The organism is Arcicella sp., assembly GCF_964672035.1.
Map to the genome: position 1 here is coordinate 57,672 of NZ_CBABQS010000001.1, position 113,614 is coordinate 171,285.

A 113,614-nucleotide genomic window follows, 5' to 3' on the forward strand; every position below is an offset into this window, starting at 1 on the left:
ATGGTAATTGCTTGAGCATACATTGAGTCAGCTTTTAGTCCTTGATTATATCTTCCCAAGGTATCTTCTCTTGGTGTATAAGCCGTTACAAAATACTGAGCCATTCCTGCATAATACCAATCTGTACTATTCAATGATTGTTTTTTAGCCAATTTCCATTCCATCGACTTCGTTGCATGCTCAACTGCTTTTGCATATTTTTTCTGACTATAAGCAATTGTATACATGGTACTATAATGGTTATTGATAGTATCTAAGGGAGCAGCTTTTTCGTAATATAAAGTTGCTAATGAATCTTGCTTTAGGCATTGGTATCCTTTGGCAAAATAAACATTATCTAAGTAATAAGGTTTAACTCCAGCCTTAACCATTTTCTCTAAATTGTCAATCCCTTCCTGACATTTTCCTAATTCAACACCAGAATAGCCTCTCATACGAAATACATCATTATCAGTTGCTCCACCTGCTTCGGCTCTTTTAGTAAATTCATCCGAACCTTCATAATCCTTTGCTAAAAATAACAATTTGGCAGTCTCTAATAAAATAGTAGGAGTTGCTTCGGCTCTATCTACATACTTTCTAAATAATTTAGAAGCATCTTTATATTTACCAAAAATGATATAATACTCACCCATACGTTTGTAGTAAGGAGCGAAAGATGAATCAGTATCATAAGCACTTTGGTAGCTATTCACCGTATATTGATAGTTTTTACCTCTCAAATAAACTACCCCTAAACGAATATATGCTTTAGCGCTTTTTCCTGTCAAAATTGCTTGCTCATACCCTGTTGCTGCTGGACCACCATCGTTTTTCAACAAAAAAGCGTCTCCTTTCACAATGTACATATCAGCGGTCAAAGGTTTTTTAGTTTTTTCGGCAATCAGATCAATCAATCGAACTGCTTCACCAGGGTCGTTTGTATGCTCGTATAAAGTATAAGCCTCCGCAATACGGTACATCACGTCCGCATTTTTCATTTTAGTATCCAACAAAATTTTGTCGAATGCTGCCTTTGCACCTTGAGCATTTTTTTCAGCCAACAGAATTGTTGCTAAACCGACCGAATTTAAAGATTGTTTTGGCTCAGTTGTCAACCCTTTTTCAAAGGTTGCTTTTGCACCCGCCAAATCACCATTACGTAACTGTACGTAACCTAAATAATACATATTTTCAGCCGTTGGCGAAGCCGCCACTACTGCTGTCATTGTTGCTTTTGCCTTTGTTGGTTGGTCTCCATCCACCTGCGCCAAGCCTTGCTGAACCGTTTGTCCGTTTACTGAGTTAGTAAACAATAAAACCGCAGCCACCAATAGAGATTTCATTTTTACGTTCATCTTCCTGAAATTTAGTTGTATTTTCTTTTAATAATTTCTTTTAATATTTTCTCAGCATTAAACTATTTACTGAAAACCTACATGATATTTTAATTTTATGATGAAATGCAAAATTAAAATAAAAATTTGTTAATAAAAACCTATCTTTTATTCTTTATTCCAAGTTTTTTTAACTTTTTGACAAATGGATAATTTTAATATTAATTTGTAAATATCTTGAGTATATTACTTTAACGTTTTGACACTCGATTAGTAACAAACCTCTATAATGTTTAACAAAATATTAACAGTTACTTTAATTTGGGATTGTAGATTTCAGATTTGTTTAGTCCTAAAAAGACTAATTCATAAATTCAAAATCATTTGCTTTCCACTTGTCTAATTTGTAGAGGCTGAGTTAAAGGAATCAACCCATTTTTATAAACGATCAATTGTCCTTGTTCAAGCGTCATGTAATTAACAAATCCCGTTCCCAAACCCATATGAGCCTCTCGTAAAATTAACTTAATTTGACGGGTCAAAGGGTATTTTTTTAGCGCCAAATTATACCCAAATGGTTGATAGTAATCATCTTTGGTTGGATTTGGTTTATTGGCTACTGACAATACATTTATACTTCTAATAAAAGTCAACGATGTAGGGTCATCGCCATCGCTAATCCAATTTGAGCCAATTACACCCATGGCATAATCATGCGTTTTTACATATTCAATCACTTCTTTATTAGACTTTGCGGCAAAGAATGATACTTTCATTTTGCGGTCAATCTTGAAAGTATCAATCAAAAATGTCAAATTACTTGAACTTGTTCCGTCAAAAACCAACACAATATCATTACCACTTTTTGCCCATTTTTTCTGTGTTCCTCTCATAATTGCTTCTAATTCTTTGGTCGTAATCATGGTATCACGATTCGATTTATTAGTAATCAAAGCAACGCCATCACCCGCAAACTTAAAACTCTTATATCTAAAATCATCTCTTTTAAAAGTTTCCTTTTCAGTGGCGGTCAGTTCCCGTGCAATAATTGCCATCCGAGCTTTTTCATTCAACATCAGCGCTACCGCTTCACCTTCTGGTTTGTAAATCAGATTTATTTTTGTATAGGGAAATGTTTTTTCAAAAGCCATTTTTTCAGCTTCAATAATTTGCTGAAATGATTCATCAACGGCAACGGTAATTGTGCCATTGGCAGGGGAGTCTAATACTTTACCTTCTTTATCTTTTCCTCTTCCACAAGATGTTAATAAAACTGTGCCAGCCATTATTAACATTAACATTTTTATATTTTTCATGGTGTTGTTTGGCTATCAGCTATTAGTAATTGGCTTTAAGCTTTCAGCATTTTATTTGTCTCAGATTAAAAATTTTACGCTTAATATAGTAATCGTTAGACCACTATAAACAATTACCCTTTTCTTCCATCGTAATACTCGTATTCATCATCTTCATCATCTTCTCTAAATTTTTCATAAACTCTCCAAGCCCTGTACAAACCATAAATGATTAGTAAAGCCGCCAAACCATAAACGTAAATTTTAGAAGGCAACATCATTACGGCAAAATTTGATTCAGGATAAATGATTAATAATATTCCAATTAAGGAATACGATAACGCCATCACGGCATTGACTATGGCAAAGGCTTTATTTTGCATTGTTTTTATGGGATTAGCCGATTTTAATATTTACGAAGGTTGATATATTGAAGTATAAAATCTTAGGAAAAAATCTAAAACTTCATAGTCACTCAACTCATAAATGAACCATCTTTTAAAAATGAAACCTGCCAGTTTCCTGACAGGTTTTCAAATTTACACTATGATTGTTCGATTACTCGAATACTATTCTGACAATTGGAAGTTGATAGGAATCGTAAATCTCGAACGTACCGCACGACCAGACTGCTTGCCTGGTGTCCATCTTGGAACAGATTTAATTACTCTAACTGCTTCTTCATCACAACCAAATCCTACTGATTTCAAAACATCAACGTTTTGAATAGTACCATCAGTATTTACCACAAATTGGATATATACTTTACCCGATACGTTAGCACGTTGTGCGGCAGCAGGGTATTTAAGGTTTTTCTGTAAGAATTTACCAAAAGCTCCTATTCCTCCTGGAAATTCAGCATTTTGTTCAACCGCCGTAAAGATTTCTTCCTCTTTTGGCTTTGGTGGTTCAACGGGTGCTTCTTCTCTCGGTTTTGCATCAGGATCGGTTGGTGGTGCTTGCACGTCTGTTTCACCTTTTACAGTTTCAGATGCAGTATTACCTTTCACCTCTTCTGGTGGTGGTTCTGGTTTGGTTACCTCTTCATCTTTTTTGATTTCGGGAGGTAAGAATTTTGTCGTCGTCACCTGCGGAATTTCTTTCGGTGGTGGTGGCGGTGGCGGTGGCGGTGGCGGTGGTGGTGTTTTATTCTCTGGTGGTGGCTGGTCAATTTTCATGACATTCGCCGTTACTTCAACTTTATCTTTTGCTAAGGTTTCTGATATTTTGTTATATGCAAAAGACAAAGCAAAAACGGCTGAAACAGAAGCTATACCTACCAATAAAGACCTTGTAACCACTTTGGGATATTCTTTCCGTAAGAGAAAAGCTCCGTAGCTTTTGTTCTTATCTCGGAAAATAATATCATCCAGCGTTGAATTTGGACTTATTACGTTTGACATAATTCTCTGATGTTAAGGGCAGTTATTTCCTTTAATTATCTATGAAATAAATAAATTATCTAATAATCTACCAAATAAACTTTTTCTGTGGATTTCCACTAATTAAAATTAAAACTATTTTTTTAGTTATCAAAATATTTATAACTATTTTTTTAGTTTTTATTTTATAATCCTGACTTTTTAATTAGCTCTTCCGAAGATGGGTCAATTCCTAAGATGGCATAACGCTTGTTTCCTGTGATAGCACATTCATCAAGTAAATCAACCATATTCTTATATTTTGCACCTTTGGCAGCTTTAATTACAATCGTGAAGTTATCACCAATTCTTTTCTTATAATCAAACAAAACAGTACGAATACCTTTGTTTGAATAATCAGTTTTGAGCAATTGAGTAGTCGCATCGGTCGGAAGTCCTTGATAGTAATATACTTTCGTGGAATCAGGAATAACTGTCAATGTTTCTGACATTTTTACTTCTGATTTTTCATCTTTCTCCGTTTTGTCAGGCATATTCAACTGCATTACTACGGGCTTAGCTAACGTCGTGGTTAGCATGAAAAAGGTTATTAGTAGAAAGCCTAAATCCACCATGGGTGTCATATCAATTTTCGTTGATGCTTTCTTACTACGTTTTTTACCACCTTTTTTGCCCCCACCATCTTGACTTATTTCTGCCATTTTTTGGGGAATGTTAGATAGTTGATAATTGATACTTAATAATTAACAGTTCGTCCATTAATTCATTAAACTTTCAATTATTTAGTTGTCTTTAATAATTTGCTCCTAAAACCTTATAAATTTAGTTCACAGAGAGTTAAAAAATGATTAACTGTTTCTATCAACGATTAACTGGCTTATAAGACCCTGCCTTTCGAGAGAGAGGCAGGGTTAAAACTACTGAGTACAACTAAAATAAAATTATTTTGGCTTACCTTCTGGTGATGTTATCAACTGAAAAACGTTAATATTCTGATCTTGCAAAGTGTTAACGATTGAATTAAACACTTTATAGTTAGAATTTGCATCACCTTTGATTGCCACCTTCAAGGCTGGATTCGCAATTTTTGCGTAACTAACCCAAAGGAAAAGTTCATTATTTGCAGTATCTAAAGGAATACCTTTCAATAAACCTTGAGCTTTTACATCCGAAGGTTTCATTCCTAAAACCTGACGCATTGCACCTGCTGGGTAACCTACCAATTCAGAAGCATTATAATTCTTCTGCATTTCTGGAGTAACAGTAATTCCCATACGGTTTGCCATTCTTTCAAGCATGGCATCTTTTGCAGTTTTGTCTTCTGTTCCTAAGAAAATTCCTCCGTCTGGTCCAACTGAGATGGTCAAATAACCTTCACCGGCTGGGAGTTTCTTCTCTGAGATTGATGAGGGTGGAGTGATTGTTACGGCTTCTTCGGGCTTAAACTTTGCAGTTAGCATGAAGAAAGTCAGTAGCAAAAACGCCACGTCGCACATTGCTGTCATATCGAGAGAAACGCTTTGTCGTTTTGCTTTAACTTTTGACATAATATTTTAATTTGAAAATTTGGAAATCAGTTAATTTGATAATAATATAACGAAAAAACTAATTTACAAATTGATTAATTAGATAAATATTCAACAAGATTTCTTGAAGATTTTAGATTTGAAAATAATTTTCAAACGCATCGGCGTACCGATTACCTAATTTTCAAATTGATCAATTATGGTGGGTTGCATAGTTTTGGTTGATGCTCAAACCAATTTCATCAACGCTATAAGTCAATTCATCAATTTTAGACGTAAAGAAGTTATACGCAATGATACAAACTGCAGATGTACCAATACCTAAAGCCGTATTTACAAGGGCTTCAGAGATACCGTTTGCTAAAGCTGTTGAATCGGTTGAACCACCTGAGTTACCAAGTGCCGAGAACGCTTTAATCATACCGATTACTGTTCCTAATAGACCGATTAGGGTAGATACTGATGCCAATGTAGCGATGATTGTTAAGTTTTTCTCTAACATTGGTAATTCCAATGAAGTAGCTTCTTCAACTTCTTTGCTTAGGGCAGCCAATTTTTGCTCTTTGTCTAATGAACCGTCGGATGTTAATTGCTTGTATTTTTTTACAGCTGCTAACGTTACGTTTCCTACCGAACCTTTTTGCTTGTCGCATTCCTTCAATGCTCCGTCTGTATCGTCTTTGTCTAACAAAGATTGGATTTTACGAACGAATGCATTTACATCTCCACTTCCTTTTGCTTTTCCGATTGTGATAAGACGCTCAATTGAGAATGTCAAAGCAGTCAAAAAGCAAGTCATTAATACTGGCACAATAACACCGCCTTTAAAAGCGATAGCGAGATAATCGCCTTGTTTTGGGGCACCTTCATTTGTACCGCCTTCGAAACGAGAACCGTCGCCCATAACAAAATGGAAAAACAATTCTGCAAGAACAAAAAGAATTAACATAACCACGCCTGCTGGAATGCCGCCTGATTTTTTTTGAGCTGGTGCTGCTGGTTTAGCAGCTGGGGTTTTTGCTTGTGTACTCATTAGTTTGGTAATTTTGGGTTTAAGTTAAAACACAGTTTTAGGTGAATTTTAAAATAAAAAAATGAAAAATGACTTCCCAGCAAAATAATCTACTGAAATAGATTGCTTAGACAGTTTGACAAATCTAACATAAAAATTTTTTAGTTTTTATATGCTTCGTGTCAAGTTTTGTTAAAAAAATATTCAACTAAACCTTTGGATTGTACTATCTTAATAAAAACGTCTGTTTTGAAACTTTTTTGAGGTACTATTTCAAGAAAATAATTTTTCGTAGAAAACGTATGATTTTTCATAGTTGTCTATTTTTCAGAAAAACTTGCTCAATTATCTCAATTTCGTGAGTAGTTTCTGGGTGCGTAAAATGGGGTAAAATACTTACCATTTTTTCTAATTTTGTATTATTTCCTCGGATAAAAATTTCTATTCCTTCTGGATTATCAAGTAAATTAGTTAGTAAAGACATTAGTTTTGAAAAATTACTTTCTATTTCAGTATCAATTAAAATGATTTTTTTGTCTGATTCTGAAAGCAATTTATTGGCAAAGCTTATTATTAATGGGTCGGAATGATTATCAACATCGTAAAAAGTGGTATTGATTTTTTTTTCTTTCAGTTTGGAAATAATTGGATTAAAGAATTTTACATCTTCGGGGCGTTCGGTTATTTGAATATATAGTAAAAGGTTCATCGTTTTTTGAATAATTTTAAAGGCTAATTAATGAATAATAGTGGCTGTCCGTGGTTAAAATTTACCACCTATTTAATACAAATTGGCTTGTCATTTTTTTAAGATTTTAATAATGCTTCCTAATTTTACTATTAACATTTTAGGTTTTTTGTTATTAGCCGCTTATCTTCATAGCTCATAAATCATAAATTCATTTGGCACAAGTATATCAATATAACAGAGAAAATTCAAAACGTAATAATAAGGCTTTGCCTTTGAAACAGGCCATTGAGGATATGCTTGAATTGTATAAGTTGCGTTCTAAATTCAATGAAACTTATATCGTGGCTTATTGGGAACAAATCATGGGGTTACCCATTTCTTCCAGAACAACGGAAATTTATATTAAAGAAAAAAAACTTTTTGTTCAATTGGATTCTGCGCCTTTGAGAAATGAATTATTGATGGCAAAATCTAAAATTGTTACGTTGATTAATAAAGAAGTCGGAGAAGATATTATTGATGATGTGGTTTTTATTTGAGCGGTGAGCAAAATAGTAATCTTTGAGAAGGTTTCAATGTTGAATTCCATTTCTTATTCTTTTCATTTCGCTTTTCAATACAAAATATTTTATCGTATAAATCACAGATAATAATCCGAGGGATACCAAAAGTGAAATTAATAAGCTTTGTTTCTGTTGGGTTTCTTCAATGATGTGATGATTTTCTTTGGTGTAGCCTTTATGCCTTTCGGTCAATTCTATTAATTCTCTATTCTTCTGACTCAATTCATTATTTTGCATAATCAAGTCGTTGTATTTATTGGTAAATTCTATTTTTGAATTCTCCTGAATATGGGTTAATTCTTCCAAAATTTCATTGTCTTTCTTGATAATTTCGTTCAATGCATCAATGGTTGTTTGTAAATCGTCTTTTGAACGATTGCCAAATAATCCTGAAGACAGGCTTTCGGTTTCTTTATATTTTCGATAAAGGTTTTCACGTTCTAACGTCAGTTTATTGATTTGTTCTTGTGCGTATAGAAAATTGGAGAAAGTAAAGAAAAGAAATATCAAAAAAGGCGTTTTCATGTGTTTGAATTTTGGGTTAAAATATAATCCCGCAAAAGGAGTTTATTTTTTTGCGGGATTATTTACGAAAGTATTGTTTACAAAGAGTGTCTCTGAAACTCTACACCTTTGATTTCTGAAACATCCAATAATTTTATACCATATCGTTGAAAAGCAGGAGATTCAAGTTCGTCTTCAGTAGGAGTTTTTTGGCAAAAAGCATCTATCATCTTACGTAAACGAAGGGTATCATCTTCACGATGCGTAAAAACGATTGGTTGAATTGGTTTCGTTTCTTCATCTTCTTCTTCCGAGATTTCTTCTTCAATTACGGGATCTTGTTCGGCTACTTGGAAGATTTCTACGGGAATTTGCTTTTTATCAAATCCTGCTGCGATAACGGTGATACTCATTTGTTCTCCAAGCGTTTCATCAAGAATAAAACCTAATTTGAAACCTTGTGGTTGTCCGCCAATTGCTTCAATAATGTGCGAAGTAATGGTTTGTTGTTCCTTCACACCCATAATTTTTTGCTTGCTGGTGGCTACTGTTACCAAAATGCGTTCAGCACCTTTAATATCACGATTGTTTAATAAAGGAGAATCAAGGGCTTTTTCAATAACATCTTTGGCTCGATTTGGCCCTTGAGCAGTTGCCTGACTCATGACGGCCTGTCCAGCATTGCTCAATACTTTTTTAACATCCTTGAAATCGGCGTTTACTTTACCTGACTTCGTAATGACTTCGGCAACTGATTTTGCGGCATTTGCTAACACATCATCGGCGTGTTCAAAGGCTTCAAGAATATTGAGGTCTTCAAAAATTTCGAGCAATTTATCATTCAATACCACTAAAACAGTATCACAAATATCTTGAAGAACTTTGATGCCAACATTGGCAGCATCAATTTTATCGGTACCTTCCCATGAATACGGAGCAGTTACGATGGCAACGGTTAAAATGTCTAATTCTTTGGCGATACGAGCAATTTCTGGAGCGGCTCCCGTTCCCGTTCCTCCACCCATACCCGCAGTAATAAAAACCATTTTGGTTTCACCTTGCAAAAGAGACCTAATTTGAGCTTCACTTTCAAGTGCTGCCAAACGCCCTTGGTCGGGTTCAGTACCTGCCCCAAGTCCTTCGGTAAGAATTGCACCCAATTGAAGTTTTATGGGAACTTTATTATCGTTTAGTGCCTGTAAGTCGGTATTGCATACGACGAAATCAACATCTTGAATATTCATTTCGTACATATGTTCGACGGCATTGCTACCACCGCCACCAACACCTATAACTTTGATAATGTTGTCTTTCTTTTCGGAAGGGATTTCAATACTGTGTTCGTAAAAAGCCATAGCTGTTTTTAGAGAAGGATTATTAGATTGGCGGAAAATTATAAAGAGTGATATTAATTTAGGATATTGTTTTCTAATTTTGTTATATAACTTAGCATTTATTTTTAGCAGATTATTTTCAATCAAAAAGTTAAATTTTATTGCTCAATTATTAACATTAAATTAAATATTATTAACTTGTGAAATCGTTTCATGATGAATGAATGATATAAGTTATTGATTATGAAATAATTATTGGAATAATGGTTGAGGATATATTTCTGCAGAAATCCCAAGTAGACATTCAAAATTAAAAGAAAAATTTGAATTCCAGTATAAAGTTTAAGAAATTTTTGAAAGAAAAATCTACATAATTTTTTTTTATGAAAAAGTTAAAGTTTACTTCTACTGTTATTATACTTGTTTTAGGGATTTATCAAATCCCTAAGGTGATGGAATGGTTTTTGGGTCACGCCCGTTTTCGTCATGTACAAGTGAATTTTATGGTAATCGAACGCATCTGTGATGCTTTCGGTATTTTTATTGTTCTGTTTTATTTATTATCCATTACTTACAAAAAGTATTGGAATCAACAGACCTTTAAAAAAGTAATTCCAGCGGTTTCCTTTGCGCCTATATTCATTTTTAGTTTTCTTTTGGTTAAAGAAATTTATTTCCATTTTAGGGCGGTAGATAAACTATATATTTATTATAAAAAGAACATCGGAATCTTGGGCGATGTTTTTATGGCAGACGATACACTGGCACATCGGGGGATTCCGAATGGTTCGGGCGTGAGTGTCTATCCCTTAGAAAATCGTCAAATTAGTGTGCCAATTCAATTAGATAATGAAGGTTTTAGGATTTCTCTGAAATCTAAAAATATTGATTCTGATACACTGATGATGTTTTTGGGTTGTTCTTTCACTTGGGGAGATTATTCTTTGGCAGAAGAAAATTATCCATCGCAAACAGTTGATTTACTGAAATATAAGTCATTGAATTGTGGAACTAATGCGTATGGATTAGCTCAAATGTTGATATTAGCGGAGCGAAAAATACTCCAACATCATCCTAAAATTGTGTCGGTTCAGTATTCTCCTTGGTTAGCAGACAGGGCAAGATTTATGTTTTTTCCTTCGGCTTATGGCGTGATGCCTTTCCCTTTTGTAACGAAAGATGCGGAATCAAAATTTTACATTCACCAACCTTTTTTCTGTTCTTCGTTATATAATCCTGACTATAAATATTACAAAACCTCGCCAAAATCGTTCGCAGATAAGTTTTCGTTCTTTTTTAAGGTTGGCATTCCTGTAGCCATTATTGATAGTTGGAAACAACGCATTGCTCAGTGGAAGATGGTTTTGGGAATTTTACCAACGGCAGAACCAGATAATCAGAAGATTGAAAAATATGTTTACGAACGGATTTATGAACTTTGTAAACAAAATGGTGCTAAGTTGGTCGTATTAAATTTGGGAGGTTTTGGATATTCGAACGAGCAACGCCTGAGCAATCATTACGACCGTAAATATTTTCAGAAGACGATGAATTCGGAAATGGTTAAAAATGTAACCTTTATTGATGCCGATTCGGTTTTGCGGGCCGAAATTAAACCAAATGAAAATTATTCAAAATATGTACATTGGGGAAAGGTGAATAAAACGGATTCATTAATCTATGATAATCATCCCAATCCATTGGCTCATAAAATTATTACTAATACTTTGGCAGAAGAGATTAAGAAGTAGAGATTTTAAAATTGTTTATATGATTCAACACACAAGTAGTAGAAATCAAGCAATTGATTTTTTAAGAGGTATTGCCATTTTCTTGACGCTTTTTAGGCATTATGGAATAAATATTTATCTTTATAAAATTGGCTGGGTTGGGGTAGATTTATTTTTTGTATTAAGTGGTTTTCTGGTATCTGGATTATTATTTGGCGAATATAAAAAGACCACGAAGATTAATTTTATTAGGTTTTTTGTGAGAAGAGGGCTTAAAATTTATCCACTTTTTTATTTTTTATTTGCGCTATATTTTGTTGATATTAAATTAGACCTTACTAAAAAAATAAATTACCCTTCTTTATTACCTGAAGCGCTTTTTTATAAAAATTACGTTGGCGGAGATGCTTTTTGGATTCACACGTGGTCAATTGACATTGAGGAACATTTTTATCTGTTAATGCCTCTTTTGTTTATGGCACTCGTTTTTATGACCAAAAACAAAGAAAATGCCTTTAAAAGCATCCCTTATTTGTTTATCATAATTGCCATAAGTTGTTTGTTTTTAAGAATATTAGCCACCATTCATTATCCGTTTTCTCATGTCAATAATGTGTCGCCTACGCACTTACGGATTGATTCATTATTTTTTGGTACGCTGTTGTCTTACTTTTATCATTTTCATCAAATACGACTGGCGGAATTTGTTAATGATAATAAAAATGCGCTTCGAATTGGGAGTTTTATTTTGCTTTTGCCTTGTATTATTTTTTGGGATTATGATCCTCAAATGACCACATGGGGCTTTTCTTCGCTTTATTTAGGATTCGGAGGTGTTTTATTGTTGAGTATTTACTCAAAAAACAATTATCCCAAATTTTTGCAAAAAATATATGGTTTGACGGCTTCGATGGGCTTATATTCTTACGGAATTTATATCATTCACTGGACTTTAATCTGGTGGTTTATTTTACCAAATGGTGGATATTTAGACAGTCATTATCCTGTAAAATTGCTGGTGTTTTTCCTGTATCTTGGGGCAACATTTTTCTGTGGTTGGGCTTTGTCCAAAACCATCGAAATTCCATTTTTAGCTTTGCGAGATAGATTATTTCCAAGTAAATCCAAAGCATTTTAAGAAGTTTGGGAAGATTAACGAAACTGAATTTCGTTAATCTTCCCATTTTCTATCGTTCAAATAAAAGCCTTTCCCCAGTTACATTTTCATTAAAATTCCCTTCTTCAAAAGCTAAATGTCCCGATACAAATGTGTGTGTAATGTTTGAATTGAAGGTTTTTCCTTCCAAAGGTGACCATTTGCATTGATAATAAATATTGTCTTTCGAGATAGTCGTTTTGTCGGCTAAATCTACCAAAAACAAATCTGCCCAATAACCTTCCCGAATATAGCCCCGTTTAGAAATCTGAAAACAATCCGCCACGGCGTGCGACATTTTTTCGACGATGCGTTCCAATGAAATTTTACCTTCGTGATAAAATTCTATCATCAAATTCAAAGGATGTTGCACCATAGGCAAACCCGAAGGCGATGACCAATAAGGATTTTGTTTTTCTTCCCACGTGTGCGGCGCATGGTCGGTGGCAATTACATCAAGACGATTGTCCAAAAGTGCGGCTAACAACTGTTGTTTATGTCCGTCGGCTTTCACCGCAGGATTACATTTTATCTGATTTCCGAGTGTTTCATAATCACGAGCATCAAAATAAAGGTGATGCACGCAAACTTCGGAAGTAATTTTTTTCTCTTTTAATGGAACATCATTGCTGAACAAATGCGTTTCTTCGCCCGTGGTGATGTGCAGAATATGCAAACGAGCATTGTGTCGTTTTGCCAATTCAACCGCCATAGAAGAAGATTTGTAACAAGCCTCTACATTACGGATTTCGGGGTGAACCCGTGGATGCGGATTATCGCCAAAACGTTGTTTATAAATTTCAGTATTTGCACGAACCGTCGCTTCATCTTCGCAGTGGGTAGCAATCAACATCGGGCTTTTTGAAAAGATATTTTCTAAAGTTTTCTCATTATCCACCAACATATTGCCCGTGGACGAACCCATGAAAACCTTGATTCCGCAAACATTTTGGATATTAGTTTTCAAAACTTCCTCAATATTATCGTTGGATGCTCCCATATAAAAGGAATAATTTGCCAAAGACGTGCGAGCCGCAATTTCATATTTATCCGCTAAAAGTGTTTGATTGAGGGCATTGGGAACAGTATTAGGCATTTCCATAAAAGTTGTAACGCCACCCGCTACGCCCGCACGAGCTTCCGAATGGATACAGGCTTTGTGCGTAAGTCCAGGCTCACGGAAATGAACTTGGTCGTCTATTACGCCCGGTAGAAGGTATTTGCCATTGGCATCAATCACTTTATCTGCCTGTAAATGAGACAAATCGGTACTGATTTTATCAATGAAACCATCTTTAATAAAAACGTCTTTGGTTTCGATTTTGCCTTCGTTGACCACTTGGGCATTTAGAATTAGTATTGTGTTCATGGGGTAAAATTACAAAAGCCATTACTTTGGGTGACGGCTTTTGAGGATTATTTTTGTGATTGTGTTAATATTAATCCAACAAACCCTTATAATTAGAATCCTTCGATGGATTGAGTTCTATCTTTTTTTCCGAAGGTGCATCCAAAGTAATTAATTTGAATTCACCTTGATTATAAGCATCCAACATCTGTTGTCCTTTGTCAGTCAATATACCGTTTTGAATATCTACTGAATTGATAAAATCCATTGAATAATCCATCGCACGTTTCATTTCGCCCAATTTTTTACTCATATCATCTTGAATATATTCCATTGATTCATCAAAATAAAACTTTTTGTCTGGATTGCCTTTAAAGATGCTGATAGCGGTTTTTAAAGCATTTGAAGATGACTTTACAATCTCGTATTCAGCTTCTTTTAATTTGACCTTAATTTCAGTTTCCTTGATAATATAATCTGCCGACGAAGCTACTTTTTCCATAAAACCCATCACCGTTTTCATATTTCGTTGCAATGGAAGCAATTTCTCATTCATTTCCTGTAAACCTGCGCCTTCGATAGTTGCCAAAGCGGCTGCTTCTTTCATGCCAGGTTTATCGGCCATTGAATTTGCTTTGTTGGCTTCGGCAAATTTAGCTTTGATATTATCGTTATTTTCGTTGATTTTTTTGTTCAATTTCACCAATTGACCCGCCAAAATATCAATCTGTCCCGACATTTTTTCTTTCTTTTCACGTAAATCAGAAATGTAGATTTTCATGATGGCAATTGGATCGAGTTGAACAATTAAGCCCGCAATTTTGCGCATTATCGTCTTGAACAAAAAGAACACGGCTGTTCTGACATCACGGCTCGTAACCAAGAAAATCATTAAGCCCAAAACTGCCAAAAGTCCTCCTAAATAGAGCGTATTTGAAGTTACTTTAATCAGAAATTCAACAATGATGTTGAAATAATACAGTCCAAAAGCACCTGCTGCGGCTAAGAAAAGCAAAGATGTAATGCCTTCAGGCTTGCTCCAGAATGATTTTTGAGGAGATTCTCCTCCAATTTGTGATAAATCTGCCATTGTTATTTTCTATTTTGTTAATTGGTTATTTTTTAGTTTTTGGTAATTACTCATGCCATGACTCAAAGTCATGGCATGAGTTTATTTTAATTTAAATGAGTCTGACGAATCTTATAAAATAAATAAAAAAATGTTGTTAAAGCAGAACCAGTAAATATGAAAAATAGCCAAATGATTTTATATTTTCTTGTGGACTGGTCATTTAAAATTAAGAAAGCAATATATCCAACTAAAAGTATTTCTGGAATAAAACCGCAAATTAACCATGTATTTGCTCCATGCCAATGTAAAATCTTGAATAAACACCCCAAAAATATTATAGCAAAAACTATAAAATGTAAACCTAAAAGCACTCTATAATTTTTATACATAAGGTTGTGGTAGATTTGTACTTGTACGAGTTTAGTCCTCCTTTTTTCCTGCTTCCATTTCTTCTCAGCTCAAATACTGCGAAATCTTTGCAATATCGCCTTTTATTTGCTCAACAAACGAATTGTACGTGATTTCGTAATTGCTTTTATTGGTCGTAATCTTGGCACTTTGTTCCGAAATATCAGTCGTGATTTTGGTAATTTTTTCACTATTTGTGTTAATCCGATTTTGTAAATCAATGATTTGTTTGGCGATTGCTTCGTTTTCATCTTGCGTAGCTTTCAAATCATTTTTCAAACCGCCCACTTTTTGAGAAATGGCCGATTCAACATCTTTCAAAAAACTCTGACGGTCATTGTCCAAAATTCCAACGTACTGATTGGCAGTATTGGTTAAAACCGTAACATCCGTAATGCCACCCATGGCCTTGAAACTCGCCCAAGCTGCCTGATATTGTTTATCTTCTGGGAGTCCCAAACCCGCCAAACTTTTTAAAGCCTGCATATATTCAAAATAATCAGGCCCTTTCAAATTAGAATTTTCTATTAAGGATACAAAATGATCCACAAATTTTTTATCTACCACACCCGTTCCCGAAGCATTTTGCACGGCTACGGTCTGTTGCACTTGCACCTTCGGGGGCGTTCCTGCTTGCGTAGGAGTGGAGGTTGTTTGTGTTTGGGTATGGGCCGTATTTTCTTCAATAAAGAAACTTAATAATTTACGTCCAAAACTTTTTTCTTCTTCCATGTTTGTAAGCTGTGAGCAATGAGCTTTCAGCATTAAGTTTAATCGTTAAAAAGGGATTGTATTATTGCAGCTCAAAGCTGGTAGCTCATGGCTTGATTTTTGAAATTTACTATTTTTCTTAAAAACTACCTACAATATTAATGATTCTGTGCAATCAATTACTATTTCAATGTTAAGAATGGTTGCGTAGGTTGATGGTGCCTTGGATTTGCGTGATATTTTATAACTAATCACATCAATCAGGCAATTCAAACCAATTTTGACTCACTTTATCACATTCATCTTGAGGTGGTTGGTTATTAAATATAATTTTGAATCGTAAAATAAAAAAATAATCTTATCTGGTTGCAACTTATTCATTATCTGCATCTTATTTACAGAACTTAAAAAAACAGTCATTAACCTTTAACCATTCAACCTATTTTCTAACACCACTTATCATAAATTTTTACCAAAACATTAGAAATTCTACCATTCAATCAAGTAAAATGACCGATTAGCTAATATGTATTGCATAGTACTATCTTTAACAAATAACTTTGGCACATCAAAACGGAAAAACAAACCTCTTAACAAAAAATACTAAACCTTAATTTCTTTAAATAGTACAAAATCTAAACTTACATAAAATAAATAACTAAGCCTTTTAAATACAAGTATCTGTTAATCAATTAATTAAATCTATTTAACTAAAAATTACAATTTAATTACCTTTAAAAATTACAATTATCTAAACAGTATTTTAAACAAAAAAAACACATAAAAAAATGAAAAATCTCGTAAAAACCTTCGCCATTGCTGCTTTGTCAGCTTTAAGTTTTATCTCAAATGCAACAAATAATGGCATGGCACCCACAAAATCGAAGACTTTTGAAGTCGGTATGTACCAGTCCGTTAACACCATGAAGATGAACGTTATGATTGAAAAATCGACGGATAAAAATCTGATAGTTACCTTGAAAAATGAAGAAGGAGAAACCCTTTACTATGAGCGAGTTACTAAGAACACTAAAATGTATCATGGAAAATATGATTTGAGTGAATTGGCCGATGGAAAATATACTTTTGAATTCACAAAAGGAGATGAAAAACTAATAAAAGAAGTCAATCTATCTTCACAAGCGTCTACTGAAAATACTCGTCAGATTGTCGTTGAATAAGTTGAAATCGTTCAAAACCGAACAAAGACTCTATCAAAACCGAACAACTATTCTTTAAAGTTAAATATATAAATTACTGATTATTAAATAGTTAAACTGTTGTAACGTATATTTCAATATAATTTCTAAACATTATTTAAAATTTAAACAAACATTCTAAACAATTAAAAAAATGAAAATTTTAGTAAAAACTTTCGCAATTGCTGCTTTGTCAGCCATGACTTTTATCTCTAATGCAACGGACACAAATGTTGCCCCTATGAAAGCAAAAACTTTTGAAGTAGGGATGTTTCAAAGTATAAATTCTTTGAAAATGAATGTAATGATTGAAAAAACAGACGATAAGGATTTGATTGTCGTACTGAAAGATAGTAAAGGTGATATTTTGATTAGAGAACGAGTGGCTAAAAAAGATAAAAGCTATCACGCCAAATATGATTTGAGTGAATTGGAAGATGGAAAATACACTTTTGAATTTACCAAAGGAGACGAAAAAATAGTAAAAGAAGTAAATTTAGTAACGACTAAACCTACCGCAATTAACCGCCAGATTGCAGTTCATTAATACAATATCTCTTTAACCTACTATGAAAATAAAAACCGTAATACGATGATGATTCGTGTTACGGTTTTTTTGTTTATGTTTGTAATACGGCGGTGCGCCGAATGACAAACTCACTATGAAAATTTTTCCAAATTTAGCATTACTCAAAGCTCAAGTAGGGCAGGAGATAGGCACAACGCCTTACATGACTGTTACCCAAGAGATGATTAATGATTTTGCCAAAGCCACGCAAGATTTTCAGTGGATTCACGTAGATGTAGAAATGGCAAAGAAATATTCTCCTTTCAAAACGCCCGTAGCGCATGGATTTCTAACACTTTCGCTCGCTCCCAAATTTATGGCCGACCTTTTTAAAGTTGAATCCGTGAAAATGGGCGTGAATTATGGTGTCAATAAAATCCGATTTACCTCCGCCGTGCCTTCCGGTAGTCAAGTTCGTATGCGAGCGAGTTTGATGGAAGCCGAAGATGCGAAGCCTTCAGGTTTGAGAATCACGATGAATTGTATTTTTGAAATTGAAGGGCAAGAAAAACCTGCTTGCGTGGCGGAATTAATTTCGATGCTTTATGAGTGAAATACAATTTGTGAATTGTGATTTAGTGATTGGTGATTAGATTCACTTAATTAAATTATTCTTTCAAAATTCACAACTTATTTTATTAGGCTTATTAAATCACAACTCACAAATTGAATATGAGATTAAAAGACAAAATTGCCATTATTACCGGTGCTGCCCGAGGAATTGGAGCGGCTGCCGCTGAGTTATTTTGCCGAGAAGGGGACACCGTTATCATCTGGGATTTATTAGAAGCTGGTGAAGAAACTGCTTCTAAACTTCGTGAGCAAGGATTTCAATGTGAATTTATGCACATTAGTACCACCGACGTTCCTACCATTGAAGCGGCAAGTCGTGAAATTTTTGAGAAATACGGTCGAATTGATATTCTGATAAATAATGCAGGAATCACTCGTGACAAAACCCTTTTGAAAATGTCGCACCTTGAATGGCAAATGGTTATTGATGTAAATTTGACGGGCGTTTTCAATTGTACAAAATCAATCGCTCCGTTTATGGTTCAACAAAATTATGGTCGAATTATTTGTACTTCTTCGGTTGTAGGCGTGCATGGAAATTTTGGACAGACCAATTACGTAGCTGCCAAAGCGGGTGTAATCGGCATGGTGAAAACGTGGGCGAAAGAATTGGGAAAATATAACATTACTTCTAATGCCGTTGCGCCTGGTTTTATTAAAACCGAAATGACCGATGCTATTCCAGAAGCCGTTCGTTTGGAGGTTATTAATTCTATTCCAGTAAGAAGAATGGGCGACCCAATGGATATTGCCAATGCTTATTTATTTTTGGCTTCGGACGAATCGGGGTTTGTGAATGGACAAGTTTTGGGCGTAAATGGCGGGCAAGCTTCTTAATGAGTGATGAATTATAAGTGATAAGTTATGAGTTGAATTTAAAAAAGTAATAATTTTTTATAATAAATTACCATAAAAAAAGTAATGAGTTATGAAGTAAAACATTCATAACTCATCACTCATAATTCATCACTAATCTTAGTGTCCACCATTTGGTTTTGGACCACCAGGACCACCTTGTCCTTTTCCGTGAGGAGGAATCTGTAATTCTGCCGTAAATACACCCGCTGAGGTGAACTTCAATACTTTATGACCCATACCGCTATCCAATCCAACAATGAGGTTTCCATCTGCATCCGAACCGGCACGTTTGATGGTGTAACCTGCATAATTAGCGGATACGTAAGCACTTACGCTGGCAGGAAGCGCCGTGATAGCTACTTCTGTCAATTTTGCTTTCGCTCCATAACGTTCTAATTTCTGAACGAAAACACCATTTGCATCAAATAATAAACCAGTGTCAACACCATTCAATGATAACCCAACTACAAATTGACCTTTATCATCTTTCCCAGCAAATTTAATTGCTGCGCCTGCATAATTTGTATTGATATAAGTTGTAACACTACTTGGCAAAGTTGCCGCATCAATACTCGTTAAATTTCCTTTACATTTTCCTCTCGTAACGGTATCATTGATAGCCGCAGTACGGGCAGCAGACGATGCCATTGAAGAAAAAACTTCATCCAATGAGGTGTCAGGGGTTACATCCTGGGTTTTACAGCTTGCCAAGAAAAGCCCCGACACAGCAGTTAGTAAAAACAATACTTTTTTCATGTTGAATAATTGTTAATTAATGATGTTCGGTATAGAATACGAGGGTAATTTAATTTGTATTGCTTTTGTTGTAAAAATTATTTTGATTCCCCTTAAAATATCCAAAAACAGCCATAACAACTAATCTCAGTAAATTATATTAAAAATATAATAATGTAATTATTGGTATTTTTTTACCAACAATATTGACAAAACAACTTGATAATTAAACGTTAAACATTCTTTTTCCGTGGCTGTCATCCTCACCAGATATTGTGCTAAAAAAACACGAGCCTTTAAATTATCAGTTAATTAATAATTAAGATTACTCATATTTTTGCTTTCCTATGATGTCAGGTGAGGGACGCCGTGCTAAGGGAATAGTGTTGCTCTACCAACCAGGGAAATGGTAATCCATATTTCGTATAAATAACCCCCATCACTCCTTCCAATATTTTTTCAAATTATAGCCAAAACTCAACATAAAATATTGTTGAAGAACATTTGATTGTGTGTCCTCGATGTAATTGGTAGTGATATTTCGTTGAATACTGGTATTTTGTTTCAACAAATCAAAGACTGAAAGACGAATTTCACCCGATTGATTTTTGAATATTTTCTTCGCAATCGCCATGTTCCAAAGTGTATATTTTTGGTTGAAACTTGACGACAATCCCGAGTAAGAATAATAAGTAGCATCGGTATTGAGAACAAATCCATTTCCGATAATAAAATTAAACCTAATCTTTAAATTTTGATTAAAATACTGATTATTTAAACTCGAAGAAAGCGTATTTTGGACTGAGTTAAAATTAGAATTAGATGAAATCGTAAAGTCAAGTTTTGTACTGATATTACTACTCAAAACCAAGCCAAACGAATAGCGTTGCCCATCGGAATAGTTTAATTGATTGTTATTTAAACCGGGTGTACGAGTAAAATTTGTGGTAAAATTGGAGTTGATATTCGACTTAATGAACTTTAATGGAAAACCATAAGACAAAAATCCTCTGACTGAATATTGACCATCCAAATTAACGGGGCGAGATAATTGCGAACCCGTTTTTAGTATGATATTGTGGTCAAAAATGGTATCTTTGGAAGCAATAAAATTGCTATTTGTGATGTTGGCTTTTACGACATTACCGCTCATTAAAGCCACAAAATTGGAAAAATTTGTTTGACTTGTGGACGTATATCGCAGTGAAAACTGATGCTGATATTCTTGCGAAAGCGCTGAGTTTCCCGTTGAAAGTCGGAGTGGATTATTATTATTTACCACTTCCTGTAATTGAGAAATAGAAGGCTGTTGCGTTTGAGTTTGATAGTTGAATCGAAGCGATTTTGCTTTGCTGCCTATATTATAACGTACTGAAAATGAAGGTAGTACATTGTTGAAACTTTTGTCGAGATTGTATTTTTTGGGAAAAATCTGTTCATTAATCAAATTAGCATTTTGGTATCTAACTTCCGTAGAAATTTGTAAATCTTTGGAATTATAACGATAGCCTGTTCCAATTTTATAATTGTAATAATCACTATTAAAAACGTTGCTCAAAAGCGTATCCAAACGATTATAGGTTTGTTGAGAATCGGAAAAATTATAAGAATATTTTTCCGATTGGTTTTCATTATACCCAAAACTGGTACTGACAAATACGAAACTTTTTTTGCTTAAAGGTTCTGAATAATACAAACTTGAGGTAATTCCCCAACCGTTTGCATTGGTAATGGCATCTTGATTTAGGATTTTTGAAGATGGATTGGCACCATAAAAATTATTGACTGATTTCAATAATCTATCCGCTTCCCGATTGTTATAAGTAGTGGTTAAATTGAAGGTCAGCGAACGCCCAATTTTAGCAAATCTACGTCTAAATAAAAGATTATTCGAGAAATTTATGGCGTAATTATTACTAACACTATTATTAACTACATCATTAAGTTTTTGCGTTTTCAGGGCAGTAACTCCCGCATATCCAGAATTTAAGTCTGTATTTTGAACGCTCAAATTGGGAGTCATTACCAAAGAATTTCTGTCATCAATTTTGTATTCTAACCTAAAATACGCCCGATGATTTAAACTTTTTGAAAAGGAATTACTACCTTCTGTATAAGTTTGACCCGTGTTTGTGCTTTGAATATATTGCTGAAAAGTATTTTCTACAATTGAATTTGTGGCTTGATTAAGGAAATAACTGCCCTGAAACTTCAACTTCGTTCCCCACTCATTCGAATAGTTTAATCCCAAAGCGTTAGTTGTATTATAGCCAGGTTGATTATTTACTAAAAAATTGCCCGAATTGTCCGTTCCGCCGCCTGCTTGTCCTCCGCCTCCACGATTTCCACCGCCGCCACCTCTCCGGGTTTGAGCCGAACCAGAAGCTACGCCTAATAAATCTTCGGAAGAAAAATTTTGTATGTTAATATTATTGGCCTGAAAAAGAGCCGTGAAGCGACTATTGCCCTTAAACCGGTTGATACTGGCATTCACTTTATAAGTATCATTTGAGCCAATTCCAGCCGAATTACGCCCGAAAATACCATTGCGCATATCTGGGCGAGTGGTGATATTGACCGTTTTGGTAGTATTGCCATCGTCCAATCCAGTCAGTTGCGATTGTTCACTGAGTTGGTCAAATACTTGAATTTTATCAATCACTTCAGAGGGAATATTTTTGAGAGCCGCCGTAGCATCTTTGCCAAAAAATAGCTTACCATCAATCATTACCTGTTTCACTTCATCGCCTTGAATTTGCAATTTTCCGTTTTCCATTACCGCTCCAGGCAGTTTTTCCATCAATTCATCCGCATTGGCATCGGGATTAACTTTAAAGGCTTTGGCATTGAATTGAAGCGTATCCAACTTTTGTATCGTAGCTGCCACCTGCCCAATCACCTTCACTTCGTCGAGTTGTTGACTATTTTCTTCTAAAAAAATGGTGGATATATTGTAGGTAGAATCCGTGGAGATGGTAATATTTTGTCGAGATTCTTGGTAACCCAAAAAACTCACCCGAAGCGAATAATTTCCGTGATTAATTCCTAAAAATTTAAATTTTCCAATACCATCGGTAGGAACGGTTTTTCTCTTGGAAGAATCAGTCATGTTGATAATACTCACGTAAGCACTTTTGAGTGTTTTTTGCGTAAGAATTTCCCGAACTTCCCCAACGATAGCTGATTGGGCAAATAAGCTATTTGAGATGATGATTAGGTTTACGAGTAAAAGTGTTTTTTTCATTTTCATAAAAAGTATGAACGCTGAGTATCAATTAAATGGGTTGAGGTCAATGATAAAAATGGGTTTTATTTATACGAACAAATATAACCTTAGAATCAGGTAAATATTTAGATTATGACAATTTTAAACTCGTACAGTTTAATCAATTTTTAAATATTTAATAATTTTTGTTGCGAAATACCCTAATTAATAGACCAATAGGCAATCTTTCACGAGATATAATCATAAAACCTTGAGAAACAGAATAAAACCATCAGATTTCTTTTTGATTATCAGATAATACTCGTAATTTTGCACCCCTGATTTCAGTCAGTTATGAAATGTGAACGGGCGGAGTACCGCTTAGTGATTTGTGCGTATTTGCAATCACTCACAAATCACAAACTCAATACTATCAGGGAATGTGTATCTCAAATAAAACAATACAAAATGCCAACTATACAGCAGTTAGTAAGAAACGGCAGAGAGCAATTGACTTTTAAATCAAAGTCTCCAGCCTTAGATTCTTGTCCACAACGTCGTGGTGTGTGTACGAGGGTTTATACAACTACGCCAAAGAAGCCAAACTCGGCTATGCGTAAAGTAGCCCGTGTACGTTTAACCAACGGTAAAGAAGTAAACGCCTATATTCCAGGTGAAGGACACAATTTGCAAGAACACTCAATCGTATTGATTCGTGGTGGTCGTGTAAAAGATTTACCAGGTGTACGTTACCATATTATCCGTGGTGCATTAGATACTTCAGGAGTAAGTGGTCGTCGTCAGCGTCGTTCGAAATACGGTGCAAAACGTCCTAAGCCAGGTGCAGTAGTAGCACCAGTAAAAGGTGGAAAAGGCGGTAAAAAGAAATAATTATGAATTATAAATTATGAATTATAAGTGTTTAAACTAATTCATGACTCATAACTCACAATTAAAAAAAACAGTCCAGTATGCTCAGTTAAGGCAGAAGATGGGCTAAACTTAAAAAATTAACAAAGACAATGAGAAAGTCAAAACCAAAGAAAAGATACGTGTTGCCTGATCCTAAATTTAAGGATGTAATGGTAACGAAGTTTGTAAATAATTTGATGTATGATGGTAAAAAATCAACGGCATTCACGATTTTTTACGGTGCATTAGACAAAGTTGAAGATAGAACGAAGGAGAAAAACGGTTTAGAGCTTTTCAAGAAAGCTTTAAATAATGTTATGCCAACGGTAGAGGTTAAATCTCGCCGTGTGGGTGGAGCTACGTTTCAAGTACCAACGGAAGTTCGTGCTGACCGCAAGTTGTCAGTAGGGATGAAATGGTTAATTCTTTACGCTCGTAAGCGTGGTGACAAGACTATGATCGACCGTTTGGCTAATGAAATCATGGCAGCCGCAAAAGGTGAAGGTGCAGCAGTAAAGAAGAAAGACGATACGCACCGTATGGCAGAAGCTAACAAAGCATTCTCTCACTTTAGATTCTAATTCAATTCATAACAACGAGATACACACGACAAAAAAAGCGAAGACCGAGAGGTTTTCGCTTTTTTTGTGTTGTATAGTTCTCGGAAGTTTCAGAACTTTGCGAAAACAAAACCTTTAAAATATTATGCTCCAACGAATTCAAACTTTATTATTAGCCGTCGTGGCGATTGCGATGTTGGCGGTAACGGCTTTACCAATTTGGGAAAAAAGTAGTGCTACTTTAAATGAAAAAGTCACCCTCACTTCTTTTGCTTTAGAATACTTCAAAGCCACTACTGCTGTGAGTAGTGCAAACACAATGGTAATTGTGATTTTATCAATTATTTCTGCTTGTATTGCTGCTTTTTCAATTACACAATACAAGAAAAGGATGCTCCAAATGACTTTGGGTTTGACTAATTCTATCTTAATTGCCGTTGTTTTAGGATACACTTTTTATCAGGTTTTCAAAGTAGGAATTCCGATGTTTGAGCCTGAAAATCAAGGGTCTTACGGGGCAGGATTCATTTCGGCAGTCGTGGCAATGTTGTGTAATATGATTGCAAATCGTTTTATCAGAAGAGACGAAATGTTAGTAAAATCGGCGGACAGAATGCGTTAGAGGGAGGTGGGAAATACGGAGGAATGGAGGAATGAAAATGGCAGAAATTATCTTTTTTTTCCTTCCTCCTTCCCTCCGTATTTCCCTTCCTCCTAAACCAAACCTTCTTTCAATAAATCGTGCAAGTGCACAAATCCTAAAGGTTTATTGTCTTGAATTACCACGAGTTGCGTGATATTTTTTTCCTGCATAATCTGTAATGCCTCCACTGCGTAGGCATCGGGTGAAATGGCTTTTGGTGAAATAGTCATAATATCTTTAGCCGTTAATCCCGCAACATTGTCATATTGATTTAACATTCTTCGCACGTCTCCATCCGTAATTATTCCTGCCAATTCTTTATTTTCCTTCAAAACCGCTGTTGCTCCCAAACGTTTTGAACTGATTTCAATGATTGTCTCTTTGACCGTCGAAGATTCCTGAACTACTGGTAATTCATGATTAGGATAAATATCCGAAACTTTCAAATACAATTTCTTGCCCAATGCGCCCCCAGGATGATACTTGGCAAAGTCGTGACTATCAAATCCTCGGCATTCGATTAAACACACTGCCAAGGCATCTCCCAAGGCTAATGCAACGGTTGTGCTGATGGTGGGAGCAAGGTTTAAGGAATCTGCCTCACGTTCGGCGAGTGCATGAAGAATAAAATCTGCATTTTTTCCGAGATAAGAACTTGGATTTGAAACCATTGCGATTAATTTTGTTCCAGTCCTTTTGATAAGGGGTACTAAAACTTTAATTTCGGGCGTATCACCAGACCTTGAAATGCACATGACAGTATCCCCTTTTTGAATCATTCCTAAATCGCCGTGAATGGCATCAGCAGCGTGCATGAATAGTGAGGGTGTTCCAGTTGAATTAAGCGTCGCTACTATCTTTTGAGCAATAATTGCCGATTTTCCAACACCCGTAATTACGAAGCGTCCAGAAGAGCTAAGTAGGTGATTTACACATGATTCAAATTCAGAATCAATCAACGGAACAATTTTTAGGATTGAATTTGCTTCATCTTCTAAAACTTTTTTTGCAGTTGATTGAATATTTTTTATTAATTTCAATGTACGAAGTATTTTTGATTGAATGATTTTTTACTGATTTCACTACAAAGATAACAAATAACAATGCCCGTAATATCAATATTTAATGGTTTACTTGTTTCAATAAATCAATGATGAATACAAGCGTTAAACTTGTCGAGCCAAACCAAGATTTTACGTCAGACTTTACTTTTGTTCATAATGAAAGAAAAATATTTGATGTAAAGCCTTATTTAGAATATGGAGTATTTAGAGAATTAAAAGATTCAAGTCTTTTAATTCTCTAAAACATTTTCTGGGAACGGGTCAATGGCAAAATGAACAAGATTTTTGTCCAGACTCTTTATATTTAGAGCGAACAAAATTAATCAACCACCAAATACTTTATTTATAACCTCAATTAAGATTGAATAAAATGACTGTTACCAAAGAAACCGCCGATATGTTGAAAGAGAAATTGAAAGAGACTTTCGGTTTTTCACAGTTCCGGGGTGAACAAGAAGCTATTATCCAGAACACCCTCATGGGTGAGAACACCTTCGTCATCATGCCCACTGGGGCAGGAAAATCACTTTGCTATCAAATGCCGGCCATTGCGATGGAAGGAACTGCTATCGTGATTTCACCTTTGATTGCCTTGATGAAAAATCAGGTAGATCAAATGAATGCTTTTGGTATTAATGCTCAATTTCTAAACTCATCTTTGAATCGGGCAGAAATGACCAAAGTCAAAAATGCAGTGGTGAAAGGGGAAGTAAAACTACTCTATATCGCTCCTGAATCACTGACGAAGGAATCTAATCTATCCTTTCTTAAAGAAGCTAAAATCTCTTTTGTTGCGATTGATGAAGCCCATTGTATTTCAGAATGGGGACATGATTTCCGTCCTGAATATCGCCGAATCAGAAGTATCGTTGAGAGTATGGATAAAAATTTGCCAATTATTGCCCTCACCGCAACGGCAACGCCAAAAGTTCAACAGGATATTCAGAAAAACTTGAATCTTGACGATGCCAAACTTTTCAAATCATCTTTCAACCGTAAGAATCTTTACTACGAAATTCGGGCGAAACGTGATGATATTGATAAACAGATTATTAAGTATATCAAAACTAATCACGGTAAGTCGGGAATTATCTATTGCTTAAGTCGTAAGAAAGTTGAAGAAATTGCTAACTTGTTGGTAGTTAATGGTGTAAAAGCTCTTCCATATCATGCAGGCTTGGATTCTGATGTGCGAATGGCAAATCAAGAGGCTTTCTTGAATGAAGAAACCGAAGTAATGGTTGCCACAATTGCCTTTGGAATGGGTATTGATAAACCAGATGTTCGTTTCGTGATTCACTACGATGCCCCAAAATCTTTGGAAGGATATTACCAAGAAACAGGTCGTGCGGGTCGTGATGGATTGGAAGGAACTTGTATCATGTTTTATGCGAAAGAAGACATTACAAAACTTGATAAATTCAACAAAGATAAAACCATCGTTGAACGTGATACAGCCCGAATGCTACTTCACGAAATGGTACATTATGCGGGTTTAGGCACGTGTCGCCGCCGTCAATTAATGAACTATTTTGGTGAATACATGGACAAAGACTGCGGTTTTTGTGATAATTGTAACAAACCAACGCCAAAATATAAAGCCGAAGAAGCCGTAGTTTTAGCCTTGAAAACGGTTGAATTAACGGGCGAAAGCTATGATGCTCAACATATTGCGGATATTTTGATGGGCTATAAAAGCCAAAATGTTGGCACACAAGACCATCAAACCATTGTAACTTTTGGAGAAGCAAAGCAATATTTTAAATTATCAGCGGATGAGGATGAAGACGATGATGATGACGATGATGATGACGCAGAATTTTCGGACGACGAGGATGAGGACGGAAATCCAATTCCAAAACCAAAGGCAAAAGCCAAGAAAGCACCCAAAGCAAAAGGTAGAAAAAGTGCCGAGCCTGAACCAATCGAACAATGCGTTTCGATGGTGCGTCAGATTGCTATTTTAGGATTTTTGGAGAAAGACGTTGAGAATTATGGTATTTTGAAATTATCGGAAAAAGGACGAGATTATATCAAAGATTCGTTTCCATTAACCCTTTCAAAAGATCACGATTACGACAATGAAAAGATAATTGAAGACGAAGAAAAGGAAGCAGCAGGGGGCGGAGGTTCGCATGATGTTGCTTTATTTGAATTGCTAAAAAATCTTCGTAAGAAATTAGCCAAAGAGAAAAACTTGCCTCCTTACGTAATTTTCCAAGACCCATCTTTGGAAGAAATGGCCACTACTTATCCAACCACCAAAGATGATATGGCAAATATCAACGGTGTAGGAATGGGAAAAGTAGTAAAATTTGGTCGCCAGTTCATTGATTTGATTAAAAAATACGTTGATGATAATGAGATAGAAACGGCTTCGGAAGTTGTGGTAAAATCAGCGGTAAATAAATCAAAAATCAAGATTCATATTATCCAACAAGTGGATAGAAAAGTTGACTTAGATATCATCGGTGAGCAGAAAGAATTGGGTATGGCCGAACTCATCGAAGAGATTGAGCATATTTGTTATTCTGGAACAAAATTGAACTTGGATTATTATATCAACCAAGTAATTGAGCCTGATAAACAAGAAGAAATCTATGAATATTTCATGGATTCTGATACAGATAGCATTGCTATTGCCATGGAAAAATGTGATATTGAAGATATTACGGAAGAAGAATTAAGGCTGATGAGAATTAAGTTTTTGAGTGAAATGGCTAATTAATAGAGATAATTTAATAAATGAATACACTAATATTAGGTTCGGGCGGACGTGAACACGCTTTTGCATGGAGAATAGCCCAAAGCCCACTTTGTGATAAATTATTTGTTGCTCCGGGGAATGCTGGAACAGCGCAAGTTGCCACTAATTTATCAATTGGATATAATGATTTTGAAAAAATTGCAGAAGCCGTTATTTCAAACCAAATTGAACTCGTCATCGTGGGCCCGGAAGAACCTTTGGTGAAAGGTATTCGTGATTATTTTCAGTCGAGAGAAGATTTGAAAAACGTATTAATGGTGGGTCCCGATTCAAAAGGAGCTATGTTGGAAGGTTCAAAGGATTTCTCTAAGAATTTCATGGTAAAATACGGAATTCCAACGGCAAAATCTGAGACGTTTACCAAAGATACTTTGCAAGAAGGCTTAAATTATCTTGATACTCAAAAACTCCCCATCGTATTAAAAGCCGATGGACTTGCTGCAGGAAAAGGCGTGATTATTGCTTTGACTTTAGACGAAGCCAAAGAATCATTGACTGAAATGTTGGTAGATGCCAAATTTGGCGATGCCAGTAGTAAGGTAGTTATTGAGGAATTTTTAACTGGAATTGAGTTGTCAGTTTTTGTTTTAACGGACGGAAAATCGTATAAAATTCTGCCAGAAGCCAAAGACTATAAACGTATTGGTGAAGGAGATACAGGATTGAATACGGGTGGAATGGGAGCGGTTTCTCCCGTGCCATTTGCCAGCGAAAAATTCATGAAAGCTGTTGAAAGTGAGGTAATTATCCCCACAATTGAAGGCTTGAAAAAAGAAGGAATTGATTATAATGGATTCATCTTTATTGGTTTAATGAACCACGAAGGTGAACCCCAAGTAATTGAATATAACGCTCGTATGGGCGATCCTGAAACGGAAGTAGTTTTGCCAAGAATAGAATCTGATTTTATGTCATTGATGATTGCGACGGCTAAAGGCGAATTACACGAAACAGAATTGACTATTAGCAAACAACACGCCGTTACGACCGTAGTAGTGGCGGGCGGTTATCCTGGCGATTACAAAAAAGGCGATGTTATTGTGGGTTATGATTCAATTACGGATGCTAATATTTTCCACGCAGGAACAAAATTAGAGGGTAAATTAGTGGTAACCAATGGAGGGCGAGTAATGGTACTTACAGGTATGTCTAACACGCTTGAGATGGCTATTCAAAAATCGCAAAAAGCCGCTCATGATGTGCTTTTTGATGGAAAATACTATCGCAAGGATATTGGGTTGGATGTGTTGAGGTATTAGTTAGCCTTAAAAATAAATAAAATTATGGGATGTAAGTCGTGTTCTTCGGGAAGCTGTGGAACTAAAAATAAAGAAGACGGAAAGAAAGTTGGTGGTTGCGAAAACAATGGTGCTTGTGGCACGGGTGGTTGTAACAAAATGAATGTATTTGACTGGTTGTCGAATATGGATGTGCCAACTTTTAGTAAATATAATGTCGTAGAAGTAAAATTTAAAGGTGGACGTAAGGAATATTTCCGAAATGTAAATCAGGTTGAATTGTATTCTGGTGACCCCGTGATTGTAGATGTTCCGAGTGGGCATCACTTGGGATTTGTGTCTTTGCAAGGTGAATTAGTGCGTTTGCAATTGCTCAAAAAAGGCATTAAAGATAACGACGAAATCAAGACAATTTATAGAAAAGCTAACGATAAAGACCTTGAAAAACATGAGCAAGCCGTTGCTCGTGATTACCCAACGATGTATCGTTCTCGTGAAATTGTTAAGGAATTAAAACTGAATATGAAACTTTCGGATGTGGAATTTCAGTCTGATAATACCAAAGCTATTTTTTATTATTCTTCTGATGACCGTGTAGATTTCCGTGAATTAATCAAAACACTGGCGGGCGAATTTAAAGTCAGAATTGAGATGAAGCAAATTTCGCTTCGTCAAGAGGCGGGTCGTGTGGGTGGAATTGGGGTTTGTGGACGTGAATTATGCTGTTCTACTTGGCTTACTGACTTCAAAAACGTGACTACTTCGGCGGCTCGTTATCAAAATCTTTCCTTAAATCCTGTAAAACTTTCTGGGCAATGTGGGCGTTTAAAATGCTGTTTGAATTATGAATTAGAGACCTATATGGATGCTCTGAAAGATATCCCGACTATTGAAAAACCGCTTCAAACCATCAAAGGTGACGCTTTTTTGCAAAAAACTGATATTTTCAAACGCATCATGTGGTTTGGATATAGAGGCGAAGAAAGCAACTGGATTCCTATAACGGTGGATAGAGTTCAAGAGATTTTGGCCTTGAATGCCAAAGGTGAAAGACCACAAACGATTGATGGGGCGGAATCAGCAAAAATTGAGTTAGAATTAGAAAAAGGTTCGGGTCCATTGAATGCTGATTTGGATAAAATGGATAGAAAATATGGCGGAGGTAAAAAGAAATTTGAAAAACCTAAGTTCGATCGTCCAGATTTTAAGCAAGAACGAAAAGAATTTGTACGTCCAGAAAGAAAAGATTTTAAGCCAAATCAAAGTAATCAACGTCCCGAAAGAAAAGATTTTAAACAAGAACCCAAAACGGATATTAATAAGCCGCAAACGGTAAATGTACCAGCAAATCAACCAGTTAATAAAGTTCAAGGGGATACCCCACATGGACAAAAAGGGAATCAAAGACAACCGCAGGGACAGAAAGGTAATAAGCCTAATCCAAATCAGCCACGTCCGCAGGGACAGGCAGTGAATGGTGAAGGCCAACAACCAAAACCTCAGCAAAATCAGCCACGCCCGCAAGGAAATGGTGGACAACAGCCAAAACCACAAAACGCACAAGGACAGCAGACGAATGGAGAAGGGCAACAGCCAAAACCACAAAATCAACCACGTCCACAAGGGCAAGGACAACCAAAACAGCAGAATCAGCCACGTCAGCAAGGGAATGGGCAAGGGCAACCGAAACCACAAAATCAGCCACGTCCGCAAAGTCAGCAGGTAGAAGGGGAAGGGGAAAAACAACAAGGACAACCCAAACCGCAACGCCCTCAAAATCAGCAGGGTGGCGGAAATAAAAATAATCAAAAGCCTAATAATACGCCCCCTCCTGAGAATAAGGGAGGAGAGGCTTCTTAATATTTAGTAATTCTCAATAAATAATGTTCAATGTTCAAGTAAAAATTGCAATCCGAATTTACTTGAATATTGAGCATTGAACATTGAGAATTATTTTTGTTTTAACGATCATAAAATAAAAATAATGACTCGCTTATTCGGCATACTTTTATTGACTTTTCTCTTCCTCTCATCGTGCGATACAAACACGATTTTGAAGGACAATTATGATATTTTCGAGGCAAAATGGTTTATAAAGGATTCTCCTTCTTTTACTTTTGAAGTAACGGATATTTCAGCTACTTATAATGTCTTTTATAACGTTAGAAATAATAGAAATTATCTCTATCATAATCTCTATTTGACGCATTATTTAACCGCTCCAAATGGGAAAATAGTGCACCAACATTTAGACGAAATTATTCTTTTTGACCCCATTACGGGCAAACCTTCAGGCGAAGGATTGGGCGATATTTATGACCATAAAGTGTTGGCTTTCAAGGATTTTAAATTTTCTGAAAAAGGAAAATATAAGATAAAAATCAGTCAATATATGCGTCAAAATCCGTTGTTGGATATTGTGAGTGCGGGTTTTACGATTGAGAAAAATAAGTAATTTTGTTTTGTAAAATTACATAAATCACTCTCTTTTCGACTTAACCATCAACCCAATCTCTCTTATCAATAAACTACTCAATGCTCCAATGGCAAATATTGAGATAAATTGAATTATTCGGATATTTTCATTCCCCGTTAATCTTGAATAATTTCCGACTGATATCATAAGTAATACAGCAATTAGGACTCTACGTCTGTTTTTCATTTTATGTATGTTTAGTTCGTAAATACTTGATTGTCAAAAACTTAATTTGAAATTAATGGAATTGTGCGAATAATCAAAATGATTCTAAAAGCTTAATTTTACTCGTTAACTATTATTTTATTTTTGACTAACATAGCGAATAAACCCAATATCGGTCCAATAGCAAGAAATACAAATAAATACTCATTATTGACGATTTCGGTAAGTCTGCCAAATAATTGAATACTAATGATGGTCAATGAAAAACCGAAGCAATTTGTAATGGTTAATAAAGTTCCTTTGCTTTCAACTGGGGCATTTTGAGCAACCAATGTTGAAAATAATGGAGAGTCCGCTATGACGACCATTCCCCAAAAAAGTAAGAAAAAGAACAGCAAATATACGTTTGCATAGGTGAGAAATATGGGAGAGACAAGGCAACAGCAAGTGGATAAAAACAAGGCTGAAACGGCCACTTTTTTAGGGCCAAAATATTGAGAAAGATAACCGCTAATTATACAAGCAGCTGAACCAGAAGCAATTATGATAAATGACCACTGAGAAACATCGATTTCGGTTAAATGATTTTTAGTTTTATAGGTCAAAATTAAGGCGGGTAAAAATGCCCAAAAAGTGTATAATTCCCACATATGACCAAAATATCCTAAAGCTGGCTTTCGGAAATTTTGAATGTTAAAACCCTTTGAAATTGCCCCAAAATCTATCTTCTTACTAATCGTTGAAAACTCTCCTTTGGGTACAAAAAGTACCATCATCAAACCTCCCAAAACCGAAAGGCTTGAAGTCGAAAATAACATAAATTTCCACGAATAGTTGGTGTTAAAACCTTTCAAAAAATGCGGGAAAGCCGTCCCCAATACTAAAGCTCCCACTAACAATCCCAGCGATTTTCCCAGCCCTTTTTGGTAATGGTCAGAAGCAATTTTCATGCCTACGGGATAAATTCCCGCTAAGAAAAAGCCTGTCAGGAAGCGTGAAACGAGTAAAATTGCTTCATTCGTATTTAAAAGTATGATACTAATATTACAAATTGCGGCCAATAAAGAACACACAAAAAATATCCGAGTTGCTACAAATCTATCAACAATTCCAGCAAGGGCAAAAGCGAAAGTCCCCGTGATAAATCCAAACTGAACGGCACTAATAAAATGGGCAAGATTGTTGGATTGGAGATGAAAGTGTTGGGCTAAATCGGGTAAAATGGCGTTTCCCGCAAACCACAGAGAAGTACAGAAAAATTGGGAAATAACAATAATGGGTAAGACTCTTTTCATGCAGGAAATTTATGAATTATAGGGATAAGATGAAACAAAAAAGCCAAATTTAGTCGTTTTCAGTGCAAATTTGGCTTTTTTGTTCACTTATTTTGAGGGTAAGTAAACGTTTGATCGTAAATATTGTCTTAATTTCAATGATACTTTTATAAAAATAGACAGCATGACATTTTATTTCCCAAAACTAAGCTTTATTTTATTTTTACTGACAACCAATTTGATTTTTGGGCAAATCGACTCACTACAACTGTCAGAAAGAAAGTTAATTAAGCAAAAACCCAATTTCGTTATCAATGCCGATTTCCGACAAACATTCGTAAAAAACTCACCAATCACCATTTATGGAGCGTATGCGGGACTTCGTTTCAAGAATAAACACTTATTTTCTATCGGTTATTACACGCTTACGGATTCATCCAAACAGAAATTCAGAACCCAAAATCAAAAACAGGCAGCTCCCACAGCGCCGCCACAACAAGTAAGTGGAGAGGTTTCGCTTTGGTTTGCAAGTTTGGGTTACACCCGCACAATTTATAACGGTAATATTTTCAAGATAGATATTCCCATTGAAATTGGCATTGGCGAAGGCTCTGTTGGTATTTATGATGCCGATGGAAAACTGTTGAGACTTACCTCTGGCAATGTTTTCCCCTTGCAAGCAGGTATCTCCACAACGGTAAAATTAACACGGTGGTTTGGTGTACATTTACAAGCAGGAAATCGAGAAATTCTGGGGAAATCACTTTTCCAAAATCAATATAGCGGATTATATTATACGTTTGGAATTAACCTAAATTTTGGAACAATTTATCGGGATTTTGTTCAGGGGACGGATTGAAATTGGTTGGGATTTGTGCTTATCTTCGAGCGTATAAAATTAAAGCTCTGTCATTGCGAGGAACAAAGCAATCTGTTGGATTGATGCGAAATAGTTTGACATTTTCTTCTCGTAAGCGAACAGATTGCTTCGTGTCTCACAATGACAGAAATCCTGCCGTTTCTCCATAGACTATTGTAGTAATGATTATTCCCAAAATCGACTCGTTTTTTTTCAATTATCGAGTTGCTTATGCACCATGTCTGATGGGACACCAGCCACGGAAACAGGGACATTTAAACCTCATTTAATTTATAATTTTTCTTCAATGTCACAATTAATCCATCACCTGTCTTTTTTAAGTCTTGTTTTAAGAAAATCAAACGGCTTCTTGAAGTGTTCAAATATTGAATATAACCCGCCAACTGCCGAAGTAAAAATTTATCATTTGAAAAGGTTAAGCTAATATTTTTATTAGGCTTATTTTTTACTTTCCACCCAAAATGTTTATCAGCGAAAGGGTCAAAAATCTGTACGGCAATGCGTTTATAACTATCTTGGTCAGACTTTTCACGTTCTTCTACCAAATTAATTGTTTTGATTTTTTGGTAGTAATTAATGATGCCATGTGCCGCATCCTGATTGCGAATAAGTCTGAACGATGCCGAATTTTTCATTTGTTCAAAAGTGCCTCCGTTATGGGCAAAAGTAACGTTGCGAGTGGCTAATTTGTCCCAATAATATAGTTTATCAAAATCTTTAATTGAAGCTGGATATTCCAACATTCCCATCAGCGAATCCATTTGGCCAATGCGCATTTTATGAAAAGTAGTTTGTTCGTCAATCAATTTGGCATCGTCTCTAAGGTCATTGATGATTGATTGAATGTACTGTTTTTCTAAATTATGTTCCACATAATCTTCACGTTCGGTATTCAGCAGAAAAGCAGCCATAACGGCTAAAAAAGGAAGAATGAATTCAAAAACATAATCTCGCCATGTCTTTTTCATTGATACCGCAATATTTCCAGATTTCCCCTGAGAAATTTCACTTGTTACATCTTCTTTTTCCTCTCTTGCAGAATCTTCATTAATTTCTTCCATAAATGTGTATTTGTTTAAAGAATTAGAAATATGAAATTACGATTTTTTTTTGTCCTGTGGCTGGTGTCCCACAAGACGTAGTGCGCAAGTAACACAAGTGTTTGATTAATTATGAATATTTTTTAAATTGGTTAGTTGCTTCCGCACGATGTCTGGTGAGACACAATCCACGGAGGCAGAGGCAGAATATTCTTCTTTTATTTACATTTGTTATCAAGCAGTTGTTTTCAACCATATTATTCGTAAATTTTATACAAAAGATTTTAACAAACAAAAGAATTTTAAATGAAAACGAGAAATAACTATGACAGATGCGATAAAAAGATTAATGGAATTTGTAGTAGCAAATGGAGGTGTTCCTAACTGTAGCAAAAAAAACGGGGTTAACAGAAAGTGTTTTCAACAATTATAAAAACCCTAAGCGAAAAAATGAAAATGTAGGAGGAGAAGTGCATGTTAAAATGAAAATGGCATTTCCTGAAACATATAGTTCTGATTATATCATCACAGGTGAGGATGAAATAGCTAAACTTAAAAAAGAGTTATTAAAAGAGAAGTCTGAAAGGTTAAAGTTACAAGAATTTTTTATTCAAAAAGAAATGGCTAAATCCAATTTTCAGTAGATTAATTTAAGTCAATTTCGCCTCGATTTATTATAATCGAGGCGAAATCGGTTTGGCAACTGTGTCGCAATTTTTATTTTTACTCCACCTCCAATAAATCCTTCTCCCCAACCTGTTGTCTCCACATGGCATAGTACAAGCCTTTGTTTTCTAAGAGTTCTTCGTGCGAGCCGTTTTCTACGATTCTGCCTTTTTCTAAGACAAAAATCTTCGTGGCGTGCATGATGGTGCTGAGACGGTGGGCAATTACGATAGTTAGGTGCGTTGTGCCTACGGATACGTCTCTGATGGTTTCTGAAATTTCTTCTTCCGTCAAAGAATCTAAAGAAGACGTTGCTTCGTCAAAAACTAAGAGATTTGGATTGCGTAATAATGCTCTGGCTATGCTCAAACGCTGTTTCTCTCCTCCTGATACCTTTACGCCACCTTCACCAATGACGGTATCTAAACCATTTTCAGCACGGTCTAAAAGGGTATGACAAGCGGATTTTCTCAGTACATCCAAACATTGTTCATCCGTAGCGGTTGGATTTACGAACAATAAATTTTCCCGAATTGTACCCGAAAATAACTGCGTATCTTGGGTAACAAAACCAATTCTTTCACGCAATTGGTCGAAATCTATTTCATCAAAATTGTGTCCGTTGTATAATATTTTTCCTTCTTTCGGGCGGTATAATCCCACCAATAATTTCACCAAAGTAGATTTTCCAGAACCCGATGGTCCCACAAAAGCAATGGTTTCGCCCCGTTCTGCCTTGAAAGTGATATTCTTCAATGCGTCTTTATTGGCAGATTGATGTTTAAATTTAACGCCTTGAAATTCAAGGGAATCAATGGTAATAACAGGATAAGGATTTTCGGGTTTCACTTCGATAGGAATCTGGAAAATCTTGTCAAAATTTTGGAGAGAAACTTCTGCTTCACGGTAAGTATTCACCACATTTCCAATTTCTTGAAGAGGGCCAAACAAGAAGAATGAGTAGATATTTAAGGAATAAAATTCACCAAAAGTGATTTTATTTTCATAAATCAAATAAATCAAAACCAAGGTTAACATGGCTCTCAAAAAATTCACACACGTACCTTGCACAAACGACATGGAACGTACATATTTTACTTTTTGAAGTTCTAATTTTAAGATTTTTTGGGTCGTAGAATTCAATTGAGCGATTTCTTGTTTTGCCAAACCCAATGATTTTACTAATTCAATATTTCGTAAAGATTCGGTCGTAGAACCCGCCAAACCCGTAGATTGCTTCACAATTTGGGTTTGAATAGTCTTGATTTTTTTACTCAAAACCGAGCTAATCCAAGCAATCAAAGGGCCTGTTGCCAAAAACAAAGGCAAAATCGACCAATGAACCGTAAAAGCATAAACCGAAATAAAAATCAAGGCAATTCCCGATTGAAAGAGGATATTAATACCCACCAAAATGAGTTTCTCAACGTCCGTTCTCACTTTTTGTAGAATTCCCAAGGTCTCACCCGACCGTTGGTCTTCAAAAGTTTCGTAGGGCAATTCTAAGGAGTGACCAATGCCATCTGCGTAGATTTGAGCGCCCACTCGTTGCGTAACCGTATTGATGTAATAATCCTGAAAATTCTTGGCAACCCGACTGACAAAAGCAACGCCAATTGAAGCGGCGGAAAGGGGAAGAATTGCCATCCAGAAATCGTGAGCAGTGTGCGTGTCCGAACGATAAACGGTTGCGACATCGTCAATTATTTTACGAAAAATAAAAGGGTCGAGCAGGGAGAAAATCTGATTGATGGCCGCCAACCCCAATGCTCCGAAAACGGTAAGCTTGTATTGTTTAAGATAACGTAAGAGTACTTTCATGATGGTTAATTTTGTGATTCTGTTTTAAATATATGAACAGATTTTTGTGTTAGGATTCGTCAGACGATTTCAAAAGTGAAGAGCATAAGCGCTTGAAATGGTCGAATAGTCTAAAAATGCGCTGATAAAGACTAATTATTTAACCTAAATCTTGAAAATATAGTTCTGATTGCGGAGAGGTCTTTAATTTATTGACCACATTCGACTTTAAATGATACCCTTAATATTTGAATATTTTTTTCTTAAATTTGACCCACCAATCCATAATTACAAAAAAATGAACAAAGTATTCACAATCAGTACATTAGTGCTATCTATAATCTTCTCTTCTTGCGATAGATTGAGTAATTCAACCGAAAAAATTGGTGAAACAGCGGGCGATATGGTGAAAGGCATTGAAACGGGTGTGAAAAAAGCACGTGCTATCAATGTTTCTTACACCGAATCTTTATCTTCCAAAGGAATCACCAATGGTAAAGTTTCACTAAAAAATGATAAAGAAGGAACGGATAATCTTTTAAGTATTTACCTGATTTTCTCGAAAAGATTTAAGGGCAAAGTATCGGCAAAAGTCTATGATAATCAAGGCTTGGAAATGGGCAGAAGTTCCGTGAAAGTTGATGCTCAAAGCGGTGATGCAGGTTTTTATGATTTTCATTTTGATAAAAGAACGAATATCGACCGTGATGGAAAGATTGTTTTGGAGTAAAATATTGAGTAAAATATAGCGAAATGATTTTATGGGTTCGATGAGAATAAATATACAGTCAAAGCCACGATAAATATGTTGATTACCAAGTTTTGTTTTGATTCTCTTTTGTCCTTTGCTTTTCAGACTATACCTTTACACAAAATTTTTGGCAAGCGCCAGAGATAGTTTTTTGATTTTCATTAAATAACAATTCATACCAAAGAAATGAGTGTACTTGTAAACAAAAACTCAAAAGTAATCGTACAAGGCTTTACGGGGACTGAAGGTTCTTTTCATGCCCAACAAATGATGGAGTATGGCACCAATGTTGTCGGAGGTGTAACGCCAGGCAAAGGCGGTTCAACTCATCTTGACCGTCCCGTTTTTAACACCGTTATTGAGGCAGTTGAGAAGGCAGGAGCTAATACTTCAATTATTTTTGTTCCACCAGCATTTGCTGCTGATGCCATTATGGAATCTGCAGATGCAGGTATCAAAGTAATTATTTGTATTACGGAAGGTATCCCAACGAAGGATATGATTCAAGTGAAACAGTACATTAAAGATAAAGATACAACCTTAATCGGACCCAATTGTCCAGGCGTAATGACTGCGGGAGAATGTAAAGTTGGTATTATGCCAGGTTTCATTTTCACGAAAGGAAAAATTGGAATCGTTTCAAAATCAGGAACTTTGACTTACGAAGCCGTTGATCAATTGACGAAAGCAGGTTTAGGACAAACAACTGCCATTGGAATCGGTGGTGACCCAATTATTGGAACAACTACTAAAGAAGCCGTTGAATTATTGATGAATGACCCAGAAACCGAAGGAATCGTAATGATTGGTGAAATCGGTGGAGGCATGGAAGCAGAAGCTGCCAATTGGATTAAAGCAGATGGAAATCGTAAACCAGTTGTTGGTTTTATCGCTGGACAAACTGCACCAAAAGGTCGTAGAATGGGTCATGCTGGAGCAATCATTGGTGGTGCAGACGATACTGCTGCCGCAAAAATGGCCATCATGGAAGCCTGTGGAATTCACGTAGTTCACTCGCCAGCTGATATTGGCGAAACGATGTTGAAAGCTTTAGGATTATAAGATTTTATTTATAAATTTTCTAAGGAAGGCTTCGTTTTGAACGAAGCCTTCCTTTTTTGTTAAGTCTGAAAGACTTGAATAGCTTTATATCGTATATTGACCTATTTTTTGTAATTTTGCATCAAACAAGCCAATCAGTGAATATTATAACGCTTCATATTAATTGCAAGAACTTAAATGGATTCACCAAATCTCGTGGATTTTCTATTTTGACGTATTTTATGAATTGCGTTAGTAATATTTTCAAACAAAAATATACTACTTTTCATCTTCCCACTGCCTACTGCCTACTAATAACTACCTACTTTTTACTGCCAACTCAAGCAATCGCAAAAGGCGGATTAAGTCCTGATAATTCCTTTTATATTGTGCACGATTATCAAGATGATTGGCAGGTTTTTGATGAGCAATATAAAGCTTATGTCCCTTATGTACGGGAGCAACACAAGGACTACAATTCATTCAGCCTATTTTTTGACGTAGAAAATTATAAAGGCTATAAAATTCTTTACCGTTCAGAAAAGGAAAATTATCTCTTTGTTGATGCTTCCTTGCAGAAAAAACTTCCCATTTCAACTTTGGTCGTATTGGATGTTGATAGTTTGCAAAATGTATTCGGAAAGGCAAAATTGTTTCTTACCATTTATGGCACCAATACTAATGTCGAGGATATTTCAGTGCAAATTGGTAATAAAATCTCGAAGGCTCAAAAAGCCATTGAGATGAACGAATCATTATTGACGATTTTACCAAGAGATATTTCCCCATTTCAAAATTTCTTTGTGGTCGGTTTGATTCTTTTGGTTTGTTTTTATGCCTTTCTGTATAATTTTCAACCTAAATCTTTTGAACGATTCTTCAGCCCCCGAGATTTATTAACGATCACCAAAAGAGACAATTCTTTCGTTGTTAACAAACCTTTTGACTTAGGGAATATTTTATTTGTAATGAGCTTGAGTCTGACTTTAGGCTACATTTTTATGTTGATTAATCACGAAAAAAATGATCTTTTTTCAGCCAATAATATTCTGAGTGAAGGCGAAACGTTAGGAACTCTGATGCTCAACTTTTTGGAAATATCCACTATTATTTTTACAGCTTTAGTATTAAAATATTTTGCTTTGCGGATATTATCGAATCTTTATCGCCTTGATAATATTACCAATATTCACTATTTTAAAATTATTCAAGCCTCAAGTTTATTCTTTTTGGTTATCCTAATTATTCTGACATTTAGTACGGTTTCTATTCCAGAAATAGTGAAGAATGCAGAGAAATACTTATCTATTCCTATTTCTTTGTTCTTTATCGCAAGATTGGCATTATTGTACTTTACGATAAATAAGATGACGACACTAAAAAATTTATATTTATTTTCGTACCTTTGCATCGTTGAATTAATCCCTTTAATCGTAGGCATTCGTTTTGCCCTATAATTTTTGAATAATTTAACGAATTATTTTATTGAGTAAAGATGTAAACCAAAACAATTCACTCAATGAAGATTTGCCCCACAATTATAATCCCAGTTTAACTGCATTGAGTATGAGCGAAATCGCATTAACCGCACATCCAGACAGATTAACCAAAGTAACAAGTATTTTAGTTACGCAAAGCCGCCCAACCGACGAAAAGTCACCCTATTTTGAGTTGGCCCGAAAATACGATATTAAGGTTGATTTCCGCCCATTCATTGAGATTCAAGGAGTACCGTACAAAGAATTTCGTAAACAAAAAATTAACGTTCTTGACCATACGGCTATTATTTTTACCAGTCGTAATGCCATAGATCATTTTTTTAGAATCTGTAAAGAAGCTCGTATTGAAATGCCTGCGGACATGAAGTATTTTTGCATAACCGAACAGACTTCCAATTATTTGCAAAAATATATTGTTATCCGTAAGCGAAAAATCTTTACAGGTACAAAAACAGCAGCTGAGTTATTGGAATTAATCAAGAAACATAAAACCGAAAAGTTCTTGTTTCCTTGTTCTGATAAGCGTACAAACGACATTCCAGGTTTTATGGGAACAAATGATTTGCATTTGGCCGAAGCCGTAATGTACGAAACCATTTCATCTGATTTGTCTGATTTAGAAGAAGTAACGTATGATATTCTGGCATTTTTTAGTCCATCAGGAATTACATCCTTGATACACAACTTTCCAGATTTTAAGCAAAACAAAACACGAATTGCAGCCTTTGGACCCACAACTGCCAAAGCAGTTACCGAGGCTGATTTGATTCTTGATATTCAAGCACCGCTGCCAAATGCCCCTTCCATGACGGGCGCTTTAGAATTATATATCAAAAAAGCTAATGGTTTTTGATAGCGTGCGGAAATGATAAAAAATCCTGTAAAACGATGATGTTTTGCAGGATTTTTTTGTTGGAATTTATTTTGAAAAATCCTTAATTTAATCACTGAAGCTGCCACACTTAAAATACAATAAACGGCTTCATTTAATTTATAAAAATCCCTACAACAAAAAGTTAATAATTTACGTTAAAATTATCCAAGCTATAATCTTAGTGTATATTAGAATTCTTTACTATTTTTGAATTGAACTTATTTATGACTTTCATTATTTCGTTTTCTGAAACATTATGCAAAAGAAATTACTTTATATATTTTTAACGATATTTACTTTTTTAAGCGCTACAACTTTTGCCCAACAAGACGCTCAATTGAGTCAATATATGTTTAACCCCTTGTATATTAACCCTGCGGCCGCTGGCTTGGATGGTGTAACAAGATTTCAATTACATTATCGTAACCAATGGTCTGATTATCAGACTACTTTCGATGGAAATGGTGCATTGGGGACACAGATTTTTACGGCTTCAATGCCTTTAAACGGTTTACACAGCGGAATCGGCATACAATTTGTTAATGATAAAACACCTTCTGGTGCGGGGTATCAAAATATGCTTTTGTCGTATTCTTATCAAATTGGTTTGTCAAATGGTGCGGTGATTTCAATTGGTGCGAAAGGCGGTTTTCATACTAAATCTTTTGATTCAAAATTTCGTCCCCGTGAAACAGGTGATCCCATAGTGGATGCACTCACAGGCAGTGTGAATCAAACTAAAGCAGATTTTTCGGTAGGTGCTATTTACAAAGCCGCCAATTACCAAATAGGAGCAAGTCTTAACCATGTAAATTCACCAGTTTATAGTTTTGGACCTGATAAAACGGGGGCATACTCGATTAAACAAGTGCTAAACTTAACGGCAAGTTATGACTACTACTTAAACGATAACATCAAAGTAAGCCCAATGGCATTATTGAAAACGGATTTTAATACGAATGTTATGGAAGGAGGCGTAATTTTTACCTATGCCGATAAATATTGGCTTGGCGGTTCATATCGTTTAAATGATGCTGGCATTATTATTGCTGGGGTTTCGATGTTGAAAAACGACGCATTGCGGTTAGGATATTCCTTAGACTTAACCACCGTAGGAGCAACCGCCAAAGCCCCATTATCGCACGAAATTCTGATAAGTTATGCCATTCCCGCCCCAAGGCTCTTTGCAGGAAAGAAAACTCCTGTGCGTACCCCAAGATTTAGACATTAAGGTTTATTGCGAAAAACAGTAAATCATTGACAGACAACACAAAAAAATATTTATCTTTGTTATTCTGTTCACATACTAAATAGATAAGTCCTCACGTTTTTAAGAAGATTTAACAAATTTAGAATCAGATTAGATTGCGAAATAAAGGAACTTTTTCTCAGTTATTTAAAATATAATACAATCACATTTGAAATATCACTACCTAAATAGTTTCTTAGGTATCATTCAAAAAAGTTTATAACACTATGAATCACAGTGGAATTTTCAGGAAATCATTTTTGCTATTATTAGTAGTAATTCCTGTGTTGTTCTTGGAAGGTTGCTCTGGCGGAGGTAAAAAGTCAAGTAAGCCCACAGCAAACACAAGTAATAAAAAATCTGGCGGACGTAGGCCAGGTGCAGAACAGGCTCGTGGTGGTAAGAAATCAGGCAAAAGCAACAAAAAAGAGGATATTGGTATGCAGAACGGTGAAATCGCTGCAACTGCTCGTAAAGGTTGGAAACAAACCACTCCCCTTGGAATGGTACTGATTCCATCTGGTTCATACATGATGGGACAAGCCGATGAAGACGTAACTGCGTCGTCAGTGAGTTTCAACAAGCGTGTAACTGTTGCTCAGTTTTACATGGATGATACCGAAATTACAAATAACGAATATCGTCAGTTTACGGATGTAATGATGAAAGATTCAATTTCTGTAATTGGAGAAGAAAAAATTATTGCCGAATATTATCCTGATACAGCGGTTTGGAGTAAAGATTTTACTTATCATAATGGCGACCCAATGACGGAATATTATTTTTCAAGTCCAGCATTTGATATGTATCCAGTAGTAGGAGTGAGTTGGATTGCCGCAAGATATTTCTGCGAATGGAGAACCAAAGCGTACAATGATTATCGTACTTCAGAAGGTCAATATATTTCACCAAGATTCCGTTTGCCATCAGAAGCAGAATGGGAGTGGGCAGCAAGAGGAGGAAAAGCATCGGCTAAATATCCTTGGGGAAATCCTTACGTAGCAAATGGAAAAGGGTGTTTATTAGCCAATTTTAAACCACATAGAGGAAATTATGATGCTGACGGATATGCTTATACAGCACCAGCCAATATGTTTAATCCAAACGATTATGGTTTGTATAACATGGCGGGAAATGTAGCTGAATGGACATTAGATGCTTACGCAGACAATTCAGTGGCGATCACTTGGGATTTGAATACGATGAACGATGATAAAGACGAACCACGTAAAGTTATTCGTGGAGGTTCATGGAAAGACGTTGCATATTATTTAGAAACAGGTACTCGTTCTTATGAATACGAAAATAAAAAACGTTCATACATCGGATTCCGTTGTTCCATGAACCATTTAGGTCGTTCGTCAGGAAAAGAATTTAAGTAGGGGGGTAGGATTTAGAGATTAGTTTTTAGTGAAAAGTTTGTAACAATCACTTAATTATCATAATTCAACCAATATCATTTGATTACATTTAGTTTTATGAAAATAAACTAATTAAACAATAACACAAGCGAGGGAATTCAATCGTGATATACGACAAAGTTCCCTCGCTTAGTTTTGAGATATGGAAAGAAAGTAATTCCTAACTCACAATTTATAATTCAATAACCAGGTATTAGTCTTAAAACAAAACTATCTTTTAATCACAATGGAAAAAATCGTAAACGTCATTGCAAGTTTTGCAGCCGCAGTAGTAATTTTTGGAGCATTAGCGAAAATCCTTCATTGGAATAACGCAAACGAATGGTTGATGCTTGGTATGCTTACAGAAGTAGGTATTTTTATTATGTACGGAGTTCTATATTTAACGATGAAATCAAGTACAGACTATAATTGGGAAAGAGTTTATCCTGAATTATCAAAAGATTTTACGGGAGAGTTACCAAAAAGAAGTACTGCTTCAACCTCTGGAACTGGTTTGACTGCTAAAATGGATGAGATGTTGGCAAATGCGAAAGTTACGCCAGACATTTTTGATAATTTAGGAAAAGGAATGAAGTCTTTGACCGATACTGTTTCTAAAATTGGCGATATTACTGATGCAACGGTTGCTACAAGCGAATATGCGAAAAATGTGAGAACTGCATCGGGATCAATGATTGAGATGAATAAATCTTATGGAGTAACGATGAATGCAATGAGTGAAATGGCAAATGCTTCGCAAGATGCAAAAGAATATCGTGTTCAATTCCAAAAAGTTACTCAAAATATGGGCGCTTTGAATGCGGTTTATGAATTAGAGTTACAAGATACCAACAAGCATTTGAAAGCGATGAATTCTTTTTATGGTAATTTGACTACTGCAATGGAAAATATGGCTGATGCCAGTAAGGATACTCAACAGTTTAAGCAAGAATTATCTAAATTGACTACCAACTTGACTTCATTAAACAATGTTTATGGAAGTATGTTGACGGCAATGAAAGGGTAATTAGGTAGTAGGTTGAAGGTTTTAGGATTTAGTGATTTTCACTAACCCTTAAATCCTAAGCCTATCCCCTTAAAATAAAACTTAAACTAAAACCAAAATCCTATAAGCACATAATAACATGGCAGGAATGAAAGAAACGCCCCGTCAGAAGATGATTGGGATGATGTATTTGGTGCTAACAGCCCTACTTGCTTTGCAGGTGAGCGACGCCCTCTTACAAAAATTTGTATTATTGAACAATAGTTTAGAGACGGCAAATACTTCGTCGGTTCAAAAGAATATGGCCACGATTCAAGGAATGAAGGAATTATTAAAACGTTCTTCAAATCAAGCAAATGATGCTCAGTACATTACACAAGCACAAGAAGTACATAAATTGGCTGATGAAATGGTAGGCGAAATGGATAATTTGAAAAGTCTAATTATTGATAAAACGGGTGGTTATGATAAAGAAACGGGTGCTTTAGTCGGCATGAAAGAGACTGAACAAGTGTATGAACTCATGATTGGCAGTAAAAAACAAGGCTTGGCCTACAATTTAAAGACTCAATTAGATACCTATGTAGATAAAATTTCAAAATATGCTGATAAAGGCATGAAAATTGAACCTTTGGCATTATCAGGAAGTGAAGACCCAGCAATTTCAAAAGATGCAAATAATAAGAACAAAGATTTTGCGGAGTTAAATTTTGCAGAAACTCCAGTGCCAGCAGCTTTGGCAACTTTGAGTCAGAAACAATCAGAAGTTCGTCGTCATGAAAGTACTATTTTAGGAGAATTAGCCCGTAAAATTGGTCTTCAAGACATTAAGTTTGATAAAATTTTGGCCATGGTATCGGCAAAATCAAATACCGTTGTTGCAGGAATGGACTATGAAGCTGAGATGTTTATTGCCGCTTATTCTTCTGGAATTACCCCAAGAATGAGCTTCAATGGTTCATCGGTTCCAGTGAAAGATGGGAAAGGTCAAATTAAGTTTAAAGCCCAAGGTGGTCAATATGACGGTCGTGGACTTTCAAGAAAAACATATACGGCAACGATCTCTTTTAACGGACCAAACGGTGCTGAAACCAGAAATGTTGATCAAGAATATTTTGTATTAAAGCCAACTTATAACATCGAATCAGGAAGTTTACCGCCTTTATACTTAGCTTGTGCAAACAAATTAAGTATCGTAAGCCCAGGTTTAGGTGCTTTGTGGCAACCAAACATTACAGCCAATGGTGGTGAAGTACTTGCTGGTGGAGGTCCTGGAAAAATTACGGTTGTGCCAAGTGGTACTTCGGTTGAATTGAACATTAATAACGGAGGTATTTTATTAGGTGTTGAGAAATTCAGAGTTCGTAGAATTCCAAAACCAGAAATCAAAATATTTGGTAATGGTGGAGAATTAGACGAAAAACGTGGTGCGAGTGCGGCAGGTTTAAGAACTATTGAAGCTCGTGTTCTTGCAGAAGAATCATTCAAAGCAACTAATCCAGATGATGCTAAATACCGTTCTGGAGAAGTTTCAGTCTCTTTAGTAAGAGGTAGTAAAAGAGTAGGTGAGGTAACACTTCAAGGTGGAGGAAGTATTGGTTCATTATCTCAAAATGCCCAAGCAGGTGACCGTTATTACATTGAAGTACGTTCTTTTCAAAGACAAAATTTCCGTGGAACAGTTGAGACAACGCCAATTACGATTGTTAAAAATATTCCGTTGAATTAAAATATTTTTTCACGCTTTTCGTTATCCAAAATATGAAAATATAAGTTTACAAATCTTTGAAAATCAATTAATTGTAAAACTTGTCATTCCATAATTGTATGAAAAATCTTAGTAAAATTGCAGGTATCGCTCTTTTGTCAATGACGACTTGCACGTGGGTTTCAGCCCAGGAAAAAGACAATAAAGGTAAGAATCCAGATTCAGTTCGTCCGATCGACGAATCGAACATTATGTGGAAGCAACGTTTGTGGAGACGGATGGATTTGAACGAAAAGCAAAATCAGCCTTTCTTTTCAAAAGGTAATGAAATTACAAAATATCTCATGGAATGGGTGCAAAGCGGTGTTTTGCAACCATATAAAAATGATTCCTTGAAAACTAAAATTACCAAAGAAGATTTTATAAAGAATTTGGTAATGGAAAATATAGGTAATGATAATGCTTTATCTGATGCTGAAAAAGCCGCAGGATTTGGTACTGAATCTGCAGGAGGAACTACTGCTGGTGCGGATGATGGTTGGGGGGATCCAAAACCAAAAACGCCTGCCACTGGCGGAACAACTCCAGCTAAGAATGATGGGTTCAATAATCCAGTACCTACTTCAACTGATGTGAATAATTTATATTACGCCAAGCAACTATCAGTTTTAGAGATTCGTGAAGATGCTATTTTTGATAAGCAACGTTCACGTTTGTATTACGACATTCAGTCAATTACGATAATCATTCCTGCAAATATGACAACGGCAGGCTTTGATAAGAACGTTGGGTCTTTCAGATATAAAGATTTAGATAAATTGTTCCGTAGTAATCCAAATTGTGTTTGGTATAACGAACAAAATGAAGCACAACACAAAAATATGGCTGATGCTTTTGATTTGCGTTTGTTTCACGCTCGTTTGACTAAGAAAGGTAACTCGAAAGATGATGATTTAGATACGATTTACGGAGGTTCAAAACAAGGTTTGATTCAATCTCAACAATTGGAATATAAATTGATGGAGATGGAACATAATCTTTGGGAATATTAAAATTTTGATTTTAGATTTAAGAAAAGAGAGTGTCAATTTGGCATTCTCTTTTTTGTTTTCCAATGACTACAGCCTGTAAATAGTAAGTATATTAGCCTTAAAAGTCATATATAAGCAACAATTGAATTGTCCAAGCTTTCTGTTATTTGACTAATTTTGTTAAGTTAAAATTTGCTTTTGCCAACTGTATAAGTGTTGGTTTTGTAGAAGCTTATGGTATAAGCCCATTTCGTCTGAAGGCGTACCCTACCTTATTTTTTCAACTGATAACTCAACATTTTCTTTTCATTAATTCCAAAAAGTAACAAATCATTTACCTGCATCGCACTTCGCACATCGCCTTTTAGTTTAAAACCTGAAAGAGATTGGTTCAAATATTGAAAATTTCCTTTTCCATTTCCTTTCATCAAAAAGCCGTAATTGGCATCCATTCTACCTAATCTGATTTTGGTATGCAAATTATTGCCACAAAGTAAAACATCATCATTGCCATCTTTATCAAAATCTAAAACTGTTATCGTATGCACGGGTGCATATTGAGCTTGTGCAGGCAACGGACTTGCTTTGAATTTGGAGGTTTTGGTACTCAAAAATAACGTAGTTTGTAAATGATTTGCCCTTAAATGCCCCGCATCTTTCAAATCTTCGGGGGTAAAAATGGTTTCTAAAGTGGCATCGGCATAACTTTCATACGTGGGATATTGCGAACGATAACCACCAATCTGATTGAGTAATTCATCTCTGGTAACGTAGGGGTAACTCTTTCCCTGAATATGACAGCACAAAATGGATTCAATTGAACCATTTTTATCAAAGTCTTTATAATACGTTTCCGCAGGGGCATTCTTATTAGCTTTTATCTGAGAATTATCCCCCCAATTGCCAATTATTAAATCGGGTTTATGGTCTTTATTAAAATCTCCAATGGCAATTTTATTCCAAAAACCATTATAATTTTTTTCGAAATATGTATCGGTTTTATTGACCATTTTGCCTTGTTCAAACGCAAAAATACTGACGGGCATCCATTCACCCACTACGACTAATTCCTTTTGATTATCCTGATTCAAATCTATCCAAACGGCATCGGTTACCATACCAATTTTTTCCAATTCAGGAGCCAATTTTTGTGTTTGATTAGTGAAATGTCCTTTTCCATCATTCAATAAGAAATAACTGACTGGCGTTACTGGATATTTGCCTGGAATCATTCTTGAACCCACAAAAATATCCATAAATCCATCTCCGTTTACATCATTGACCGCTAAGCACGATTTACTCGAAAGCATTGGAGCCAAGGTATTTAGGCTTTTTGTGTAGTTGCTTTTGCCATCATTCAAATATAATCGGTCTTGCAAAAGAGCATCGTTTTCCGTTAAAGAATGATACCCTCCACTTGCCACATAAATATCTTGAAATCCATCATTATTAACATCAAAAATAACGGCACTCGCATCGTGATTTGCCTTATCAGTTTCAAAGGCAGGAATTTTCTGTAAGGCAAAACGCCCACCTTTTTGTTGAATATATAAAGAGGCACTTTGTCCAGCGGCTCCACCCACAAAAATGTCGTCTAAACCATCTTTGTTCAAATCGCCTTTTGCCATACAAGGTCCGGTGTAGGACGGTTCGCTAATAAGTAGTAATTGTCTGTCAAAATCATTGATAGAAATATCGGGATTTTGGTAAGGAATAGGAGAGTAGATTTCGGTAAAAAATGTTTTGTCAGTAAGTTTTTTTGAAGGATTTTCGTTGGCATTAATTTCAGCTAACGTAAGTATTTGATTAACCGTTAAATTTTTGAGAGTTTGCTGTTTTCCGCTCGACCAAACGATTTTTAAGGAATCAATTTTAGGCTCTTTTCCTAAGCCAAAATGTAGTACGGGCGAAATGGCAGATAAATATCCTCTGGTAATTGTTTGATTTTGAGTTTGGATGTTGAGTTTGGCATAAATACTTACCTTACTGCCAATGCCTTGCGTATTGCCGTTTTTACCCTTCAATTTTATTTGTAAATAATTATTCTTTTTTAGTTTTTCGGATTCATTTCTGTAAATAAAAGCGGGTTGATTAATGTTATTGACAATCATGTCCAAGTCGCCGTCATTGTCCAAATCTGCATAAGCCGAACCATTGCTGTTGGAAGGTCTATTCATACCCCAAGAAGTTGTTTCATTCGAAAAAGAACATCCATTTTGATTTTTGAATACATAATTTACCACATTGGAAGCAGGCATTTTTGTAATAATATCCAACACATCTTCACGGACTAATCGACCTTTTTGTTGCACATAATTATCCATGTATTTGATGAAATCCATGTTGGTATAATCGTGATAATAACCATTACTGACGAACAAATCTTTCCAACCGTCATTGTCAAAATCGGCAAAAAGAGCCGCCCAACTCCAATCAGTATTTGAAATTCCTTGCACTTGCCCAATTTCTGAGAAATCACCATTTCCATTATTGACATGAAGCATATTTCTCATGTACTGGTAATAAAAACCACTCTTAACATTGAGGTCAAATTTGGCAAAATTATCGGGTGCCAATAACAATTTCTGACGGTGATTGCCTTCAGGAATCATGTCAAGCGTGAAAATATCATCTTGTCCATCGTTGTTCATATCGGAGACATCATTGCCCATCGAAAACTGGCTTGTATGACCCAAACTTTGTTGAACGGTATTACTGAAAGTGCCATTTTTGTTATTCAGATAGAGATAATCAGGCACGGCATAATCATTTGATAAATAGAAGTCTATCCAACCATCGTCGTTAAAATCTGCCATTCCCAAGCCCAAACCGTAACTCAAAGCCGAACCATTGATACCCGATTTTGTGGTTACATCGTCAAAATGTCCATTGGTTTGTTTGAACAATCGTAAGCCTTTTTCGGGGTCATCGGTTTTTAGGAATTCTGCCGTACTGGCTTCGTTGAGAATGGGTAAGTTTTTGGGATTATGATTTAATAAAAGCATATCTAAATCACCGTCTTTGTCATAATCCAAAAAGTAAGATTGATTACTAAATCCCTGACTCGCTAATCCGTATTCTTCCGCTTTTTCGATGAAAGTGGGAATTCCCTTCGCATCATTTCCTTGATTGATAAATAATTGATTTGCTCGTTTTTCTGCGGGCATCGCACCCGAATAACAGAGATAAATATCCAACTTTCCATCCGCATTTATGTCTACCGTATTCACGCCCGTTTTCCATGGTCCAGACCTTCCACTTGCTCCTGATATTTCGGTAATGTCCTCGAATTTCCATGAGCCCTGATTTAAGTAAAATTTATTTTCACTCATATTAGAAGTAAAATATAAATCAATATTGCCATCTCCGTTAAAATCTCCCGAAGCTACACCGCCGCCGTTGTAGAAATATTCGTACATTAAAATATTTGTATTCAAGCCTTCGTTGAGGATATTTTGAAAACCAACGCCCGTTTCTTCGGGGGTGAGGAGCGTAAAAAGGGTAGGCTCATTTGTGGAAGATTGTTCCTGATTCGGTTTGTTTTTACAAGCCGTTAAGCCAAGAAAAACAAACAGTATAAAGCAAAGAGAACAGTTTGAAGAAATACGGAACATGAATGAAATGGTTAAAAAAAATCTATTCCCTAAGATAAGGAAATAGATTTTTTGTTTTGCAAAGATTACAGAAAATTAAGAATTTTGTTAAACTTCCCGAAAGTTTAACACTTTCGAGAAGTTACTCCAAATCATGTATTATATCATTAAAATTCTATTTCCGCTTGTATTATTTGGGAAAAGAATTAATACCCAGGATTCTGAATCAATTTATTATTACGATTTATTTCGTCACGACTAATCGGCAAGAAATATATTTTATCATCCCAGTTACGATTTTCTTTTCCGGGGTCAATTTTACCCACCGTATAATTATAATCGTAGTTGGTTGGGTCGTATTTATAAATTGTTACACTTTTGCCAGCTTTTAATGTCCCCTTTACATTGATGATACTCGCTTTACGTCCAAGAGTGGTTGGGGCAATCATCCAACGGCGTGCATCGTGGTAACGTTGTTCTTCAAATACCATTTCAACTCGACGTTCATTACGGTAACGCTGACGAAGAGCATCACCAGTTTCAGTAGCAGCCGGCATACCTGAACGAAAACGGATTTGATTTAACCATTTTTTCGCTTCGGCATCTTCTCCTAATTCTATACAGGCTTCTACATAATTGAATATTGCTTCGGTGTAACGTAAAAACGGCCAAGGAATTTGTTGCCAAGAGTTTTGATCAACCAAGGCTGGATTTGGGTCTGTAAATTTACGCATATAATAACCCGTATAACTACCATTCCAGTCTTCAATGCTACTTTTACGAGTATCTAAACCGAATTGAATTTTTTTAACTCCTCCCGATATTATTTCATATTCTCCCGTTTGGATTTGATTGGCTGGGTCAAGCGGAGCAGCACTTGCAGAGCGTGGTTTCCAAGGCGAACCTTCATATAAAATAGTTGATCTTAGCCGTGGGTCACGGTTATCGTAAGGTTTGCTTGCGTGTTCTGGTTTGTTCCAATCGAACCTCGAACCATCCATCATTTCATAATCATCAATCAACTCTTGGATTGGCGTATTTCCTGCCCAGTTATTGTAGCCATTTGGTCCGTTGAAAAGTCCGACACGTCCACCATCTTCATTTTTACTTTGGATAAAATATCTTCCAAAAATAATTTCGTTTTGTCCACCATTTTTTCCCAACGACTGATTTACGTAGTTTGTCGCTGCTTGGTCAGCCGAAACAGGAGCAGAAAGTCCTAATTGAAAACCAAATCCTGGAACATCCAAAACTGCTTTTGCAGCAGCTTTTGCTTTTTGCCAACGGTCAGTACGGCTACCACTTACAAGTCCTAAAAGTTCAGGTTTTGTTGCTAAAGCCATTGCCTTAGATTTAACCTTTGCGGTAGGCACATCATACAAATCGCTCGCAGCATAAATCAGAACACGGGATTTTAGGGCTAATGCAGAGGCTTTTGTCGCCCTACCTTTTTGTAAAGATTTACCGTCAAGTAGAACAGCCGCTTCATCGAGGTCTTTCACGATAAAATTAAGACATTCTTCATAACTATTACGAGCGGATAAGAAATCACTATCTGATAAAGCAAATGCTTTATCAACAATAGGCACACCACCATAGTAACGCACTAATTGATGGTAGTAATAGGCTCGCATAAATTTAGATTCTCCAATCAAACGCTCAACGATGTTATTGGTATTTGGAAATTGTGGTTTTGCTAAATTTTGCAAAGCAAGATTACACGCTCTGATTCTTGAATACATATTCGCCCATCCAATAGTACCGTTAATCCAACCTGGGGCGGCAGGGTTACTTCTACCTTCTGTAACAGTTGTTATGTCTCTTCCAGGGTGCGTAAAAATGGTTTCATCAGTTAATGATGCCAACATTTGCTCGTTAAAACCCCCAACTCCTAAACCTCCATACAATTCGCTCACAAAAGCCTCGGCTAAAGAAGCATCGCTCCAAACCACATTTTCAGATAATTGGTCAAGCGGTTTGGTATCTACAAAGTTATCATTACAGCTTACCGTAAAAAACGAAGCCACAATAAGTGATAAGGTTATTTTTTTATATCGTTTCATTTTAGTATTTTTCAAAATTTAACATTTAAACCTAAATTAATTACTCTTGATTGAGGATAATATTGTCCAGTACTACTTGAACTTTCTGGATCAAATACTTTCAATTTATCAATAGTAAATAAGTTAATACCGCTTGCGTAAATTCTCATGCTACTGAAACCTACTTTTTTGCCAATTGCTTCTGGTAAACTATAACCTAACTCAAAGTTTTTCAATCGTATATAGTCCGAGCTTCTTAGCCAATAAGTATTACCCCCAGAATAATATTGATCAGAACGGTTTGCAATACGTGGATGCACATCGCTTGGATTATCAACTGTCCAACGGTTTTGGTAGATATCAAGCAAATAATTACCGATATTGCCCATTTCGCCCGCACTGACATATTGCATTGCTCCCGCTGCTCCTTGAATCAAGACTGTTAAATCAAAGTTTTTGTATTGACCTCCAAGATTAATTCCTCCTTGAAACAATGGAAGTTGCGTAAAATCATTCCTTACTTGATCATCAGGGGTAATTTTTCCATCGCCGTTATAATCTTTATATTTCATATCGCCTGGTCGTAATTGTTTTACGACTGCCGAATAATCAAGAACGTTGCCATCAATGGCAGCTTGGTCTTTAAACACGCCATCATAAATGTAAGCTACGTATGTATTCATTGGACGGCCTGTACTTCTTTGCCATTCGGGTGTTCCTGGAGCTTCATCCCAAAACTCAATTTTATTCTTAGCATAACCCCCATTCACACTTACATTATATTTAAAATCACCGATTTGACTGCGGTAGCCCAAAGTAAAATCAAACCCTTTATTTGATACTTCACCAATGTTCTGTGCGGGAAGTGAAATTCCTGTTGATTGAGGAACAGAAGCATTTTTGAACCAAAGAATTTTTGAACGATTATTAGAAAAATAGTCAAATTCAAAACTTAATTTTCCTTTGAATAACTGTCCTTCTAAACCAATATTTGAGTTTGAAGCAACTTCCCAAGTGATACTTTCATTTGGTAAACGAGTTTCATACAAAGTTTTCTGCTCGGCATCACCCAAAATATAACTGCGAAAGCCATACGTTGAAAGGTATTGATAAGTAGCGGCTGTAGTTGAGTTAGGAAGATTCACTTGGTCATTACCCAATTGTCCCCATGAACCTCTCAGTTTCAAAAAGCTAATAGCGGGAATATTTTTCATGAAATTCTCTTCTGACATTACCCATCCTGCCATTACACCGGGAAAGAATCCATATCGAGTTGATTTCGGGAATCTATCTGAACCATCATATCTCCACAAAAACTCAGCAAGATATTTTTCTTTGTAATTATAAGCCACACGACCGAAATAATTGATACGAGCAGTTTCAAAACCACCACCACCATTGGTTCTTTCTAAATCACCGCCCGCAAACATTTGGTCGAGTGCTGGTGAGACAAAGTAGCGTCTGTAAGCGTTAAAGTTATTTCCATCAATAGTTTCTCTATTTGTTCCTGCCAAAACGGTCACATTATGATTATTGCCAAATTTACGTTCATAAGACAGTACACCACCAAGCAGTACATTGAGTTGGTCATCATAGTTTTGCAATAAATTAGGTTCAGCGGGTCCTCGCTTACTGGCAACTAAATTAGGCGTTGTACCATTAGCCTCAAAACCCGCACCTTGTTGGTATAAAGTCCACGGAATTTGCCAAAGTTTTCTTGTTCCTAATCTTTTATCAATGGCTGCTGTTCCTGTAAATTTCAAGCCTTCAACTCCCGGAATTTTTATATTTAATGAGCCATTTGTTTGAATATAATCTTGCTTTTGACGGTCATAACCCGACAAATCAGTAGTGATTACGACTGGGTTTTCACCATTTTCGATATCTGGACCAGGCAGACCATTCGGCCAATAGGCTTGTTGCTGTGGTTTTCCTCTCATTTGCATTCTAAAAATTGCTCCGGCTGAACGAGTAGGGTAATTACGTGCTTCTTCACGAAATAATAAGCCCACATTCACGTCAATGTATTTATTGATTTTTGCATCTAAATTCAGACGAATATCATATTGTTGATAAGCCGTAGCAGATTTTTTATAAAATCCATCTTGATTTTGATAGCCTAAGGATGCCAAATATTTAACAGATTCGGTACCGCCTGAAATTTGCAAGTTATGCTGTGTTTGAGGAGACCATGTTTTCAACGTAGAAGCATACCAATCTGTGTTTGGATGTAACCAAGGGTCAGAGCCATCTTCATATTGTTGAATATCTTTCGGCGAATAAGGTGCTTTTCTTATTGAACCATCAGGACGAGTGTATGACCCTGTTGCTTTGTATGCGGTATTAGCTCCAGCCCATTCATTTACGGGTAAACCATAAATATCAAGGTCATTGAGCATACTTACATACTGGGATGCATTAGTCAATTTAGGAATTACAGTTGGTTGTGAAAACCCTTGATTTGCCGAATACGAAAATACGGGTTTTCCCGTTTTTCCACGCTTGGTTGTAATCAGAATTACACCGTTTGCTGCACGTGAGCCGTAAATGGCGGCCGAAGCATCTTTCAGAACCGATACACTTTCAATGTCATTCGGATTAATACGGTCGAGTCCCCCTGCACGATTTGGAATACCATCAACCACAATGAGTGCGTCACCATTGTTGAGGGTATTGGAGCCACGAATACGAATAGCTGAACCATCAGCTCCTGGCTCGCCACTCCTATTAACCGCTACCACACCCGCCATACGGCCAGCAAGTGAGTTACTGAGGTTTACCGTCGGAGATTTGATTAAATCACTTCCTTTCACTGAAACAACAGAACCCGAAACAGTCGCTTTTTTCTGAACACCATAACCTACCACAACTACCTCGTCAAGACTTGAAATGTTGGTTTTCATGGCAATATTGAAATTGGTAATCGTCCCAACTTTTACCTCCTGATTTGAAAAACCAACGGAAGAGAAAACCAAGATAGAGTTTGAACTGGTCACTTTAATCGTAAAACGACCTTCAACATTAGTTACAGTGCCATTTTTAGTATCTTTTTCCAATACCGTTACGCCAGGAATTCCAACACCATCATCATCACTTATTTTACCCGTAACACTAATTGGGTCAAGGTTGGTTGTTTCGCTGATTTTCTGCATAATGGTTGCATTTGCAGGTAGGGTTTCCATTGCTCGATTAATAATTACTGATTTTCCTGACACCTCATACGTTAATTGTAAGGGTTTGAGGAGATTATCAAGAATTTTTGATAATTGAATATTCTGGAAATCAACCGTTACTTTGCGATTTGATTGAATCAGTTTTGAACTAAAAACAAACTTAATATCCGTTTGTTTTTCAATTTGCGATAAGATATTTCTTATGCCTAAGTCTTGTCCTTGAACCGTAATTCGCTGATTAAGAGCATTTTGAGCATTAGTATCGCTTGCAAAAGCAGAGCTCATAAGCCAAATAGCAAGAAAGACTTGCGAGAGGGAGATTTTCATAGCCGTAAGTAGTAACTTATGGATTTGTAATGTTTTTTTCATACATTTGAAAGAGTTTTGTTTAGGAGAATAATGAGCAAAACGATTCCCGCATATTACCTTGTAATTGCTAATTGGTTGGAGCCAATTAAGGGAATTTTAAAATCGGTAATGCTGAAACATTGCCGATTTTTTTTGTAGCCTGTTTTTATTTTTTCATGTAATAATTAAAGTTTAAAGAAATATTGATTTTATTGGAATACTTATGGCATTGCTAACGGTAAATATTGACTATCGCTGAGCAGTTTGCTAACTGCTCCTTATCTACATCCTTCACTATAAATCACAATTTGACCATCCAAAATTTCGTAATGCGCTTCAACGCCTTTGCAAATGATGTTCAATTTGTCAAATAATTGTAAATCTGTTAGTGATGCAGTTAAAGGGCAATTAGATAATAATTCTTCGTCAAAAACGATGTCAACACTGTACGCTTTTTCAAGGGTGCGTAAAATTTCACTCACGGGAGTATCTTCAAATTCAAAGATTGTTTTTAACTTTTCCTGTTCAATTATAATGGGCATTTCAACCAATGATTTAGCCATTCTAACTTCTTCTCTCGTATAAACTATTTTTTGATTAGGGGTTAATACAACGCCACCCAATTCTCGATTTGTTGCTTTTTCTTTACTGTTGGCATCAGATTGGGCAAATACCGAAACTTTTCCAGATTTTACTTCCACCGTCACTTCCTTATCTTTGTCGTAAGCCTTGATGTTAAAACTCGTTCCCAAAACCTTCGTAACCAGACCATTCGCATAAACAAGAAATGGTTTTTCAGGATTTTTGGTTACTTCAAAAAAGGCCTCTCCCGATAAAAATATTTCACGAGTAAACCCCAGAAATTTTTTGGAATAACTGATTCTACTTCCTTTTTTAAGCAGAACCAAGCTACCATCAATTAGTTGAATTGGTAAGGTCTTTTCGTTTTCATTTCTTACTTCAACCAATTCATTAGGGTTCTCAGCCACTGATTTTTCATACACGCCCTTTTCTGGCGAAAACTGCGTGTACCAAAAAAATATTCCCATCAACAAAAAGATAGATGCAGCAATCCTGAGCCACTGTTTCTGTTGATAATAAAAAATACTTACTTGTTCAGGCTCGCATTCTTCAGTGTCATTAATTTTTGAAATTGTTTGGTTGATTCGCTCATCAATTTCTTCCTCGCTAATAGTTGGACTATTAATTTTTAGGGTATTGACAATCGTTTTGGCTTGCTCAATAATCACCAATTTATCCGAATTTTGTTCAATCCATTGCTGCCAAAAAGCGTTGATTTCTCTATTGGGAGCTAAAACCCATTGACGGAAACCTGAATCCCAAACAAAATCTTCAATATCAAATTCATCGTATTTTTTCATGCTTATGCTTATACTCGTCTATACTGCGATAGACACTTATGGTTGCTGGATACCATAAAAAATTAAAATATTTCTAAAAAAAATTAAATAAAATCTACTAATTGTTAAATATTAATAGGGTATGGGATTTAGGGGTTAGTTATTGAAAATCTAATTAGTTGATAATCAATCACTTAATTTAAAGTAAAATGTAAAACCGTTTAAATGAAAATAATTACTTAGAAGGTTAGCAAAAAAGATAAGGAGGAAATAAGTTCAGTTACCCAACGCTTTTTGAGTTGTTTAACGGCCATTTGAAGAAGATTGGAAACTGTTTGAGGGGCAATATCCATGATTTTAGCGATTTGTTCTCGCTCTAATTCTTGGAAAAATTTTAGGTAAATAACCTCTTTCTGTCTTTTGGGTAGCATTTCGAGGGCTTGCTTTATTTTTTGAGTAAGCATCACCGTTGACTCATTTTGAATGAATTTTTCTTCGATAGAAAACTCAATATCAAAAACATCTTTGGACTCCAGCAAGACCTCCGAAAAATGAATAGGAAGCGTTGCCCGATGAATGCGTCTTCTGAGAGATGCCATCAAGTAAGGCTTGACCATAACATTATCAGACAAGTTTTGACGGCTTTCCCACAATTGCAGAAATAAATCTTGGATACAATCTTTAATGAATTCTTTATCCTTCGAAAACTTTGTGCCGTAATGGAATAAGGCGGTAAAATGAGTTTTCATCAATTCCTCAAAAGCCATTTTATTGCCTTTGAGAAATCTCTCCCAAATAATGTTATCAATTTGATTCTCAGGACGTTGTTCAGATAGATTCATAATCAAATTATTATTAGCAACAAAACAATGTTTGTTATCCTATTTTCATGGTTAAATTCAGACAGGAAATTTACTATTAAATATCGAAATATTTATAATAATATTTTGTACAATAAGAATGTTTTACAAAATGTAAAGCTATAACTCAAAATATTATACTCCAAAATATCCACCAAACCTCCAAAAATTACTGTCCTCCCACAATTGTTAGTTGTTCCCTGATTTTTGTCGCCCTTGCCTTACCCATGAGGTTTTCTAATTCTTCGGGCGTAGCTTTATAAATGTTACTAACCGTTCCGAAATGTTTTAAGAGTTTCTCCGCCGTTGTTTTTCCAATACCTTCGATGCTTTCTAATTGGCTAATGATGAAATTTTTAGAACGTTTATCACGATGTTTAGTGATGCCAAAACGGTGAGCTTCATCCCGTAATCTTTGAATTAGTTTTAACGATTCTGACTTTTTATCGATGTATAAGGGAACACTATCTTCGGGAAAGTAAATTTCTTCCAAGCGTTTGGCAATGCCAATGATGGGCAGTTTTCCGTATAGACCCAAACTTTTCAAGGCATCGCAAGCGGCACTCAATTGTCCTTTGCCACCGTCTACGATGATTAAATCGGGTAGGTCGGCTTCTTCTTCCAAAAGACGTTTGTACCTACGGGTGATAACTTCGTTCATGGTTGCAAAATCGTCAGGACCCACCACCGTTTTGGGCGTAAAATGCCTGTAATCCTTTTTGGAGGGCATTCCGTTCTTGAAACAAACCATTGCCGACACAGGATTTGTGCCTTGAATATTAGAATTATCAAAGCATTCGATGTGTCTTGGAATCGTTTTTATCCGTAAATCATTCTTTAGCGTCAAAAGAATTCGCATTTTTGAATCTCCTGCACTTTCTTCGGATGCTTTTCGGTCGGCTTTTTCTTTACGGAAATACAATACGTTTTTCAAGGACATATCCAAGAGTTTTCGTTTGTCGCCAATCTGAGGAAGTACATTTTCAACCCCTTTTAATTCGATTGATAAGGGGATGTTGGTAATGACTTCTTTGGCTTCGCTTTCGTATTTATCCCGCATCTCCCAAACCATCATGGTTAGTACATCATCTTCAGTTTCGTCCAATTTCTTTTTTACTTCCAATGATTGTGATTGCGTGATAAAACCATTTAAAATCTTCATAAAGTTGAAATAGAAAGATTCTTCGTCCGACACAATCGAGAAAACATCAACGTCCTTAATGTTTGGATTAACAACGGTTGATTTACTTTGAAAATTTACCAAATACGCTAACTTTTCCTTGAATTCTTGGGCTTCTTCAAAATTGAGTTTAGCGGCGGCTTTCAGCATTTTTTCTTCAAAATACTGGCGAGAAATCCCCATGTTGCCTTTCAGCGTGTTTTTCGCCATTTCAATTTCTTCCAAATAGTCACATTCAGGTTGGAGCCCCTCGCAAGGGCCTTTGCAGTTCCCGATGTGATATTCCAAGCATACTTTAAACTTTCGTTCTTTGATATTTTTTTCAGATAAATTCAAATTACAAGTTCTGAATTTGTATATCTGTTTGAACATATCCAGAATGGAATATAATGCCTTTTGATTGGCAAAAGGGCCAAAGAAAGTCCCCAATTTTTTATCAACCCTACGGATGGTAATGATTTTTGGAAAAGCCTCATTGGTTATACAAATAAACGGGTACATTTTATCATCCCGCAAGAGAATATTGAATTTGGGTTGATGCTTTTTAATGAGCGTATTTTCCAACAATAAGGCATCAAATTCGGTATGAACAATGGTAAATTCTAAATTACGAATTTGGCTTACTAACCTTTTTGTTTTGCGGTCGTGCTGATTAGATTTAGCAAAATAACTGCTTACCCTATTTTTTAAATTTTTTGCTTTTCCAACGTAAATAATTGTTCCTTCCTCATCAAAATACCGATAAACGCCAGGTTGTTCGGGAACTTTTGCTAATGCTGATTTATAATCAAACTCTGCCATAATTTTTTAACTACATTCTTGAAAAGGTATTTTATTCCCAAATTTTTAAAGATAACAATTAAAGATAAGATTTATTCAAATAAATGTGCTAAAATAAATTTAAAGCGGAATATGATTTTATTATCAATTAGCACTGTATAGCATTGACTATCACACGTATATGTTAAAAAAAATAGGTTAATGTTTCATGATAGAACATGATTAAAAAAATTAATATAAAAATTTTAATAAAAAATGTTGCCATAAAAGGAGATTAGGGGTAACTTTATAATCAAATTCAACCAATTGTTTAATTTTTTCAATCAAAAACCCAATTTCTTATTATGAACACAAAACTTTACTCTCCCCTAAAGAGAATGCTTTTGTTAAGTGTATTCTTACTGAGTACATTCCTAACATTTGCACAAGACAGACGAGTAACTGGAAAAGTTACGGGAGGCGATGGCCAGGGAATTCCTGGTGTATCAGTTCTTTTAAAAGGAACACAAACTGGTACATCAACGGATGCAAACGGTACGTTTGCTATTAGTTTAAAATCTGGAAAAGACGTTTTGTCTTTCTCTGGAATTGGTTTTAAAAGTACCGAGGTAAAAGTAGGAACACAAAGTACAGTAAGTGTTACTCTAAACGAAGATGTATCATCACTTGATGAAGTTATTGTAACTGGATATTCGAGTAGTAACAAAAAAGAATCTACGGCAGCTATTTCAACGGTGAAAGCTAAAGATTTATTGGTAAATCCTTCAGGAAACGTTGAGCAACAATTGCAAGGACGAGTTTCAGGGGTTACTTTAATTACTAATGGACAACCAGGAACAAGTTCAATTATTCGTGTACGTGGATTTGGAGCATTTGGCGGTAATGAACCTCTCTACGTTGTGGACGGAGTACCAGTTGGTTCAACCGATTTTCTATCACCAAATGATATTGAATCAACAACTGTTCTGAAAGATGCAGCTGCAGCCTCAATTTATGGTGCTCGTGCCGCCAATGGTGTAATTGTTTACGTAACAAAGAAAGGTGTGAAGAAAGCTCGTAAAATGGAAGTTACTTACGACGGACTATTCGGAGTTACAGATCCTAATGCAGCAGGAGCTCCTAAGAATTTGACTCCACAAGAGCAAGCAGATTGGACAAAAATTGCTCAGTTGAATAACATTGCTCAAAATGGGATTGTGAAAGGAACAGACGCATATACCAATGCTTTGAAACACCCACAATATGGTAACGGGGCAACTGCCACACTTCCAGCGTATTTATACGCAAACGGGCAAAGTGGTGTGTATGGTTCCGTTGATTTGGCGGCTGCAAAAGCTGCTTATGATGCAGATCCAGCCAACAGTTTTTTAATTAAGCCAAATTTGGCTGGAACAGACTGGTATCGTGCCATCACTCGTTCTGCCCCAATTATGCGCCATAGCCTTGGATTTAGTGGTGGTACTGACGGTGGTCGTTATTACTTTGGGTTATCTGCTCAAGAACAAGCAGGTATCTTGATTAATAATAACTACAAAAGATATTCATTTAGAGCAAACTCTGAATTCGACCTCGGTAAAAGAGTGAGAATTGGGGAAAATCTTCAATTTACTTATCGTTCAGTAACTGGACAGTCAGGAGGAAATAATGGTTTAGGTATTGCTGCGGACGAGTCTCCTATTTTAGCGGCTTACCGTATGCCAACAATCATTCCAATTTATGATGAATTTGGCAGTTATGCTTCAACCAAAGCGGCTGGTTTTAACAATCCACGAAACCCCGTTAGAAGTTTAGTATTGAACAATGGTAACGATAATAACTTTAATGGAAACGCCTTCGGTAATATTTATGTAGAAGTTGACCCCATTGCTAATTTGACTCTACGTTCGAGCATTGGTGGGCAATTCAATACATATTATTACAAAGATTATAATTACAGATACTTGGGTGATTCAGAGCCAGAAGCCAGCAACTCATTCGGTGAAGGTAGTGGATATAATTTTGCTTGGACATTCTCCAATACCGCAACCTATAAAGCTAAGTTTGGTAAACACGGTATTACAGCACAAACAGGTATTGAAGCCTTGAACACTGGTTTTGGAAGACAAATCGGAGGTTCTGGTATCAACCCTTTCTCAATGGATTTGGACTATGTGAATTTAAGTAAAGTAAACAACCCACAAGTAAATTCGAACTTATATAGTGGTGTAAACTTTTACTCGCTTTTTGGAGAACTTAAATATAGCTACAACGATAAGTACTATGTTAGTGGAGTTGTTCGCCGTGATGGTTCATCAAGATTTGGTGCTAATAATAGATACGGTATATTCCCTGCATTCTCTGCCGCTTGGCGTGTAAGTAGTGAAGATTTTATGAAAGAATTACCATTCATTACCGATTTGAAAATTCGTGGAGGTTGGGGACAAATGGGTAATTCAAACAATGTAAACCCAAGTAATCAATATTCGTTGTATGGTTCAGATAAAGGAAGTTCATATTATCCAATCTCGGGAACAAATAACGGTGCAGACGAAGGATATTATAGAACTCGTATTGGTAATCCTGATGCCAAATGGGAGACAAGTACAACTGCTAACATTGGTATTGATGCCACATTCTTAAACGGAAGATTAGAAGCAGTTGTTGATTTCTGGAGTAAGGACACTAAAGACTTATTATACCAAGTACCACTTGCTGGGGTTGTTGGAGCTTTAGCATCCGCACCGTCTGTAAATATCGCTTCAATGACAAATAAAGGAGTTGATATTCAGTTAATCGGACACGGTAAAATTGGTACAGATGTTCGTTATGACCTTACTTGGAATAATTCATTCTTGAGTAACAAAATTACTTACTTAGCTCCTAACGTTGAATCTTTTGGTAGAGATATTGCATTTAGAGGTGTGAATCCAGTTAGTAACTCAATTGGACAATCAATTTCCTCATTCTTTGGATACCAGCAAGTTGGTTATTTCACCAGTGCAGAAGATGTAAAAAACTCACCTGCTCAAGAAGGTGCAGGTATTGGTCGCTTCAAATATGCTGATGTAAACGGTGATGGTAAGATTACACCAGATGATAGAACAATCATCGGAAGTCCCGTACCTAAATATACAGGTGGTATCAACTTAGATTTGAAATATAAGAGTTGGAGTTTATCAACTTACTTATACACTTCATTAGGAAATAAAATTTATAACTTCTCTAAATGGTACACAGGATTCTATGGTACATTTGAAGGCTCTGGTAAAGGAGCTATTGCAAAAAGTTCTTGGACTCCAGCGTTAGGAAATGATGCTAAAGCTCCAATTTGGGAAAGTGCTTCAAACTTAAGTACAAGCGGTGCATCTAACTCATGGTACGTTGAAGATGGTTCATATTTAAGAATGACTAATTTAACAATTGGCTATGAAATTCCAACTGCGATAATCTCAAAACTTGGTATTAAAAGAGCAAGAATTACGGGATCAGCCACAAATATATTCACAATCACATCTTACTCAGGACTTGATCCGGGTGTTGGTGGTGCTGCGGATACAAACTTCGGGATTGATGTGGGTAACTATCCTGTTTCAAGAGGTTTTAACTTTGGTTTAAACTTAGCTTTTTAAAACAATTTTAATGGACAAAATGTAATTCCTTTATTATTAAAATAGTAATATTTAAATAACTAATTGTTTATCTTAAAGGAAATTAAATAAAAAAAATCAAATGAACAAAAATATAAGTTTAAGAAAAACATTGATTACTACATTTGCAGTAGCATCAATTACTTTCTCTTGTAAAGATAGCTTTTTGGAGGTTTTACCAACAGGTTCTTTGGGAGAGGCACAATTAACGAGTAAGGCTGGGGTAGAAGGAACGCTTCTTGGTGCTTATTCTATGATGTTGGGGAAAAACTTCTCACGTCTTGCAGGCCCTAATAACTGGGTATTTGGTAGTATTCTTGGTGGTGATGCCAACAAAGGAACCGACCCTGGTGACTATACTACGATAAATCCAATCCAACGTTATGAATCTGACGCAAATAATGGAGATATTGCAAGTACATGGCTTGCCAAATATGAAGGTATTAGTCGTGCAAACAGCACAATCAGATTAGCGACAAAATCAACAGTTTTATCAGATGCAGATAAAAAAAGAGTTATTGGTGAGGCTCGTTTCATCAGAGGGCACTTTTACTTTGAATTAAAGAAAATCTTTAACAGTGCTCCATATATTGACGAAACTCAAGATTACGGAACTGGGATTGAGAAAATACCTAATTCACCAGATTTCTGGGGTAAAATTGAGGCCGATTTTAAATTTGCTTACGATAACCTACCTGAAACATCTGATGCTGCTGGTAGAGCTAATAAGTGGGCTGGTGCATCATATTTAGGAAAAACATATTTGTATCAGAAAAAATATGCTGAAGCAAAAGCTATTTTTGATTTGGTAATTGCCAACGGCAAAACAACTAATGGTAAAAAATATAACTTAGTTCCGAAATATGCACAGATTTATAATGCTGAGAATGATAACCACGAAGAATCTATTTTTGCTACTCAGACTTCAATGAATACTGGAAGCACGAATAATGCGAATGGATATGATGATTTGAACTATCCATACAATACTGGTTCAGAAGGCCCAGGAAACTGTTGTGGATTTTTCCAGCCAAGTTTTGAATTGGTAAACTCATTCCGTACTGATGATAAAGGTTTACCTTTATTGGATGGTACTTACAATAATACAAGTAACGCTGTGAAAAACGATTATGGTGTTGCATCTGCTGATGCTTTTACGCCTGATGCTGGTAATCTTGATCCTCGCTTAGACCATTCAGTAGGTCGTCGTGGTATCCAATATTTAGATTGGAGAGATCACCCAGGTGCAGCTTGGATACGTAGTCAGCCTTATGCTGGGCCATATTCTCCTAAAAAATATGTTTATTACAAATCACAAGAAAACACTTTGACTGATGGTAGTTCATGGACTCGTGGATATTCTGTAATGAATTATACAATTCTTCGTTTTGCCGATGTATTATTGATGGCTGCTGAATGTGAAATTGAGGTTGGTAGCTTAGACAAAGCTCGTGAATACGTGAACCGTGTACGTACAAGGGCTGCTAATCAAGACTCTTGGGTTAAGAATAAAGCGGGTAATGCTCCTGCTGCCAAGTATGTAATCGGAACTTACGATACGGCTTGGTCAGACAAAGATGTGGCACGTACAGCGGTAAGATTTGAAAGAAAATTAGAATTATCAGGAGAAGGACACCGTTTCTTTGACTTAGTTCGTTGGGGAATTGCCGAGAAGGCTCTTAATGCTTATTTAGCAGTTGATGGAAAAGTATTATCAATTAAATTTGGTGGTGCAAAATTCACGGCTGGCAAAAATGAGTATCAACCAATTCCACAATCTCAAATTGATATTCAAGGAAAAGATATTTTGAAGCAAAACCCAGGATATTGATTCTTATTCATTATTTAGTAGAAAAGAGATGGCATTTGTCATCTCTTTTTTTGTGATAAAATAGGAGCAATATTTATAGTTCGGTATTAGTATTTCGATGTTCGGCAAAGAAGCATTGATTTACAATAACAGTTTGTTTATAGTGATGCAGTTTAGTTTTTGGAGGTTTACTTGATAAGAAGGGATTAAATCCTAATTGATAGAACTGTAACTTGCTCTTAACTTTAGGAATCAAACAGTTCATTTTAAACTGGTACCTTCTAAACTTAAGTAGGTCAACTTTAGTCGATGTTTGCTTGCCAAATATCGAGTATCGAAAAACTAACATAAAACTACTTAAAAATGTATTAGCGTATTAGCCGTTTTGATGCCTTGTAGTACGCTTAAAATTTTGCAAAAAAGGAGGATTCAGCAATTAGCCAAATCCTCCTTAAAAAGTAAATAATCAATTTCTGCTTATTTGTAAGCAGGGTCTTGTACCAAAGTTGGTGTTCCATTTACCGATGAACGGTCGATGGCTTCCTGTGGAATTGGATAGAATTCATTTTTGCTTTTTGTGAAAGTAATACCTTTCAAATAGGTTCTTTTGTTTCCTTCAACTGCCGTGTATTTATTCAATACGTCTGCTGAAATTCCCCAACGTTGTAAGTCAAAGAAACGGTGTCCTTCCATGGCAAATTCTAAGCGGGTTTCAAAACGGACAGCCTTACGAGCCGTTGCTGCATCCGTCCAAGCAGATGTATAGTTTTTGATGACATAATTAGCTGCTGGCACTGGTGCACCTTTTGAATCGAAAACCAATTTATAATCATCACGAGTTGCCCCTTGGGTTGCTTTCTGAACAAAACCTTCTGGATTTGCCGCTCTCGTTCTGATTTGGTTTACTAAGGTTCTGGCTTTTTCCAAATTACCTAACTCTACTTCACACTCGGCTAACCACAACAAAATGTGTCCATAGCGAATGATACGATAGTTATTTGCTGATAAATTTCCCCATCCATTAATGGCAGTAAATGCTTTTGAGGCAATGTGCTTTTTGGGAGAATAAGGACCTGCATACGTTTGGTCACGGATAAAATCTACGTTATGGATTTTGAAATCAATATACAAAATTCCTCTTCTTCCCACGGTATGGTCAAGACGTGGGTCTAACGCAACCGTCGAAGGCTCAAAAGTATCTTCTAATTTTACACCTTGGTCATTTTTTACATCTACATCATTGAAAGTATCCAATAACGGAAGTCCGTTCGCATCGGTTTTGTAAGCGTTTACTAAATTTTGCGAAGCCTGATAAAATCCGCAACATCCCCACGGTGAAGCGTAAGGGTGAGCCAATCCCATTCCTGCATCGGCGGCATCGCCTGTGGCACTTGAGACGGCATATTGAACCTCAAAAATTGACTCTTCGTTGTTACGAGTTGCTACGTCAAAGTTGCTGTAAAACTTCGGGGTCAATCTAAATTTACCACTGTTTACGATTTGCTCTAAGAGTGCTTTTGCTGCCTGTAACTTAGCGGTATTGGCCACTCCCGTTGAAATATTCCAACCTTGAAACATATACGCTTTCGCCAAAAATGCCATGGCTGCCCATTTCGTTGGACGGCCAACGTCGGTTTGCTTATCGGGTAAAACTGCCATTGCTGCTTGAAAATCAGCTTCAATGAGTGGCCAAGTTTCCTTATCATTTGGCACTTTAGTACTTTCGGTATTATTCAAGTCAAAGATTTTATCATCAATAAATGGAATATTTTTCCACATTTTTCTGGCTTCAAAATGGAAAACGCCACGTAAAAATTTGGCTTCAGCCTCAATTTGTTTAGCACGGTCGGCATTTACGCCTTGAGCCGCTTTCAAACTGTTTAAAGCATCATTTGCACGAGCAACGCCTTTGAATAAACCTCTCCATTTGTTCTTAATATGTCCATTGGTTGGTTGGAAGTCATATTTTTCAATAAATGATTCCTCTGGTTGGTCACCTGCATCCGTTCCTTTGTAGGCATCATCGGATGGAATTCCACCAAAAACCCAACTCTGAATTTCATTTTCCCAAGGAGCTTGACCGTCCAAGCCTTGCCCATCCAACATTCCGTAGGCACCCAATAGAATTCCTTCTACGCCCGAGGGTGTTTGTAAAGCAGTCGGACTATATTGCCCTTGAGGGTCACGGGTAAGGAAATTATCCGTACAAGCCGTTGCTAATCCCAAAGACAATCCCGCTACTAAACTATATTTTAATATTTTATTTTTCATCTGTATTTTCATTTAATGAGTTTTAAGTATTAATAACTGTTCGTAAGAAAAAATTAGAATCCTACGTTTAAACCAGCAGTAAGTGTTCTTGAAACAGGCATATAACCACCATCAAAACTCAATGTGTTATCATTTCCTGTTTGAATTTCTGGATTTAAGCCAGTGTATTTGGTGAAAGTTGCTAAATTTTGAACTTGAAGGTATGCTTGAACATTGGCAAAACCGATGGTATTAGCAATCCTTGAAGGCATTGTATAAGTCAATTGAATATTCTTGATTCTGAAATACGAACCTTTTTCAATGAAATAACTGGAAGGGCGGCTACTTACTTGATCGTTAGCATCCATGATTGGCACAGTACCGCCTTTATTAGTTGGTTGCCAAGCATCATACAAAGCACGTTTCGAGCGATTGCCTTGGAAAGTATTGAAATCAGAGAAATAACGAGTATAATTGAATACATCATTTCCTTGCGTTCCATTACAAAAAACAGTTAAATCAAATGCTTTATAGCCTAAAGTCAAACTTAAACCATATACAAAATCAGGGTGGGGATTTCCAATAACGGTACGGTCAGCATCATCAATTTTACCATCCCCGTTAATATCCGCCATTTTGAATTTACCCGCTTTATTGTAACCATCTGCATAAGGAGCCCAGGCTTTTGCTTCTTCGTCCGATTGAAAAATACCTAATACTTTATAGCCAAAGAAAGAAGAAATTGGTAAACCTGCTTGCGTTAAAGTAACGGCGGGAACACGAGAGCTATTTCCAAAATATTTTGTTGTTGGACTTTCATCTAATTTATCAACGGTATTGCGATACGTTGAATAATTCGCTCCCACGCTGTAACGAATACCACCAGCCGTTGAATTACGATAATTCAAACCAATATCTACCCCTTTATTAGTCATGGCGCCTACGTTGAAAGCCGCTGCACTGGCATCACCCGCCGTAAATGTATTCGGAATTGTGAATAGCATATCCGATGTTTTACGAGTCCACACATCAATTTCTACGGCAAGTTTACTTTTAAATAAAGAAGCATCTATTCCAACGTTTGAAGAAGTAGTGGTTTCCCATTTCGCTTTTGGATTACCGTAAGCCTGTGTATCATACCCAATTTTTGGGCTACTTGATGAACCGTCAATTGGATAACCAGCGTGAAAAATATCCGCACGGTAGGTTGTATAGGCGTTATAGTCACCAATTTTTTGATTACCCGTTTGTCCGTATCCAAAACGTAATTTCAAATCATCAATTACTGGAAGTTCATTTTTAATAAACCCTTCCTCTGAAAGTCTCCAACCTAAACTGAAGGCAGGGAAAACTGCGTTACGAGAGGCTTGTAAGAAACGAGAAGATTGGTCATTACGAAGAATGGCTTGGAACAAATATTTGTCTTTGTAACCATAATTCAGTTTCCCAAATTGAGAATATAAAGTATAATCTCTGAAAATATTACCACCGTTTGAAACCTTCGTTGGATCTCCTAAATCTAAATAACTGATAATTGGATTGGTTTCAAAAGCATAACCATTTCTGCTTGCACTGAATGCTTCACCTGTTTCTTTAATACTTTCTAAACCTACGTAAGCATCAAATTTGTGAACTTTATTGAAGGTTTTTGAATAAGAAAGCGTGTTTGTCCACGTCCATGCAAAGAAATAGCTATTGGTTGAAGTTGAACCATTATTAAAGCTACCTTCAATATATTCTGGATTGGCACGGCCGATGTAACGTCCACGATTTGTATTAATGTCCACGCCAAAACTTGTTTTAACTTTAAGGTCGGGAAGAATGTCATATTCAGCATATACGTTACCAAAAGCACGCAAGCGATACGTGAAATTATCCTGCTCACGAGATAGCGTTGCGTAGGGATTTGAGTTATTCCCTAAGTTTGCGCCACGGCTACCCGCAAAATTTCCGGCAATGTCGTAGATTGGAAGCAGCGGATGGTGTTTGTAAGAACCAGAAACAGCATTCTGTTCATCATTGTTACCAAAACCGCCTTTACGATTATCCAAGGATGCCGAGAAGTTTTCCCCCACGTGAAGACGTTTTTTCATGGCGGAGAATTCAGTATTTGCTCGAAGTGTATAACGTTCATATCCCACAAATTTCACAACTGATTCTTGGTTGAAATAACCCAAAGACAAGGCAAAACGACCATTTTCAGAACCACCAGTGGCCGATAATTGGTAATTTCTGATGGGTGCTGTACGAGTCAATTCGTTCCACCAATTGGTATCTGCTGCTTTTGTAATCGCATAGATGTTACTTGGCGTTAAAGAATATAACTTAGGGTCAACGGCCGCAGTTCCCTCTTTCCCCGCACTTGGGAAAACATAGGCAGGAATCGATACTTCACCGTTTGCTCCAAAAGTATATTGACCATGTGAAGGTGCTTTACCCGCATATTTATCCGCCAAATACAAATATGAACCTAACTCTTTTGCATTCAGTGCCTGCACATTCTCGGCGGTTGTTTGCGAACCTTGATACGTTGAAAAAGAAACCTTAACTTCTCCTGGTTTTCCTTTTTTTGTGGTAATAATAACTACCCCATTGGCAGCTCTTGAACCATAAATTGATGCTGATGAAGCATCTTTCAGAATTTGAATCGTCTCAATATCCATTGGATTCAAGTTTCCTTGACTTTCCGTTGGCACACCGTCAATTACGTAGAGAGGGTCGTTATTACCAATCGTTCCGAATCCACGAATCCTCACGGTTGCTTCACCTCCAGGCGTGGCATCGTTCACAACGCTTAATCCAGAAGCACGTCCCTGCATCATTTGTGCAAACGTGGTGGCTGGAACCGATTGTAAATCTTTTGCTTGGATGGTGGCAACGGCACCCGTAATATCTCGTTTAGATTGTGTACCGTATCCTGTTACAATTACTTCGGATAAATTGGCTACATCTTCTAATAAAGTAAGTGCGATATTAGACTGACTTCCTACTTTCAATTCTTGTGAAATAAACCCTACTGATGAAATTTGCAAAATGGCGTTATCATCTTTTACAGTAACCGAAAATTCTCCGTTGGCATTGGTTGTTGTTCCTGTAGTACTTCCTTTAATAATTACTGAAGCGCCTGGGATTCCTTGCCCACTGGGTTTGTCAGTAATTTTTCCTATTACTTTTTTATTTTGAGCAAATGTACTGAAGCTCAAAAACGCAAGTAACAAAAACATACTTTGTCGTAAATGTTTGTTTTTCATAAAAGTTAGATTTGAATTTAAAAAATGTGAAAATTGGTAAAATCGTTTGATTAGCGTATTTATAAACTACAACCTGAGCTGAAAGAGGCTCATTTATCACGTAGATAATAGGCCAAGAATACCGGAAAAGTTGTTAGTTTTTAGAATATTACTAATTTTTAATTATCAATAAATGATGATTGTGATAGCTTAATTCTTGCATTTGCGAGTGAAATGAGTAATGAGTGCAGAGATTGACCTTAGATTTTTGTGTTAGCGTGTAACCAAAATTTTTAGCAGATTTCGTAGTATAGTAGCATGATAGGATTTTTATATAAAGGCTACTTAATACTGATTTTCCACATTCAAAGCTTTTACAAAACCGAATATCACAATGCACGAAAGCGTAAAAATTATATTGGTTTATAAGTGAAGGGTAAATGGTTTTTTAATATGGCTTGTCTTTATTATATTCATTTAGAGCTATTTATTCTTAAAATAATCATACAAATTTAAGATTATAAATTGTTTAATATTATTCATTTTGTATCATTATTTTGTTAAAATGTTTCACTTTATGGTGATTTAATAATATATTTTACATTTAATAGTACCGTGTATTAACTAAGTATTTTTTAGTCAAATACTTAGAAGAAATGCGGGGTCAATAATGACCCCGTTTTCTTTAAAATACCCAATCTTATTTGTTATTAAGGTTTTTAGAGGTGCTTTAAAAGTGTATATTAAATAACTATTCAAATAATAATTTGTGATTTAATTAGCTGATTTGAATTGAATGCAAAATTAGATTTAGTTTTATACATAATTGATTCAAAAAGTATCATTATTTCAACAAAATGTTTCACATAATCTGGTTTGGTTCTTATTTTTATAACTTTATATTGCCAAGAATAAGACCCGTATAATTAACTCATCATCCTCTTGAAAAGTAAAAAACATAACCTAACGATTTTGCTTTTTGTAGCAACCATAACTTTCTCTTCCTTCATTACGATTGCTCAACCTTATTTTTTTAGACATTATCAAGTTGAAAATGGGCTTTCAAACAACGCAATTTATTGTAGTATTCAGGATAAAAATGGTTTTATGTGGTTTGGTACAAAAGATGGATTAAACCGTTTTGATGGCTATTATTTTAAAACATTTAAGATAAATAATGCCAAAAATTCCTTAGTTCCAGACTTGATATATTGTATATTGGCGGATAAAAAAGGGACTTTGTGGGTGGGAAGTTCTAAGGGATTATGTTTCTACGACTATCAAAAAGAATCGCTGATAAGTGTGATAGATTCACTCAAAGAAATCAATTCGATTCAAATAGATAATAGTAACCAAATTTGGTTTATTTCTTACGCTACTTTGTTTCGCTATAATCTGCAAACTAAAAAACTGATAAAATATCCAACCTCTGTTTATTTTCCTGCTTCTTCTATCTCTTTGGATACGAAAGGGCAAATTTGGGTAGGTACAAAAGATGGTTTTTTGCAAAAGTTTGATGCTAAAACGGATACATTTAAAGGCTATCATGTTTTTGCACATTCACTAAAAACCTCATCTCAAGTTATCCAAAAAATTTATTGCTTAGGTACTGAAACGGTGTATGTAGGAACTGTCAATCAAGGATTAAAGAAATTTGATATTCCTTCTGAAACCTATCAAGATATTTTGACAATTAATGCAGCCAAAAGCATTATCCACGTGCGTGATATTAAACAATATTTTGGCAACGAATTATGGCTTGCCACCGAGTCGGGTATTTTTATCCTGAATACTTCAACGAATCAATCTATCAACCTCAAAAAGAAATTTCTTGACCCTTTTTCGCTCACGGATAATGCTGTTTATTCGATTTGTAAAGACAATGAAGGAAGTATTTGGGCGGGAACGTTCTTTGGAGGAATTAATTATTATTCAAAAAGAAACTCTTTATTTGAAAAGAAATTTGCGGATAATTCCAAAAAGTCACTCAGTGGCAACGTAATTAGGGAAATTTGTCCTGATAAATTTGGGAATATTTGGGTAGGAACAGAAGATGCTGGTTTGAATAAACTGAATCCTAAAACGGGGGCAATTACGCAATTTATCCCCGATGGGAAAAAAGGAAGTGTGGCTTATTCCAATATTCAAGGACTTTTGAATGTTGGGAATGATTTATGGATTGGTACTTTTGAACATGGGCTTGATATTATGGACATCGAAACTGGCAAAGTGAAAAAACATTTTAACGCTGGGCCGGGCAAATATGATTTAAAAAATAACTTTATTGTAAACATATTTCAAACCAAATTAGGACAAATTTTTGTTGGAACGGCCAATTCTTTGGTAAAATATAATGTAAAAATGGATGGTTTTGAACTTGTAACCGAACCATCCATCAATCATTTTACCAGCTCAATATTGGAAGATAGTTTCGGAACAATTTGGTTTGGGACCGACCGAGGGGTCTATTACTTCAATCCACGTACGAAAGCAAAAGGGTATTTATTCAATGACCCTAAAAACCCGAATTCTCTTACCAATAATAACATCAATACGATTCTTGAGGATAGTAACCATTGTTTGTGGTTTTCGACAGAGGGGGGTGGACTTTGTAAACTTAGTCGAGATAGAAAAACACTCACTTCGCTAACCATGAAAAATGGATTGCCGAGTAATTTTGTGGTGAAGGTATTGGAAGATAATAAAAAGACTTTATGGATTGCTACTTCCCGTGGATTGGCGAATTTTAATCCAGCAAATAATAGCGTTGTAACCTACTATACCAAAGATAATGGCCTTTTGAGCGACCAATTCAATTATAATTCTGGGTATAAAGATGCCCAAGGAAATATGTATTTTGGCAGTATCAAAGGAATGATAACCTTTAATCCTAACGATGTTTTAAAGGAAATTACATCGGCACCCATTTTTATTACCGATTTCAGCGTAGAAAATAAAGAACAGGAAATTGGCGACGAGAATTCTTTCTTGAAAAAATCTATTCTATATACCGACGAAATTACCTTACCCCACGATAAATCTTCTTTCAATATTGATTTCACAACCCTAAGTTTTACTTCTCCTGAAATGACCATTTTTAGTTATTTCATGGAAGGGTTGGACAAAGAATGGACCGAAATAAAGCCCAATCGCAAAGTCTATTTTACCAGTTTGTCGCCAGGAGAATATGTTTTCAAATTAAGAGCCTCCATCAATGGTAATTGGAGTAAAAAAGATAAATGCTTGACAATCATAATTTTACCTCCGTGGTGGGCAACTTGGTGGGCGTTTATTTTTTACGGAATTGTCATGGCCATTTTGATTTACTATTTATTTTCAAGTTATCATACCATCATTGAAGATAAAAAAGAGAAGGAGATTTATGAAGCAAAGATTGATTTTTTTACGAATTTAGCCCACGAAATTAGAACGCCTTTGACGTTGATAAAAGGCCCCATCGAGAATCTTTTGGAACAAATGGACGAGGTGCCTCAAATAAAGCAAGATGTCGTTTTGATGGATAGAAATACCAATCGGTTGATTGCCTTAGTAACCCAGATTTTGGATTTTAGAAAGGTAGAATCAAAAAGTTTTAGCCTTGATTTTGTGAAAGTAAATGTGACAGAATTGCTGCACGAATCATATCTGAACTTTACTTCATTGACTAAAAAAAGAAAAATCAATTATACCATTAGTTGTCCTCCGAATGATATCTTTGCCTTTGCTGATGAAGAAGCACTGAACAAAATTTTTAGTAATCTTTTTAATAATGCCGTAAAATTTGCCCATCAGAAAGTGGCGATTAGTATGTTGCCCATAAGTCAAAATTCTACCCACCTTATCATTGAATTTGAGAACGATGGATTGAAAATTCCGCTCGAAATGAAGGAGAAAATTTTTGAACCTTTCTATCGATTAAAGGAATCCAAACAAGAAGGAACGGGTATTGGTTTGGCGCTGGCAAGGTCGCTAACGGAACTATTAAATGGCGATTTGTATTTGAAAGAAACCGACGATAACTCAATTGTATTTGTGCTTAATTTGCCAATTTACCCATTAAAGGAAAGTAGTGAATAATACGTTTTGTTATTTCGGTAAATTTCAGTAACTTTTTGAAAATCAAGGATAAAATTTGTAATTTTTATTCTAAAATTAAAAAAACTTAAACTCTAACAAACTATTTTAGCTATGCTGCCAATTATTTTACTCGTGGATGATAATGAAGAAATTCTTGAATTTTTAGAGAGAATACTGAAATCAAAATACACAATCGCCAAAGCTAAAGATGGACAAGATGCCTTGACGGTTTTGGATAAAGAGACGGTGCAATTAGTGATTTCTGACGTGATGATGCCCATAATGGATGGCTTTGAATTGTGCCGAAGAATGAAATCGAATTTTGAATATTCACACATTCCTGTGATTCTTTTAACGGCAAAAAATAGTATTCAAGCCAAAGTAGAAGGACTCGAATTAGGGGCGGATGCTTACATCGAAAAACCATTTTCTAAAGAACATCTTCAAGCCCAAATTGCCAGCTTGTTAAACAACAGAAATATTATTCGTGAGTATTTTGCGAGTTCTCCGCTGATTCACATTAAAAGTATGGCTCACTCAAAATCAGATGAATTATTTTTAGAAACCCTTCATGAAACCATCAATCGAAATTTAGAAGATACGGATTTGGACGTTGAGAAATTGGCTCAAATTATGAATATGAGTCGCATCACCTTATATCGAAAAATCAAAGCTATTTCAGTCTTAACGCCCATCGAATTAATCAATATTACCCGCTTGAAAAGAGGCGCTGAACTATTAGCGGAGGGAAATTATAAAATTTTTGAAGTCTCGTATATGGTTGGATTTAGCTCTCAAAGCAATTTTGCCCGAAATTTTCAAAAACAATTCAACATCACGCCCTCGGAATATATGAACTCGAAACAATTAGAGTGGGAGAGGCGATAAGAGAGTTTGTGATTTCAAACTTTTGTTTTATCAAGGTGTAAAAAGAAGCCTTTCCTTAAAGCAAAGGCTTCTTTTTACACATTACCAAATCTTGAATTAGCATTCTTTTTTGCTTACTGATCACGTCCCACTAAATTTTACGGCACTTCCCTCATAAATATTATAGAATTTACATAAAATCATGTTAAATTTATAGTTAATTTCCCTGAAAAACTAATACAATTTTTGTAAATTATCAATCTATGACTGCTAAGTATTTGCCTTTTTTGTTATTAATCTCTTCTTTATTTCTGTACTCGTGTGGGAATGATACGGTCTTTACAAAACTGCCCGCCGAAGAAACCAACATCACTTTTTCAAACAGAATTACCGAATTAGACACCATGAATGTGCTTACGTTTGAGTACGTAAATAATGGCGGAGGTGTAGCCTTGGGCGATTTCAACAACGATAAATTAGTCGATGTTTATTTTACTGGTAATCAAGTAGATAACAAATTATACCTGAATAAAGGAGACTTTAAATTTGAAGATGTTTCCAAAAAAGCCAACGTTGAAGCCCAAGGAAAATGGTGTTCGGGCGTTGCTTTGGTGGACATCAACAATGATAAATTATTGGATATTTATGTCAGTGCAACCGCTAAAAAAATAGCTTCAGAACGGGCAAATATGCTTTATGTGAATCAAGGAGTGGGAAAAGATGGTGTGCCAATTTTCAAAGAAATGGCTCAAGAATACGGCATTGCTGATACTACGCATACCACAAATTCCGTGTTTTTTGATTATGATAATGACGGAGATTTGGACTTATATGTACTCGTAAATGAGATGGACGATAACCGTTTCCCGAATAAATATCATGATAAAATAGTAGATGGCTCGTCAAAACGAACCGATAGATTATACCGTAACGATTTCTCTAAAGCACTTAATCACCCCGTTTATACAAATGTTAGCAAAGAAGCAGGAATCTTGATTGAAGGCTACGGATTGGGCGTAAATATTACGGATATTAACCGTGACGGCTGGAAAGATATTTATGTTACGAATGATTATTTGACGAATGATTTGCTGTACATTAATAACAAAAATGGCACCTTTACCGACCAAGCCGAAGCATATCTAAAACATACTTCCTATTCAGCGATGGGAAATGAAATTGAGGATTTGAATAACGATGGTTTGGTCGATATTTTGGCGGTTGATATGATGCCAGCCGACAATTATCGCAAGAAAATGATGACCTCTGCCAACAATTATTTGGGATATCAAAATAACGAAAAATATCATTATAATTATCAATATCCACGCAATACTTTGCAGGTAAATCAAGGGGTAAATCCTAAGACAGGAAACCCTGTTTTTAGTGAAATGGGTTTATTGGCGGGCATTGCCGAAACCGATTGGAGTTGGACACCGATGGTAACGGATTTTGATAATGATGGTTTCAGAGATATCATTATTACCAATGGTTTTCCCAGAGATATTACCGACCAAGATTTTATGGTTTATCACGCCGAAATGGCCAATTTGATGGGGCCAATGATGCTTTTGCCATCAATTCCAGCGGTGAAAATTTCAAATTACGCCTTTAAAAATAAGGGTGGCTTAAATTTTGAAAACGTAACAAAAGATTGGGGAATGGACACGCCAAGTTTTTCAAATGGTGCGGCTTATGCTGATTTGGACAATGATGGCGATTTGGATTATGTGGTTAATAATATCAATGATTCGGCTTCGGTTTATCGTAATAATTCTATTCAAATGAAACCCGAAGAGAGTAATTATTTGCGAGTAAAATTGAACGGTTTGCAAAATAATATCAACGGAATTGGGGCTTTTATTGAGATTTCTTACGATAAAGGGCAACATCAAATTTACGAAAATACACCTTATCGTGGTTATCTTTCAACCATCGAAAATGTGGCGCATTTTGGTTTAGGAAAAATTAAAAAAATTGATGAAATAAAAGTGACTTGGCAAAGCGGCAAATATCAAATTTTAAAAAATGTGGATGTTAATCAAGTCTTGGTTATTGATGAAAGATTGGCGGTGAGTAGTCAGCAGTTGGCAGTTGGTAGTCGGCAGTTGACGGTATTTTCAGATATAAGTGATTCACTGTCAATTAATTATGTTCATCAAGAATTAGATGCCATTGATTTTAATATTCAGAAATTATTACCCCATAAACTTTCTCAATTTGGTCCTTCACTTGCCGTTGGCGATGTAAACGGGGATGGACTGGAAGACGTTTTTATTGGTGGTTCATCAAAATTTAAGGGTACTTTTTTACTTCAAAATAAAGCAGGAAAATTTACAAAATCTGATTTGATTTTGGGTGAAACCGATGCCACAAAATTGGCGGAAGATATGGGCGTACTCCTTTTTGATGCTGACCTCGATGGCGACCTTGATTTATACGTAGTTGGTGGCAGTAATGAACTTCCCAAAGAATCACTTGAATATCAAGACCGTTTTTATGAAAATGATGGAAAAGGTCATTTTACGCAAAATAAAGCGGCTTTACCCCAATTTTTAAAGAGTGGTTCGTGCGTAAAAGCCACCGATTTTGACCATGATGGCGACTTAGATTTGTTCGTGGGTGGGCGCATGGAAGTGAATGCTTATCCAACACCCGTGAGTAGTTTTATCTTACGAAATGATTCAAAAAATGGACTTCCGAAATTTACTGACGTAACCCAACAAGTTGCCCCAAATCTCAAAAATATTGGTTTGGTTTGTGATGCCCTTTGGACGGATATTGACAATGACGGTTGGATGGATTTGATGTTGGCGGGCGAGTGGATGCCCATTACGATTTTGAAAAATGCGAAAGGAAAATCGTTTTCTCCAAGTGCAACAGAATCGTTGGGGAGTAAGGTAGGTTTTTGGAATAGTTTGACGGCGGGAGATTTTGATAATGATGGCGACATGGATTATATCGCTGGTAATTTGGGAACGAATACGCTCAACCAAGCTTCTGACGAATACCCTGTAAGTGTTTACGCAAAAGACTTTAACGGAGATGGAAATTTTGATGCAATTCCAACCGTATTTTATCACGATAAAGAAGGTAAACGCATGGAAGTTACCTTTCACGGGCGGGATGATTTGGCAAAACAAATGAATACAATTCGTAAGAAATTTGATAACTATCAGAAGTTTGCCAACGCTGGGATTAAGGATGTTTTATCAGCCGAAGAACTGAAAGATGCGTTTATATTGAAGGCTAATTATTTAAAAACCAGTTATATAGAAAATTTGGGTGAAGGAAAGTTTAAAGTTTCAGCCTTACCCATGCAGACACAAACTGCTCCCATAAACGGAATGTTAGTGGAGGATTTTGATGCCGATGGAAACCTCGATGTTTTGATGGTAGGTAATGATTACGGAAATGAAGTTTCGGTGGGGCGTTTGGATGCTTTTAATGGTTTGTTATTGAAAGGAGACGGACTTGGGAATTTCAAACCAGCCACACTTTCGGAGAGTGCTTTTTGTGTTTCGGGAGATGCAAAAGGCTTGGTGAGAGTAACAAATTCTAACGGAAATCCTTTGATAATGGCAACCCAAAATCGGGCAGATTTAAAAACTTTTGGTGGCATAAAATCCTTAGTAACTAAACCATTGAAAACCAACGATGCCGTAGTTTTTGAGCATCTAAAAAATGGAAAAACTCGTAAAGTAGAAGTGGGTTATGGTACTTCATTTTTATCGCAATCTTCAAGAAGTATTTTACTTTCTCCAAACGTGAAATCGGTGGAAGTGGTTGATTATCAGGGAAAAAAGAGAGGATTATAGAATGAAATTTGATTGGGGAAATTTCCGAAACAATATTCATTGCTGGTTTAATCCATCACGGAGTTATTTCAGGAAGTAGAAATATATGTTTGGGAAACTTCCCGAAAGTTATTTCTACTTTCGGGAAGTTTAAAATATTATAAATTCAAAAGGTCGTTGAAAATCTAATTCAATGACCTTTTTTGATGTTATCCACAGGCTAAGTTTTCTACCAACATTATTCATGAAAAATAGTATTATACTTATCCAAATTAAGATTTTATACAATTAATTTTGCTTTTCATATAGGTAATAATACTTTTGTAGTAATTTTATAGAACAGTATAGAACACTTTAAAACTAAACATTCAATATTTTCAAAATAAATGGCAAATTTAACATTAGGAGACAAAGAATATTTTCCAGGAATTGGAAAAATTCAGTTCGAGGGAAGGGAATCAGATAACCCAATGGCGTTTAAATGGTATGACGAAAATCGTATTATTGGCGGCAAGACCATGAAAGACCAATTGCGTTTTGCAACGGCTTATTGGCATACTTTCTGTGGAACGGGCGCTGATCCATTTGGACCTGGAACAAAAGCATTTCCATGGGATGCAAAAAATGAAATTGTGGGTCGTGCGAAGGATAAAATGGATGCCGCTTTTGAATTTATGACAAAAATCGGTACGCCTTTTTACTGTTTCCACGACATTGATTTGGTGGATGAAGGAAGTTCGTTGTCGGAATACGAAGGTAATTTGCAAGCCATTGTTGATTATGCCAAACAAAAACAAGCGGTAAGCGGCGTGAAATTATTGTGGGGAACTGCCAACGTATTCTCGAATCCGAGATATATGAATGGTGCTTCAACCAATCCAGATTTCAGCGTTTTGGCTCATGCAGGTACGCAAGTAAAGAATGCGATTGATGCAACCATTGCTTTGGGTGGCGAAAATTATGTCTTCTGGGGTGGTCGTGAAGGGTATATGTCATTATTGAATACTGACATGAAACGTGAAAAAGAGCACTTAGGACGCTTCTTGACGATTGCTCGTGATTATGCTCGTAAGAATGGATTTACGGGTAAATTTTTCATCGAACCAAAACCTTGTGAGCCAACCAAACACCAGTATGATTATGATGCTGAAACGGTGATTGGTTTCTTGAAAGAACATGGTTTAGAGAATGATTTTATGTTGAATTTGGAAGTAAATCACGCTACTTTGGCGGGTCATACTTTCCAACACGAATTGCAAGTTGCGGCTGATACGGGAATGTTAGGTAGCATTGATGCAAACCGTGGAGATTATCAAAATGGCTGGGATACAGACCAATTTCCGACAAATTTGAATGAATTGGCAGAATCAATGTTGATTATTTTAGAAGCAGGTGGAATTACGCAAGGAGGTATCAATTTTGATGCAAAAACTCGTAGAAATTCAACTGATTTAGATGATATTTTCTTGGCTCATATTGGTGGAATGGATGCTTTTGCAAGAGCGTTAGTCATTGCAGATGATATCTTAAAAAAATCGCCTTACAAAAAACTTCGTACCAACCGTTACGCTTCTTTTGATGCGGGAAAAGGGGCTGATTATGAAGCTGGTAAGTTGACTTTGGAAGATTTAAGAGCCTTCGCTTTTGAAGCAGGAGAACCAAAACAAACCAGCGGAAAACAAGAGATGTTTGAGAATATTATTAATCAGTATATTTAGTAGTTGATGATTGTCATTGCGAGTACAACGAAGCAATCTGTTAGTAAAATAGGAAAGGTATTAGAATGCCTTTTCACTAATCCAACAGGTTGCTTCACTGCGTTCGCAATGACACCATTTGAAGCTCAACTCATCAAAGTGACCCTCTCACAATCAATTTACAATCACTGGCAATTTTCCCTTTTTGTCGGCTATGAACCAACTTTCCCGCTAATTTACCCATTTGAACAAAATCATTGGAAATCGTAGTGATGCCACTATCATCCAAAATTTCCTTGATGGGCGTATCATCGTAAGATAAAAGTCCAATATTTTCCCCCAATTTCAAGCCCTTTCGATTGGCGTAATTTACAAAACGTACCAAGTCATTTTCTAAGAATAAAAAGTAAGCATGGCCTTCTTCCAAATGGTCGAATTGGAGGTTATTTACCACTTCATGTTTAATATTATGATCTTTGCAAAATCGTTTAAAACCCTTCAAAATACCCTTTGGCGTGTATTGAAACTGGTTTTTACTCAAAAACAAGGTCAGACTTTCATACTTTTCAATCATGGGCAAAGCATCACTTAAACCTTGATAAAAATTGCGTTCAAAATCTTGATAAAGCACAGCGTAGGTATTGTCTAACTTGTCCACATCAATATCCAAAATCAATAATTTTTCTTTCGGAATTTGTTTAATGATTCCATAAATATCTTCGTTAAAATGAGGCATAATGATGTAGAAATTATAATTGCCGAGGTTGTTGACAATTACATTTTCAAAAACCGTTAAGTCGTGATAATGAAAGAAAAGATGGATAGAAACTTGGTCGCCCAATGATTCTTTTAAAGCTTGAAAAAGGATTTCTTTATACGAATTCATAGCATCGAATAGCACAAAAACGTGCATCGTTGCTTGTACATCGGTGGAAGTTATAAAATATCCTTTTCCGTGTTGAGAAGCCACAATTCCCCTTTCACGCAACTCTTCATAGGCACGAATAGCCGTCATGCGAGCAACCTTCAATTGACCTGTTATTTCATTGATTGTGGGTAATTGGTCTCCTCTTTTCAGAATACCTTGTTGGATTCGTTCAATAATTTCATCCACAATCTGTTGGTACTTAGGTGTTTGGGCGTTGGATTTTATGTTTAGTGATTTTTTCATAAGAGGATTTCTTGCCCTTAAAGTTACGGTGTTTTGGTGATTAGTATATGATTTTTCGTATATTTGAAAAAAACGAAAACGCTTATGGAATTAGTGACAGAAAACGTAGCCGAAGAAAGAGAACTGACTCCCTACGAAATTGAACGAGATAAACCTATGCCCAGCAGAAACCACGGAAAATTACAAATGCGTATTGGAAGATTACTTTTGAATCAATACGAAAATCGCTTTGATATTGTTTCAGAACCAACCTTACAAATGCTTGAACGTCCAAGAGTCCCAGATTTAGCTTTTTTCAATGTTCAAGAAAGTGATTGGTTTGATGATGAAACTAAAATTACAGAAGTTCCACAGGGAGTAATTGAAATTCTTTCTCCAAGTCAATCTGAGCAAGAATTAATTTCTAAATTTCTTCCATATTTCAATTTGGGCATTAAAACGGTTTGGCTTGTAGTGCCAGTCTTCCAAACAATTTATATTTTTGATACTCCTCGAAGTTATCAAACATTCACCCTTGCCAATCCAATATTAAAAGATACCCTTCTCGATGTTGAATTAGATTTGAATAAAATTTTTGCATAAATTTTGTTTTGATAAAACAAAATAAACCCACAATTGGTCACGCTCAATTGTGGGTTTATTTATATAGAGTAATAGGAATTTCTTACTTCAAAAATCCTTCCTCGTCTTCCTTTGGTTTGGTGGCTTGTTGTTGAACACCCGTTGAATCTGTAACGATATACGAACTATTGCAACCCAAATCTGCTCCGTTTGGCTTTCTGAAAGGTTCTTTTTTAAATCCTGCAATGGCTAAAGATTTATCGGCATATACCATATCCATGAATTTTCCGTAGGCAGGCATGGCCATTCTTGAACCCTGTCCGAGAGCGAGACTACGGTAGTGAATGCTTCGGTCGTCGCCACCAACCCATACGCCAGCCACCAAACTTTGGGTTACGCCCATAAACCAACCGTCTGAATAATTGGAAGTTGTACCCGTTTTGGCTCCGATGTCGTTGCCTTTTGTGCAGTTGTATCTATTCAAACCTTGGGCCGTTCCGCCGGGTTCTTGAATTGCGCCTTTCAGCATATACGTCATTTTATAAGCAGTTTCCGAACTGATAACTTTCTTGGAAGTTGTTTCAAAACGTTTCAATTCATTGCCATTTTTATCTTCAATTCTTAAAATCAAAATCGGGTCGATTCTTTCGCCTTCATTCATGAAGGTACAATAAGCTGCCACTTGTTCATAAACTGACACTTCACTGGCTCCCAAACACAGGGCGGGCGTTTCATTCAACTGACTTTGAATGCCCATACGATTGGCAAATTCAGCCACGGCATGAGGCTTTAATTGCTTCATTAATTTTGCCGAAATAGAATTAATTGAAAGTCCCATGGCATGGCGAAGGGTCATGCTGGCATAAGAATAATGTCCTTCCGAATTCTGAGGAGTCCACGTTTTTCCCGTCAAACCATCTTCTTGTCCAAACGTTACGGGTTCGTCCACTACATTATCACATAAATCTGCCACGCCATTTTCCAAAGCTGCCGCATAAACAAAAGGCTTGAAAGTTGAACCTGGCTGACGTTTCGACTGACGAACGTGGTCAAATTTGAAGAATTTGAAATTAATTCCACCAATCCAAGCCTTCACGTGTCCGTCGTTTGGATTCATGGCCATAAAGCCACAATTCAGAATTCTTTTGTAGTAATTCATCGAATCTAAAGGCGATAGCGTGGTGTCCTTGTCACCTTGATAAGAAAAAATGGTCATTCTTACAGGCGTTTTTAATATTTTCCACACCGCATCTTCATCACCATTTAGTTCTACCATCAAAGCTTTATATCGTTGCGTTCGTTTCATGGCATCTTTCAAAAATCCCTTGATTTCGTGCATATTTTCATCTACCCAAGGATTACGCCCTTTCCAGTGCGCATAAAATTTTTTTTGTTGGTCTCTCATGTGATTGTCTAACGACACTTGAGCGTAGGCTTGCATTCTGGAATCGATGGTCGTATAAATTCTCAAACCACTGGTATAAAGATTCAATTTATCGGCTTCATCACGGGTAGAATTAATATCGGCGATAACGGCTTGTAATTGTTTTTTGAGTGATTCACGCAAATAAGGAGCTTCGCCGGTATTTTGATTTTCTACCTTAAAATTCAATCCTAATGTTTTTCCTTGCAAATCAACTGATTCTTCTTGAGAAATATATCCGTAACGATACATCTGACTCAAAACGACGTTTCTACGCACCATACAGCGTTCTGGATGACGGCGTGGGTCGTATAAAGAAGGATTTTGCAACATACCAATCAACGTAGCGGCTTCTTTTTCGGATACATTATTGATATTTTTGCCAAAATAAGTTTGACAAGCCACTCTGATTCCGTAGGCATTATTTCCGAATTCTACTTCATTCAGATACATCTTTAAAATTTCCTGTTTTGTATATCTACTCTCCAAACGAATTGCCAAAATCCATTCTTTTGTTTTGGCAATTAACGTTCTAATGAGCGGAATTTTTGCTAATATTCCTTTATAACTTTCGCCTTCTTCGGGGTCTTCTTCAACGGCTTGACGAGTATCAAAAAGGTTTTTGGCCAATTGTTGCGATAAAGTACTACCACCACCCGCACTACCAAGATGGATAATTACTCGGAAAGTTGAGCGTAAATCTATCCCTGAATGTTGCGTAAAACGAGCATCTTCCGTAGCCAGAAGCGCTTTGATAAGATTTGGAGAAAGTTCTTCGTATTCAACGGGAGAACGGTTTTGACGGAAATATTTCCCTAATTCTTCGCCATCTTCTGAATATAAAACCGAAGCAACCTGACTCTTAGGATTTTCTAACTCTTGTAGGCTGGGCATTCCTCCAAAAAGCCAAAAAAGATTGTATTGTACCGCCAAAATATATAATAAAAATGCCCCGAATCCAATGCCCGACCATTTCCATATTCTTGCGATAAGTATTTGATACTGACCTTTTTGTAATTTAAACATACTGTATTTTAGGTAAGGGAATATTAAATGTGGATGTTATGGAACGCACATCAACTGAATTACAAATTTATAAATATAATACGACAATTCTCATATTGACATATATTCAATATTGAAACGTTTTTTGGGGATTAAAATTATGGTAAAATCCGTTTGTCAGCAAATAGCAAAAAGGGATACTAATACGATAAAGTATTTGTAACCCTTTTGCTTTTGGCTCATTAAATTCCGCAGAACGTGGATATTGATGAAAATCTAATTACAATTCGTCAAGGTATAACGTTCTGTACTGCTAATTTTTGCATCATCCATTGAGGTAATTTCAGCAATAAATTCTTTAGAATCTAACTTGACACTGGTGACTTTTTCGGTTCCAGAAGAAACAAGTTTTCCATTACTATCTGGTTCAAAAGATTCATAAATTGTACCAATACCACCCTGATTTGCCGACCACGAATAGCCAGTTAGCACATCGTAGGGCAGATTATATTTACTCAATAATTGCTCTGGAGATTTGGCAACTCCCATCGGTTTGATTACTACTTCAAAATAAATACTGCCATCAAAGCCTTTAAAGCCCTTTTTAGTAGCAATCCCATTGGCATCATAAGTAAAATATTGAATCAAATCAGAATTTGGGTCGCCAGTTTCGTACGAAAAATAAATAATCCTGCCTGCTTCATCGTATTTCAAATTATTGGTGCCGCCATTGTCCGCTGCATCTTTAAAACTTACCTTCGAGATCTTTCCACTCGTGTAGGTGTACGTTTCTGATCCATTTTCTTTACCATCGAGTGTCCAAACTGATTTTGTGAGTAATCCTGCATTGTCGTAAGTGAAAGTATAAACATACTTACTAATCTTCCCCGACCCTGACCCATCAAATTCACGGGACATGGTGGCAACTTTCCCAGTGACATCGTAGGTATAAGTATGTTTGTTGCCATTTCCACGGTCGATTATAGATACTTTGCAAGTATCTGCGGGGGTAGTTACTTCATCTTTTTTGCACGAAAAAATGAGAAGTGAGATGGCGATTATTAGTAATTTTGTTGTTTTCATTCTGTTTGATATTTTACATTAGTTGAGATAAGCTGGGTTGTATTTATTGAATAAAACCATTTTTTTCTAATCCATAAAATCTCATTTCTAATTTTAGGTCTTGGGCTTGTTCTTCTGGCTTAGTTGTTTTCTGGTAGCTGTATTTTCGCCTTTGGTGTTTTTACTAATAACTCGGACGGTAGCTTGTTGGTGAAAATACCAACAAGGGCAGAAAGACTTTACTCTTGTCTTTGTTGAATTTTTTATACCTCACCCATGACGATATACTCACACCAATATTCATACGATATTCTATGTACCTCTACCTGTGTTGCCATTATCATTATGCGGGTTTTGGGAGCATAAACCGTTAAATCCATATCAATATTGGATATTACAAATGGTACTGAATTGCCTTCTGTACGATGTTCGGGCGTATCTAGATGATGAATTGAGGCAACTACCGTAGGTTTTGCAGTAAAATCTTGGTCAAGTATAATATCGGCAGTACGCATATAATAGTTGTCAAGATTATCAGGAGAAGGAACGTCTAATTTGTACCTTCCACTCATCATGACGGTATTTCCGACTTGTATTTTTCCTGTGATTGTGTTATTTGGCATTGTCTTGTTTGTTTAGATTGTTTAAAAAATTGATTAAGTAAACAGCCCTTGAATTAAAAAATTATAGTGGCTGAGGAATGCTCTTAATCTCAGCTACTTGACTGAGTATTATCCTTGCTAAAAGTTCATCTTTATGTTCATAAACTAATGGTGGGTTGCCTGGACCCATAGGTCTAATATTTACTAAATCATCCTCATTGAGTGCTTTTTCTAAAACATAATCACTGATTGTGTAAGGCATAGAAACATTTGTAACGGTTAGATTTATGTATGATTTTGGAAATATTGACCACCCTATATTTGTTCCGAGTTCTGCTATTTTTGTTAAGCCAACGTCTTCACCGAAAATAAAAGGGTAAGTTCCATCATCTGTGTCCTCAGGTTTATTGTCATTCGCAAACAATAATGCGTATAAACGATATGTGAGTCCTACCTCTTGCGGGCTAAATGTCATCAAAAAATTTAATGTAACACGCCTACAATTTTGAGGAGTAGCAGGAGTACCAAGGGAAACGGGAAATCCTAAAATTCTGGACTCTAAACCTCCAATACTAATTGTTAAATTTGTTATTTGTGCCATGATTTTGTTTGTTTAAATTATTTCGAAAATTGAAATTAATTACATTTATAAGTAAAAGTTCCTGTTGTTTTTGAACCTTCTGAGTAAGTAATTGTATATGAAGTAACATTCCCATTGACATCAGTTTTGTAATCATAGGTTCTTACGTCTGTCCCACTTTTGTAGGTTTTTATTAAGTATGTTCCCTTGTCAGTAAGAGAAAAGAATATTTTAAAATTAGGAAAACCTTTAAAACCTTTTGGATTAAAGACTGTTTCAGCATCTTGACCAAGCCAAAATATAGATGGGTAGTATTGTCCACGAGTCAATAATTCAAAATCATCATATTTAGCGTTGATATTTGTATATGTTTTTTCGATACTGGCTGGCACATAACCATATTTGATAGGCTGCCCATTAACATCATAATTCCATTCTTGTACATTTTTGCCATCAAGCGGAGCTGATTTTGTAACTAAACCCATTGCATTTATAGTATTTGTTCTGTTGTATGGGTCAGTCCACGAGGATAGTATTCCATTAGTAAATATGAATGTATCGGGAGTTGCACTTCCTGTAACAACATCTTTATAAACTACTTTTTTAAGTTTATCACTGGTTTCTGATTCGTATTCGTATGTACTGCTTCCAGATGATACTTTGCCATCGTTTGCAGTTTGTTTAATATCTTGTAAGATTAAACGTCCATTTTTATAGGTATAAGAACTCACTCTTTTGAAATTATCAGAAGCACTTTTTGAATTCATTTTTTCCCAAGCTATTTGTGTCAGAAAACCGTCATTATCATAGATATAAGCTATTTTAGTGTCAAGTAATTGTGTACTATTTTTTGATGTTCGTTTAGTTAATCTTTTCTCTGTATCGTATTCAAAGGTTTCATTAAGAATCCCATTTTGATCATTGACTGTTATGCTTGTCAACTGACAACTTTGAGCAACTGCAGGTTTCGTAACATTCACCTTATAAACCACCGTACCCCCATCCTCCGCCTTAACCGTATAACTCACCTCCTTAGAAAAATCCTGAGCCACACCCGTAGCTGGCGAAATGGTGGATTTATCCGAAATAGTAATGGTTGGTACTAATTTTGTTACATCCGTTGTAGCAGGTACGGTGGCAGTAATTGCCTTGGTAGTAGCATCAATCGTTGCATCCACCAAAGGGCTGAGAGCCGCAAAACTAAATTTGGTAATGTCTTTTGCCGTGCTTTTCACTGCTGGTGTTGTGGTAGTTGGGGTCGTTGTGACGGGTGTAGGCGTAGGTTCATCCTTTTTACAAGCAACCGCAATCATCATAATTGCCACATAGATTGATACTAAGGTTTTGGTAAGATTTTTCATGACACTATTTATTTAAAAATTAATTGAGAGATAATTAATACAAATTTTATCCTTAAATTCTTTTCTTCATATCCCAAATATTAGGGACATGAAAGTCAATTTTCACTCGCCATTGCATCCAAAGTACGTCTGAGTTCGCTCCGTTTACGTCTGGAAATGGACACACGAAAATCATTTGATAAAACCATAAATGGGTTTGTCTTATCCCAGTGTACTTCCTTGAAAAATTGGAGATTGACCAAATACGATTTGTGGGTTCTGAAAAAACCAATATCCGTAAATTGCCCTTCTACGGATTTGAGTGTGCGTGCGTAGGTAGTTTTACGGCCGTTCGTGAAATGGACACGGGTATAATTGGCATCTGCCGCTAAGAAAATAATTTCTTCGGGCGATATTCCATTCGTGGAATAGATAATATTGCGATTAAGATTTTCCATTGTTCATAAGGGATTATGAATCAAATTTGGAAAAAATCAGAAAACCAATAAACGGGAATTTGAATGTGGAGGATTTTGGGTAGAAAGTGGAGGAATAATGCGGGAAAGTGGAGAATGCTATCCCCCAATCAAATTCATCAAATCAGCCTTACGTCGTCGGGAAACGTCCAATTCTTTTCCATTCGATAACACAACACTGCCGCCATCGCCTTTCACGTACTCGTGGATATGTTGTAGATTGATAATGGTAGAGTGGTGAATCCTACAAAAATCATAAACCAAAAGCATTTCCTCGAAATCACCAATCGAACGACTTGTTACAATTGGCGGATTATCAATTAAATGCAGCTTTGAATAACTATTGTCCGACTCAATCCATAAAATATCTTGAATCGGAACAAACAACATTCCTTTAGGTGTATGAACAGTAATTTTATTATATTTTGCCTGTAATCTGGAATGTTTTAGGTTCTTTTCTTGTAGTTTCTGATTTAATCTTTCAACCGAATTTACCAACTCTTTTCTATCAACGGGTTTCAACAAAAAGTCAAAAGCACAAACTCTGAAAGCATCAACGGCATATTTTTGGTAGGCAGTCGTAAAAATAACTTCGGTGGAGGTCAGATTAGCTTTTTGTGCAAATGTGATACCGTTCATATTAGGCATTTCAATGTCCAAAAAAATAACATCAACGTCCATTCTATCAATTTCTCGAAGCGCTTCTTGGGGCAGCAGATAGGTTTTTACAACATTTAAAGAAGGCACAAACAGCTCAATTTTTGCCAAAAGAGATTCAATACAAGAAACTTCATCATCAATAATTATTGCGTTCATGGCATCTAAATTGTGATTGAGAGAGTTGTGATTTATTGAATTGTCGGACTCGTAAAATCACAAATCACTCAATCACAAATCACCAATAAATAAAGGTAATTTAATTTCCACTTTTGTTCCTTCTTCCAAATCACTCACAACGGTTTCCATTTTGCTTCCATAAATGGCTTGGTAAGTGTTTATTCGTTCCAAAGTAACATTGACACCCATCGATTTATGGCTTGCTTGTCGCTGTTCATTAATGACCGAAGAAGCCTTCCTTCCAACACCATTATCTTGAATTTGGCAAAACAAAATATCTTCTCCCGATTCATTCTTTATCTTCTTTAGAATAATCGAAATAAGTCCTTTTCGTTCAGTTAAATGCCTGATTCCGTGCAGGATAGCATTTTCAACAAAAGGTTGAAGTACCAACGATGGAATCTGATAATCGTTCGCAATCAATTCGGGTTCAACATCAAAATAAGACACAAAAGAATGAGCAAAACGCTCTTGTTCGAGTTCAATATAAAGTTTGAGCGTTTGAATTTCTTGTGCGATACTAATGGTTTGACTTTCAGAGTTTTCTAAGATTTTACGAATTAATTTTGAAAATTTTTGCAGATAATCCGAAGCCTCCAAAAACTTTTTCCTCAGAATATACGCATCAATCGTATTCATACAATTGAAGATAAAATGCGGATTCATTTGAGCCCGAAGTGCCTTAATTTCGAGTTCATGGCGGACGGATTGCAGGCGGAGTTGTTGGCGTAGGCGGATTAGGGATAGGAAATAGAAGATGACGCCTAATACTACTGAAATAACTAAAAACACAAACGGACTAAACCACCATTTTTCCCAAAAAACGGGTTCGATTGAAAAACTAACTTTTGCTCGATTGTTGTTTTTTAGGTTTATGAAAGTGAGTTCATAATTGCCTCCTGAAAGATTGAAGAAATTGACTGTGTTGTTTTCTACTCTTATTGTATCATAAATTTTGATTTTTTCATATAAAATACAAATCAAGTCTGGGTTAGGACTGACATCTTCTACTGATACCAATACATAAGTAGGAAGTGTAGGCAATATAATCTCTTTATTAATATCCCAAATGGAGTCTTTTCTTAGGATACCAATACGAGTTTTAAATTCGGTAATTTTAAGAACATCACTATCTTTTTGTAATAAACTATTTGAATAAGCCTCAAAAAAAACTGAGTAACATATTAAAAAAGAATAGATTTTATTACTCATTACTTTTAATTTTTTGGAGTAAATAAGAATGGATTAAAAGAGAAATGAGCATAAAGTAAGAGTAAATATCTCTTAAATGAACCCATAAAAAGACGTTATTAAGTGTTTCAAGTAAGTTTTTTTCCAAAAAAATATCTAACGTCTTAATAAAAAATTGAAAAGTTAAAATTAATGAAAAAAGTAATTTCATATCACTATCCATAAAATCATCTTTCTTGTTTGAAAATATATTTTTTGAAAAATAATATCCACTTGTCAGAGTTATAAATGAATTTATAATCAATGCTGATATATAATTATCATTCTTTTCAATATTTAGAATCCAATCCATTACTAAAATGGTAAGACTTAGCAATAATAAGAAAAAAATAATTTTCTTTTCTAACTTAATTTCTGAAAACTCTATATATAGTAATGAAAGAAAAGAAGCTTGGAAAAATGAATATAAATAACCTAATATAAGATTGTTACCTATGAAATAATAATAATAGTATGAAATACCGTTTAAGATTAATTCTGATACAAGGAAACCAACGAAAAGCCTTAATCCTATGGATAAATATCTCCATTTCCTCAAACCAAAAATAATTGGAATAAGTGGAAATGACTCCACAAAAATTGAAAAACCCAAATAGAATTTGTACGGAGTCATTTCATATATTTTAATTAGCAAACTCCAACAGGAGGACATTTTATCTCTGTATCGGCTTGAACATTTATTTTGAAATCAAAACCTATCACATTATCAGGGTGCAATGTAAAAGAAATTTTGCTACCCAAATCCTTATATCTGTTCAGTAATGACATGATTCTATTTTTACTAAATATATCTCCTTCATTATTGATAATACTTTTATCGCCATTAATAAAACCTCTCGGTATCAAACTCAAGGTATGTGGAACTGAAAAGGAAGCTAAAACAACTTCATTATCAATGCTATTCCTTGATATTACATCAGACGGGTCTATAAATTTCAAACAATCCTGCCAGTCTCTTTTTGGTTTTCCTCGATTACTAATAGCAATTCCTAAATCAACATAAGCAACGTTATCTGTTTCAACTTCAACCGTCATAAGAGGACCTATCGCAGTTTTAGTTTTTTCTTTTTTGATAGTTCTTACTCTGAAATAAGCTCTCTTATTGTGGTCATTTTGTGAAAAAGCAATACAAAAAACAAAAGCATAAACTTCGTAATCTTTCGAAATCCAAGTCTTTTCCACCATATTTCCTGTACTATCATTATAGTATTGCATTCCTTTTGATAAATAGTCCCAGCTTTTTCTTGAAATGAAAAATGGAGGTTGGTTTGGAAGCTTTGTTAGAAACTTCCTAATTCTTTGGTTGGAATCTCTCTGTTCAATGGGGTTTGTTAATTCACGTAACCCTTCGTTAGTGATTGAAGATAAATCTGGAAAATTTGTAACAATCATCTTAATAAGTTTTTTAAGTGCGGGAAAAATTAACTCCTCAAACATAAACAAAATACTTCGTAAAATTCCATAAACTTATTTAACGGTACTTTTCACCTTTTTCAAACCAAATCTCAACCATTTTCCACCACCCCGCCCAATAAAACCACCATTTTTGACGTACTTGCTTAATGATAAGTTTCTCAAAAATAACCATCATGAAAAAACGCTTACTGATATTATTTTTTTTGTTATACCAATACGAAAATTCATTTGCCCAAATCACAAAATTTACCATCAGCGGGACTGTAAAAGAAAGTGGTAGTGGCGAACTACTCCCGGGGGTGAGTGTGTATGTGCAAGGTCAAAAAATTGGTACGCAGACCAATAACTACGGCTTTTACTCTCTCACGATTTCCCAAAATACTGATGCCGTTGTGATTTTCAGCTTTGTGGGTTATAAGCAAACTATCAAAATTTTTACGGCAAAAACTCCAAAACAAGACATTGAATTACTGCCCGAAACTCGTCAGTTGGATGAGGTGAAAGTTTTTGGTAATGCTCCCGAACAACAAAAAGTTTCTGAAAATGTGCAGATGAGTCAGGTATCGATTCCTGTGCAGCAAATCAAGGAAATTCCTGCTTTTATGGGCGAGAAGGACGTTTTGAAGGTTTTGCAATTAATGCCTGGCGTTCAGAAAGGCTCAGAAGGTAATTCTGGCATTTATGTTCGTGGAGGCGGGGCCGACCAAAATCTCTTAATCTTAGACGATGCGCCCGTCTATAATGCCTACCATCTTTTTGGTTTCTTTTCGGTTTTCAATGGTGATGCCCTCAAAAGTGTAGAATTGACAAAAGGGGGATTTCCTGCTCGATACGGTGGGCGATTATCTTCCGTAATCGAAATGCAAATGAAGGATGGAAACAAGGAAAAGTTGCAAGTTGAAGGGGGTATTGGCTTGATTTCCAGTAGGTTAGTTGTACAAGCTCCCATCTCTAAAAATCATAAATCATCTTTCTTAATTTCGGGACGACGTACTTATATTGATGTTTTGGCAGGGCCTTTTGTGCCTACGCAAAACGCAGGTAGTTACTATTATTTTTATGATTTGAATGCCAAAGTCAATTATGATTTTGGTAATAAAGACCGTTTGTTTCTTTCGGGATATTTTGGCAGAGACAAAGGAGCAGTTGCGGATGTGCAAGGCAATCGAACTACTAATGCAGGTTTGAACTGGGGAAATGCTACGGGAACTTTGCGTTGGAACCATATTTTTAATGAAAAGCTATTTTCAAATATTTCGCTTATTCATAGTTCCTATCAATTCGAGACTACTATTGCTAATAAAACGGCAACGGTTTCAACCAATACTGCTATTTATAATCTAAGTTATCAGACAAGTATTCGAGATTTTGGAGCGAAGGTTGATTTCGATTTTTTCCCAAATTCACAGCATACCATCAAATTTGGTGGACAAGTTACGGCTCATCGTTTTATTCCTTCGGCCATTGTGGTAGCGGATAGTTCGTTAAATACAATTCGTGAATCTTCTGATATTATTGACGCAACCGAATCAGGAATTTATGTGGAAGATACTTATAAACCTTTTTCCAATCTTCGGATAAATTTGGGCTTGCGTTATACTTCTTTTGTATCAAATACTGCCAATTATCAAAATCCAGAACCACGTATTTCAATCGCTTGGACCTTGCCCAAAAACTTTGCCATTAAAGCTTCTTACGCCACGATGAACCAATATATCCATTTATTGTCAAACTCAGGGGCGGGTCTTCCAACTGACTTGTGGGTGCCTTCAACGAGTCTGGTAAAACCTCAGCAATCTCGTCAAGGTGCTATTGGTATTGCCAAAGATTATACTGAAAAAGGACTTACCTTAACAATAGAAGGCTATTACAAGAAAATGGACAATATTGTTGCCTATAAAGAAGGAAGCACATTTGCGACACTTTCGACGGATGGTCCACAAAGTTTGGCGAGAAGTCAGGTCAATGTTATTCCTTTTGAAGATAAGGTTACGGCTGGACAAGGTTGGGCTTATGGAAGTGAATTCTTGATTCAGAAAAAATCTGGAAAATTGACTGGTTGGGTTGGTTATACGCTTTCGTGGATTCAAAATCAGTTTGCTGAGTTGAATTTTGGTAATAAATTCTGGGCAAAATACGACCGCCGACATGATATCTCTGTCGTTGGAATTTATCATCTCAAACCACAAATTACACTCTCGGCAACGTGGGTATATGGAACGGGAAATGCCATCACGTTGCCCGATGCTACTTATCGCTCGGGCTATAAAATCGCAGGGGTCGACCAAGCGGGTGTGGCAGCGATTAACTATCGTGGCGAGTTCCGTGAATTGCCTGATTATGGGGAAAGAAATTCGTTTAGAGCGGCCGCTTATCATCGTATGGATGTTGGCGTTCAGTTTCATAAACAAATGAAAAGACACGAACGTACTTGGGAATTCAGTATTTATAACCTTTATAATCGTAGGAATCCATATTTCTATGACTTCAAAAGTGATTATAATGTCGCAACAGGAATTACGAATAAAACGCTGGTACAATATTCAATTTTTACGTTTTTGCCTTCGGTTTCTTATAGTTTTAAATTTTAAGTAGCTGTGAGCTGTGAGCTGTGAGCTGTGAGCCATGAGAAATGAGTTAACTAAAACTCAAAACTCAAAACTCAAAACTCAAAACTCATGGCTCACAGCTTATAGCTCAAATTATAGCTCAAAATGAAAAATATTCTCTCATTTCTCGCATCAATTTTCTTGCTAACTTCCTGTAAAAGTTTGGTAACGGACATTGAGATACCCTATCACGACCGATTGGTGGTGCAGTGCTTTCTTTCACCGCAAGATACACTTTTGGAAGTTTCTGTTACGCAAACTGCCCCTGTAATTGGGGAAGTTTTGGATGGAGCGGAACGTTATCCTAATATTCTAAATGCCAACGTAGTGCTTTCGGATGGGGATAAATCAATCACGATTCCGTATAAAACCTTACAATTACCCTCTTCTTACGATGCCGATGGTGAATATATTTTTACATCACGTTCGAGGTATTTTTTATCGGCTAAAAATCTCCAAATTGTGGCAGGTAAAACGTATACCTTAAAAGTATCAGCCCCAGGTTTTGAATCAGTTGAAAGCTCGTGTGTGATTCCTACGAAAGTGGTTGCTGAAAAAGATATTTCTTCTATTCAGTCTTCTATTACAGGGAATATTGGTCGTGGGGCAACGGGAACTTATCCAAGTATTGGGGTACGTTTTAAGGATATTCTGGGAGAAGAAAATTTTTATAGTGTGGGACAATTCTTCTATCAAAAAGGTAGCTATACTGACGCCACAGGAGCTAAAAAATTACGGGTAAACTGGACAACGAAGTATGAATATATTGCCGATAAAGGGCAAGAAAATCAAACAATTGTGGCTCAAGCATTTGATTTAAAATCTTTCAATAATTTTAGTTCTTTTGGAGGAAATGGTAGTGGTGGAGGAGGAATCAATGGTGGCCCATCAAGCGGAGGCGGGAATAATAATGTTGCCGTAACGGTTACTGACCGATACAACGAAATCTATATCGCCAATACCGACAAAGCCTATTATTTTTACAATACTGCCATTGATAAAATCAGAAAAGCCAATGGAAATCCATTTGCCGAACCCGTGTTGACTTATACCAACATCAAAAATGGTTTGGGTGTAATGGCAGGGTATAATCAAAGTCGGATTGTGGTGAAAGTGAACTGAGAGAAATTGCAAATTTTCATCGGTTTCAGATTTATATTAAAGAAAATGAGGCGATTATCAACATTGATAATCGCCTCATTTTTTTAGCAATAGTATAATTAATTGCTCGTTTTTTGTTCCCCATCGTCTTTTACATGTTTTTTGCCTTTGCCTCTTTCACCACGGTTACCATCTTTTTCATCATCGTCTTTTTCATTCTTATTCGCATTCATTTGCTGATAAGCGGTCATTTGTTGAGCCGTAAAAATTTTCTGAAATTCACCAATACGATACGCTTTTATGTCAGCTTTTCCCGTTTTCATAGTTCCTTTATCTCCACTACCTTTTATAGCATCTTTACGAGAAATACATTCAGTATTTACGGCTAAAACCTTCTGAAATTGGTCGGGAGTTAATGCAAGAGTCATTTTTAATTCATTCGAATACTGAACAGCTCGGTCGGCAGCGGACATTTTTGGCTGTTTTTCTCGGTTGCCATCTCTTCCATTTGACTTATCATTTTTTGGTGTTTGGACAGAACTGTCAGAAGGTGAAGCTACAGGTGTTTGGACAAAAATTGCTATCTGTGTAAATAACAAAATGGCGGAGGTAATGATTGTTTTTTTCATTGGATTGTGTAATAACGGATAATTAATTAAAAGTTTAAATTTTGTTTATGGTTACTCATTAGAAATAAGCAACATTTATCAGATTTATTGTCCGCATGGAGAATTAACCTATTTTTTATCTCCCATAGCTTCCAAACGTTCTTTTGCCATTGAAATTAATTGACTTTTGGGATAATCCGTAATGAAACTTTTTAAGGCTTTTTGATAGACATCCAAGGTTTGTGTTTTTGCTAAAATCATCGCTTTCAAAAACACGATTTTATCTTCAATTTGGCTATTTGGGTATTGTTTCAAACCCGTTTCCACAAAGGTCAAAGCATCGGTAAAATTGTTTTGTGAATAATATTCATAAGCCTCGGCATACAGTTTTTGAGATTCTGATTCTTTACCCGTACTCAATGTTTCGGAGGAAGTACGATTCAATAAACGAGCAAAATAAGAGTCCTCATAATCTTTCATGAGCCTTTTTCTGTACGTTTCCTTCGTGGCAGGACTGTCTTCGTTCAATAATGCCAAAAGATATAAAGCCTCTGGTTCATGGCTTGATTTTGGAAAATCTGCCACAAATTTGTCTAAGGTACTAATGGCATTTTTAGGTTCATTTAATTTGAATTTATAAATTTTCCCTAACTCAAAACTGGCATCTTCTTTTCGTTTCACAGAAGCCTCAAAAGCCTCTTTCGAGAATGGGATTTTGGTTTTTAATTCTGCCACATCCGCTTGTATTCCACTGCCAAATTTTTCGGTTGGAATACTTAGATTCTTTAAATTTAGGCCATTTCCTTGGTTATTTGCCGCAGGATTATCAAAAGTTAGGGCATTATCTTTTCTGCTTCTTCGCCAATTATCTTCTAATTGTCGAGGGCCCCAAATGTTTGAAAAAGTCGTTTTGCCTTGTTGCTGGGCAATAGCATTCGTAAAATACCAAGTTGATTTATTCGGGTCGGCAAAGGCCTCTTTGTTTTTCTCGGTTTGCTGTTGCAATCCACGATTCACAATTTCTTGGGCTTTGCGCAAATCTTCGGCTTCTTTAGCAATTTTATCCAAGACAACCCGTTCTAATACTTTATCCAATTGAGCAGGATTCATTTTTGCCAAACGTTGTAAAGAATCTTCGGTTTTGACGATGGTTGTTTGCATGACAAAATCCCGCAAAGAACGTTGTTTATCCACTACCCGTTTGTAGGCTGGATCGGTTTGGGGAAGTAGCGAAGCCGTGCTGTCGTAATAGGCCGCTGCCATTTCATAATTCCCCATTTTATTATAAGCCAAATCTGCCAATTTCAAGAAAGTATAAGGCAATTGCTTGAGATTCTGACTATTACGAGCCGATGATTGCAATAATTTCACGCCATCTTTTGAATTGCCTTTTCGCATCTCAACGGCCGACATTGCTTCGTAGATTTTGTCCTGCAAATCCTTGTTTTTAGAGTCTTTCAAGAGTTTCTGAAAACCATCCGTTTGTCCTAAAACTAAGGCATTATTGAGTTTTGAGTAAAAACTTAAATCATAAGAAGGGTGATTTTTATTAACGGCTAAATACATTTCAGAAGCATTATTTTTATCCTCCAATGCTTCATACATTTGTCCCGCAGCGAAGCGTATTCTGGCTTTTTGCTCATTTTTCTTCATGTAAGGAAAAGCTTCTTCCAAAATAGAAACGGCTGTTTTATATTCCTCCTTCAATTGATGCAGATAGGCTTTTGTTAAATAAAAATCACGGGTATTTTCGTTATCTAAAGGTTCTTCTCGCAATAATTCAGCTACTCGAAGCGCCGTTTGATATTCGCCTTGTTCGGTATAACAACGCATCAAACCAATGAGGGCCGCATCACGAGCTTTATCGGATGTGGCATTGGTATTAACGTATTTGAACGTTTCAATCGCATTTTTATAATCCTGTTTCAACAAACGAGCCTTGCCAATCAGCACGTAGGCATCATCCAACCATTTGGAATTTTGATGACGCTCTGCCACCAACGATGCTTTTTTAATAATGGATGTTAATTGCTCGCCCATGGCACCCGCCGAGTTTGAATCAATGGGAATTAAGATGGGCAGTAATTGGGAATAATTGTCTTTGTAAGCATTAAACAGCGCTTTGTCAACTTCTTTTAATTTAATATTTGCTTGAAAAAGGGCGTTATATTTTGCATTGACATTGTGGAAGCCAACGGCCAAAGGAGAACTACTATACTGCGAACATCCCCCAAGAAATCCGCAAAGTGAAGTAATATATAGAAGGTACTTTTTTTTCATTTTTTAGGAAAAATTAGACAATTACTTAATTTTAATTCTTAGCAATCTATTTAAATAATTGTCTCAGAAATATTTACTGAATAACGAAATTTAGCTTTAAATTCTTAAAAACAAGCTCAAATCTCATAACTCACATCTCAAAACTATTTACAATAAAATCAAAACGCAATTTTACGTAAAAATAGTATCAGTTTCCATGCCAAAGGAGTATTTTTGTATTATGGAACTAAAGAATTCACCAAATAAATATATGCGTTACGCAGGAGCGGGAACGCAAATGCTCGTAACCATCGGTGCAGGCGTATTTTTAGGCACGTGGTTGGATGATAAATTCATGATGAAAACACCCTGGTTCACCGTTGGATGTTCTTTGTTTTTTATTTTTGCAGGAATGTTTTTGTTTATAAAAAGTTTACCGAAAGAGTAAAATTAGTTATTGGTTACTCGTTATTAGGGAATAGCTCTTCAAATTATCGTCACCTATATTTTAACAAAGCAATCTTGTTAAATATGAAAACTAATAACCAGTAATAACCCCAATCACTACCTCCCACAAATGGAAGAGATTAGAAAAAGATTTATACAAGGATTTTTTATTCTGATAGCGTTGGTTTACGTAGGCAGATTATTTTATCTACAAGTAATCGATAAAACGTATGAACTCGATGCTAAAAATAATGCGATTCGGCAGTTAGTTCAACCGCCTTTTCGAGGTTTGGTTTACGACCGCAATAAAAAGCTAATCGTTAGTAATACAGTCGTTTATGACTTATACGTTACGCCCAAAAAAGCACGGGTGGCAGATACTGTGCGGTTTTGCCAGATTTTTGGCATGACTCGGGCTGAATTCGATAGCCTAACGCATCTCGCACGGATATACTCTCCCGTTAGGCCTTCATTGATGTTGCGTCAATTGTCGAGGGAAGATTATGCTCGGGTGCAAGATGCGATGGTTGATTATCCAGGATTTGATTTTCAAGTAAGTGCCTTGCGGACTTACGATTGGAAAGGCATGGCAAATGCGTTGGGTTACGTAGGAGAAATCAGTCCAGAACGTTTACTGAAACAAGAAGAATTGGGCGATGATTATTATAACCAAGGAGACTATGTAGGCGTAACAGGTTTGGAGCGTTATTACGAAGAGGATTTAAGAGGCGAAAGAGGCATAAAATATGTAATGGTAAACAGTCGTGGCGTTGAAAAAGGCCCTTACAAAGGTGGATTACTTGATAAAAGCCCCATTTCTGGAAAAAGTTTAATGACTTCAATAGACATAGAATTACAGGCCTATGCAGATAGTTTGATGCAACATAAAGTGGGAAGTGTGGTAGCAATTGAACCCGCAACGGGGGAAATTTTAGCGATGGTTTCTGCCCCCACTTACGACCCTACTTCACTGTCAGGACGGACGTATTCTAAATATTTCCAAACGCTCAATCTTAACCCGATGCACCCGCTGTTGAACCGTCCGCCGAGTGCTTCTTATCGTCCGGGTTCAACTTTCAAGATTATTCAAGCTTTAGTGGCCTTGCAAATGGGCGCTATTGTGCCAAATACGGGTTTTGGGCATGGTGGATCGCCTATTAATTGTAGCCATAATCACCCCATGGCAAGCGATGTGCAAAAAGCCATTCAGTATTCTTGTAACCCATATTTTTACCAAACTTACAAGCGAATTATTTATAACAATAATGAAACGAATGTCTTCAAAAAATCGGCGGTGGGGCTTCAACGTTGGGATGATATGGTGGCAAAATTTGGCATTGGTCAATCTTTAGGAATTGATTTGCCAACCGAACGGAAGGGGAATTTGCCTAATATTGCCATGTACGATAAAATGTACGGTGGACCGTTGCGTTGGAAATTCTCAAACATTGCCAGTAACAGCATTGGTGAAGGCGAGCTTTTGGTTAGTCCTTTGAAAATGGCAAATGTTGCCGCCATTGTAGCAAATAGAGGCTGGTATTATCGTCCTCATTTAGTAAGAGGCGTTGGAAAAGCTGGAGAAATTGACGAAAAATATAAAGAAAAAATATCCGTTGGCATCGATAGAAGGCATTTTGAAACGGTAATTGGCGGAATGGTTAATGCTGTAAATAATGGAACAGTTTCGGGTGATGGGCGAATGAGTGATATTCAGATGTGTGGAAAAACGGGAACTTCTCAGAATCGTCACGGAGAAAATCATTCCATTTTTATCGCTTTTGCTCCACGAGATAATCCTAAAATTGCGATTGCCGTTTTTGTGGAAAATGCGGGTTCGGGTGGCGCTCATGCCGCTCCGATTGCTTCTTTATGTATCGAAAAATACATCAAACGCCACTCCGATAGAAAAGCCATTGAAACAAAATGGATGAATAAAGGCTATCCACTAAATATTATCAGAACTGCCCCGACTAAAACGGATAATTCAAAAACATTAACCGTTAAAAAAGACAGCGTTGTTCAAAAAGTAGATGAAGAACTCTTCTTGACTTCTCCACAAACGTTTCCAATGATGGGAGCTGAAAAACCAAACACGATTAAAATTCCGATGAAACCGAAGAAATAAGAGAAAAGGAAACATGGAAAAATGGAGAAATGGAAAAAAAGTAAATTAAATACTTTCCAGTTTCCTTTTCTCCCTTTCTCCTTTCCTTCTTTCTTTCCCCTAAAATGGCAAGACAAGAAAAAATATCAAAAAATTTAGACTGGATTTCTGTTCTACTTTTTATCGTGTGCGTACTGGTGGGATGGTTGAATATTTATGCAGCCATTTATAATCCCGAAAACCCACTTTGGATAGGCGATGCGGGTTTTTTCGACACAAATGCAGGGAAACAACTTATCTGGATTGGCACGACTGTGTTATTAATTATTGCTATTCTGGTCATTGATTATCGCTTTTATGAAACCACCGCTTTCTTTATTTATGGGTTTTTCATATTCATGCTTTTGGTGGTTTTAGTATTTGGCGCTGAAATTAAAGGGTCACATTCTTGGATTCGGATTGGCAGTTTTCAAGTTCAACCCGCTGAATTTGCCAAGATGGCAACTGCTTTGGCCTTGGCAAAATATATCAGTACGCCCATGGTGAATTTGTCCCGTTTTAAAGACCAATTTAATGTCGCATTGATCATTTTAATTCCCCCAATTTTGGTTTTAATTTCTAAAGAAACGGGTGTTGCTTTAGTTTTTGCCGGATTTATGGTGCTATTATATCGAGAAGGGTTACCAGGGGTTTATCCTGCTTCTTTTTTGAGTATAATCATTCTCTTTGTGTTATCATTAATTTATCCTTCTTGGCAAATTTTTATTGGTGTTGCCATTTTAGCAGGATTAATTATCTGGATATTACCCCGTTACGAACGGAAAACTCGAAATGTTCTGCTGATTGTCGGAATAGCCATTTCGATGGGGGTTTTCGTTACGGGCGTTGATTGGGCGGTAAATAATATTCTCCAAGTACATCAACGCAATCGTATAAGAGTATTGGTTGACCCAGACTTTGACCGAAAGAAAACGGGTTATAATGTGCGTCAAGCAAAAATTGCCATTGGGTCGGGTGGACTCGTGGGGAAAGGTTTTTTGCAAGGAACACAGACAAAATTTGACTTTGTGCCAGAACAATCTACCGATTTTATTTTCTGTACGGTAGGAGAAGAGGAAGGTTTTGCAGGAAGTTTATTGGTTGTTGGACTATTTCTGGGACTATTATTACGAGTAATTTATTTGGCAGAACGACAAAAATCCCGATTCGCACGAGTCTATGGTTACGGCGTTGTCTCCATTTTATTTTTCCATTTTATGGTAAATATAGGCATGACTATTGGCTTGATGCCCGTAATCGGCATTCCATTGCCATTTTTTAGCTATGGAGGTTCTTCGCTTTGGTCATTTTCGATTTTATTATTTATCTTTCTAAAAATTGATGCCCACCGCACGCAAGTTTTATCGAGGTGGTAGTGTAAAATAATTTGAAAATACTGAGGAAAATCAAAAATTAACTGAATTTATAGCCCTCCTAAACGTTTAAACCCTTTGGGAGGGTTCATTTCAGAAAAATTCTCCCAATAACTATGACCACCCTTCAAAATTCCACCAATACTACCATTTCAAAAAACGCTAAAATCCTGATTGCTGTGGCGGCTTTGGGCTATTTTGTGGATGTTTATGATCTAATTCTTTTTGGCGTAGTGCGTAATCCGAGCCTTGCCAGTTTGGGATTAGACAAAGCGCAACAACTCGCTCAGGGACTTTCATTATTCAATATTCAAATGGCAGGAATGTTGATCGGCGGAATTTTGTGGGGCATTTGGGGAGATAAAAAAGGGCGAAAATCAGTGCTTTTTGGCTCAATTTTGATGTATTCAACCGCCAATGCTTTGAATGGTTTGATACACGATACCGCCATTTTAAGTGCATTAACGCAATACGGAATTCTCCGTTTCATCGCAGGAATCGGCCTTGCGGGTGAATTGGGAGCAGGTATCACGCTTGTCAACGAAACTTTACCCAAAGAAAAGAGAGGCATCGGAGCCTTAGTCATTGCGGGAACGGGAGCTTTGGGAGCGGTAACGGCGGCTTTTGTAGGCGGGTATAGCCACGACCCCGAATGGTGGCGAAGTTGCTATTTTATCGGTGGAGGCATGGGTCTATTTCTCTTGATTTTGCGTTTTGGGACGTTTGAATCTTTGCTTTTTCAGCAGATTGAAAAAAACATACAGAAAGGTGATTTCCTTAGTTTATTTACGAATAAGGAGCGTTTTATGAAATATTTCTACTGTATTCTCATCGGTTTGCCCGTTTGGTATGTCGTTGGAATTTTGGTTTTAGTTGCCCCCGAAATGAGCAAAGCCCTCAATGTACAAGGCGAAATATCTGGCGGAAAAACAATTATGTTTTGTTATACGGGACTTTCATTAGGCGATTTTTTGAGTGGTTTAATCAGTCAGATTTTGAAAAGTAGAAAGAAAACGATTTATATTTTTGTAGGAATGGCCGTAATTTTTACGGCTATTTACCTCAATGCTTTCGGAATATCAGCCGATCATTTCTACATTCTTTGCATGATTTTGGGCTTTTTTGGTGGTTATTGGGCCGTTTTTATCACGATGTCTTCCGAACAATTTGGTACCAATATCAGAGCCACCGTCACTACCACCGTACCCAATTTTGTACGGGGTGCATTAATTCCAATCACTTTAGGTTTCAGAGCCTTAATGCCGACTTACGGACTTTTGAATTCAGCCATGATTGTGGGTGTAGTTTGTTACGCTGCCGCCTTCTGGGCAACTTCGCAAGTGGAAGAGACTTTTAAGAAGGATTTGGATTATGTAGAGTAAATAAATCTTAAATTTTAAAATAATGAAAAAACTAATCATCCTCCTAACATTTTTTACCACCAGCACCTTCGCTCAACAAACTATCATACTCTTCAATGGCAAGGATTTGAACAATTGGTTTGTGGATGTACCAGCGATGGATAATGACCCCAAAGCCATTAATCCGTTCATCATTCGGAATGGTTTATTGGTGAGTCTGGGAGAACCACAGGGGCATTTAATTACGAAAGAGCAATACGAAAATTATCGTCTCGAAGTAGAATATCGCTTTGCGGGAAAGCCTGGAAATTGCGGTGTTTTAGTTCATGCTTCAACGCTACGGGCATTATACAAACAATTTCCAAAGTCCATTGAAGTACAAATGATGCACGATAATGCGGGAGATTTTTGGTGTATTACCGAAGATATTAGCGTGCCAAATATGGAAGTGAGAAGAGGACCGGAAGAAAACTGGGGAAGTGTTGATGGTAAAGAAAGACGAATCAAAAACCTGACCGATAATTCCGAAAAACCACTGGGAGAATGGAATAAAATGGTTATTGAATGTCGGGGAGATAAAATCAAAGTTTGGCTAAATGGTGACGTTGTCAATGATGGCTTTGGTGCAACGGTTCAGAAAGGGAAAGTAGCTTTGCAAGCGGAAGGTTCGGAAGTGGAATTCAGAAAAGTGGAATTAACGCCTTTTTAAAAATAGAGGATTAAATGTAATGTATTCATGGCATGACTCAATCCGTAAATTGTTGAGAATGATAGCGTACTGTTAATCATGCCATTTGTCATACCTTACATCATCATAAAGCAATCTTATTTCAACAAAAAAAATCATTATGAACATCATTCCACTTATGCAACAGGGTTTTGCAAGCAGTAGTAAAAGAGTCGCTAAAATGGCAGAAAATTTCGTTGGCGACGAAGCTTTTTTTCGTCCTTACGATAATGTAAATCATTTGGCTTGGGAAATTGGCCATCTTTCTTTCATTCGCAATACAATTATTAAATTATTGAATCCAGCTGAAAAACTGGACATTTACCAAAATGAACGAGCCAATTTTGCACCAGGTACGCCGATTCAACCCAACGAAATGTACGCTTCAATTCCAGAAATTACGGCAATTTTTCAGAAAAGAGGGGAGAAAATTATTGAACTTTTAGCCAATCTAACCCAAGAACATTGGGATGCTGAAAGCCCTTTTAAATTACCCTTTGGCACAACGATTGGCTCGCAAATATGGACGTTTTTTATGCACGAGAGCTTTCATTTGGGTGAAATTTCGTATTTGAAGAATATTGTTGTGAGAAATAAGGGATAGATTATTTGAAATTTTGCAGGGCATATCTAACAAGTCCAAAGTAAAAAAGTTGAAAGTGTTTTTGCCGAATAATATTCCGAAATAGCATTTAAAATATTTTTGTTTTAAACTTTTTACTTATAAACTTTGGACTTTTACACAACCCCGCATTATTGGAAAGTAATTTCAATCAATATTTTGACATTACTGTTTTTTTATAGGAATCAAATCCAAAATGCTATCCGTCATTTTATCCAAAATTACATCTCTGCTAAATTTTTCTACAAACGCTGTTCTTGAAATAATTTGTGGTTCGTATTTCTCTAAAATCGCTATAAAACTTTCAACATTAGTAGGCTCAAAAATTAAAGTATCTTCCAAATGCTTTTTCATAAATTTTCGAGCGTATCCATCGACGCCCGCAAGAATCGGTTTTTTTAGCGCACCATATTCAAAAATCTTGGAGGGTAATACTTTTTTAAAAGCTTCATAATTATTCAAATGCAAGAATAAAAAATCGCTTTGTTGGTAGTATTCTATGAGTTTATTACGGTTGATGGGATCGAAAAAATGAACATTATCAATCGCTAAATCAGCCAATTTTTTCGTTAATTTTCGCTTTGTGCCGCCATCGCCTATGATGTTAAAAATATATTTTCCTTTCAATTTTTTGGCTGCCTCGGGAATAATTTTTTCTAAGCCTTGTCCTTCCCCAATATTTCCAGCGTAAGTAATTGTTTTGGTTGATTGCTGAATTATTTTAGGTTCATTTTCAAAATCATTTTCCAAAAAAGTATCGTCAATTCCGTTAGTAAAAAAGGTGGTTTTCCCATCATAAAATTTAAAAGATTCCTTAAAGCCTTTGGAAACTAAATTGAGATGAGTGGCCGACGAAACGCTGTATTTTTCTACGTATTTGATGAACGGAATTAAGAAAAATTTGCAAATTCTGTTATTTACAATGTCAGAAACGCCATCGGAAAGAATATCTCTAATGTCGAGATAATAAGGCGTTTGGGTTTTTTTGGTAATGATTGCCCCGAGAAATGCCGAGAAAAAACGACCAGAAGACACAAAAATAAGGTCGTAGTTTTGTTTATTGATTATTTTTCTAACCCCAACACAATAATTAATGAAAGCAATGGCTTGATTCAAAAAATTAATGCTAAAATTAGGCATAGCCACTCTATGAATGGTTGTATTGCCAATTTCTTCAAAAGGTAAAGCGGGAGTTCTGAAACTTTGATAGCGATTGGGCATCGTGGTTATGACTTCAATACAATCATGGTTGCTCAATTTCTTACTTAAAGATTTTACTAAAGCGGTGCTACGAAATGAACAGGCACTCAAATCTGGTGCGTAATAAAAGGATAAGATGAGTATTTTCAAGGTGGTTGGATATTTATGGTTGTAGTTATGTTTTTATCGAAAAACAAAGTTATCATTTTAGTTGGTATTCTTTTATTAAATTCTTCACTAATGCTACAATTATTTTCGGTAATCCTTATGGCGTTGTCAATAATTAGGTTCCCATAAGTAGTTTTAACGATATTTCCTTCAATTAATAATTCAACGGAAGGATGAAAATGCAAGAAAGCTTTTTGTGGATATTTTGACGTGCCAATGACTTTATCTTTGATGATAACTTGTTGATAATCAGCAATAAAAGTTCTTTCGTGAATAAGGCCAAGCTGTTTATAGGCATCGTGTGAGGCTGTAACTTGGTGTTGATTTTCTGATAAAATAGTCGCCTTTGCCCTTTGCCCAACTCGAAAACTTGACCATATTTCAGATTGTTCAAAATCGCCAATTTGGACGGTATTGTGGGCAGTCGTTGAGCGTTCATATTTCCTAATTTTATTATTTTCATACGTGGAAGTACCAGTGTCCACGATGAAAGGTTTTTGATTGACATACAACACAAAACTCAACGTATCTGCATGAGCGTGACCTGGCAAATAATCAGGGGCAATATTACCAGCATCCACCAATAATTCGTATTGCTCATGGCTGAATTTCCTGTATCCACTTGCTGATAATTTACTTGCTGAACCTTTGATATTCAATTGATTAGCGTATTCAGTGAGTTGTTTTGTTGTGGGAGCAATATTTTTGGCAGCGTCATTGACTAAAGGAATATCTCCAATTTGAAAAGTGATTGTTTGGAGAAAATTTAGGCATTTTTCAATCACATTTAGCGAGATTTCATGATCCGAAATAGGCTTAAAAATTGAATTATTTTCCATCAAATTCCAGCAATCCAATAGCCTAAAAAGCATGAGTTGATGGTACGTTGGCGAGCGTTCAAAATGCCCGCCATCTTCCAAAAACTGTTCGGATAATTCAGTCTTTAAAATGGTGTTGGCGATTTTGAAAAATGCTTCATTTCTAAAATAATACGCCCCAAAAAGCAATGAAAAGGCATTTTCGAGTAAATGATTTCCCATAAGATGATACTCCAAATTATCCATTAATCGGACATATTGTGCCATCAGAAATCCATCAATTTCTGGGTCTTGAATTTGGAATTTTGTCAGAAATTTTATCCAATTAATGTTTCTTACTGAAGTCGGATAAGGTTCTAAACCCGTTTTGAGCGTTGGATAGGCTTTTATGTATTCCCGTATGAGGGCAAGTCCCTGCGTTTGCGTAAGACTTTCTTGATTCAGAAAATCAAAATAATTGAGATTATACGCCCATAATTTTCCGAAAGTTTGTTCGTCATTCCATTTGATTTGATTGCGTTCAAAAGTTTGCGATTGATTTAAAAAATCAAAGCGATTTTCAGATAAAAAATAGCTTTGATTGTTCGGAATGGATGGTTTTAGGATGATAGAATAACTTTTCGCTGAAATAAATTGTGGGTATTGAAACCCGATAAATTTCCTAAATATTGACCTGATTTTATAGAAAATTCGGTAGTATATTTGGATTGGGCGTAGATGGATTATGGTGTGGAAATATAGGTGTGTAGTTTTCATAATCAATGCGGGAAAAATATATAACTCACCCAAATAGCCATAATAATACTTACCAAATCAGCCGTCAGACCCGCCCAAAGCGTATAACGAGTTTGCTTGATGCCGACTGAACCAAAATATAAAGCTAATACGTAAAAAATAGTATCCGATGATCCTTGAAAAACACAAGAAAGTCGCCCAGCAAAAGAGTCGGGGCCAGAAGCTTGCATCGTGCTAATCATCATGGCTCGTGAGCCTCCGCCACTCAATGGGTGCATGAGTGCGGTTGGGAGTGCATCCACAAAAGAGGTATCTAATCCTATAAATTCAACACCCATTCTGATGACTCCTACAATCATATCCAACGTTCCTGCATTGCGTAAACAACTGATTGCGACTAACATAGCGACTAAATAGGGAATGATTTTTACCGAAGTCTCAAAACCTCCTTTGGCACCTTCAATAAAAGCATCAAAAATATCAACCTTTTTCCAGACTGCTCCCAAGATGAAAGCCAACACAAAACCGTAGAGAATTACGTTGCTAAAAATCTTCGATTGAGTCGTTACTTCTTCTTGTGGTAAACTGGAAAAGTACCATAATGCAAGTCCAATAAAAGCCGTAATTCCACCCAACCAAGAGAGAATAACTTTATCAAAAAGATTAATTTTTTGTTTAATGGCCACGAAAATTAGTCCCGTCAAAGTGGCAAAATAAGTGGCTATTAAACAAGGAATAAAAATATCGGCAGGGTCAGTTGCTTTATAGATGGAACGTTGTGCCATGATACTCAAGGGAATCAACACGGGACCCGCCGAATGTAATACCAAAAACATGATTTGGGCATTGGAAGCTACTTCTTTGTTGGGGTTTAGTTCTTGCAAACTCTGCATGGCTTTGAGTCCGAAAGGAGTGGCGGCATTGTCTAATCCCAACATATTTGCCGAGAAATTCATAATCATTTGTCCGCTGGCAGGGTGATTGGGCGGCACTTCTGGAAATAATCTGCTGAAAAATGGACCAATCAGTCTTGATAAAAAACCAATGGCGCCCGCTTTCTCACCAATGGCGAGTAAACCCATAAAAAAGGTCATAACACCCGCCAAAGGCAAGGCAATTTTCATCACAGCCACTTCGGCAGAATCAAACATTCCGTCCACAATTACCTTGAAAATTTCGTTTTTTTGTTCTTGGGGAATATCAGGATTCAACCATTTTATGATGGCCGTTATGAAAGCCACTACAAAAAATAAAACCCACATCGCTGAGAGAGGGCTTTGTTTTTTGAGGGAAATGAAGTCTAAAATTTTTTTGGAGAATTTTTCCATTGATGGTTTTATGGATGAATTTGAAGGAGCAATAGAACACGGATTGAACGGATTATACACGGATTATCTCTTTTAATTCCTGTCTAATCCGTTCAATCCGTGTTCTATCATTTAATATGTTGAGATATTTGCAAAAACTTTTGACATTGGTATTAGATTTCGCTTGTACTTTTTTGATTTTTCATATAAAGCAATACAATAAAGTTCATCCAATTTCTCTTTGACTTCAAGTGTTAATTGCATAGTTTTATTTTTTAAAAATCTATCGTGATTTACTAATTACTCATTAAATTTATGCCATTATTTCTTACAATACTACCTAAGTAACGTGTAAATAATAAGTTGGTCAAATTCTTCCTTTGATAAGATAGCTCCATTTAGGTCTTTTATCATCGAAAGTGACATATTTTTCGATATTATCTTTAAATTTCTGACAAACCTCTCTTTTGGTTAAATATTGCTTTGTG

The 113,614-nt window shown here is 36.1% G+C and carries 85 protein-coding genes (1 of these 85 running past the window's edge); 40 read left to right on the forward strand and 45 right to left on the reverse strand.

Annotation, left to right across the window (positions count from 1 at the left end; translation table 11 throughout):
* From AC1W31_RS00240 to AC1W31_RS00275, 8 genes are all read right to left on the reverse strand, one after another.
* On the reverse strand, nt 1-1,325 hold the 5' portion of the coding sequence (locus tag AC1W31_RS00240) for a tetratricopeptide repeat protein (protein WP_481732375.1). It extends 349 nt beyond the left edge of the window; the window shows 1,325 of its 1,674 coding nt (coding positions 1-1,325); the start codon lies at nt 1,323-1,325; its stop codon lies off the left edge, out of view.
* Between the two features lie 371 nt (nt 1,326-1,696).
* Nucleotides 1,697-2,632: a PstS family phosphate ABC transporter substrate-binding protein gene (locus AC1W31_RS00245; RefSeq protein WP_481732376.1), complete on the reverse strand. Its 936-nt coding sequence runs from the start codon at nt 2,630-2,632 to the stop codon at nt 1,697-1,699.
* A gap of 113 nt (nt 2,633-2,745) precedes the next feature.
* Nucleotides 2,746-2,994 (reverse strand): hypothetical protein, encoded by a 249-nt coding sequence (locus AC1W31_RS00250; RefSeq protein ID WP_481732377.1) that lies wholly within the window; start codon nt 2,992-2,994, stop codon nt 2,746-2,748.
* Nucleotides 2,995-3,180: 186 nt separating this feature from the next.
* Nucleotides 3,181-4,014 carry an energy transducer TonB gene (locus AC1W31_RS00255; protein ID WP_481732378.1) on the reverse strand — a complete coding sequence of 278 codons (834 nt, stop codon included), beginning with the start codon at nt 4,012-4,014 and terminating at the stop codon, nt 3,181-3,183.
* A 164-nt stretch (nt 4,015-4,178) separates the two neighbouring features.
* Nucleotides 4,179-4,694, reverse strand: a complete 516-nt coding sequence (locus AC1W31_RS00260; protein ID WP_481732379.1) for an ExbD/TolR family protein — start codon at nt 4,692-4,694, stop codon at nt 4,179-4,181.
* Nucleotides 4,695-4,934: 240 nt separating this feature from the next.
* Nucleotides 4,935-5,540: a biopolymer transporter ExbD gene (locus tag AC1W31_RS00265; protein ID WP_481732380.1), complete on the reverse strand. Its 606-nt coding sequence runs from the start codon at nt 5,538-5,540 to the stop codon at nt 4,935-4,937.
* Between the two features lie 172 nt (nt 5,541-5,712).
* The gene (locus AC1W31_RS00270) at nt 5,713-6,552 is read right to left on the reverse strand and encodes a MotA/TolQ/ExbB proton channel family protein (RefSeq protein WP_481732381.1); all 840 of its coding nucleotides are present in this window, start codon (nt 6,550-6,552) and stop codon (nt 5,713-5,715) included.
* A 289-nt stretch (nt 6,553-6,841) separates the two neighbouring features.
* The gene (locus AC1W31_RS00275) at nt 6,842-7,240 is read right to left on the reverse strand and encodes a hypothetical protein (protein ID WP_481732382.1); all 399 of its coding nucleotides are present in this window, start codon (nt 7,238-7,240) and stop codon (nt 6,842-6,844) included.
* Nucleotides 7,241-7,434: 194 nt separating this feature from the next.
* Here AC1W31_RS00275 and AC1W31_RS00280 point away from each other — a divergent pair, with 194 nt between their 5' ends.
* Nucleotides 7,435-7,761 carry a DciA family protein gene (locus tag AC1W31_RS00280; protein ID WP_481732383.1) on the forward strand — a complete coding sequence of 109 codons (327 nt, stop codon included), beginning with the start codon at nt 7,435-7,437 and terminating at the stop codon, nt 7,759-7,761.
* A gap of 33 nt (nt 7,762-7,794) precedes the next feature.
* Here the strand turns inward: AC1W31_RS00280 and AC1W31_RS00285 are convergent, their stop codons facing one another.
* A complete protein-coding gene (locus tag AC1W31_RS00285) occupies nt 7,795-8,310 on the reverse strand; it encodes a hypothetical protein (protein ID WP_481732384.1) in 516 nt (171 codons plus the stop codon).
* Between the two features lie 77 nt (nt 8,311-8,387).
* The gene (gene ftsZ / locus AC1W31_RS00290; RefSeq protein WP_481732385.1) at nt 8,388-9,644 is read right to left on the reverse strand and encodes a cell division protein FtsZ; all 1,257 of its coding nucleotides are present in this window, start codon (nt 9,642-9,644) and stop codon (nt 8,388-8,390) included.
* A 362-nt stretch (nt 9,645-10,006) separates the two neighbouring features.
* On the opposite strand from ftsZ, the gene AC1W31_RS00295 reads away from it, so the two are divergent.
* Both AC1W31_RS00295 and AC1W31_RS00300 read left to right on the forward strand, forming a co-directional pair.
* On the forward strand, nt 10,007-11,374 hold the full coding sequence (locus AC1W31_RS00295) for an SGNH/GDSL hydrolase family protein (protein ID WP_481732386.1): 1,368 nt from the start codon (nt 10,007-10,009) through the stop codon (nt 11,372-11,374).
* Nucleotides 11,375-11,393: 19 nt separating this feature from the next.
* Nucleotides 11,394-12,491: an acyltransferase family protein gene (locus AC1W31_RS00300; RefSeq protein ID WP_481732387.1), complete on the forward strand. Its 1,098-nt coding sequence runs from the start codon at nt 11,394-11,396 to the stop codon at nt 12,489-12,491.
* Nucleotides 12,492-12,540: 49 nt separating this feature from the next.
* On the opposite strand, the gene AC1W31_RS00305 is transcribed toward AC1W31_RS00300, so the two are convergent.
* From AC1W31_RS00305 to AC1W31_RS00320, 4 genes are all read right to left on the reverse strand, one after another.
* Nucleotides 12,541-13,878, reverse strand: coding sequence for a dihydroorotase (locus tag AC1W31_RS00305; protein ID WP_481732388.1), 1,338 nt, complete (start codon nt 13,876-13,878; stop codon nt 12,541-12,543).
* Nucleotides 13,879-13,948: 70 nt separating this feature from the next.
* Nucleotides 13,949-14,947, reverse strand: coding sequence for a hypothetical protein (locus tag AC1W31_RS00310; RefSeq protein WP_481732389.1), 999 nt, complete (start codon nt 14,945-14,947; stop codon nt 13,949-13,951).
* A gap of 86 nt (nt 14,948-15,033) precedes the next feature.
* Nucleotides 15,034-15,318 (reverse strand): GldL-related protein, encoded by a 285-nt coding sequence (locus AC1W31_RS00315; RefSeq protein ID WP_481732390.1) that lies wholly within the window; start codon nt 15,316-15,318, stop codon nt 15,034-15,036.
* A 64-nt stretch (nt 15,319-15,382) separates the two neighbouring features.
* A complete protein-coding gene (locus AC1W31_RS00320; RefSeq protein WP_481732391.1) occupies nt 15,383-16,069 on the reverse strand; it encodes a hypothetical protein in 687 nt (228 codons plus the stop codon).
* A 767-nt stretch (nt 16,070-16,836) separates the two neighbouring features.
* Here AC1W31_RS00320 and AC1W31_RS00325 point away from each other — a divergent pair.
* The 4 genes from AC1W31_RS00325 (at nt 16,837) to fabG (ending at nt 19,225) form a co-directional block, all read left to right on the forward strand.
* Nucleotides 16,837-17,229 carry a hypothetical protein gene (locus AC1W31_RS00325; protein WP_481732392.1) on the forward strand — a complete coding sequence of 131 codons (393 nt, stop codon included), beginning with the start codon at nt 16,837-16,839 and terminating at the stop codon, nt 17,227-17,229.
* Nucleotides 17,230-17,401: 172 nt separating this feature from the next.
* Nucleotides 17,402-17,794 carry a hypothetical protein gene (locus tag AC1W31_RS00330; RefSeq protein WP_481732393.1) on the forward strand — a complete coding sequence of 131 codons (393 nt, stop codon included), beginning with the start codon at nt 17,402-17,404 and terminating at the stop codon, nt 17,792-17,794.
* 115 nt (nt 17,795-17,909) lie between these two features.
* The gene (locus AC1W31_RS00335) at nt 17,910-18,368 is read left to right on the forward strand and encodes a MaoC family dehydratase (protein WP_481732394.1); all 459 of its coding nucleotides are present in this window, start codon (nt 17,910-17,912) and stop codon (nt 18,366-18,368) included.
* Nucleotides 18,369-18,487: 119 nt separating this feature from the next.
* A complete protein-coding gene (gene fabG / locus AC1W31_RS00340) occupies nt 18,488-19,225 on the forward strand; it encodes a 3-oxoacyl-ACP reductase FabG (protein ID WP_481732395.1) in 738 nt (245 codons plus the stop codon).
* Between the two features lie 138 nt (nt 19,226-19,363).
* On the opposite strand, the gene AC1W31_RS00345 is transcribed toward fabG, so the two are convergent.
* Nucleotides 19,364-20,002: a hypothetical protein gene (locus tag AC1W31_RS00345; RefSeq protein WP_481732396.1), complete on the reverse strand. Its 639-nt coding sequence runs from the start codon at nt 20,000-20,002 to the stop codon at nt 19,364-19,366.
* A 418-nt stretch (nt 20,003-20,420) separates the two neighbouring features.
* A complete protein-coding gene (locus AC1W31_RS00350; protein ID WP_481732397.1) occupies nt 20,421-23,225 on the reverse strand; it encodes an outer membrane beta-barrel protein in 2,805 nt (934 codons plus the stop codon).
* 429 nt (nt 23,226-23,654) lie between these two features.
* Here AC1W31_RS00350 and rpsL point away from each other — a divergent pair, with 429 nt between their 5' ends.
* From rpsL to AC1W31_RS00365, 3 genes are all read left to right on the forward strand, one after another.
* Entirely contained in the window at nt 23,655-24,077 is a 423-nt protein-coding gene (rpsL, locus tag AC1W31_RS00355) for a 30S ribosomal protein S12 (protein ID WP_481732398.1), read from the forward strand.
* Between the two features lie 131 nt (nt 24,078-24,208).
* Nucleotides 24,209-24,679 carry a 30S ribosomal protein S7 gene (gene rpsG, locus AC1W31_RS00360; protein ID WP_481732399.1) on the forward strand — a complete coding sequence of 157 codons (471 nt, stop codon included), beginning with the start codon at nt 24,209-24,211 and terminating at the stop codon, nt 24,677-24,679.
* 124 nt (nt 24,680-24,803) lie between these two features.
* The gene (locus tag AC1W31_RS00365; protein ID WP_481732400.1) at nt 24,804-25,280 is read left to right on the forward strand and encodes a DUF4293 domain-containing protein; all 477 of its coding nucleotides are present in this window, start codon (nt 24,804-24,806) and stop codon (nt 25,278-25,280) included.
* 92 nt (nt 25,281-25,372) lie between these two features.
* Here AC1W31_RS00365 and AC1W31_RS00370 read toward each other — a convergent pair whose 3' ends face one another.
* Entirely contained in the window at nt 25,373-26,341 is a 969-nt protein-coding gene (locus AC1W31_RS00370; protein WP_481732401.1) for a KpsF/GutQ family sugar-phosphate isomerase, read from the reverse strand.
* Nucleotides 26,342-26,735: 394 nt separating this feature from the next.
* On the opposite strand from AC1W31_RS00370, the gene AC1W31_RS00375 reads away from it, so the two are divergent.
* The 4 genes from AC1W31_RS00375 to AC1W31_RS00390 all read left to right on the forward strand — a co-directional run bounded on the left by AC1W31_RS00375 (nt 26,736) and on the right by AC1W31_RS00390 (nt 32,825).
* Nucleotides 26,736-29,093: a RecQ family ATP-dependent DNA helicase gene (locus AC1W31_RS00375; RefSeq protein ID WP_481732402.1), complete on the forward strand. Its 2,358-nt coding sequence runs from the start codon at nt 26,736-26,738 to the stop codon at nt 29,091-29,093.
* Between the two features lie 17 nt (nt 29,094-29,110).
* Nucleotides 29,111-30,391: a phosphoribosylamine--glycine ligase gene (purD, locus tag AC1W31_RS00380; RefSeq protein ID WP_481732403.1), complete on the forward strand. Its 1,281-nt coding sequence runs from the start codon at nt 29,111-29,113 to the stop codon at nt 30,389-30,391.
* Between the two features lie 24 nt (nt 30,392-30,415).
* A complete protein-coding gene (locus tag AC1W31_RS00385) occupies nt 30,416-32,230 on the forward strand; it encodes a PSP1 domain-containing protein (RefSeq protein ID WP_481732404.1) in 1,815 nt (604 codons plus the stop codon).
* A 124-nt stretch (nt 32,231-32,354) separates the two neighbouring features.
* Entirely contained in the window at nt 32,355-32,825 is a 471-nt protein-coding gene (locus AC1W31_RS00390) for a gliding motility lipoprotein GldH (RefSeq protein WP_481732405.1), read from the forward strand.
* A 24-nt stretch (nt 32,826-32,849) separates the two neighbouring features.
* Here AC1W31_RS00390 and AC1W31_RS00395 read toward each other — a convergent pair whose 3' ends face one another.
* Both AC1W31_RS00395 and AC1W31_RS00400 read right to left on the reverse strand, forming a co-directional pair.
* Nucleotides 32,850-33,032, reverse strand: coding sequence for a hypothetical protein (locus AC1W31_RS00395; RefSeq protein WP_481732406.1), 183 nt, complete (start codon nt 33,030-33,032; stop codon nt 32,850-32,852).
* A gap of 98 nt (nt 33,033-33,130) precedes the next feature.
* Nucleotides 33,131-34,306 (reverse strand): MFS transporter, encoded by a 1,176-nt coding sequence (locus AC1W31_RS00400; protein ID WP_481732407.1) that lies wholly within the window; start codon nt 34,304-34,306, stop codon nt 33,131-33,133.
* A gap of 163 nt (nt 34,307-34,469) precedes the next feature.
* Between AC1W31_RS00400 and AC1W31_RS00405 the strand changes: the two genes are divergently transcribed.
* On the forward strand, nt 34,470-35,144 hold the full coding sequence (locus AC1W31_RS00405; RefSeq protein WP_481732408.1) for a hypothetical protein: 675 nt from the start codon (nt 34,470-34,472) through the stop codon (nt 35,142-35,144).
* A gap of 275 nt (nt 35,145-35,419) precedes the next feature.
* On the opposite strand, the gene AC1W31_RS00410 is transcribed toward AC1W31_RS00405, so the two are convergent.
* Nucleotides 35,420-36,226: a hypothetical protein gene (locus AC1W31_RS00410; RefSeq protein WP_481732409.1), complete on the reverse strand. Its 807-nt coding sequence runs from the start codon at nt 36,224-36,226 to the stop codon at nt 35,420-35,422.
* 347 nt (nt 36,227-36,573) lie between these two features.
* Here AC1W31_RS00410 and AC1W31_RS00415 point away from each other — a divergent pair, with 347 nt between their 5' ends.
* The gene (locus AC1W31_RS00415; RefSeq protein WP_481732410.1) at nt 36,574-36,849 is read left to right on the forward strand and encodes a hypothetical protein; all 276 of its coding nucleotides are present in this window, start codon (nt 36,574-36,576) and stop codon (nt 36,847-36,849) included.
* A gap of 79 nt (nt 36,850-36,928) precedes the next feature.
* On the opposite strand, the gene AC1W31_RS00420 is transcribed toward AC1W31_RS00415, so the two are convergent.
* Nucleotides 36,929-38,692, reverse strand: a complete 1,764-nt coding sequence (locus AC1W31_RS00420; protein WP_481732411.1) for an ABC transporter ATP-binding protein — start codon at nt 38,690-38,692, stop codon at nt 36,929-36,931.
* A 277-nt stretch (nt 38,693-38,969) separates the two neighbouring features.
* On the opposite strand from AC1W31_RS00420, the gene AC1W31_RS00425 reads away from it, so the two are divergent.
* The 9 genes from AC1W31_RS00425 to porN all read left to right on the forward strand — a co-directional run bounded on the left by AC1W31_RS00425 (nt 38,970) and on the right by porN (nt 49,254).
* The gene (locus AC1W31_RS00425; RefSeq protein WP_481732412.1) at nt 38,970-39,401 is read left to right on the forward strand and encodes a hypothetical protein; all 432 of its coding nucleotides are present in this window, start codon (nt 38,970-38,972) and stop codon (nt 39,399-39,401) included.
* 207 nt (nt 39,402-39,608) lie between these two features.
* Nucleotides 39,609-40,484 carry a succinate--CoA ligase subunit alpha gene (sucD, locus tag AC1W31_RS00430; RefSeq protein ID WP_481732413.1) on the forward strand — a complete coding sequence of 292 codons (876 nt, stop codon included), beginning with the start codon at nt 39,609-39,611 and terminating at the stop codon, nt 40,482-40,484.
* Nucleotides 40,485-40,621: 137 nt separating this feature from the next.
* Complete coding sequence (locus AC1W31_RS00435) at nt 40,622-41,920, forward strand: DUF4271 domain-containing protein (protein WP_481732414.1); 1,299 nt, start codon at nt 40,622-40,624, stop codon at nt 41,918-41,920.
* 109 nt (nt 41,921-42,029) lie between these two features.
* Nucleotides 42,030-42,815 (forward strand): uroporphyrinogen-III synthase, encoded by a 786-nt coding sequence (locus AC1W31_RS00440; protein ID WP_481732415.1) that lies wholly within the window; start codon nt 42,030-42,032, stop codon nt 42,813-42,815.
* 277 nt (nt 42,816-43,092) lie between these two features.
* Nucleotides 43,093-44,067: a PorP/SprF family type IX secretion system membrane protein gene (locus tag AC1W31_RS00445; RefSeq protein ID WP_481732416.1), complete on the forward strand. Its 975-nt coding sequence runs from the start codon at nt 43,093-43,095 to the stop codon at nt 44,065-44,067.
* Between the two features lie 245 nt (nt 44,068-44,312).
* A complete protein-coding gene (gene porK, locus AC1W31_RS00450; RefSeq protein ID WP_481732417.1) occupies nt 44,313-45,467 on the forward strand; it encodes a T9SS ring complex lipoprotein PorK/GldK in 1,155 nt (384 codons plus the stop codon).
* Nucleotides 45,468-45,732: 265 nt separating this feature from the next.
* A complete protein-coding gene (porL, locus tag AC1W31_RS00455) occupies nt 45,733-46,515 on the forward strand; it encodes a type IX secretion system motor protein PorL/GldL (RefSeq protein ID WP_481732418.1) in 783 nt (260 codons plus the stop codon).
* Nucleotides 46,516-46,633: 118 nt separating this feature from the next.
* Nucleotides 46,634-48,223, forward strand: a complete 1,590-nt coding sequence (gene porM / locus AC1W31_RS00460; RefSeq protein ID WP_481732419.1) for a type IX secretion system motor protein PorM/GldM — start codon at nt 46,634-46,636, stop codon at nt 48,221-48,223.
* Nucleotides 48,224-48,321: 98 nt separating this feature from the next.
* On the forward strand, nt 48,322-49,254 hold the full coding sequence (gene porN / locus AC1W31_RS00465; protein WP_481732420.1) for a type IX secretion system ring subunit PorN/GldN: 933 nt from the start codon (nt 48,322-48,324) through the stop codon (nt 49,252-49,254).
* Between the two features lie 251 nt (nt 49,255-49,505).
* Here the strand turns inward: porN and AC1W31_RS00470 are convergent, their stop codons facing one another.
* From AC1W31_RS00470 to uvrC, 6 genes are all read right to left on the reverse strand, one after another.
* Nucleotides 49,506-52,847: a VCBS repeat-containing protein gene (locus tag AC1W31_RS00470; protein WP_481732421.1), complete on the reverse strand. Its 3,342-nt coding sequence runs from the start codon at nt 52,845-52,847 to the stop codon at nt 49,506-49,508.
* Nucleotides 52,848-53,032: 185 nt separating this feature from the next.
* The gene (locus AC1W31_RS00475; RefSeq protein ID WP_481732422.1) at nt 53,033-54,889 is read right to left on the reverse strand and encodes a RagB/SusD family nutrient uptake outer membrane protein; all 1,857 of its coding nucleotides are present in this window, start codon (nt 54,887-54,889) and stop codon (nt 53,033-53,035) included.
* An 11-nt stretch (nt 54,890-54,900) separates the two neighbouring features.
* Entirely contained in the window at nt 54,901-58,410 is a 3,510-nt protein-coding gene (locus tag AC1W31_RS00480) for a TonB-dependent receptor (protein WP_481732423.1), read from the reverse strand.
* 257 nt (nt 58,411-58,667) lie between these two features.
* The gene (locus AC1W31_RS00485; RefSeq protein ID WP_481732424.1) at nt 58,668-59,771 is read right to left on the reverse strand and encodes a FecR family protein; all 1,104 of its coding nucleotides are present in this window, start codon (nt 59,769-59,771) and stop codon (nt 58,668-58,670) included.
* A gap of 218 nt (nt 59,772-59,989) precedes the next feature.
* Entirely contained in the window at nt 59,990-60,592 is a 603-nt protein-coding gene (locus AC1W31_RS00490; protein WP_481732425.1) for an RNA polymerase sigma factor, read from the reverse strand.
* Between the two features lie 187 nt (nt 60,593-60,779).
* Nucleotides 60,780-62,591, reverse strand: a complete 1,812-nt coding sequence (uvrC, locus tag AC1W31_RS00495) for an excinuclease ABC subunit UvrC (protein ID WP_481732426.1) — start codon at nt 62,589-62,591, stop codon at nt 60,780-60,782.
* 323 nt (nt 62,592-62,914) lie between these two features.
* On the opposite strand from uvrC, the gene AC1W31_RS00500 reads away from it, so the two are divergent.
* Nucleotides 62,915-66,178 (forward strand): SusC/RagA family TonB-linked outer membrane protein, encoded by a 3,264-nt coding sequence (locus tag AC1W31_RS00500; protein WP_481732427.1) that lies wholly within the window; start codon nt 62,915-62,917, stop codon nt 66,176-66,178.
* Between the two features lie 100 nt (nt 66,179-66,278).
* Nucleotides 66,279-68,027: a RagB/SusD family nutrient uptake outer membrane protein gene (locus AC1W31_RS00505; protein WP_481732428.1), complete on the forward strand. Its 1,749-nt coding sequence runs from the start codon at nt 66,279-66,281 to the stop codon at nt 68,025-68,027.
* A 456-nt stretch (nt 68,028-68,483) separates the two neighbouring features.
* Here AC1W31_RS00505 and AC1W31_RS00510 read toward each other — a convergent pair whose 3' ends face one another.
* Nucleotides 68,484-70,277: a RagB/SusD family nutrient uptake outer membrane protein gene (locus tag AC1W31_RS00510; protein ID WP_481732429.1), complete on the reverse strand. Its 1,794-nt coding sequence runs from the start codon at nt 70,275-70,277 to the stop codon at nt 68,484-68,486.
* Nucleotides 70,278-70,330: 53 nt separating this feature from the next.
* Nucleotides 70,331-73,507 carry a SusC/RagA family TonB-linked outer membrane protein gene (locus AC1W31_RS00515; RefSeq protein ID WP_481732430.1) on the reverse strand — a complete coding sequence of 1,059 codons (3,177 nt, stop codon included), beginning with the start codon at nt 73,505-73,507 and terminating at the stop codon, nt 70,331-70,333.
* A 921-nt stretch (nt 73,508-74,428) separates the two neighbouring features.
* Between AC1W31_RS00515 and AC1W31_RS00520 the strand changes: the two genes are divergently transcribed.
* The 4 genes from AC1W31_RS00520 to xylA all read left to right on the forward strand — a co-directional run bounded on the left by AC1W31_RS00520 (nt 74,429) and on the right by xylA (nt 83,945).
* Complete coding sequence (locus tag AC1W31_RS00520) at nt 74,429-77,563, forward strand: ligand-binding sensor domain-containing protein (protein WP_481732431.1); 3,135 nt, start codon at nt 74,429-74,431, stop codon at nt 77,561-77,563.
* 111 nt (nt 77,564-77,674) lie between these two features.
* A complete protein-coding gene (locus AC1W31_RS00525; protein WP_481732432.1) occupies nt 77,675-78,451 on the forward strand; it encodes a response regulator transcription factor in 777 nt (258 codons plus the stop codon).
* Between the two features lie 242 nt (nt 78,452-78,693).
* A complete protein-coding gene (locus AC1W31_RS00530; RefSeq protein ID WP_481732433.1) occupies nt 78,694-82,248 on the forward strand; it encodes a CRTAC1 family protein in 3,555 nt (1,184 codons plus the stop codon).
* A gap of 365 nt (nt 82,249-82,613) precedes the next feature.
* Nucleotides 82,614-83,945 (forward strand): xylose isomerase, encoded by a 1,332-nt coding sequence (gene xylA / locus AC1W31_RS00535; protein ID WP_481732434.1) that lies wholly within the window; start codon nt 82,614-82,616, stop codon nt 83,943-83,945.
* 133 nt (nt 83,946-84,078) lie between these two features.
* On the opposite strand, the gene AC1W31_RS00540 is transcribed toward xylA, so the two are convergent.
* The gene (locus tag AC1W31_RS00540; RefSeq protein ID WP_481732435.1) at nt 84,079-85,095 is read right to left on the reverse strand and encodes a GntR family transcriptional regulator; all 1,017 of its coding nucleotides are present in this window, start codon (nt 85,093-85,095) and stop codon (nt 84,079-84,081) included.
* 84 nt (nt 85,096-85,179) lie between these two features.
* On the opposite strand from AC1W31_RS00540, the gene AC1W31_RS00545 reads away from it, so the two are divergent.
* The gene (locus AC1W31_RS00545) at nt 85,180-85,677 is read left to right on the forward strand and encodes a Uma2 family endonuclease (protein ID WP_481732436.1); all 498 of its coding nucleotides are present in this window, start codon (nt 85,180-85,182) and stop codon (nt 85,675-85,677) included.
* Nucleotides 85,678-85,759: 82 nt separating this feature from the next.
* Here AC1W31_RS00545 and AC1W31_RS00550 read toward each other — a convergent pair whose 3' ends face one another.
* The 10 genes from AC1W31_RS00550 to AC1W31_RS00595 form a co-directional block, all read right to left on the reverse strand.
* Nucleotides 85,760-88,105, reverse strand: coding sequence for a penicillin-binding protein 1A (locus AC1W31_RS00550; RefSeq protein WP_481732437.1), 2,346 nt, complete (start codon nt 88,103-88,105; stop codon nt 85,760-85,762).
* Between the two features lie 255 nt (nt 88,106-88,360).
* Nucleotides 88,361-89,167, reverse strand: coding sequence for a hypothetical protein (locus AC1W31_RS00555; RefSeq protein WP_481732438.1), 807 nt, complete (start codon nt 89,165-89,167; stop codon nt 88,361-88,363).
* A gap of 242 nt (nt 89,168-89,409) precedes the next feature.
* The gene (locus AC1W31_RS00560; protein WP_481732439.1) at nt 89,410-89,769 is read right to left on the reverse strand and encodes a hypothetical protein; all 360 of its coding nucleotides are present in this window, start codon (nt 89,767-89,769) and stop codon (nt 89,410-89,412) included.
* Nucleotides 89,770-89,830: 61 nt separating this feature from the next.
* A complete protein-coding gene (locus tag AC1W31_RS00565; protein WP_481732440.1) occupies nt 89,831-90,349 on the reverse strand; it encodes a hypothetical protein in 519 nt (172 codons plus the stop codon).
* Between the two features lie 35 nt (nt 90,350-90,384).
* Complete coding sequence (locus AC1W31_RS00570; RefSeq protein ID WP_481732441.1) at nt 90,385-91,689, reverse strand: hypothetical protein; 1,305 nt, start codon at nt 91,687-91,689, stop codon at nt 90,385-90,387.
* 95 nt (nt 91,690-91,784) lie between these two features.
* Nucleotides 91,785-92,126 carry a LytTR family DNA-binding domain-containing protein gene (locus AC1W31_RS00575; RefSeq protein ID WP_481732442.1) on the reverse strand — a complete coding sequence of 114 codons (342 nt, stop codon included), beginning with the start codon at nt 92,124-92,126 and terminating at the stop codon, nt 91,785-91,787.
* Between the two features lie 117 nt (nt 92,127-92,243).
* Nucleotides 92,244-92,960 carry a LytR/AlgR family response regulator transcription factor gene (locus tag AC1W31_RS00580; RefSeq protein WP_481732443.1) on the reverse strand — a complete coding sequence of 239 codons (717 nt, stop codon included), beginning with the start codon at nt 92,958-92,960 and terminating at the stop codon, nt 92,244-92,246.
* 72 nt (nt 92,961-93,032) lie between these two features.
* Entirely contained in the window at nt 93,033-94,193 is a 1,161-nt protein-coding gene (locus AC1W31_RS00585) for a sensor histidine kinase (RefSeq protein WP_481732444.1), read from the reverse strand.
* Complete coding sequence (locus AC1W31_RS00590) at nt 94,186-94,845, reverse strand: hypothetical protein (protein ID WP_481732445.1); 660 nt, start codon at nt 94,843-94,845, stop codon at nt 94,186-94,188. The genes AC1W31_RS00585 and AC1W31_RS00590 overlap by 8 nt, the downstream gene beginning before the upstream one ends.
* 14 nt (nt 94,846-94,859) lie before the next feature.
* On the reverse strand, nt 94,860-95,624 hold the full coding sequence (locus tag AC1W31_RS00595; RefSeq protein ID WP_481732446.1) for a hypothetical protein: 765 nt from the start codon (nt 95,622-95,624) through the stop codon (nt 94,860-94,862).
* 197 nt (nt 95,625-95,821) lie between these two features.
* Here AC1W31_RS00595 and AC1W31_RS00600 point away from each other — a divergent pair, with 197 nt between their 5' ends.
* Nucleotides 95,822-98,239: a TonB-dependent receptor gene (locus tag AC1W31_RS00600; protein WP_481732447.1), complete on the forward strand. Its 2,418-nt coding sequence runs from the start codon at nt 95,822-95,824 to the stop codon at nt 98,237-98,239.
* 123 nt (nt 98,240-98,362) lie between these two features.
* Nucleotides 98,363-99,379 carry a DUF4249 family protein gene (locus tag AC1W31_RS00605; RefSeq protein ID WP_481732448.1) on the forward strand — a complete coding sequence of 339 codons (1,017 nt, stop codon included), beginning with the start codon at nt 98,363-98,365 and terminating at the stop codon, nt 99,377-99,379.
* 98 nt (nt 99,380-99,477) lie between these two features.
* Here AC1W31_RS00605 and AC1W31_RS00610 read toward each other — a convergent pair whose 3' ends face one another.
* Both AC1W31_RS00610 and porW read right to left on the reverse strand, forming a co-directional pair.
* Nucleotides 99,478-99,987 (reverse strand): hypothetical protein, encoded by a 510-nt coding sequence (locus AC1W31_RS00610; RefSeq protein ID WP_481732449.1) that lies wholly within the window; start codon nt 99,985-99,987, stop codon nt 99,478-99,480.
* A gap of 108 nt (nt 99,988-100,095) precedes the next feature.
* Complete coding sequence (gene porW / locus AC1W31_RS00615; protein ID WP_481732450.1) at nt 100,096-102,246, reverse strand: type IX secretion system periplasmic lipoprotein PorW/SprE; 2,151 nt, start codon at nt 102,244-102,246, stop codon at nt 100,096-100,098.
* A 220-nt stretch (nt 102,247-102,466) separates the two neighbouring features.
* Between porW and AC1W31_RS00620 the strand changes: the two genes are divergently transcribed.
* From AC1W31_RS00620 to AC1W31_RS00645, 6 genes are all read left to right on the forward strand, one after another.
* The gene (locus AC1W31_RS00620; protein ID WP_481732451.1) at nt 102,467-102,673 is read left to right on the forward strand and encodes an AtpZ/AtpI family protein; all 207 of its coding nucleotides are present in this window, start codon (nt 102,467-102,469) and stop codon (nt 102,671-102,673) included.
* A gap of 129 nt (nt 102,674-102,802) precedes the next feature.
* Complete coding sequence (locus AC1W31_RS00625) at nt 102,803-104,797, forward strand: penicillin-binding transpeptidase domain-containing protein (protein ID WP_481732452.1); 1,995 nt, start codon at nt 102,803-102,805, stop codon at nt 104,795-104,797.
* A gap of 104 nt (nt 104,798-104,901) precedes the next feature.
* Nucleotides 104,902-106,191: a rod shape-determining protein RodA gene (gene rodA, locus AC1W31_RS00630; RefSeq protein ID WP_481732453.1), complete on the forward strand. Its 1,290-nt coding sequence runs from the start codon at nt 104,902-104,904 to the stop codon at nt 106,189-106,191.
* A 113-nt stretch (nt 106,192-106,304) separates the two neighbouring features.
* Complete coding sequence (locus tag AC1W31_RS00635) at nt 106,305-107,570, forward strand: MFS transporter (RefSeq protein ID WP_481732454.1); 1,266 nt, start codon at nt 106,305-106,307, stop codon at nt 107,568-107,570.
* A 22-nt stretch (nt 107,571-107,592) separates the two neighbouring features.
* The gene (locus AC1W31_RS00640) at nt 107,593-108,258 is read left to right on the forward strand and encodes a 3-keto-disaccharide hydrolase (RefSeq protein ID WP_481732455.1); all 666 of its coding nucleotides are present in this window, start codon (nt 107,593-107,595) and stop codon (nt 108,256-108,258) included.
* 139 nt (nt 108,259-108,397) lie between these two features.
* Nucleotides 108,398-108,880: a DinB family protein gene (locus AC1W31_RS00645; RefSeq protein ID WP_481732456.1), complete on the forward strand. Its 483-nt coding sequence runs from the start codon at nt 108,398-108,400 to the stop codon at nt 108,878-108,880.
* Between the two features lie 183 nt (nt 108,881-109,063).
* Here the strand turns inward: AC1W31_RS00645 and AC1W31_RS00650 are convergent, their stop codons facing one another.
* The 3 genes from AC1W31_RS00650 to AC1W31_RS00660 are packed head-to-tail and all read right to left on the reverse strand — an operon-like array spanning nt 109,064 to nt 113,147.
* Nucleotides 109,064-110,248, reverse strand: coding sequence for a glycosyltransferase family 4 protein (locus tag AC1W31_RS00650; protein WP_481732457.1), 1,185 nt, complete (start codon nt 110,246-110,248; stop codon nt 109,064-109,066).
* Nucleotides 110,245-111,840 carry a heparinase II/III domain-containing protein gene (locus AC1W31_RS00655; RefSeq protein WP_481732458.1) on the reverse strand — a complete coding sequence of 532 codons (1,596 nt, stop codon included), beginning with the start codon at nt 111,838-111,840 and terminating at the stop codon, nt 110,245-110,247. The genes AC1W31_RS00650 and AC1W31_RS00655 overlap by 4 nt, the downstream gene beginning before the upstream one ends.
* Nucleotides 111,841-111,842: 2 nt before the next feature.
* Nucleotides 111,843-113,147, reverse strand: coding sequence for a nucleoside recognition domain-containing protein (locus tag AC1W31_RS00660; RefSeq protein WP_481732459.1), 1,305 nt, complete (start codon nt 113,145-113,147; stop codon nt 111,843-111,845).
* Nucleotides 113,148-113,614: the final 467 nt, after the last annotated feature.

Bases quoted from the DNA above. Each gene is read 5' to 3' on its own strand.
- AC1W31_RS00245 (WP_481732376.1), bottom strand. From the start codon at position 2,632: ATGAAAAATATAAAAATGTTAATGTTAATAATGGCTGGCACAGTTTTA.
- AC1W31_RS00250 (WP_481732377.1), bottom strand. From the start codon at position 2,994: ATGCAAAATAAAGCCTTTGCCATAGTCAATGCCGTGATGGCGTTATCG.
- AC1W31_RS00255 (WP_481732378.1), bottom strand. From the start codon at position 4,014: ATGTCAAACGTAATAAGTCCAAATTCAACGCTGGATGATATTATTTTC.
- AC1W31_RS00260 (WP_481732379.1), bottom strand. From the start codon at position 4,694: ATGGCAGAAATAAGTCAAGATGGTGGGGGCAAAAAAGGTGGTAAAAAA.
- AC1W31_RS00265 (WP_481732380.1), bottom strand. From the start codon at position 5,540: ATGTCAAAAGTTAAAGCAAAACGACAAAGCGTTTCTCTCGATATGACA.
- AC1W31_RS00270 (WP_481732381.1), bottom strand. From the start codon at position 6,552: ATGAGTACACAAGCAAAAACCCCAGCTGCTAAACCAGCAGCACCAGCT.
- AC1W31_RS00275 (WP_481732382.1), bottom strand. From the start codon at position 7,240: ATGAACCTTTTACTATATATTCAAATAACCGAACGCCCCGAAGATGTA.
- AC1W31_RS00285 (WP_481732384.1), bottom strand. From the start codon at position 8,310: ATGAAAACGCCTTTTTTGATATTTCTTTTCTTTACTTTCTCCAATTTT.
- ftsZ (WP_481732385.1), bottom strand. From the start codon at position 9,644: ATGGCTTTTTACGAACACAGTATTGAAATCCCTTCCGAAAAGAAAGAC.
- AC1W31_RS00295 (WP_481732386.1), top strand. From the start codon at position 10,007: ATGAAAAAGTTAAAGTTTACTTCTACTGTTATTATACTTGTTTTAGGG.
- AC1W31_RS00300 (WP_481732387.1), top strand. From the start codon at position 11,394: ATGATTCAACACACAAGTAGTAGAAATCAAGCAATTGATTTTTTAAGA.
- AC1W31_RS00305 (WP_481732388.1), bottom strand. From the start codon at position 13,878: ATGAACACAATACTAATTCTAAATGCCCAAGTGGTCAACGAAGGCAAA.
- AC1W31_RS00310 (WP_481732389.1), bottom strand. From the start codon at position 14,947: ATGGCAGATTTATCACAAATTGGAGGAGAATCTCCTCAAAAATCATTC.
- AC1W31_RS00315 (WP_481732390.1), bottom strand. From the start codon at position 15,318: ATGTATAAAAATTATAGAGTGCTTTTAGGTTTACATTTTATAGTTTTT.
- AC1W31_RS00320 (WP_481732391.1), bottom strand. From the start codon at position 16,069: ATGGAAGAAGAAAAAAGTTTTGGACGTAAATTATTAAGTTTCTTTATT.
- AC1W31_RS00325 (WP_481732392.1), top strand. From the start codon at position 16,837: ATGAAAAATCTCGTAAAAACCTTCGCCATTGCTGCTTTGTCAGCTTTA.
- AC1W31_RS00330 (WP_481732393.1), top strand. From the start codon at position 17,402: ATGAAAATTTTAGTAAAAACTTTCGCAATTGCTGCTTTGTCAGCCATG.
- AC1W31_RS00335 (WP_481732394.1), top strand. From the start codon at position 17,910: ATGAAAATTTTTCCAAATTTAGCATTACTCAAAGCTCAAGTAGGGCAG.
- fabG (WP_481732395.1), top strand. From the start codon at position 18,488: ATGAGATTAAAAGACAAAATTGCCATTATTACCGGTGCTGCCCGAGGA.
- AC1W31_RS00345 (WP_481732396.1), bottom strand. From the start codon at position 20,002: ATGAAAAAAGTATTGTTTTTACTAACTGCTGTGTCGGGGCTTTTCTTG.
- AC1W31_RS00350 (WP_481732397.1), bottom strand. From the start codon at position 23,225: ATGAAAAAAACACTTTTACTCGTAAACCTAATCATCATCTCAAATAGC.
- rpsL (WP_481732398.1), top strand. From the start codon at position 23,655: ATGCCAACTATACAGCAGTTAGTAAGAAACGGCAGAGAGCAATTGACT.
- rpsG (WP_481732399.1), top strand. From the start codon at position 24,209: ATGAGAAAGTCAAAACCAAAGAAAAGATACGTGTTGCCTGATCCTAAA.
- AC1W31_RS00365 (WP_481732400.1), top strand. From the start codon at position 24,804: ATGCTCCAACGAATTCAAACTTTATTATTAGCCGTCGTGGCGATTGCG.
- AC1W31_RS00375 (WP_481732402.1), top strand. From the start codon at position 26,736: ATGACTGTTACCAAAGAAACCGCCGATATGTTGAAAGAGAAATTGAAA.
- purD (WP_481732403.1), top strand. From the start codon at position 29,111: ATGAATACACTAATATTAGGTTCGGGCGGACGTGAACACGCTTTTGCA.
- AC1W31_RS00385 (WP_481732404.1), top strand. From the start codon at position 30,416: ATGGGATGTAAGTCGTGTTCTTCGGGAAGCTGTGGAACTAAAAATAAA.
- AC1W31_RS00390 (WP_481732405.1), top strand. From the start codon at position 32,355: ATGACTCGCTTATTCGGCATACTTTTATTGACTTTTCTCTTCCTCTCA.
- AC1W31_RS00395 (WP_481732406.1), bottom strand. From the start codon at position 33,032: ATGAAAAACAGACGTAGAGTCCTAATTGCTGTATTACTTATGATATCA.
- AC1W31_RS00400 (WP_481732407.1), bottom strand. From the start codon at position 34,306: ATGAAAAGAGTCTTACCCATTATTGTTATTTCCCAATTTTTCTGTACT.
- AC1W31_RS00405 (WP_481732408.1), top strand. From the start codon at position 34,470: ATGACATTTTATTTCCCAAAACTAAGCTTTATTTTATTTTTACTGACA.
- AC1W31_RS00410 (WP_481732409.1), bottom strand. From the start codon at position 36,226: ATGGAAGAAATTAATGAAGATTCTGCAAGAGAGGAAAAAGAAGATGTA.
- AC1W31_RS00415 (WP_481732410.1), top strand. From the start codon at position 36,574: ATGGAGGTGTTCCTAACTGTAGCAAAAAAAACGGGGTTAACAGAAAGT.
- AC1W31_RS00420 (WP_481732411.1), bottom strand. From the start codon at position 38,692: ATGAAAGTACTCTTACGTTATCTTAAACAATACAAGCTTACCGTTTTC.
- AC1W31_RS00425 (WP_481732412.1), top strand. From the start codon at position 38,970: ATGAACAAAGTATTCACAATCAGTACATTAGTGCTATCTATAATCTTC.
- sucD (WP_481732413.1), top strand. From the start codon at position 39,609: ATGAGTGTACTTGTAAACAAAAACTCAAAAGTAATCGTACAAGGCTTT.
- AC1W31_RS00440 (WP_481732415.1), top strand. From the start codon at position 42,030: ATGAGCGAAATCGCATTAACCGCACATCCAGACAGATTAACCAAAGTA.
- AC1W31_RS00445 (WP_481732416.1), top strand. From the start codon at position 43,093: ATGCAAAAGAAATTACTTTATATATTTTTAACGATATTTACTTTTTTA.
- porK (WP_481732417.1), top strand. From the start codon at position 44,313: ATGAATCACAGTGGAATTTTCAGGAAATCATTTTTGCTATTATTAGTA.
- porL (WP_481732418.1), top strand. From the start codon at position 45,733: ATGGAAAAAATCGTAAACGTCATTGCAAGTTTTGCAGCCGCAGTAGTA.
- porM (WP_481732419.1), top strand. From the start codon at position 46,634: ATGGCAGGAATGAAAGAAACGCCCCGTCAGAAGATGATTGGGATGATG.
- porN (WP_481732420.1), top strand. From the start codon at position 48,322: ATGAAAAATCTTAGTAAAATTGCAGGTATCGCTCTTTTGTCAATGACG.
- AC1W31_RS00470 (WP_481732421.1), bottom strand. From the start codon at position 52,847: ATGTTCCGTATTTCTTCAAACTGTTCTCTTTGCTTTATACTGTTTGTT.
- AC1W31_RS00475 (WP_481732422.1), bottom strand. From the start codon at position 54,889: ATGAAACGATATAAAAAAATAACCTTATCACTTATTGTGGCTTCGTTT.
- AC1W31_RS00480 (WP_481732423.1), bottom strand. From the start codon at position 58,410: ATGAAAAAAACATTACAAATCCATAAGTTACTACTTACGGCTATGAAA.
- AC1W31_RS00485 (WP_481732424.1), bottom strand. From the start codon at position 59,771: ATGAAAAAATACGATGAATTTGATATTGAAGATTTTGTTTGGGATTCA.
- AC1W31_RS00490 (WP_481732425.1), bottom strand. From the start codon at position 60,592: ATGAATCTATCTGAACAACGTCCTGAGAATCAAATTGATAACATTATT.
- uvrC (WP_481732426.1), bottom strand. From the start codon at position 62,591: ATGGCAGAGTTTGATTATAAATCAGCATTAGCAAAAGTTCCCGAACAA.
- AC1W31_RS00500 (WP_481732427.1), top strand. From the start codon at position 62,915: ATGAACACAAAACTTTACTCTCCCCTAAAGAGAATGCTTTTGTTAAGT.
- AC1W31_RS00505 (WP_481732428.1), top strand. From the start codon at position 66,279: ATGAACAAAAATATAAGTTTAAGAAAAACATTGATTACTACATTTGCA.
- AC1W31_RS00510 (WP_481732429.1), bottom strand. From the start codon at position 70,277: ATGAAAAATAAAATATTAAAATATAGTTTAGTAGCGGGATTGTCTTTG.
- AC1W31_RS00515 (WP_481732430.1), bottom strand. From the start codon at position 73,507: ATGAAAAACAAACATTTACGACAAAGTATGTTTTTGTTACTTGCGTTT.
- AC1W31_RS00525 (WP_481732432.1), top strand. From the start codon at position 77,675: ATGCTGCCAATTATTTTACTCGTGGATGATAATGAAGAAATTCTTGAA.
- AC1W31_RS00530 (WP_481732433.1), top strand. From the start codon at position 78,694: ATGACTGCTAAGTATTTGCCTTTTTTGTTATTAATCTCTTCTTTATTT.
- xylA (WP_481732434.1), top strand. From the start codon at position 82,614: ATGGCAAATTTAACATTAGGAGACAAAGAATATTTTCCAGGAATTGGA.
- AC1W31_RS00540 (WP_481732435.1), bottom strand. From the start codon at position 85,095: ATGAAAAAATCACTAAACATAAAATCCAACGCCCAAACACCTAAGTAC.
- AC1W31_RS00545 (WP_481732436.1), top strand. From the start codon at position 85,180: ATGGAATTAGTGACAGAAAACGTAGCCGAAGAAAGAGAACTGACTCCC.
- AC1W31_RS00550 (WP_481732437.1), bottom strand. From the start codon at position 88,105: ATGTTTAAATTACAAAAAGGTCAGTATCAAATACTTATCGCAAGAATA.
- AC1W31_RS00555 (WP_481732438.1), bottom strand. From the start codon at position 89,167: ATGAAAACAACAAAATTACTAATAATCGCCATCTCACTTCTCATTTTT.
- AC1W31_RS00560 (WP_481732439.1), bottom strand. From the start codon at position 89,769: ATGCCAAATAACACAATCACAGGAAAAATACAAGTCGGAAATACCGTC.
- AC1W31_RS00565 (WP_481732440.1), bottom strand. From the start codon at position 90,349: ATGGCACAAATAACAAATTTAACAATTAGTATTGGAGGTTTAGAGTCC.
- AC1W31_RS00570 (WP_481732441.1), bottom strand. From the start codon at position 91,689: ATGAAAAATCTTACCAAAACCTTAGTATCAATCTATGTGGCAATTATG.
- AC1W31_RS00575 (WP_481732442.1), bottom strand. From the start codon at position 92,126: ATGGAAAATCTTAATCGCAATATTATCTATTCCACGAATGGAATATCG.
- AC1W31_RS00580 (WP_481732443.1), bottom strand. From the start codon at position 92,960: ATGAACGCAATAATTATTGATGATGAAGTTTCTTGTATTGAATCTCTT.
- AC1W31_RS00585 (WP_481732444.1), bottom strand. From the start codon at position 94,193: ATGAGTAATAAAATCTATTCTTTTTTAATATGTTACTCAGTTTTTTTT.
- AC1W31_RS00590 (WP_481732445.1), bottom strand. From the start codon at position 94,845: ATGACTCCGTACAAATTCTATTTGGGTTTTTCAATTTTTGTGGAGTCA.
- AC1W31_RS00595 (WP_481732446.1), bottom strand. From the start codon at position 95,624: ATGATTGTTACAAATTTTCCAGATTTATCTTCAATCACTAACGAAGGG.
- AC1W31_RS00600 (WP_481732447.1), top strand. From the start codon at position 95,822: ATGAAAAAACGCTTACTGATATTATTTTTTTTGTTATACCAATACGAA.
- AC1W31_RS00605 (WP_481732448.1), top strand. From the start codon at position 98,363: ATGAAAAATATTCTCTCATTTCTCGCATCAATTTTCTTGCTAACTTCC.
- AC1W31_RS00610 (WP_481732449.1), bottom strand. From the start codon at position 99,987: ATGAAAAAAACAATCATTACCTCCGCCATTTTGTTATTTACACAGATA.
- porW (WP_481732450.1), bottom strand. From the start codon at position 102,246: ATGAAAAAAAAGTACCTTCTATATATTACTTCACTTTGCGGATTTCTT.
- AC1W31_RS00620 (WP_481732451.1), top strand. From the start codon at position 102,467: ATGGAACTAAAGAATTCACCAAATAAATATATGCGTTACGCAGGAGCG.
- AC1W31_RS00625 (WP_481732452.1), top strand. From the start codon at position 102,803: ATGGAAGAGATTAGAAAAAGATTTATACAAGGATTTTTTATTCTGATA.
- rodA (WP_481732453.1), top strand. From the start codon at position 104,902: ATGGCAAGACAAGAAAAAATATCAAAAAATTTAGACTGGATTTCTGTT.
- AC1W31_RS00635 (WP_481732454.1), top strand. From the start codon at position 106,305: ATGACCACCCTTCAAAATTCCACCAATACTACCATTTCAAAAAACGCT.
- AC1W31_RS00640 (WP_481732455.1), top strand. From the start codon at position 107,593: ATGAAAAAACTAATCATCCTCCTAACATTTTTTACCACCAGCACCTTC.
- AC1W31_RS00645 (WP_481732456.1), top strand. From the start codon at position 108,398: ATGAACATCATTCCACTTATGCAACAGGGTTTTGCAAGCAGTAGTAAA.
- AC1W31_RS00655 (WP_481732458.1), bottom strand. From the start codon at position 111,840: ATGAAAACTACACACCTATATTTCCACACCATAATCCATCTACGCCCA.
- AC1W31_RS00660 (WP_481732459.1), bottom strand. From the start codon at position 113,147: ATGGAAAAATTCTCCAAAAAAATTTTAGACTTCATTTCCCTCAAAAAA.